This is a genomic window from Lysinibacillus sp. KCTC 33748, assembly GCF_002237755.1.
In the GTDB taxonomy this organism is placed as follows: domain Bacteria; phylum Bacillota; class Bacilli; order Bacillales_A; family Planococcaceae; genus Lysinibacillus.
Map to the genome: position 1 here is coordinate 288,357 of NZ_MWSJ01000002.1, position 115,343 is coordinate 403,699.

The window sequence follows — 115,343 nt, forward strand, 5'->3', positions numbered from 1 at the left end:
TTTGGATCATACTCTGGATCTAACGCTATTTTTAAGTCTGCAAAAGTCATGTTCTCGATGCCGTTCGCTTGTTGAATAAGCTTTGCGTAACGGCGCATATGAGGCGCAAGCTCTTTTGTAATAAGATCTATTTGACGGTTATAAAGTGAGCGATCAACATCCTGATCAAACAATAAATAATCAATGATAGAATCAAAGCCTCGTAATTCCGCCATTGTTTTTTCCTGTTGAATATGTGTGTTATAAATTTTTGCAGTTGTGTGCTGATAATCTCGTAACTTACCAGAAAATGCTTCAAATGCAGCACGACGTACGTTTGTAGCAGCCTCAAACTCCCAGTTGTTTTCGTATAATACAAAACTTAATGGATGCTTTTCACCATTTGCCTCAAACTGTCCAAAATGCATATCAACAAGCTTTGTCGTATTATATGTTTCATAAGGTGTCTTAAAAGTTGAACTAAATGCAGCTAATGCTTTTTCCACTTCAGGGTGCAGCTGATAAGGCTTTTGCTTTAACAATTCCTCTAAGTAAACTTTGTAAATAGGACTCAACTCAGTGGCCTCTTGTAAAATCGCTTCGTCCAGTGCTAGTAATTCACTGCGTACGAAAGAAAATGCACTACTTATTTTACCCACCGCAGTACTGTATTTGGCAGAACGTATTTGCGCTACATTATCTGTAAGATCTGTTTGACTATTTAAATTTGCATATGTGCCAATAGGGACAATGCTTTTTTGTAATTCTTCAAAAGCTGTTAAAACTTCAATTACTTTTTGCGCATCCGTAATTGTACCTTGATACTTGCGTTCAAAGCTTAGTGCATCCTCTACAAGCTGAGCTAAAATAGGCTCAAAATCCGCATCATTTTCAAATAAGTCTTTTAAATTCCACGTTTCTTCTACGGGTACATCTTTTCGTAATACTTCCATCAATTAACACCCCTTATGTGTAAGTGTCTCCATTATAACGAAACTATTTCGGAAAGTGAAATAATTATAGAGAATAGTTTAAATATTTTTAAAAATAGAATAATAGCGCGGAAACTTATGTTCGTGTTTAGTATAATGGATGTAAAGAAAGGAGGAGGAATGAAGTTATAATGCAGTTAGTTTGGGAAAAACCAGACGTATATAAACTTAGCCAAGTGAATCAAGATAATTTATGGAAGAAGTTAATTGCGGATTTGTTTGAAGATTTTTTGTTGTTCTTTTTGCCAGAGTTACATGCAGAAGTGAATTTTTCAAAGCAAGTGGAGTTTTTACAACAGGAGCTTTTCAAAGAAATTATTGAGCATCGTCAAGGGCGCAAAATAGCTGATCAAATTGCGAAGGTTCATTAAAAAAATGGGAAAGAACAATGGATTCTTGTCCATACGGAAATACAAGCTGGAGATGAAGTGCATTTTGCGAAGCGCATGTCTGAGTATTTCTATCGTATTAGGAATCGATATGGTAAGAAGATTGTGGCTATTGCTATTTTTACGGATAAGAGTACTAATAGCACGAACTGGTACCATGAAAAGTATTATGGTACAGAATTAATGTACACTTTTAATAAATTTGTTGTATCTGATTTTGATGAAGAAGAATTGAAAAAGTCAACGAAGCTACTTAGTAAAGTATTACTAGCATCTCTTTATTTGAAACGTACAAAAAGTGAATTGAATCTTCGTAGTGCGTACAAAAGAACTTTACTAAGAGAAGTATGGTCATTAAAAAATGTTGAACGAGCAGAAGTAAATGCGTTGCTTTATTTTATTGATTATTTATTGAAACTACCAAGAGCTATGTCTGAGCAACTTGTAAGAGATGTAAAAGAGGAAATTAGAGGGGAGGAAGAAATGTTGCATCAATATAAAGAAGATTTACCACCGACACTTGCTGGAGTATTGGAATTAGAAAGGCAGGAGGGCATTGAGCTGGGAATTGAACGTGGCATGAAACAAATAATTTTTGGTTTATTTGAAAAGGGTGCTGAAGACGAATGGATTGCAGAGGTTTCGAAGCTTCCAGTGACAAAAATTAAGGAAATTCGTAAGGAACTTAAATAGTCTAATTCTGTAGTGAGACAAATTGCCAATCAAATGACCTTTAAAAATTGTTTGTGTTAATGGAAAAAAATGTGTGTATAGCAAATACACTTTGCTACGCATACTATTTCTAGAACAACTGGCACATTGGAGGAGAAACAATGACACAAAACTTAAACAAACAATTAAATAAACTTGTCGCTACATGGTCTGTACTTTATACGAAATTGCACAATTATCATTGGTATGTTAAAGGAAATGCCTTCTTTACACTACATGCAAAATTTGAAGAATTATATAATGAAACAACATTAAATCTAGATGAAATTGCAGAGCGCATTCTTTCGAAGGATGGACAACCAGTCGCTACGTTAAAAGAACATCTTGAACTGTCCTTTATCGAGGAAGCGACTGGGAATGAGACGACGGAGGAAATGGTGGTTACAACCATTGCAGATTTCCAAAAAATTATGAAATCTTTACATTCAACAATGGGACTTGCAGGAGAAGAAGGGGACGATCGAACAGAGGATTTACTGAATGCTATGTACCAGTCCCTTGAAAAGCATACATGGATGTTAAAGGCCTTCCTTGGGCACTAAAACCACAAATAAATGATAGGCAATGGAAACTCGTTCATGCATTTCCATTGTCTGTTTTTTTGTTGTTTCAAAAGATAGACATATTTCACAAAGAAATAACATATATTACAGTTCGGAAAAGAATGGGCAAAATATGTTTGTTTTTGAATAGGAAGGGTAGATAGTTAGTTAGTAAGCCATACAAGTTAGGAGGAATTGAACATGATAAATGAACAAAGCCCACAAATTGAAGTGGCCCATACAAGGGAAGAAATGCTTCATATTTTAGAAAGTATGCGATTAGAAGCATATCAAATAGAGGACATTCATGTTATTGCAAAGGATCCAAGCCAATTTGAGGATGTAGAATGGGGTATTAATGTTAAAACCCATGAGGCAGGGAATTGGGTAGATCAATTTAAGTCTTGGTTTACCGGTGAATCGGCCGTGACGGAAGGATTAAAGCGTTTTGATCTTACAGAGGGACAAACCGCTTACTATTCTCATCTCGTAGAACAAGGTGTCATCGTAGTATTTGCTGAGCCTACAATTGAACCTATGACGACATAGTGAAAGGTGATTGAAAGTCATCTTCATTCACATAATAGGGAATATTTCCTTAGTACAATACGATAAACAGAGTGATTGCACATGCATCACTCTGTTTATTTGTGTAGAAAGGTTTCAAAATTGATTTAATGAATCGCTTTTTCGTGGTCGTGTTTTTTTATAAAGCGTAACACATGAAGCTGCTCTAATTGAGCAACAAGGTTACCAATTAGAATAAAGCTACCACCTATTAATACTTTTATCGTTAATCCTTCTCCTAAAAACATCATGGCAAACATCGCTGCAAAGGTTGGTTCTAAGGAAAATATTAGTCCTGTATGTGTAGCAGAAGTAAACTGTTGTGCAACAGTTTGACCTACGAAACAAAATGCACTACAAATGACACCGAGTCCAATAATAGCAATCCAAGAAGACGTTGTATTTGGAAGTGTAGGCGTTTCAAAAATGAATGTTAAAACGAGTGCATAAAATCCAGCAAAACCGAGCTGGTAAATGCCATATGAAATGGATTCAACGTTACGCGTAAATGTACTGTTTAACAGTAAATAAATCGAATAGCCGAGTGCAGCCATGGCTATTAAAATATCCCCTTTTTGAAAGGCAAATGAACCGTGGGCAGTTAAAACTGTAATCCCAATCATAGTACAAACAATCGCAAAACTAACTGCTCTTGAAGGTAATTTCTTTTCAATAAAACTGCTGATAATAGGTACTAAGACAACTGTTAGACTTAAAATAAAGCCAGCATTTGATACCGAAGTTGTTTCAAGTCCAAATAAACTTAGAGCGAACACAATGAATAATATAAAGCCTTGAATAGCCGCATATTTTAAAGTTTTAGCATCGGCCTTAATCATGCGTTTATAAAAGATGATTCCTGCTGCAAAAAATGCAATGATACAACGCAATGCCACCACATTATAAACAGCCAATGTTTCAAGCCCCATTACCATAAAGGTATAAGATAATCCCCAAAACATTGTCACTATAACCATTAATAAATTTGCTTTTCCTTGGATACTCATTATGCTCACCTACATTCTGTGTACTAAAACAGTTTTTAACCTAAAATTTACTATATCTCTTGTATTGTGATTAGTAAAACGAATGTTTATAATAATCAGTATTAAAAAAATTCATGTATGTAGAGGACAAGACAATGAGCTTAGTCAAATATGAGATTTTGAATAAAGTGGCTGAGGTAGCTAGCTTTACAAAAGCTGCAGAGGCATTAGGATTAACTCAATCAGCTGTAAGTCATGCTGTATCAAGTTTAGAAAAGGATTTCGGCTTTGCACTCATTCACCGAAGTCGAACGGGTGTCTCGTTAACAAGTGAAGGAGATGCAATGTTAAGGTCAATGAGGCATGTCCTCGATGCAGAGGAACTGTTACAGCAAGAAGCAGCACATATACTCGGTGTTACTCGAGGGAAAGTGCGAATTGGTGTAATATCAAGTATTTCGTCAAACTGGATGCCGGAAATTGTTCGAATTATGGACAATCAATTTCCTGGTATACAAGTTGAATTACGTGAGGGAGATTATTATGAAATCGAACAATGGCTATTGAGTGGAGAGGTGGATGCAGGATTTTTAAATGGTCAAAAGTCGAAGCAATTTCAGTTTATAGAACTACAGCAAGATCCGTTGCTATGTATCGTTTCTGATAAAAGTCCGCTTTATAATAAAGCAGAAATTGATATTGTGGAACTAGAAGACATGCCATTTATCATGACTTCACATAAAGGAACAAATGATGTAAAAGTACTGTTAGAGCAATATCACGTGAAGCCAAATATTCGTTTTGAACTATCAGAAGAGGTAGGAATCACGTCGATGATTTCTCACCAACTTGGAATTAGTATTTTACCGAAATTAGTGACGAATAATTTGCCGCCTTCGATAAAAGCTATACCGTTAAAACAAGGTGGCTATCGGACAATTGGAATTGCAATGAAACACCATGCATCACCAGTGACCAAAAAATTTGCGGAAATCTTAAGTTCCTGGTTAAAAGAGCAAAATAGGAATTGATTTGTATGTAAGTCATAAAGGATAGTAACTTTCTCTATAAAAACATCATTGAAGCAAAACGTAGCATTACGTTAAAATAGTATTTGTATATTTAACTTCATTCAGCAGATCTTTTTTGTACCAAATGCGTAGCGACAGGTACAGAAGATTCCCACCTCTAAAGGTGGTGAGATGGATGCAATTTTGATTACTTATTCAGTTGGTGTCCAAGCACCTACTGATATAGAGGAACTCAGTCTAAGGACGCCACGTCCTGTGGCGACGATCGAGTGACCAACATATGTTAGCACTGCGCTTTCGCACAGAAAACATATGTTGGACCAAAGCCTCCGGCGGATGTCACGGATTGTTTATCTGTAGCGAAAGCAAAGCGACATCCACAATATCGCCAAGGTGAAATTGATTAGAAAAAAGGTGAGTGTATGGGGACATTACAAGGGAAGACCGTACTCATTACAAGTGGGGGAACACTTGAAAAATGGGATCGTGTGCGTGGGCATACGAATTTATCGAAAGGATCGATGGGCTGTTATTTAGCGGAAGCGGCACTAGCGGCTGGGGCAAACGTATTGTATATGCATGGTTATTTCGCACAGCTTCCAGCGAATAAAGATAAAATGCGTACCATTCGATTTGAAGGTATTGAAGATTTAGGCGAGAAAGTTCGACATGCTGTTCAAGAAGAGCATGTGGATATCGTCATTATGGCGGCTGCCGGTTCTGATTGGCTAATTGACAAAGTGTATGACCAGTCTGGGAATCTAATGGAGGAGGCAGGCAAAATGCCATCTGACGAGCCACCTATCATCCACTTTAAAAAGGCACCTAAAGTATTAGGTCAAATAAAAGGATGGAATCCGGAAGTTATATTAGTGGGCTTTAAACTTGAGGCAACAGATGATGAGGAATTTTTAATGTCCCGTGCACGTCTACGAATGGAATCAGCCAACGCTCAGTTTATGGTAGCTAACAGCTCACAATCTTTATATGGTGGCGATGAGCCTCACTGGATTGTACCGGCTAACGACCAGCCGATAAAGGTTATGGGCAAGCAAAAGACAGCAGAAGCATTAATAGATCTTTTATAAATGAATAAAGCTGTGTAGAGGAAAAATAGACTCTACACAGTTTTTATTTTTGTTTTTTTGTACTATGAAGAATGAGTTGATACTAACTGGCATAACTAATAGATAAACCTCATTTTTCTTAATTTCTTAGTAAACAACTAAGTTTTCTAATGTTTATATTGACAATAGGTTTTCTGAATTATAGAATTATTTCCAAGAAACGTAATTCTTTTATCGGGAGCGGTAGAGACTTGGCACAAAATGAGGCTTCTACGATAACAAATGGTATAGGTCAAACCTAGGAGAGCTCCTAAGGGATAAGGGGCTATGATTGACGCGTTTGCTCTTTTGTACAAAAAATAAAAGAAGAGGTGTATCGGATGACTCAACAGGCAAAAGTAGATGACAAAAAGCTAGAGGCAATTGCAAAGGCAATTCAAAATTTGGAGTTTGGAGAAGTAAACATTACGATTCAAGATGGTGTCATTGTGCAAATTAACAGATTAGAAAAGCAGAGATTTCCACAGAAAAAGTAAAAGGTGTGATGATAGGTGAACAGATGTTTCTAAGTCACGGGGAATATTTCCTTAACATATATAGCCGGCATTTTTTAGGGTATACGGAGCCGACTATTTTTTTACTTAATCTGAAGGGGCTTATCATTTAAATTGTATTAAAAACCACATAATAAAAAAGTTCAACTTCAAAAACCAGGATGATCACGGCGAATCATCCTGGTTTTGCGTATATTCTTATAGCCTACTCATAAAAACTTTTTGGGATTTCACCAATATGTCTGCGATGATACAGTAAAGGCTCCTTCTGTGCATTGTCAATTTCTAGGACTTGCCCGATAAATATTGTATGATCTCCAGCATCGATTTGCTGAAATGTTTTACATTGTAAAATGGCTGCAGTATCATGCAAAACTGGAACACCTAATACAGAAGTTGACCAGTTAGCCTGAGCGAAGCGATCTGGAATTTTGCTTGAAAATAGTGTACATAGATGCTCTTGATTATACGCTAAAACATTAACAGCAAACTTTTGAGCTACTGTAAAATATGGATGTAGCTGTGATTTTTTATCGAGCGACCACAAAATAAGGAGTGGATCTATAGAAACGGATGCAAAGGAATTGACAGTTAAGCCAAAAGGTTCATTTGCGTCATTACAAGCAGTGACTACCGTTACGCCTGTTGGATAATTACCTAATGCTTGTTTAAAAGCAGCAACTTTGTCTGTCATTCTAATCACCTCTTCATTGATTTTTGGAAATGAAAAATCTTTTCTGATGACCCATCAGAGTGATAATCATCTTGGTGCTGAGTATTTAAAATAATTGCAACATTCCTAATTTTATTTTAAACCAACAAAACTAACTGGTAAAGTATATAATAGAGAAAAAAGGAGGGGGAGTCATGTCTTTATATTTTGACCATTTAGTTCATCAAGTTCAATCACCAGAGAATACAAAGATTTTCTTAAATAAACGTAATATCCATACAGTTAACGGTGGTCAACATACAATGTGGGGGACATTCAATACGTTAAGCTACTTTGGATTAAACTATATTGAGCAAATAGCCATCTATGATCGTCAATTATTTGAAAATGCAGTGAAATTACCTTATTCACTACATTATACGTTTAAACATACAAACGAGCGCTATGGTTTTTCAAGAATTGCGTTGCGTACAAAAAATATTAAGGAAGAGGGACAACGATTACGTGCACTTGGCTTCGAAGTATATGGACCTGATGATTGTAGTCGTACAAGACCAGACGGCTCCGTAGTTGAATGGAAGCTCTTGCATTTTGGGAAACCGGGGCTGGAAATTGATTTCCCTTTTTTGATTGAGTGGGCTGATACAGACGAGGAACGTGTTGCGCAATTAAAAGCAAATGGAGCCATTAAGAGCGATCAACCCATATCGATGGAGTCTGTACAATTTTATGTAAAAGATGTGCAAGCTACAGTGAAACTATGGGGGGAAGTATTACAATTACCAGAGCCTGAACAACAAGAAAAGTTTATTTCCCTACACTTGCCAAATATTCGCCTAGATTTTTATGACGAAGTTACTGCGGCTACTATGGCGCTAGGTCAATTAAATGAAGGGCCGTTTGGGGTTACACTTAAAGATACTGATAGAACGAAGGAAACGCTAGTTTTTCCAGGAGCTTTTTATTGGATCAATAGCTGAGGTTAAAGAGTTTAAAAGATCTATGAAGAGCATTTGAAAAAAGGAGCCGTTCATCAAATGAACAGCTCCTTTGTACTTAAAATTTTACAACATTTGACGCCTGTGGACCTCGATTGCCTTCCACCACATCAAATGATACCTTTTGACCTTCTTCAAGTGTACGGAAGCCTTCCTCTTGGATTCCCGTAAAATGTACAAATACATCTTCTCCATCATCACATTCAATAAAGCCATAACCTTTTTCATTATTGAACCACTTTACGATTCCCTGTTGCATAAGCATTCGCCTCCCATGCGCTTGAAAGTAGAATAAAATCAACTAAGTCGTGAAATAATTGAGAAAATGTGAAAAAATGCATTTTCATTAAGAACATACATGAATTGAGCAAAGTTGTCAATTGTTTGTCGAAATGCTTGTATAACTTCCTATGATTTTTTTCACAATAAAGTCTATAATGGAAATTAACAACATAGAAAGTAGGATGCCAAATGACAACGACTAATCAACCTTTATCAGATTTAGAAATCGCTAATCAAGCGGTGATGAAGCCTATTACAGAAATCGCGAAAGATGCAGGTATTCCAGAGGATGCACTTGAGCAGTATGGTCGCTATAAAGCAAAAATTGACCCACTAAAAATAACAGCACATGGCGAGGACGCAAAGGTAGTATTAGTTACTGCCATTAGTCCAACTCCAGCAGGTGAAGGGAAGTCAACTGTAACGGTTGGACTTGCTGATGCACTTCATCAATTGAATAAAAACGTTGTTGTTGCTTTACGTGAGCCATCACTTGGCCCAGTAATGGGCGTGAAAGGTGGTGCAACAGGTGGTGGATACGCACAGGTTGTACCGATGGAGGATATAAACTTGCATTTCACTGGCGACCTCCACGCTATTACGACGGCGAATAACGCATTATCAGCCTTTATTGATAATCATATCCACCAAGGAAATGCTTTAAACATTGACCCTCGCCGTATTATTTGGAAGCGTGTAATGGATTTAAATGATCGCACTCTTCGTAAAGTTGTTGTGGGTCTTGGTGGTCCTGTACAAGGGATGCCACGAGAGGACGGCTTTGATATTACTGTTGCATCAGAAATTATGGCAGTCTTTTGTTTAGCTACAAGCATTGAAGATTTACGTGAACGATTAGCAAGTATCGTAATCGGTTATACTTTTGAGCGTGAACCAGTATTCGTGCGAGATCTACAAGTGGAAGGGGCTTTAACATTATTATTAAAAGATGCCTTTAAACCAAACTTAGTGCAAACGCTTGAAGGAACACCTGCCATTATCCACGGTGGGCCATTTGCCAATATTGCACATGGCTGTAACTCAATTATGGCGACACAAACGGCTCGTAAGCTAGCTGATATCGTTGTGACAGAGGCTGGCTTCGGTTCAGATTTAGGTGCTGAAAAATTCATGAACATTAAAGCACGTAAAGCAGGCTTTAAACCAAGTGCCGTTGTCATTGTGGCTACTATTCGTGCCTTAAAAATGCATGGCGGTGTACCAAAAACAGCGCTAGTTGGCGAAAATGTTGAAGCGCTTTTACAAGGAATCGAGAATTTAGCTAAACATGTCGACACGGTTCGTACATTCGGCGTTGAACCGATTATCGCCTTAAATCGTTTTATTACGGACACAGAAGCTGAGTTAGAAGCAGTCCTGAACTGGTGTCAAGAAAATCATGTTCGTATAGCTCGTACAAATGTTTGGGAAGAAGGCGGTAAAGGTGGATTAGCCTTAGCTGAGCAAGTAGTAGCCGTATTAGAAGAAGAAAATAACTTCTCTCCTTTATACGATGTAACAGAGTCCGTTGAAGAAAAAGTTCGTACGATTGTTCAAAAAGTGTATGGCGGGAAAGATGTACAATTTACTGAACAAGCGAAAAAACAAATTGCTCAAATCGAAAAATTCGGCTGGGATTCTCTACCGATTTGTATGGCGAAAACACAGTATTCTTTATCTGACCAACCAAGTCTTTTAGGACGTCCAGAAGGCTTTACTATCACAATCCGTGAAGTGATTCCAAAACTGGGTGCAGGATTCTTAGTTTGTCTTACAGGAGATATTATGACAATGCCAGGTTTACCAAAAGCACCAGCTGCCTTACGCATGGATGTAGATAACGAAGGACATGCAGTAGGGTTGTTCTAAGAAAAAATGCAAGATTTCGTAAAAAAATAAATACAACATACAAAGCTGCTCCTATAAGTTATACAGGGCAGCTTTTTTTATTTAAAATATCCTCCATATGCAATAAGAAAAACTGGATAACCATGAAAAAATTGAAATTCGAATTATAATATACATTGTATATTCAAAAGAAGAAGGCGTTCTTTCACGTTTAATTTTTAAAAAAAATCTAAAAGAAAAAACGAACATAAGAGTAGGGCTGCTATTGAAATTTGATACATGTTCTCTAATAGACTATTCAACATAATCACCCTCTCAACCAAGAATATATGAGCTGTCCTGTTTTAGTAAGCTGATCCCCTTGAATAGTCGGTTAAAAATATGAAAGAGGCTATGTAGTTCTTTGTGGTATAAAGGATTCGGGTTATAGTTAGAATTCTTTTTCATGGGACAATGGATTTTAACATGGAATGCCATTGTCAGATTATTATTTATTGATAATTCGTTCCTATCCCTCTTTTTACATATACTTCCACAAAAGGATTGCCTAAAAGGGTTCATCTTCTTTCTTAACTTCTTGAAGTTGGTCCTATAATTCAGGATCAGAAAATGATTGTAAAATCACAGGCTTATCTGTTTATCTGTAGAGCGTATTGAAGAAATCAAGGAAAGGCTAATCCAAACTAATGAAGATCAACAACGATAAGGTCAACAAGGTTCTTAATATCCTTAGAATCTCCTGTGTTCAGAAAAAATTATTCCTTTGAACATATCTTAGAAGGAAGATAGGATAATGTCTTTTAAATGGAAATCGAAGAAACAATAAAAGCTGCCATCATCTACAATAGTAAGATGGGCAGCTTTTACTTTTTCTTCAGCGGGTTGGTAATACGTAACATAACTATCGTTCCTACTTCCTTCATAACTTATTACTTCATTTACGGCTTAAATGAAATTCGGAAAAATGGTTGCCTAAAAAAGATTTCTCTATTTTTGTTAGCACGACTCTGATAATTTGACTTTTCGTAAAATGTTGGCAAGAATTCGTTATGTTATTTGTTATTAATGGGAGGAGTTACGTTCACACATACTCAAGGGTATGATTACAGAAGGTAACGTCAATTAATGATACAAATATCACACGCTTGCGACATATGGTCAAAGCCTTCTAGGTCGTGACAACAAGCTAACTTTTTGTTCACTTATCTCGTCATGTACATTCGCTATGCGGGTTGAAACAAAGAATTTCTAAGGGAAAAATGTTCACTTTTATTTGTTTTCTTAGATGATTGATATTTTCACTATACGCACGTCATCATCAACACAGTATTCAACAGTATTCAATTGCAAGCCCGCTGAAGTTTTTAAATCTGTCAAAACATAGTTGCTGTACACCACTGAAATAGTGAGCTACAGAACAAAGTTAAATGTTCTGTACATTCACCTTACAATATTCTGAAAAATTTGTCAATTGAAATAACCTTGCGATACTGTTTTTTTAAAGCCTCGAGGTTACTTAATAATTGCCAACTATTCGAAGCAATACAGTATAATAATGTACGAAGGGACTGAACTAAGATTATGAACAATTTAATGGACAAAGTACGGGGAATTTACGAACAATTTGATGCTAGTCATGATTTTCAACATATTGAACGGGTTTATCAAAATGCGTTAGCGATTTTAGAAACAGAGTCAGAAGCGGATGCAGAAGTTGTGAAAATCGCTGTGCTCTTACATGATGTAAGTGATAAAAAGTATACCGATAGCAAAGAGCAAGAAAATAAGCTAATTGCCGAGCTGTCTTTTAGCGAGGAGAAAAAGCAACATATTCGGGATTGCATCGCTCAAGTATCGTTTAATGGTGGTAATGAGTTAGAAGCAACTTCTATCGAAGCAAAAATAGTACGAGATGCAGATCGCTTAGATGCGATTGGAGCAATCGGTATTGCACGTACGTTTGCTTTTGGTGGAGCTAAAGGTCGAAAGCTTTACGATAAGGAAGAGAATGCGCGTATGGATATGACAGAGGACGAGTATCGTAGTAAAAATACATCCTCAGTTACCCATTTTTATGAGAAGCTCTTATTGCTGAAGGATTTAATGATTACAGAGAAGGGCAAACAAATGGCTGAAGAACGCCATCAATTTATGGTGCAGTTTTTAGAGCAATTACAAAATGAGATGGGTGAGTAATTATTCACGCTTCAAAAAAAATATGGGCTAATAATTAAATAGATGTCTCATGAAAAATCCGTTGTCTACTCCAATAGACAACGGATTTTTATTGGTTTTGTCCATCAATTTATAGCAGAAGGTGAAATGAAGGCACGACAAGCGTGCGTTTTATACTTAGAGTGATTTACTCCACTTCTTTTTTATTATTTTTAAAGCATGTGTGAGGAAATGTAGGAATATTTTTTGGATGGTAGTAATTTGATATAAGACTTGCTAAATTAAATGTTTTTTGACCAACTGCAACGTAATTTTTTACTTTTTCTGGAAGGTAGTAATTTATGAATCACTTAAAAAAGATAAGTTTAATTTTTCGATAAGGCAATAAGGCAAATAGATATATTGGAATTGTAATTAATGCAATTGGTATGTCACTTGAAAAACAAAGTGTCAATTCGTTTCGCTCTATGCTATTTTACTTGCTAACGCAATCTATTATGCTTCTTCTCAAAGTTAGGCTTCGCCGCAGTATAAGATAATGCTATTTTTTTGTCTAAATTAGAAGGAAATCATTTCCTTTTTGTAGAATGTTGAGTATAGATGGATGGCGGGTTAGTTTGTCTCTGTTTGAAAATACATCTTTGAAGACAGATTTATTATCATTAACGTCTGTTAATCAACACCTGTTTTTCTTGACTTTACACAAGTTATGTTTTGCAAAGGAAACCGTTACGATGATGTAGTAATCGAGAGTTTTTTTGGAATTATGGAATCTAAATTGCTTTTCTACAGATTTACGAACTTAATCAATAATAATGGTTAGGAGGAAAATAATTTGAAAAAAATGGTTTCGTTATTAGTGATGGTCACAATTATTCTTTTTTCTACTCCAGATGTATTTGCCTCAAACCCGATTGAACCTTATGGATTGAAGCCACCAGGTGAAAGCTTTATACCTGGAGAGTGGTTTCTAGGAGATACTCCACCTAATGTTGATCCGAATAAACCACCTATTGTTTTCGTTCAAGGGAAAAACGGTAACTCTACAAGTTGGTATGGTAATACAGAGTATCACGGTCTTAATGATATGTATACAAAAGCTTATGAAGCAGGGTATCAAACTGTATTTGTTCAATTATACGATGCGGCAGGTAAAGGCTCTTACAGTCAATATGATAATGGAAAATTATTAGCCTCTATGTTAAAAGAAATCAGTCAACATTTTCACGGGAAAAAATTAAATATAATTGCCCATAGCAAGGGTGGGCCCGATACCCAAGCAGCATTAGTTCTTAATAATGCTCATCCGTACGTTGGTAGGGTGTTTACTTTAGGTTCACCTCACTATGGATCAGAGTTAGCTGATCTTGCTTATAGCTGGTGGGCAGGTTGGCTAGCTACATTACTCGGTGAAAATGATGATGGAACATATTCACTTCAAGTTGGGGAAATGGAACACTTTCGCTCACTAATAGATAATCACCCCAACGTAAGTAGGAACAACTATTATACAATTGCTGGTACTAATACAGGACCATTTTTATCTGCACTCTGGATGGGTGGTCTATATCTTTCCGATCCAAATGATGGATTAGTCAAAGAGGCAAGCACTAAATTATCTTACGGAACACATTTATTTACCGATACCGCTCTTGACCATGACAGTATTCGAATGGGATCTGCGGTATTTTCTAGATTGGAACAGTATCTACAGTCTGCTTCTACTGATCGTATCATTGCAAACAAAGAATACTTTTCTCAATCTGATATGTTTCAAGAGTTGGATGTTTCTCGTTATATTTATGGAGGAAAGTTACAATCGTCATATGATGTGACACATTCCTTTTATGTGGATACTGCACTCGATAATGTTAAATTGTGGACAGGGTTAACTAGTGATGAGATAGAGTTGGTCTCTCCTTCAGGAATAAAATATACCAATCAGACAATCAACTCATTGGATGAAGACTCCCTCTTAAATGGCGTAGCACCTCATACATTTACTGGCGTTATTTCTGAGACTGGGGAATGGAAGGTAAATCTAAGCACGCAGGCAGAGAATAATGCGTATTTATTGGCAGTTCAACACGGGGGTCCCTCTTTGATAAAGGTGAGTATTCCTACAGTATCATTAGAAACGAATAATATTATCACGATGCAAGCTAATCAACAATTACAAAAACTTACTTTCGATGTACGAGTACTAGATCCAACAGGTAAAGACATTGCTTCTTCTCTACAATTGCAAAAGGTTGATCAACAAAACTTTATGGTGAATTTCCCAGAGAGTAAAAAATCTGGTGTATATAATATAACTTTAAATATTTCCGGTGAAACGTTACAAGGCAATCCATATAATAGAACCATTGTTCGTTCTAAGTATATAAAATAGACATAAGCAATAATTAGCAAAAGACCTTGGAAACATATCTTTAGCAACGGTTGGATTTCGAATTGATAATCATACAATTAAATAAGATATCAAAGAGTAATGAGTCACTATTTATATAAAAGATTTGAAAATACCATGTTGGCAATCAGCATGGTATTTTTACTGTTAGTAACAAAACTTTTATAAAATGAACTAGAATACAAAAGGATTTATTATACCAATCAAATATATCACTACCTAAGTATATCCATCTCATTCAACACGCGCTCACCATCTCTTAGTATACAGGGAAGTCGTCTTTATATTCGAATGTCTAAGTTTAGTGGACTTTTACTACTTTTAAAGAAAGCAAAAGTATATTTATTAATGCTGTTTTGAATGGGTCTTGCTACTCCACCATAAATACTTACAAAAAGGAAGTGAATTGTTTGATTAAAAATCATGTTAAGTTTTTTTTACTACAATTTTTTTCTGCCGCTCGAACGGGATACGAGTCTGCAATCAATTCCTTGCCGATTCATTATAAGAGGGAGAATTGAGTTTTGTATGATTATTACATTGTATTTGCAAGACAGAACGTGAGATGATTTAACTCTTTACTGTATGAAATGTAAGAGGATTGATTCTCGACATTAGCTAATTTAAACACTATTCGTATCTTTTCAGTGGAATTGCACATGCTAACTTCAATGAATATGAGGTTGTTAAAAATTTTGAAAACAAAAAAATATCATAAAAGATAGATATTTATAATCACGTGTTATTTTTTCTTGAAAAATGAGCCAAAACTCTTTTCATCCAATGCATAAAGCATATATAATTACTTATGCTTTTTCGACAATGGGGATTTTGATTTTGTCTATATTTTATTCGGGTATTAGATCGTGGGAGAAATCGCCTGTTAAAAAACATTGGGGTAACCGTTAAAGGAGCATCAACATCATGAAAGAAGCAAAAAGCGCAGTCAAATGGATTCCTTTCTTCATTTCCCTTGCTGTTGGCGTAGCAATCTGGTTTTGTCCAGTACCTTCAGGAGTAGATGAAAAAGCATGGCATCTATTTGCTATTTTTGTTGCGACAATTATAGGATTTATAACGAAACCCTTGCCAATGGGAGCGATATCCTTTATTGCTATGGCTATGATTGCCATAACAAATACATTAACTATTGAAGAGACTTTAAGCGGTTTTGGCAATTCAACGATTTGGCTTATTGTTATTGCCTTCTTTATTTCTCGTGGATTTATTAAAACGGGACTAGGTGAACGAATTGCCTATGTATTTGTTCGTCTTTTTGGGAAAAAAACCTTGAGTCTGTCTTATTCTTTATTAGCAAGTGACCTAATATTAGCACCTGCTATTCCTAGTAACACAGCTCGTGCTGGTGGTGTTATATTTCCAATCATCCAGTCTTTATCTCATACTTTCGGATCTAAACCGGAAGACGGTACAGAGCGTAAGATGGGGGCATTTTTATTAAAGGTAGGCTTTCAAGGGAATTTAATAACGTCTGCTATGTTTATGACAGCCATGGCAGCGAACCCTTTAATTGTAAAGCTAGCAAGTGATTCAGCTGGGGTAACGATTACTTGGTTTGGTTGGGCATTGGCCATGATTGTCCCTGGGTTAACAGCTTTAATCGTTGTTCCTTATGTTATTTATAAAATTTATCCGCCTGAAATCAAGGAAACACCAGAGGCAGCAGCTATTGCTAAAAAGAAGCTGGATGAATTTGGTCCACTGAAAAGTTCTGAAAAACGAATGATCGTAGTATTTGTTGCTGTGTTGTCGTTATGGATTGGTGGAGACTACTTAGGCATTAGTGCTACTACAGCAGCTCTTATTGGTCTTTCATTGCTTTTATTGTTAGATGTATTAACATGGGCAGATATTAAGAAGGAAGAAGGCGCATGGGATACACTAATTTGGTTTGCAACGCTATTTATGATGGCATCTTTTATGAACAAACTAGGGTTGATTCCGTGGTTTAGTAATGAAGTGGGTGGACTTGTTTCCGGGTATAGTTGGATATGGGCTGTAGTTATATTAGCATTAGTCTATTTCTATTCTCATTATTTCTTTGCGAGTTCCACTGCTCATATTAGTGCGATGTATGCAGCGTTTTTATCTGTTATGCTGCAAGCGGGTGCACCAGCAATGTTGGCGGCTATATTATTAGCGGCATTTAGTAATTTATTTGGCGCCACTACTCATTATGGTTCTGGTCCAGCACCGGTCTTCTTTGGTGCAGGCTATATTGATCAAAAAAAATGGTGGACAGTTGGTTTTGTAGTTTCCGTTGTAACAATCCTGATTTTTGTTGTAGTAGGGGGATTATGGTGGAAGGCTCTTGGTTATTGGTAAAATAATTAGCTTCTGTATCCGGATAGAAATATTTCTATCCGGATATTTTTTTGAGATTTTTAACCCTTCTTCATTTTGCTTGTAATGGAGGAGGTTTTTTTAGTTGGGTAAGAAGAGTTTGTTGTCCTTTGTTTACCTGTCATTTGGTGTTATGATAAAAATGGATATCAATAATAAACTACATATTAAAAAGTAGTATGGACATTAAACAACACCTAAATGAAAGAGATGGACAAGTGTAATGAGTCATTTAATTGTACAAAATTTAACGAAAACAGTGGGCGATAAAACGCTCTTTCAAAATATTGAATTTACCATTTATGAGGGAGAGCGAGCTGGGCTAATTGGTATTAATGGTACTGGTAAATCCACATTGCTTTCTATTTTAGCAAATGAAATCGAAGCGGATTCTATGGAAGTTGACCGCCCAAATAAATATCGTGTTGCTTATTTACCACAGGAGCCTACTTTTAATAGTGGCGAAACAGTGTTACAGGCAGTGTTTGCAGGGGATTCACCTATTTTAAAACTGAATCGTGAATATGAAGAAACGGTTGCTGCACTTGCCTTAAATCCGACTTCAGAAAGTTTACAAAAAACGTTATTTAGCTTGCAACATCGTATGGATGAAGAGCAGGCATGGGATGTCAATGCTCTTGCTAAGACAGCACTTACGAGGCTTGGGATAGAAATGTTTGATAAAGAAGTATTAACACTGTCAGGCGGTCAGCAAAAGCGCGTTGCTTTAGCTAAAGTTTTAATCGAGCCAGCAGATCTTTATTTATTAGACGAGCCTACCAACCATTTAGATGTGCAGTCAACAGAGTGGCTACAGGAAATGGTGTTACGATTAAAGGGAGCAGTTATATTTATTACCCATGATCGTTATTTCTTAGATGAGCTGTCTACGCATATTTACGAGCTGGCTGATCAAACATTATACCGCCATACGGGGAATTATGGGGATTATTTAGAAGCTCGTGCTATTCGTGAGGAAATGAATGCAGCCTCTGCACAAAAGGATCGCAACCGCTATCGCTCAGAATTAAAATGGATTCGTCGTGGTGCGAAAGCACGTTCTACGAAGCAAAAGGCACGTATCCAGCGCTTCGAGCAGTTAGAGGATAACTTGGAGCGTAAATCTGAGGATGTCTCTCTTGAACTTGGTCTTGCAACAACACGACTCGGTCGGAAAGTTTTAGAGGCTGAAAATATTTCAAAGGCATTTGGCCAACAAAAAATCCTTGATAACTTTTCATTTTTACTACAGCAGGGCGATCGTATTGGTATTATCGGAGCGAATGGTGTAGGAAAATCAACATTATTGAACATGCTAGCAGGAGAGCTAACACCTGATGTTGGTGAAATTCTTGTTGGTTCGACAGTGAAGTTAGCACATTTCAAACAAACACTGCCAAAGATGAATGAAAATGAGCGCATGATTGAATATATCCGTGAAGCATCAAATGATATTACAGATGCAGAAGGTGTACGCTATTCCGCTGCTCAAATGCTGGAGCGTTTCTTATTCCCACTTCATGCACACGGTACACCTATCGGTAAATTATCAGGTGGAGAACGTAAACGACTGCATTTATTACGATTATTAATGGAGCAACCGAACGTATTGCTACTAGATGAGCCTACAAATGATTTAGATATTGAAACATTAGGTGTGCTAGAGGACTTCATTGAGCATTTCCCTGGAGTCGTTATAACGATATCCCACGATCGCTTTTTCTTAGATCGAATTGCGAAAAAGCTGTGGATTTTAGATGGTCTGGGGCATGTTAATGAGACGCTTGATATTTATAGTGAATATTTACAAAAGCGTGAACAGGAAGCTGCTGTAAAGGTAGAGGCGCCAAAAGTTGAAAAACCTAAGACCGAAAAAACTAAATCAGATAAGAAAAAATTATCTTTTAAAGAGCAAAAAGAATGGGAAACTATTGCTGATGAAATAGAAAAGACAGAGACAGCAATTATGGAGACAGAAGAAGGTATTGCTAATGCTGGAGCTGATTTTACAAAGCTACAGGAATTAACGGCGAAGCTAGATGAGCTGAATGCACAATATGAACATCTGATTGAAAGATGGTCGTATTTAGATGAAATCGTAAACGGATAAGGAGCGATAGACATGAAGATTATTACAATTGAACCGACACCAAGCCCTAATTCTATGAAGATTGTCGTTGATACAGAGTTACCTTTTGGCAAAAGCTATAATTTTACAAAGGATAATAAAGATGAAGCAACGGGTGAAGCGGCAGCGATTCTAGCAATTGAAGGTGTTAAAGGTGTTTATCATGTAGCAGATTTCTTCGCTGTTGAGCGTAACGCAAAGTATGCATGGGAAGGTATTTTAGCAAGCATCCGTCAAGTGCTAGGTGAAGATGTACAGGAAGTAAACAAAGAACAAGTTGCCAATGAATTTTATGGTGAAGTGTACGTCCATGTGCAGTTTTATAAACAAGTACCGCTTCAAGTAAAAGTGTTTGATAATCAACGTGAGCACCGTGTAAGCTGTGGTGACCGCTTTGTGGAAGCTTTCAATAAAATTATTGAGACAGCAGTTGATGAAAATTATATTTTCCAACGTAAGTGGATTGACTATGGTGTACGTTATGGAGAGCTAGAGGAAGTTGCGGAAGCTGTAAAACAAGAAATCGATGTAACGTATTCAGAGGAACGTTTAGCGGAGATTATTGCAACGATTAATGATTCTGAGAAAACTATTGAGAAGCCAGCTAAGCTAAAAATTTCTGTTGAACAGTTTAAACAACCAGAATGGGAAAAACGTTTCCAACTGCTTGACCAAATGGCAGATCCAGAGCTAGATGATTTACCACTTTTAGATTTAGCATTACAAGATGAGCAAATGTCTATCCGTCGACTTGCAACCGTTTATTTAGGAATGATTGAAGATGTAGCGGTTGTACCTTTTTTGGAAAAGGCATTACAGGATAAAAGCGCAGCGGTACGTCGAACTGCAGGAGATTGTATGAGTGACCTCGGCTTAGTGGAATTTGAAGACGCGATGCAGCAAGCATTACAAGATAAAAATAAACTAGTTCGTTGGCGTGCAGCTATGTACTTATATGAAGTCGGTACGGAAAAATCGTTAACGGCATTAAAAGCTGCTGAAGAGGATAAAGAGTTTGAAGTGAAGCTACAAGTAAAAATGGCGATTGCCCGCATCGAACAAGGTGAGGAAGCAAAAGGTTCTGTTTGGAAGCAAATGACAGAATCTCGCCAGCAATAAAACGAAATAACCAGCATCTATTTGAGCAATTCAAAATAGACGCTGGTTTTTTATATTTCAATTCCATTTTTTTACTAGGCTGTTTTCTTAGATTGTTGCTTCCTAGAAATGTATGAAGCAGTCGGAGAATTAGGAAAAGCAAATCAACTAGCCTTATTGAAGGCAATGAAACAGGACCTATATCCAAAAGAAGAAAATAAAATGGAAAAATTACTTTCTAAGATCAAGGGGTTTCGCTTTGATTTTCTTTCAGTCATGTTTTTTTCATAAGTTTCATACATTGAAATCTCACAAGTTATTTTATAGTGGAACAGTAGAACAGGAACATAGGAGAGCAGGGGCATATTCTATATCGGTACCCTTGAAGTTTAAGCTATAAGAGCACATTGCATAATAAATAATAACGAATGACAAATAAAAAAAGATTATAGTTTTTAAGGAGGGAAGATAAGTGCAGTTGAAATACGATTTCGTAGACTTGCCTTTAAATGAAATTAGAGTAGGCGCTTCAGGAAGAACACTATTCGATTATTGTCTTAATCGTAGCCATATATTTGCCTTAGCAATGAATGAAGTATTTGGATATGACATCATTGCAATTTGGAGCCCAATAATACAACACAACAGAGTTTTGCAGATGAAACTATTAAAGGTATATTTAGAAACATCTTATTTAGGCAAACCATACTTGTTCGATCCATCAGGTAATACCCAAACATCTGAAGTAATTAAATATGAAGGGGCCATTACAGAGCTTATCACCCCCGAACAGTTTAGAAGTCAAATGAAAGATTTGACTAAAACGTATTCTGAGGGAGATTTCGATGAAACTAATTTCGACAACTCATTCGCTCAAGAACTTGAAGAAATAAAACAATTCATATTAGAAAACTCGAGTCGATACGTCCCTATCTTTAGTTATATTGAGAATGCCCTTACAGAAAGTGGTTGGGAGCAAGTAGAGAGAAGCTTATATCATCCGGATAAAGAAGAACCATTCCACCGAGCAGTTACCGGGTGTAGATTTTCTGCTACTCGTTCAGTTGGTCAATTCCAACATACAATCGTAATCGATGTATTAAAAGACGGCGGAGTTATTTACCACATTGAAACCGATGATAATCACCGTATCTTCCAGACGGGTGTTTGCTCTATGGAACAATTCATCCTTGTTCTAAAGGAATGCGTCGATATTAAATATCCTATCAGATCACAAGTGATGATAGCTGCCTTAAAGATAACGGGCGAAGTAATCTATACTACTATTAATAACAACTACAAACCGCTTTATTTAGTTGATTTTCTCGGCGGTAAACACTGGCTAGAAAATGATGATTTAATGGCTATATCCATTAACTAATCTCTAGTAGGTTAGAGTAACTTCACTACACTGACACTATAACGTTTGACATAAAGTATATTAATAAGGCGCATCCTGTTCATAACAGGATACGCCTGTTAAAGCATGATTTTTCGCATATTCCTGTTATTCGTAAGAAATAGTGGAAAGGGAGGGGGATACTATAGTTGGTAAGTCTTGTGGTAATGATTCGCTTGCCCAAGGTGAACTAGGCGGATCTTATGCAAATGTAAAACCAATTAGGCTCGTTAAGCTAAATTTTTCGGGTTCACCAATGATTTTATCTATTTGTAAGAAATTTGGAGAAGTAGCTTCAATGAAAGATAAGAAATTAGATAAGTTCAAATAGTATCTTATAGTTATATTTTGGGTCACTTCCATCAGAGTGACCCTTTATTAATTTTTCACATCAAAATTCCCCCGCCTTACTGAACATTTTCTTTCAAACGCGATATAAGAAATACGCTTCTCTTATTGAACTAACTTGCAGCCTTAGTTGAATAGCAACAATCTTCTCGAAAACAGCCTAAATCCTCTAATGTTCCCCTTAAATCTTCAAATGTCGTAGCTATTACATTTTGTGCCCAGTCATACGTTTTCTTGTATCCACCTGTGGCTAAGTAACCTTTAACAAGTTTACTTTATCAATGCTTTTAAAACTTGAAGCTATATAAAATTTCTCCATCATTATTTCTTTAATTCGTTCCTTTTTAACTATTTATTTTTTTATCACTGGCATTTTGATAAAACCTATATCATGCGATTGTTGATTTCCGTTCTGGCTGGACAAAGCGCCTAGCTGGAACGGAAATCAACCTCACGTTAGGGTAATGATCCCTTAAGTCTCTTTTTATCGAAAAATAACATAATATATATTATTTTTGTGTTTTCTAGCTTTTCACTACTAAACATAAAGTTAATAGCATTCTATATATTATTAACAAATTGTCTAATACTTATTTAATAGGACAATGATAGAATTATTTAACTTCTTTTAGCAGGCGTCAAAACGCCTACTAAAATAGAAGAACTCAGTCTAAGAACACCACGTCCTTTGGCAATTTATCTGTACGACAGGCAACAGCAACAGCAACACGGTTTTAACTGTGCGAAAGCGGAGCGACAACAACAACAGCAACACACGACTGAGTGACCAACATCATGTTGTTGATGACGCTACGTTAGCACTGCGCTTTCGCAGAAAACGGTTGGTTTGTTGGTCTAAGCCTCCGGCGGATGTCACGGAATCGGAAAGGAGTTCTTTGTGCTTGCACAAAGCCGATTCTGGACGCAATTATGCCGAGGCATAATTGATCTCTAGAATTTTCTATAAAAGGAGGGCTTATGAATGACAGTAACTAGTTTAAAGACAACGGAATCTTATATACGTGACCGCGGAGCAGTTATTGAGCTTACACAAAAGCTAGTACGTATAGAAAGTGTTTACCGGGAAGATGACCCAAATGGCAATGAACAAGAGGTCGCAAATTATGTCGCTCAATATTTACGTGATATAGGGATTGAAACACATGTTGAGGAGGTTGTGCCAGGTCGACCGAATGTCATTGGTATTATTGATTCGGGTAAGCCAGGAAAAACACTCCTCTTTGAAGGACACACAGATGTCGTGACGGAAGGGAATCGTAAAGCGTGGACGTACGACCCGTTCGGCGCAGAAATTATTGATGGCCGAATGTATGGCCGAGGCACAAATGATACAAAAGGAAATCTTGCGTGTATGATTACAGCTTGTCAGTCGTTGTTACTGGATCAGGAGGAATTTACAGGCAAGATTATTTTATGTATTCCATGTGATGAAGAAGGGCTAATGCTTGGTATTAAACATTTTATAAAAAATGGCTGGGCAGATGATGTAGATGGAGCAATTATATGTGAGCCAGAGGAAAACAACGTTTGTATCGCACAGCGTGGGGCAATACGCTTGAAAGTGGATGTTTTCGGTAAAATGGCGCACGGTGCGATTTCTTGGAGTGGCATTAATCCGAACTGGCGCATGGCACGTTTTATCGTAGAGCTTGAAAAATTGGAAAAAGAAGAGCAGGCACGTTTAGGACGTGATCCGATGCTTAATTGGCCATCTATTACACCAACGATTTTACGCGCGCCTGTAATAGGAGATGCGCAAATTAATGTCATTCCTGATCATTGTATGACGACACTTGATATCCGTACAGTTCCTGCACAGGATCACGATGAGCTTCTCGGTAAAATTGAGGCGATTATTAAACGCCTGCAAGCAGATGATCCGGATTTTAAAGTTGAGTTAACAGTGCTTGATAATCGCCCTGCAACAGCAACAGCGAAGGAGGAGCCTGTTGTACAAGCCATTTATGAGGCAGTCGCTGAGGTAACGGAAAAAGAGCCGAAATATAACGGTGTCCCAGGGGCTACAGATGGAACATTCCTACATGTGCATGGGGTACCGATCGTTACCGTTGGAGCGGGTGATCGTGATATGCCCCACCAAATTGACGAATATGTCGATATCGAAGAATTAGCAGAAACTACAGCCATTTACCGTTTAGCAGCATTAAAGTTTTTAGTAGGTGATGCACATTGACTCACACAAAAATTGCAGTTATTCCAGGGGATGGTATTGGGAAGGAAGTTATGGAGGAAGCATTAAAGGTACTAAATACTCTTCAGGAACATGATTCTACTTTACAAATAGACACAACTATTTTTCCTTGGAGCTCAGATTATTATCTCAAGCACGGTCGAATGATGCCAAGTAACGCATTAGACAAATTAAAAGAATTTGATGCGATATTATTCGGGGCTATTGGAGATGCTCGTGTTCCTGATGACGTGACAGTATGGGAATTAATTATGCCGATACGAAAAAGCTTTCAGCAATATGTTAATTTTCGTCCGATCAAATCACTACCTGGCATAGCCTCACCACTTGCTAATGGAAGGGATATTGATTTTGTAATCTTCCGTGAAAATGCAGAGGGGGAATATTCCGATAGTGGTGGGCGAATTTATCATCGTCAGCCACAGGAAATGACGATTCAAAATACGATTATGACACGTATCGGGATTGAAAAAATTGTCCAAGCCGCGTGTGATTATGCCTATAAAAATGGCAAAACAAAAATTACGAGCGCGACAAAATCGAATGCTATTATTCATTCAATGAAGTTTTGGGATGAGCATGCTAGAAGAATTGTTGCACAAAGCTCACCAGCACTAGAGTTAGAATCTATCTATATCGACGCTTTAGTAGCTTATTTCGTGGAACGACCGCAAGATTTTCAGGTAGTTGTGGCCTCCAATTTATTCGGAGACATTTTATCAGATTTAGGATCAGCCATCGTTGGTGGTCTTGGGCTGTCACCGTCAGCTAATTTAAATCCAGAAAAGGAATTCCCCTCTATGTTTGAGCCTGTGCATGGGTCAGCACCAAATATTGCAGGAAAGGGCATAGCAAACCCAATTGCACAAATTTGGTCACTTGCTTTGTTACTTGGACATATCGGGAGATCCGATTTAGAAATGCTAATTGTAAGTGCGATTGAGACGGTACTTCGAGAAGGGGCTGTAAAAACCGCAGATATTGGTGGACAGGCGACAACCGCACAAATGGGTGATGCGATTTGTCAGAAGATTATCAAAATGAATTTAGCAGCAAGGGGTGTATAGCATGACAGTAGAGCAAAAGGTCATCATCGTTACAGGTGCTGGTGGTGGTATGGGAAAAGCCATTATTCAAGAACAGCTTGCAAAGGGCAATATTGCTGTAGGGCTTGATTTATCAGTAGCTTCTCTAAGCGATTTAGCGCACGATACCTTGCGATGCTTTGAGGTCAATGTCTTGCAAGAGGAGCGTGTGAACGAAGTATTCAAACAAATTTTTGACGAGTATGGACGGATTGATGGACTTGTCAATGCACTTGGTATAGCGCAGGCAGCAAAACCGATTGAGCAAGTAACGATGGCCGAGTGGAACCGCTTAATGGATGTCAATGTTAAAAGCTTATTTATTACAACAAAGGCAGTCGTTCCTTATATGAAGGAGCGGCTAAAGGGCTCAATTGTCACAATCGCTTCCATTTCTGCAGTACGACCACGCCCAGGTTTACAATCTTATATTGCATCTAAAGGGGCGGCGGAGAGTTTTACACGTGGTTTGGCTATTGAGCTAGCTCCGTTCCAAATACGTGTGAATACGATTCACCCAGGGCCAGCCGATACGCAGATGCTTTCTCAATTTACGGCACAAGGAGCGGACGTCGAGCAAACTAAGCAGAGTGTCTTTGTTCAATCGGTCCCACTTGGACGATTAGTGAATCCATCAGACATTGCTGGAGCAGTAAGTTATTTACTTTCTGATGCAGCAAGCATGGTTACAGGAACGACATTACATGTAGACGGTGGTCGTGGATTATAGGAGGGATACGCGTGAAGAGAATTCCAATGTTGATAAATGGTGAGTGGATACATGGTGATATAGAAGCATTATTGGATGTCATGAACCCTTCTACTGGTGAAGTCATTGCCCAAATTACGAATGCGAATAAAATCCATGTTGACGAGGCTGTACGCGCTGCGCGTGTAGCATTTGAAAGGGAAGAGTGGTGGCAAATAAAGGCTTATGAACGTGGGCAGCTACTTATTGAACTTGCCCGCTATATACGTCTGCATGCAGAGGAATGGAGTTTGTTAGAATGTCGTGATGTTGGAAAGCCGTTAACTCAAGCAAGGGCCGATATTGAAGCGGCAGCCCGCTATTTTGAGTTTTATGGTGGAGCTGCTGATAAAGTAATGGGGGATACGATTCCCATTGAAGACGGCATTTTAAATGCGGTAGTGTTAGAGCCTGTAGGTATTACCGTACATATCGTGCCGTGGAATTATCCTATTCAAATTACGGCAAGAAGTGTAGCAGCAGCAATTGCTACTGGCAATGCTGTAATTGTTAAAAGTGCGGAGGATACGCCATTAACTACACACGCTATAACGGAATGGTTTGCGGATAAAGTGCCAAAAGGTATCTTTCAGCATATTACAGGTTTAGGTCGTGATGTTGGACCGTATTTAACTTCCCATCCTGATATCAATCATATTACGTTTACAGGCTCTGTTCCAACAGGCATTGAGGTGATGAAGTCAGCGGCTGAGAATGTTGTCCCTGTAACATTAGAGCTTGGTGGAAAGTCTCCAAATATTGTTTTTTCAGATGCCAACATGGAGCAAGCGCTTGAAGGAGTTGTACGTGCCATTATTCAGAATGCCGGACAAACATGCTCGGCAGGAGCCAGACTCCTAATTGAAGAGCGTGCCAAAGAAAAATTCATGGCACAATTAGTACAAAAATTTCAGGCATTAAAAGTTGGTCCTGGTGAAGCAGACGCTGATATGGGCCCACTTCTAAATGAACGACAATATATGAAGATTTCAACACTACTGCAAAAGGCGAAAGAGGATGGCTACGTAGTTACTGGTGGTGAAACTCTGACGATTAAAGGCTATGAACAGGGCTATTATATTGAGCCAACAATACTAGCTGGAGTAGAAGCTAACGATCCACTCGCGCAGGAGGAAATTTTCGGACCGGTGTTAACAGTCTTTACGTTTACGACGGTTGATGAAGCAATTACCTTGGCGAATAGTACAGATTACGGATTAGTTGCAGGCGTTTGGTCGAAGGATTTGGATACTGCACATTATGTTGCAAGTCGTGTAAAAGCTGGACAAGTGTTTGTTAATAACTATGGAGCAGCAGGCGGAATTCAAATGCCGTTTGGTGGCTATAAAAAGAGTGGCATTGGACGAGAAAAAGGTTTTGTCGCGTTGAGAAATTATACGCAAATGAAAAATATTGCAATACGCTATGCACCACCTAATCAAATGTAATGAAATGTGAGATGGAGGGATGCATATGGATCAGCCAAAAGAAAATCAGGTGCTCTTAGAGGTAAAACATTTAAAAATAAAATTCCATTTAAAAAATGGTAAGCAGGCAAAAGTGGTCGATGATGTGAGCTTTACGATTCGTAAGGGAGAAACGGTTGCGCTTGTAGGTGAGTCTGGAAGCGGTAAAAGTATTACATCGTTATCAATTATGCGATTACTGCCTATTCCACCAGGAGAAATTACAGCTGGTACCATTAAACTTAATGGTAAAAATCTCTTAGACTTTAAAAATAAAGAGATGAGCAATATAAGAGGCAATGAAGTTAGTATGATTTTTCAAGAGCCGATGACATCATTAGATCCTGTCTTTACAATCGGTAATCAAATGATAGAAGGCATTCGTAGACATCAAAGGATATCAAAAAAGGAAGCGCGGGACAAATCTCTGCAGCTTTTAAAAGAAGTGGGTATTGCTAATGCAGAGAAGGTGATTGCCGAATATCCACACCAATTATCAGGTGGTATGCGCCAACGTGTCATGATTGCGATTGCAATGTCCAATAATCCTCAACTGTTAATTGCTGATGAGCCAACAACGGCACTTGATGTAACAGTACAGGCTCAAATTTTAAAGCTTATGATGAAGATGAAGGAAGAACATCAATCGGCTATATTATTTATTACACATGATATGAGCGTTGTAGCAGAAACGGCAGATCGCGTTCTAGTTATGTATGCCGGACAGATTGTAGAAGAAGCGCCAGTGCGAGAGCTTTTTATGAATCCAAAGCATCCATATACAACGGCTCTTTTGAAAACAATGCCTAATCTAGAGACAGATGTTAAACGATTGCCGTCAATTCCAGGAACTGTTCCACCAGCTTATGCGTTACCAGAAGGCTGCCGTTTTGCATCACGCTGTCCATTTGTGATGGCACAATGCCGTGACGTGCAACCTGAGGCAATCCATATTCAAGACGAGCATAAAGTACGCTGTCATTTATTTTCAGAGAAAGGGGCGCATGATCATGACGAAGAAAGAAGCCTTGCTTGAAATAAAACATTTAAAAGCGTACTTTACTGTAAAACGTAAGTCGATGAAGGAAGAGAAAAAGGTCATTAAAGCAGTCGATGACATTTCTCTAGAAATTTTCCGAGGTGAGACGCTTGGGATCGTAGGAGAATCCGGCTCCGGAAAATCGACGTTTGGACGAACTATTTTAAAACTCGTTGAACCGACGGACGGAGAAATTATATATAAAGGACAGCCTATTCAGCAGTTAAAGGGAAGTAAACTACAAACTTATCGAAATCAAATGCAAATGATTTTTCAGGATCCGTTTGCATCACTAAATCCTCGTATGCGAATAGGTGCCATTATCGAAGAGCCGATGAAGCTGCAATTTACATTAACGAAAGAGCAGCGCAAAGAACGTGTAAAGGAGCTTTTACACAAGGTAGGTTTACCAGAGGATGCTATGCAAAAGTTCCCGCATGAATTTTCCGGGGGCCAAAGACAACGAATCGGTATTGCGCGGGCTCTTGCTATTCATCCAGAGTTCATTATTGCAGACGAACCTGTATCTGCATTAGATGTTTCGGTGCAGTCACAGGTATTGAATTTAATGATGGATTTACAGGATGAATTTCATTTGACCTATTTATTTATTTCCCATGATTTAAGTGTTGTAAAACATATTAGCGATCGAGTAGCTGTGTTGTATTTGGGGAGGGTAGTGGAAATTGGCGCGAAGAAAGAATTATATGCAAATCCTCTGCACCCATATACGCAGGCGTTGCTATCCGCCATTCCAGTGATCAATTTTGATGAGCCGAAACAAGAAATACCGTTACAGGGTGAATTGCCAAGCCCGATGAACCCTCCTGTAGGCTGTGTGTTTCATACACGTTGTCCCTATGTGATGGACAGATGTCATCAGGAACGGCCAGAGCTTCAGGAAGAAAATAACCATCAACGGGTAGCTTGCTTTTTATATGATAAATAGACTGAAAAATCAGTCTTTGCGAAGTGAGGTGTGTATGATGTTTGGAAATATTACAGATGTGCCTGGAGTTAAAGTAGGGCATGCAGAAAATAGTGAAGGAATTACAGGCTGTACAGCGATTTTAGTGGAAAGTGGTGCGGTGTGCGGTGTCGATGTAAGAGGCTCAGCGCCGGGCACTCGAGAAACTGATGCACTTGATCCTATTAACGAAATTGAGCATGTGCATGGGATTTGCCTATCTGGAGGAAGCGCATATGGATTGGATGCTGCGACAGGAGTCATGCAATTTCTAGAGGAGCGGGGTGTTGGCGTACAGGCAGGTGTTGCTACAATTCCAATTGTTCCTAGTGCGGTGCTGTTCGATTTATTTATCGGTGATCCAAAGACAAGACCTACTGCTCCAATGGGCTATGAAGCCGCTAAAAGTGCGGTTGTTGGTCCATTTGCAAATGGGAATACAGGGGTTGGTTATGGTGCGACTGTAGGAAAATTGGCGGGTCCTCAATATTGTATGAAAGGGGGACTAGGCAGCGCCTCTATAGCTGGCAAAGAGGATGTTGTAGTGGGTGCCATTGTTGCTGTCAATGCTGTTGGAGATGTGAAAGATCCTACTACAAGAGAAACGCTAGCAGGAGCAAGGGATCCGAAAACAGGGGAATGGATGGATTGCTGTACGTATTTAGAGGAGCATGTGCAATCGGAAGCATTGTCTGGTACGAATACGACAATCGGTGTCGTTGCAGTGAATGCCAAGCTGACAAAAGCAGAGGCGAAAAAAATAGCCCAGCTTACACAAAATGCTCTTGCACGGACAATTTATCCAGTACACACAATGCTGGATGGAGATACAATTTTCGTGCTTGGTACAGGGGATAAAAGATTTCCGGTGGATTATTTGGGCCATATGGCTACAAGAGTCATGGAAGAAGCGATCATTACTGGCATTAAAGCTGCTGATAAATTAGTTGAAGTAGAAAGCTATAAAAGCATTCAAATAATGAGCACATAGAGAATAGGGGGAAATGACATGAGACTAAAGAACAATTGGTCGTTGCTGTTATTGACAATGATAGTCGTTTTACTAATGAGTGCCTGTTCAAGTGATGATAAAAAGGATGCAAGTACTAGTGGAAAGACAGTAGCGGATTTACCACAAGAAATCGTAGTACGTATAAATGACGACCCAGATTTTTTAGATCCACATAAAGCAACAGCGTCTATATCGTACCAAATGATTCTTAATATTTTTGAAGGACTGATGGCACCAGAAACAGATGGTACTTTAAAAGAAGGTCTAGCCGAGAGCTATCAAGTATCTGAGGATGGTTTAACTTATACATTTAAAATTCGTCCGAGTGTGAAATTCCATAATGGTGGGGATTTAACTGTTGAGGATATTCAGTATTCATTTGATCGTTTAATGGGGAAAAACGGCGGCGAAAAGATGTCAAATAGCTTTGATAATGTTGCGTCAACGGAAGCACCAGATGCCAATACATTTGTGATTAAGCTAAAGGAGCCAAACTCCAACTTCTTATATTCATTAACAGCACGTCAATCAGCTATCTTACCAAAAAGCAATGATGGAAAGCATAATGAAAACCCAATAGGTACTGGACCATTTGCATATGTAAAATACTCACCGGGTACAAATTTAGAACTGAAGAAAAATGAAAACTACTGGAAGGAAGGGTTACCATACTTGAATAAAGTGACGTTTACCTTCCAATCGGATGATCAAGCAGCGATTATGAGTTTAATGGCCAATGAAGTCGATTTAACGAGTGTTCCGTGGCAACGTGTAAGTGAAGTAGAAGGTAATTATAACTTATCTCATCAAAATAATAACTCATCATTAATCGTTACATTTAATGAAACGAAAGCACCTTTTGATAATGTAAAGGTCCGTCAGGCAATTAACTACGCGATTAGTAAGTCCGATATTATTGACTCAGTGTTTGCAGGTTATGCTGTACCACTTGGTTCAAACATGAGTCCAGCGATGGGGGACTATCAGAAGAAAGGCTTAGAAGATATGTATAAGCGTGATGTGGAAAAAGCTAAAGCATTATTAACAGAAGCGGGCTATCCTAAAGGCTTTAAAACGAAAATTACAGTATCTTCGCATAATGATATTTATTCAAATATCGCGCAAATCGTTGCGGATAATTTAAAGGAAATTGGCATTGATATAGAAATTGAGGTTGTAGAATGGGGAATTTGGCTAGACCGAGTTTACTTTGGTCGCGACTATCAAATGACAACAATCGATTTAACGGGTCGTGCTTCTGCTTATGAAATTATAAATGATTACATTTCAACTAATGATAGTGAAAACTTCTTCAAATTTAAAAATGATGAATACGATAAAATTATGGTAGACGTTTTAAAGGAAAGAGATCAGGCGAAGCAAATTGACTATTATCATCGTGCACAGGAAATTTTAGCTGAGCAGGCAGCAGCGGTATATATCGCAGATTATCAAATTGTTTGGGGCTCTAAGAAGCAAGTTACTGGATTAAAGAACTACCCATTCTGGTTCCACGATATGTCTGAGGTGAAAATTTCTAACTAGAAAGGGATGAGTGCTTGTTGATGTATATAATACGTCGGTTCATCCTGTTAATAACTACTATCCTTCTAGTGTCGATAATTACATTTGGTGTTTTTCAAATTTTACCTGGTGATCCGGTTCAGACGATGTTAGGTACTGAAGCGGATCCCACACAAATTGAAAATTTGCGATCAGAGCTTGGCTTGAATCGCCCCCTTTATGAGCAATATACAGATTGGGTGAAGGGATTATTAACAGGAGAATTAGGAAATTCTATTCGTTTTTCAATGCCCGTAAAAGACTTACTGTTTGATAGACTACCTGTAACGATGTCATTAGCTGGGCTCACCCTCGTAATTGTGTTACTCATTTCCTTACCGTTGGGGATGTTTGCGGCGAGAAGACAAAATAAGTTTAGTGATATGTCGTTGTCTACAGTGACGCAAGTTGGAATGGCCATTCCTTCTTTCTGGCTAGGAATGATTCTCATTTTATATGTTGGACTGCAGTTTAGCTTCTTTAAAATAAGTGGCTATATTCCGTGGACGCAAAGTGTAGCAGGAGCGTTAAGTACACTCGTTCTCCCGGCGTTAACAATTGCTATTCCACAAATTGCGGTCAATTTCCGCTATGTTCGTACGTCAATTTTAGAGCAAGTTCAGCTCGATTATGTGCGTACGATTCGTAGTAAAGGGATGTCTGAGCAAAATGTTATGTATAAGCATGTCTTAAAAAATTCGATGATTCCAATATTAACGGTATTTGGATTGATTATGGCTGAAGTTGTTGCTGGAACGATTATTGTGGAGCAAGTATTTTCACTGCCCGGCGTTGGTCAACTTCTCATTACAGCTATTAGTAATCGTGATTTTCCATTAGTACAGGGAATCGTTATGTATATTACTGTTGCGGTGGTCATGATTAATTTTATGGTCGATATTTTATATTCAGTGTTAGATCCTAGAATCCGATTACGATGAGCGAGGTGGATACGATGAAACATATACAAAGATACATGAAAAATATTAATTTAATCATTGGTCTACTAGTCATTGTCGGTTTTCTAATCATCATGATAATCAGCTTTTTTTATACACCTCATGATGTGAACTCGATGAATATACCCCAAAAATTACGTAGCCCAAGTAGTGATTATCTATTTGGAACGGATGAATTTGGTCGTGATATTTTTAGCCGTATTATGAAAGGAACACAAACGGCATTTGCAGTCGGTTTACTGACGGTATTTATCGGAACAATTTTTGGTATTTTAATTGGTGGTATAGCGGGGTATGTAGGTGGCTGGATCGATGAAATTTTTATGCGCATGATGGATGCATTAATGGCCTTTCCGGGAATTATACTAGCTTTAATGCTCGTAGCGGTATTTGGGCCGGGAATTGTTAATACGGCTATTGCATTAGGCATTATTGCCATACCGGCCATTGCTAGAATTACACGTGGTGGTTTCGTCCAACATCGTGACACTGAATATGTTTTAGCAGCAAAGTTAATTGGTGTAAAACCTTATAGCATTATGTTTCGTCATATATTACCTAATATTTCATCGCAAATTATCGTCGCTGCCACTGTGACCTTTGCGACTGCGATGCTTGCGGAGGCGGCACTTAGTTATTTAGGGCTTGGTGTGCAGCCACCAAACCCTAGTTGGGGACGAATGTTAAAAGATTCACAAGCCTATTTAGTGGGAGCCCCATGGTACACTTATGCGCCAGGCGGAGCTATTACAGTACTTGTATTAGGTTTGTATATGCTTAGCAATGCGTTGCGCGATTTTATGGATCCGCGTTCAAAAGCGTAAAATATCCGGGGCTGTTTTTTTCAATAAATCATAGGCCTTCACCGCTATTTCTATATTGAGACGATGAGGGGCTTGTAAAAAGTCAGCACCAAAAATATTTTCTAGTCGTTCAATGCGTTTATAGAGTGTTTGGCGGACAATAAATAATTGTTCAGCTGTATCATTTTTGGCACCATTGCATGCTAAATATACACAGAGCGTTTGATAAAGATCATTACCGTTTTTTTGATCAATTAACAGTATTTCTTGTAAATAATCTTTAACATATTGCAAAAGTGCGACATGATCCTGATGTAATAACAATCTGTATACACCTAAATCCTTGAAGTAAATAGAAGAAGCAAGTTCATTATGTTGCATTTGAATAGTTGTTTTTGCTTCCTTATAGCCTTGATGTACACTATTAATGGATTGATAAACATTACTAATGCCAAAGGTAAGGGTTATTTGCTCGAAAAGGTGTGGCGTTTTTCGGGCAATAATCTGCTTTATAGCTTGATTAAATGGGTCACGATTTTTTTCCATATCATCTGCTGCAATATAAAACGCAAGGATAATTATTTCATGCTGTCGAACCGAAACGGTAGGGAAGAAGCCAAGTTTTTTTAGGATGGAACGAACAAACATGACATTTTGCAGCTGGATTTCTTGCCAGTCTTCCTCTGTAAAAGTATCGGCATAATCAAGAATAGTAAATACGATGACACGATAAAATAAGTTGCGACTTTCCATTGGCAAAAAGCTTTGATAATATTGAAAATCAATAGGCTGACCTTGTATTAAGGAGAGGATAAATTCATCCTCTCGGCTTTGCTTGCGTTCCTGTAGCATTCGATTGCGCATTAAGATTTGAGCAATAGACATCGTTGCACGTTCAAGGTTTAACAATGTATAGTCGCTTGGCTTCGGCAGTACAGAATGCATACATAAATAACCCCATACTTGTCCAAGTCCATTGACCGGAATGATGACGAAATGATCGTTGTCAATGGATAGAAGTTGAAGGGGTTCTTGTAATTCTAATTGCTGACAGTGGTCCTCCAAAAGTTGTAAATACTTTTTGGCTTCTATTGGATAATAAAAGCTTTTTGTATCTTCGGAGACAAATAAAAATAATGCATCTGTATCTTGATAAAGCACCTGTAAAATTTTAAAAATTCCATTGGGCATTAACGACAATTCCATAAAAGTCTTTGAAATCGCATCAAGCTGTGTTAATGCTTGCTGATGCTGATTAATAATGTAAGTATGTAGATCCTGTGTAATATCGATAAATCTTACAACCTCTTCAAAAATGATGATAGGAAAATCATGAGCATTAGCCATAGCAACCAGTTCTACAGGAACATAATCAAAATAATCACCAATCTCAATACAAAGAGCTGCAGCACCGTTGCGAATAAGATTTTGCAAATAAGCGATTTGTGTTTCACGCTCTAACTGTAAACCTACCCCAGTTGTTAAAATGAGCTCTCCGCCATTTATTAAAGTATCAAAATTTTTAATTTCTAATATATGTGTCCATAGTACTTGTCGATTTAGTCCTTGTTGTCCAGCGATTAACTTGGCAGATTCAAAATGCTTTCGCTTTAATACATCACGTACAAGTAGAGGATGTTTCGACATAAATAAGCACCTACCCTTCGATGTACAATAATTATGTTAGATTAATCAGAAAATTTCAACATTAACTAGAATAAAAGTTAGAGGGTTACCGGACTGAGAGAAGGAAAAGACCATAAAAAGGTTTGCAATTTTGATATGGTCAACTGTATTGAAATAGGTATTCTTCCCGAAGAAAGGCGATTCCAAATGCTCGAAAAGCACAAGGAGTCGCCTTTAATAATTTCGTTTATGTCCTTTTTTTACGTATTCCCAATCGGTTTCAATGTTTTGACGAATACGAACTAAAAAGTCTTGAACACTGTCCATTTCTTCAGGAGAAAAACCATCTAATGCTCTAGCATTCGAATAGTCTCCTTCTCGCTTTAAAAATGGATAAATCTTTATACTTTTTTCTGTTGGGAAAAGTTGCTTGTTTTTCTTGTTACCTACTTCACTACGCTTTTCTACAAAACCTTTAGTCTCCAACTTTTGAATCGCTCGGGAGGCCGTTGTGCGATCTACCTTCAATAGTTCAGCAACCTTTTCTTGAATAATACCAGGGTTTTCACAGATGCGAGTGACATACAAATACTGTCCCTTTGTTAGATCGAGTTCTTTAAACTCAATATTACTAATGGAATCAAGTGCCCGTGCAATCGCACCAATATCTCGTAAAATTTCCTTCATTGATTGCCTCCGAAATATATTGTATTTGCAATAAAAAATACTCTATACTATATATTATCATCCATGAAGGGAAATTTCACTTCATATCTACAGGTGGTTCTCTTTTCCAAACTTACAGTCTGAAGCGTAGTGGTGTATAACGGCGCAGTTGACAATTCTACCAGTGGTCACCAAATTCAAGTAATAATCAGGAGGAATAAAAATGAACACAAAAAAAATTACAGATGAAAAAGATTTACAAACAGCGTTTGCGATTCGTCAAAAAGTTTTTATTGAGGAGCAAAAGGTGCCAGAGGAAGAAGAATTTGATGAGTTCGACACGCTAGATGCAGCATGTGATCATATTCTTGTGTACTATAACGATCAACCTGTTGGTACTGGCAGACTACGAGTTGTTGATGGCTATGGCAAACTAGAGCGTATATGTATATTAATAGAATTCCGCAAATTTGGTTTAGGTAAAGTAATTATCCAACGTTTAGAGGAAATAGCACTTGAAAAAGGTTTAGCAAAATCAAAATTAAACGCGCAATCTTATGCAGAAGGCTTTTATGAAAAATTAGGCTATAAACGTGAAGGTGAAGAATTTATGGATTGTGGCATCCCGCATATTTTAATGAAAAAACAATTTCATAAGGCGTAGAGTATTCATTATTTATTATAAAATAGCAAACTAGGTTTTATTAGTTTGCTATTTTGTTTTAACTTCTTTCAGCGGGTTTCCAAACACCCGCTGAAATAGAGGAACTCAGTCTGAGAACGCCACGTTAGCACTGCGCTTTCGCACAAAAAACATCGCAGGCCTAAGCATAACACAGATTCCGGACGCAATTATGTCGAGGCATAATTGATTACAATAGCTCTCTTATTTTTTCCCATAATGGCTTAATTTTTTCTTTATTCGGCGCATTTGCAAATATCCAATCTGATTCATTATTAAAGGCGTTCACTAATTTCTTAACGGCGACCTCATGTGTCTCAAGGCTCATACAATTCATGATATGGACTATCTCATTTAATGGGTCAGTGGGTAAAGATTTATCTAGCGCTTTAAGTCCAAGTACAGCTCGTTCAGGGCAATATTTATGCAGGAGTACTTTAGCGAAATGTTCTAAACTATTCCGCAGTAAATGAACGCACCAAATCTCATTTTCACGTTTAGCACTCCAATAATATTGATACAAATACCAAACAGTATCATCTATTGCATCTTGAAATTCAAGAGGCGTTAATGACAAAGTTGTTTTTTTCTGTTTAGCTGTAAGGATTCTATTCGGATCAAATAATATTTTAACTGCTTTCAGCAAAAGTCTCCTACTTCTATAGGTTGTAAGAAGAATGCGGCGTTAAGTTACTTTCAGCGAGTGTCCAAACATTTACTGAAAGAAGTTAAAGCCTCCGGCGGATATCACAGAATCGGTAAGGAGTTCTTTGTGCAAGCACAAATCCGATTCCGGACGCAATTATGCCGAGTCATAATTGATGGGCATCTTTATCACTTATTTCAGAGGGTGATAAGGTAAATAAATCGATATGAATCATATCTTCATATACGGCTAGTAGCTGGGGGGCAAAAATGTAAATGTCATCAACGAATAATGTTTTCATATAAGTTTCAATATGCTTCTTGCGATTGGATAAAAATGCTTCAATATTTTCTTCCTTCACAACGCAATACATATCGATATCTGAAAATTCATCATGCTCCTCATAGATCCTCTTAAAAATACAGCTTCAATATATTGATCATCTTTTAGACTTTCAAGTAAAATCTTCACAACATAATCCAAATTCAAATATATCCGCTCCTTATATTAAAACAAGCTGCCCAAAGTATATTTCGAGCAGCCTTATTTTGCTAGATTTCTTTTACAACAGTACCTGAGAAGCTATCGTGAGGACGAAGTTGTCCGTTTTGTTGTTCGAACGATTCTGGATTTTTCAAGTAATCGAATGAGCTAATTGAGTCACGATATACCATCCGTTTCAAAACTTCAGCTGTGAAATTACCAAATCAATTAGAAATGCTTTTGTTCGTTTTTTTTGTAATAGATTTCATCGGAGTTCCTCTTCATAAGTTTCGAAATTTTCAAAGGAACTGATTGTCTTTAAATAGCAATTCTTGTTTAGTAAGGTAAGATGCAATGGCCCCATATTTTTCTGTCGAAGCGCCTGCATAGCTATTCGCGAATGTAAGGAGGGAGGTAGTATGCTGCTGACAATAATCGATTAGATTGTTTGCTGTAATCTGCTTGCTAAGGAGAATGGCTAACAATGCACCGATGAAGGCATCACCCGCTCCAGTTGTATCAATCGCATGAACCTTGTCAGCGGGTACTTTAATATGAAGATTTTTCGTATTAAGACTTGCACCTTCTGCTCCACGAGTAATGATAAGTACTTTTACTTTCCCTTGAAATAATGAATGGACGGCTGTTTCTTCATCCTCAATCTCTGTTAAAAATAAAAGCTCCTCCTCGGACAATTTAACGATATGGGCCTTTGGTAAAAACTCTAAAATCGTTTGACGACATGCCTTCACATCATTCCAAAGTGGCAAGCGAACATTTGGATCAAAAGAAACAAGACTCCCTGCCTGATGAGCCTGTTCTATCAGGGCCACATGTGCATGTTTCATTGGGCTTTCCACTAAATTTACTGAACAAAAATGAAGAATATCTTTATCTGTTAAAAGATTAGGTGGCAGTTGCTCTTTGTTGTATTGTAAATCTGCTGCGTGGCGGCGATAAAATAAGAAATCTCGGGCTCCATCACTTGTCAGTGAAACAAAGGCTAGACTTGTTTCACCCTCAATAGTTTGAACAATATAGTTCGTATCGACATCGGCATTTTTTAATGTTTCTACTAGAAAATCTCCAAAAGCATCCTGACCTACTTGTGTAATGAGGGCTGCTTGTTGCTCAAGCTTTGCACAAACAGCTGCAACATTGGCAGGGGCTCCACCAGCATTTTTAGTAAATTGCTCAACTGCAGCAAGGGAGGCATTTTGTTCAGTAGGTGTAAAATCAATTAATAATTCACCAATTGCATAAAGTTTACTCATGGAAAAACCTCCTTTATATCAATTTCGCCTGGTAATTGGTGCTGTCGCACAGAAAAAATTGCCATAAGGCGTGACTTTCCGTCGTTTTGCCTTTTCTATCTGTCCCTCAGCTGGCCCCTTCCGTCGCTATGCGCATTGTATCCGTCGTTAAGCCAGTCGTTTCTGTCTGTTGTATTTGAATCCGTCGCTCAGCACGATCGTTCCGTCATCTTGCCCTCACATACTTAGACTGAATTCCTTATTTCAGCAGTTGTTTAGATATCCGAACCACACCACATTCACCTTTAAAGGTAGGGGGGTTCCGTAGCTGACGCTTCGCTTTCGCTACGAGGCATTCGCTTTTTCTTTGGTACGTAAATAGTGTAGAAAATACCGCCAAAAATTAATACAATACCAGCTGTTTGCATAAAGCTCGGCATAAAATCAAGTAACAGCATATCAAGCAATATTGCCACAACAGGGTCAACAAATACTAATACTGAAACTAGTATGGTAGAGAGGCTACGAATACTATCAAAAAATAAATAGTAAACAAATCCTGTATGAATAAAACCTGTTCCTAAAATATATAGCCAGTTTGTAGTCGTTAAGCTTTCAAATAATGAAAAATTAACAAATGGCAATAGTATGATAATTCCGACCGTTGTTTGGATATATGTTAATGCGTAGGAGCTAAGCTTTGTGATCGTTTTACTTGTTAACATCGTAAATGCGTAAAACAATGCAGACAGTAATGCCCATATAAAGCCTGATTTCATAAATTCAGAGAGGGACATAAAATTATTTAAACCAATAATAAACATACTGCCGATAAAACAAGTTAGTGTTGCTAGTAAAGCTTGAATAGTCATTTTTTCTTTTAAAAACAATGCGCCAAAAATTAATACGAATATTGGTGCTAAATTATAAATAGAAATCGCAATGGAAATCGACATCTCTTCAAAGGCTTTAAATAAAAATACCCAGTTTAAGACAATAAAGACACCGCATAGAAGTGTACGTAATATTTCTTTTTTATCCCATTTTTCCTTCTTATGCCCACCAGTGATAAGCCACATACCGCCAAGGAAGAGGGTGGCGCAAATACATCTAATAAATACTAGCTCGATTGCAGGTACGCCCGTATGAACGGTGAAAAATCCAATAGAGCCAAAAAGGGCCATTGAAACAGTTAGTTTGATAATCGCTGAAATGTTCATATAAAACCTTCTTTCTATTAAAATTTTTGACGCTTGAGAAAGTAGGGGAGACTTAACGTTTATTTCGCCCCGCCCCTTCTACAAATCTTTCAATCTTAAAGCTTCATAAAATAAGCGAAGAAAGCCGACAGTGTACGTACGTCAACTGTCGGCTTCATTGTTCTACAATTATTCTCGGATTTGGCCGTTACCGTGAATGAAATACTTTGTAGATGTTAACGCAGGTAACCCCATTGGCCCTCGAGCATGTAATTTTTGCGTACTAATGCCGATTTCTGCACCGTAGCCAAATTCAAAGCCGTCTGTGAAGCGAGTGGAGGCATTGTGATAAACAGCGGCAGCATCTACGCTATGTAAGAAAGTATCTGCTGATAACTGATCCTCTGTCATGATGGCTTCAGAGTGGTTAGTGCCGTATTTATTAATGTGCTCAATTGCTTCATAAACGTTTTCCACAATTTTAACACTAATTTTTAAATCTAAATATTCAGTTGCATAGTCTTCTACAGTTGCTAGTTGCGCGAAATCAAGAGCTTGACAGACAGTATCATCGCCGATAATTGTCACACCAGCTTGATGTATAGCACTTAGTAGCTGTTTGCCGTGCTCATGAAACCATTCAGGATGAATAAGTAAGCTTTCTGCGGCATTACAAACAGAAGGGCGCTGAGTTTTTGCATTGATGCAAATCTTTTCTGTTTTTAAGTAATCGGCCGTTTGGTCTACATAAATATGACAGTTGCCAGCACCTGTTTCTAGTACTGGTACAGTGGCTTCATTTACTACTAAATCAATAAGTGCCTTTCCGCCACGAGGAATTAAAACATCTAAGTATTCTTTTAAATGGAATAATTCTTTGACAGTTTCGCGATTTGTATCCTCGATTAATTGCACAGTGTCCGCAGGGATAGACGTTTTGCTAAGTGCACGATGAATACTTGCCACTAGCGCTACATTCGAAAATTTAGCAGAAGAGCTACCGCGTAAAATGACTGCATTGCCTGTTTTTAATGATAATGTTGCAGCATCTACTGTTACATTAGGGCGTGCTTCGTAAATCATCCCGATAACGCCAATTGGTACTAGGCGCTTTTCAATTAGTAATCCATTATCTTTTTCTATTCGCTCTAAGAGACTACCTACTGGATCATTTAATTCAACTAGTAAGTGGATAGCACTTGACATTGCCTCTACTCGTTCTTTGTTTAGCATGATGCGATCGAGGGTAGAAGCGGGCATTCCTTGTGTCTCGCCATTTGCTAAATCCTTTGCATTTTCAGCAATGATCATATCTTGGTCGATTAGTAATTGCTCAGCAATTTTTGTGAGAGCCTCATTTTTCTCGCAAGTTGTTTTAATATTTAAAATATAGCTTGCAGCCTTAGCCAGCTTTCCTTTTTGTTGAACTTCACTTGTCATGTGAATTCCTCCTTAATTTGTTTGAATTTTTAGCCATTTATCTCGGTGAATGACCTCAATGGGATAGTTCGCTAACTCGTCTGTACGTTTTCCCATCGCATGGGCTAACTCTAGGGAAGAATATAAGACCTCACCACGGCCAAGCAGTCCCTTGTCACTATAGACTTCGACAACGTCGCCATTTGCGAAGTCGCCTTCGACACGATATACACCAGCAGGCAACAAGCTTTTACCATTTGCCAATAATGCATGTTCTGCACCGCTATCTATAAAGATTTTACCAGATACTTCCGTTAGTGCAATCCACTGTTTATTATTCGTTAAAACAGCAAGCGCGTCATGCTCAACATACGTACCATCACCACGTCCTTCTACTATATCGACAAGTTTATTAGCACCGTGACCAGTTCCGATAAACACCTTGACACCTGCATTTAAAGCTGCTCGAGCTGCTAGTAATTTGGATTCCATACCACCTGTACCGACCTTAGACCCTGAACCATCTGCAAAGCCAAGCATCTCATCAGATACCTCTGTTAAACGATCAATACGTTGTGCATCAGGATTTTTAGATGGATTGGCATTATACAGGCCATTGATATCTGTTAAGATAATGAGCTGATCGGCATGTATAAGACCACTTACAAGTGCTGATAACATGTCGTTATCTCCAAAGGTTAATTCGCTGACAGATACCGAATCGTTTTCGTTAATGATAGGTAAAATGGAGCGTTCTAATAATTCCTCAAATGTGGCACAGGCATTTTTATAACGCTCTTTTTTTGAAAAATCAGTGCGTGTAAGTAAAATTTGAGCAGGCACAATATCATAAATGCTAAATAAAGCATTGTAGGTTTGAATCAGTAAACTTTGCCCAACTGCCGCGGCAGCCTGCTTACCTTTTAATGTGACGGGACGAGAAGGGTAGCCTAGCTGTTTAAAGCCCGCTGCTACTGCACCTGATGAAACAAGCAATACTTCATGACCGTATTTTTTTAATTCAGCGATCGCTTGGACATGGTCCATTAAACGTATTTTATCAATTTCACCTTTTGCATTTGTTAAGGAGCTACTCCCAATTTTGACGACAATTCTTTTTCTTTCCATAGCAATACCTCCAATTCGCCATTACACTTGTACTATGATTTAAACTTTAGCAGCTACTAAGATTTCGCTAAATTTAAAAATAAAAAAACCTTTTCATCCTAAAAAATTAGGACGAAAAGGTTTACTTTCCGTGGTACCACCTAGATTGAACATCATTGACATTCCACTTTGCTCATAACGCTTGAGACTGCGCCTAGTTAGCTAGGACGATTTACGAAGTAGGTTCTTTAGTCTTTCTTGTACAATGCCTTACAGCCGATGGGCATCGCTCTCTGATCAAGCAGTTTCTAGGTACTAATCTTCGCTCGCTTATATTGTATAATTCAATATCTTTGTTGAATGGACCTTCATCAATTATTTTGGTTGGTGTCCGATTTCTATACAGAATGCACTACTTTAGCATGTCTGTCAAGCTGATTAGGAATGTTAATAGAAAGTTTTGAATAAAAAAGTAGGTATTACTGAACAATCGAGAGTACCGTGTAGGAGCAACATAACCTTGTTTATTTGAACCACCAGATTGCGATTAATAGTGGGAGCATCGCTAAAACAATCACGAAAGAACTCCATACTATTTGTTTTCCTGAAGACATATTTTTCGGTTTAATACTCATTTGTTCATATAGTTCGTTGATGGAACGTTGCTCTTTTGCATAAAGCATAGTTTGAAATTCATCGTAATCTTGAATATAACTTGAGGGAGGGCGAGGGCTAAAGCGTAAACTTCGAATATCGTCTGTAATCTCTTTTTCACCCATCCAATAAGTAATAACTGGCGCTAACCCTGAAGTTTGCGTAGCCTGTACCCTGATGTCATGTGTTTTCATTTTATAATAGACATTTCCTTGCTCGTCTTCATATTGCTTTACAATATCGCTTACTGCCATCAACAAACACCTCTTTCTCCCAAATAATCCGACTTTTAAGTTATGATAATATTTATTATAATGGATTAAGGTAGAAAAGTATTGCTGAAACGAGCAGAATTGGTTAGGGGATTTTTTGTAAAAATTCAGAAAAAGTATATTGGTATATAGTATAATGTTAAGAAATACATTTTATGGTTATTATTTTTTGGAAAGTAATTTTTCTACTAAAAGTAGAGTTAGTCGGAATAAAAATTAATCTCGCTTATGATGAATATTTTTGTGAAAAGTAATAGAAAGAAGGGATAGTTTTGGCATTTTCAACCTTAATGGCGTTTTTAGGGGCGGCAATTATTTTAACTATAATGCCAGGTCCAGATAATTTATTTGTTCTTGCACAAAGCATTGCACAGGATAAAAAGGCTGGTATAGCAACATCACTTGGCTTATGTACAGGTTTGCTCGTTCATATAGGAGCGGCGGTTCTCGGTATCTCGGCTATTATTTATCAATCAACAGTTATTTTTTCTATTGTTAAGTTTGCAGGAGCGGCGTATTTATTGTATTTAGCATGGCAGTCGTTTCGTGCGAAAGGTGATCCGTTCACAATGGAACAGCAAAATGTACAAGCCTATGTGACTTTATATCGGAAAGGTATTTTAATGAATATTTTAAATCCAAAAGTTTCTTTATTTTTCTTAGCACTATTGCCACAGTTTGTAAATCCTTCTAATGGCCATGTAGGTTTACAGATGCTAGTTTTGGGTATTGTATTTTTAGTACAAGCGCTTATTCTGTTTTCATTATTTAGTATTTTTGCCGGTAAAGTAAGAAAAGTAATTATTGGGAAGCCTGCAATTGCTAAACGATTAAATATGATTCAAGGTGTACTTTTCACTTTTATTGGAATACAAATAGCGCTAAGTAAACAGTAAAATGGGGGATTTTTATGGCAATTTTACATATAACGTTTAGCTTATCTACGCAAGGCTCAATTAAACATGCAATACGACAACATCATTTACAAAGAGAGGAGTCAGTGCTTAGTGTCAATGAGATTTTCTCGATTGGTCCGCTAAGCAGCTCAGAAGAACGAAAAAGCTGGTTAAGAGCCAATATCTTTAGGGACAGTGAAGAACGTGAATTGAACGAGGATCTTTATAAAGAATGGAAGAAAAAAATTGCAGGTTTACCGTGCGATGTTGATGTCTGGGTATGGTACAGCCAAAGTACTCATGAAGAGATTGGGTTACGTTATGTCATGAGCAAGTTGATCAATAAATGTAGTATGGTATATGGGATTGATGCCACAGATGGCCTGAAACGTGTACAACCAAATATGATGATTCGTCAAACAGGTGAGATCTCACCAGACTTGCTTATGAAACTACGTTCGGAGGCAAAGCGTTTTTCTATTGATGAGTGTCAACAATTTGCTAATGAATGGGAGGCGCTAAAACAAAACCCTAGTACATTGCGAGTTTGGCAAGATGGAATTGTCCATGTAGCGGAAGATGCATTGGATCCTATTATTATAGAATGTGCAGAAAGAGCTCATGCAGAACTAAATGAGGAATGGCTTAAACCGATGCGTATCATCGGTGAAGCAATTGGTTCAATTGATGAGTATTTAGGTGAAGAGTTTGTGGAAAAACGACTAATGACACTTGCAAAGCAGGGACTTTTTGAGGTTGATGGAGATACAACAGATATGTATTCGTATCAAGTAAAATATGTAGGGGAAAAATAATAAAACTGCTTCCAGTAACCACCTTTCATTTAAAGAAGGTGGTTTTTTGTAGTTCAAGAAACTTGGAAATTCATCTAAAGGACTAACTTTTCCACAATTGAATATAAAGAAAAGCGAGTAACAATTGTTATATAAGGATATAGGAGTAGAGGATAATTAGTCTATTATAGAGGCTGGTTATCCTCTTTACTAGCGTCTTTAATAAGCTTTGTTGCTTTTCTTGCATCTGTTACCCCTACTTGTATGTCTTTGTGAATGTCTTTGTATTTATCAGGAACTTTTATATACTCCATATTGTCTAAAATCTTATCCATCTTGTTTGCTGTTTTTAAAATATCTTTTTCTTTTTCTTTGTCTTCCATAGCTTTCATCGAGTTTACTATGAATAAATCCTTCATGTATTGAAACTCTACTAATTGTTCACAAATATAATAGGGATACTGTTTCTCTGATATTACTGTTTTCATTGTTGATTTGCTTAACTGCTCAGTCTTAGGAGTAGACTCTTTATTTTCTACCGCACAACCTACTAATAATAGAATAGGTATTGCTAATGATACGAGTTTCGTTGCTTTCATTATATATCCTCATTTTGGAAATTATTGTAATTAATTAACATATTGTACCACAACGTAAATTATAAATAATAGATATATAAAATTCCTATCATTTGAAAGAAGTGATTTGTCATAAATATTGGATGTATATTCCATACATGTCAGGTTTACATAACGCATCATTATCGGTAGCAAGAAAAAATTCTTTAATGAATGGAAAGTTCCTTCTTCAACTAAACTGCCTCGTTATCTCAACAAGAAAAAAGATGCTGCCGCAGCAACACCTTGTCTAACTCTTGCACCCCGTTACATTCGTGGCTTTTTGTTGTATTTCCAAACTTTCATTTGGGAACGTTATTTGTATATTGAATTAATAATATCGTACATTTTTTACATACATAATTACTAGGTTTAGCTATTTAACATATTGAATATACCCTAGCATATCAGCAACAATGAAAGTAGCTATTATGCCCAATAATAGACTTAAAAGTAATCTAAACTTTTGCCATGTAAAATAAGGTGTATCAATATCGCTATGGTTATCATTCGTCCGTTCTAACAAATACCACATAGAAGGTAGAATGATGAAGGATACGATTAGTTGTTTCCATATGGGTAAATGTAATTGTAAATCTGGTCCTTCTTCTATAAAAAGAAGAATTGTAGCAATAATCATACCCATAGCATACTTTTCAAGATATTTCTTCATGTAATACCACATTTCATTTAAAAGTCATTTAGATATTATAACAAAAAACAAGCGGACTAATTATAAACATTTTAGCCTTCTGATTCCCTCAAACCTTCAGAAAATTACCAAAGCGTCGTTTGGTAATCTTTCGTAAAAAGTTGTTATTCAACAATCTGGCCCGATTGTTGAACAATAAGTTAAACAACACTCTTCAACTAAACTGCCCTATTAGTTGAGTAAGACAAGACAAAACAACAATCGTTACGAACAGAATCATAAAAATAGACCAAACATATTTTATATATAAAATATGTTTGGTCTATTTATTTACATACGTTTGAAGGTTGTCACCCTAAGATAATGGTCGTTACTCACTTTAATGCTTTACCCATTCTATATGAATGAAAGATTACTTCTCATCGTAAAAATCGAATACAAATTGCTGAAATTGTCGTGCTGATGGTGGAAGGTATCGATTTTCAATCCAAGCCATACCTATGGTCCGTTCACAAACCATATCCTCAACACGAATTTTCGCCAATTTATTTGGATTCAAGTCTTCATCAACAGGTAGCAACGACACGCCAAGCCCAGCACTTACAAAACCAGCAACTGTAGATACTTCATCACCTTCAAACGTAATTTTCGGCTTGATACCTGCAGCATTTAATAATTTATCAGCTGTGCGACGTAATGCGTAACCCTTTTTCAACAGAACAAAATTTTCATGTTCAAGTTCCTTCATTTTGATGCTTTTACGGTTCGCGAGGGGATGGTCAATCGGCACCATAATAAAAAGCTCGTCTCGCCATAGCTCTTTCCAACAAACAGGTGGCTCTGTGTCAATCGCTGCGAGTAAGCAAAGATCTAACTCTCCCGCAAGTAATTGCTTCAACTGGGAGTGTGAGTAATTTTGTGTAAAGTGAAAGCGAATATGCGGATGGTTCTGACGGAAGGAACGGATCAAGTCGGGTACAATGCTAGTCCCTAGAGTATGTAAAAATCCGAGTGATACATCTCCTAGCTCTGGGTTATTCAGCTCCTGTAATTCAATAACTGCTTTTTCGTACTCCTTACGCATGCGTTGGACACGATACAAAAAAAGCTCGCCATATCGGTTGAGCATAATCGAGCGTCCTTGACGGTCGAACAAGGGTACTCCTAATTCCTCTTCAAGCTTTGAAATAGAGCGACTTAATGCTGGCTGAGAAATCGCTAATGCTTCAGCTGCACGAGTCATATGCTCAAGTTTAGCTACCGTTACGAAATACTCCAATTGCTGCCACTCCATTTTTTCACCTCTATTCTCGTTATTTTTGAGTTAACTGCATTATAACGGTAAAAGAGTAGGAAGTATAGGCGCCAAAAAAATTTAAAAAAGATGGAGTACTTAAAAAGAGAAATGAGAAATGAAAGTAGCTGAAAGTGTGATAGAACAGCCGTTAACCTCACATCATTAATGCATGAAACACATTAATATGATAAAAACTATAAATTGTACATTATGAATAAAGGGTGTTAAGATAGACACATAAATTACACAATTACAAATTTCCGTGAAGGGGATATTATAAAATGAATTTTTCTAAGCCACAACCTCTAACAATTGAGGGAGGCAAAAAAGCCGTACTATTACTGCATGGATTCACAGGTAGCACAAAAGATGTGAAAAAGCTAGGAGAATTTTTATCAAAACGTGGTTATACGGTTCATGCACCGATTTATAGTGGGCATGGTGTAGAACCAGAAGCATTACTTGAAACAAAACCAGAAGACTGGTGGAATGATGTTGTGGAAGGTTATAACTTCCTAAAAAGTAAAGGCTATGAAGAAATCGCGGTAGTAGGAATTTCGCTTGGCGGCGTATTTTCGTTAAAAGTAGCAGAAACATTTCCTGTGAAAGCATGTGTTGCCATGTGTGCACCAATCACACGCGATAACTCAAAAGGCTTATTTACACGTTTATATCATTACGCTCGTTTATATAAACATTTTGAAAATAAATCAAAAGATCAAATTATTTCAGAATTACATGAATTACGTATTACACCTAAGGATTCATTAGATGGTGTGACACGTTTAACGACCGAAACACGTGATGATTTATCTACAATCAAAGCACCTACATTAGTATTACAAGGTTCATTAGATGATGAACTTTATCAAGAAAGTGCACCATTCATTTTAAATACCGTGGAAACTGACGATAAAGAGATTATTTGGTATGAAAATTCTGGTCATATTATTACTTTAGATAAAGAGCGCGAAAAAGTGTATGAGGACGTATATAAGTTTTTAGATCATATAGAGTGGTCAGTAGCAAACTAAGGGCTGTCAGCAGACAGCTCTTTTAGTTTTGTCTATTTACAGCTAGGAACTGTACAATTTATTTTTTAAAAAGAAAAAACAACTATTGTTTTACAAATAAATGCTATGTTAATATAGTGGAATTATAGTGATAAATCTCTTCATTTAAATTGTTCGCAATAGTTAAATACATCTAAGGAGTTCATCAAAATGCAACAGAAAATACCTTTTTCAACATATGCAGTCATCGGTACGATGCTTTTCGGACTGTATTTTGGAGCGGGGAATCTTATTTTTCCAATTCAGCTTGGACAATTAGCGGGGACCAATTTTTGGTTTGGCCTAATTGGATTTTTAGTAACAGCTATCGGTTTACCGTTTCTAGGTATTTTAGCTATTGGTTTATCAGGTAGTAACGGTTTACGTGACTTAGCGAGCCGTGTTCACCCATTATTCGGTGTCATCTTTTCATTAGCACTCTATTTAACGATCGGTCCTTTCTTTGCGATTCCTCGTACAGCGACAGTTCCTTTTGTAGTTGGCTTTGAACCATATATACAAGCTGAACATACAACACTTTTACTCGCTTTATTTAGCTTTGTATTTTTTGCCATCGTTTATTATTTCTCATTGAATCCAGCGAAAATTATGGATTATATCGGAAAATATTTAACACCAGCATTTCTAATTGTGTTATTTATTTTAATTATTATTAGTATTGTAAAACCGATGGGGCATTTCCAACCGCCAATGGGAGATTATATTGATTCAGCATTTATGACAGGCTTTAAAGAAGGCTATAACACAATGGATGCATTAGCTTCATTAGCCTTTGGTATTGTTGTCATTAATGCAATTAAAAGCGCAGGAATAACAGACAGAAAAGAAATTGCTAAAGCAACGTGGAAATCCGGTATTTTTGCCATGGCATTAATGATGTTAATATACGGTTTAATTACGTATATGGGGGCATCAAGTATTGGAGCTGTTGGTACATTTGACAACGGTGGTTTAATATTTGCCGCAGTGGCAGATCATTATTTCGGATCATTCGGGGCTATTTTATTAGCAGTGATTATTGTCCTTGCTTGTTTAAAGACAAGTATTGGTTTAATCACATCTTGTAGTGAGTTTTTCCATGAGGTATTTCCGAAAATTAGCTACAAATGGTTTGTATTCATCTTGTGCGTTATGTCATTTACAATTGCCAACTTCGGATTAACGAATATTATTAAGTTTGCCATTCCAGTGTTGATGTTCCTATATCCGATAGCAATTGTCTTAATTGTACTCGCATTATGCTCATCACTATTTAAAAATAAGCAACCGGTATATGCGGTTACTATGATTTTCACAATTTTTATTAGTGTCATGGATGGCTATAAAGCATTAGTAGTTAGCATTCCGTCAGCGAAGCTAAGTATTTTTGATGCAATTGAGAAAGCTTATTCGAACCTTTTACCATTTTACGACATAGGATTAGGCTGGATATTACCAGCGTTAATTGGGGCATTTATTGGATGCTTATTCCCAACAAGAAAGCAAAAAAATGAATTTTAAATGATAGAAAGCACGCACAATGAATTTTACATGTGCGTGCTTTCTCTTATGTTGAATCTTAGTAAGCTGTCCAGCCACCATCAACAGCGATTATTTGTCCGTTGACAAAGCTTGATTCATCTGAGCCTAGGAAAATAGCAAGCTGAGCGATTTCCTCAGGTTGTCCAGCTCGTGGGTTAATGGCCATACCTAGTGATTGGCGTGCTGCACCTGTTTGGCTCACGTTTGTCATGGAAGAAGCAATGTTTGTAATAACTGCACCTGGAGCGATACCATTGCAGCGAATATTTTTATCTGCATACATAAATGCTGTGTTTTTTGTAAGCCCAACAACGGCATGCTTAGAAGCAGTGTAAGCAGCTCCAGCACGAGCACCATAGAGACCGCCAGCCGAAATATTATTGACAAATACACCATGTCCTTGAGCAAGGAAAATCTCTGTCGCCATACGCATTGAACGCATAACAGCAGTTGTATTTACTGCGAATACTTTATCCCAACGTTCATCAGAAACTTCACCAATTGGCTCCATTCCATCCATAATACCAGCATTATTCACTAAAATATCTAATGTGCCAAAAGCATTTTTTGTTTCATCAAATAAGCGTTGTAAATCTTCTGTTGATGCAACATTTGTTTGAATGGCGAATGCAGAGCCACCTGCTGCTTTGATACCTTCAACAACAGCTTGTGCACCTTCTATATTTAAATCAGAAACTAGGACTTTTGCTCCCTCTTTTGCATAACCTTCTGCAATTGCTTTACCCATACCTGACGCGGCACCTGTTACGATTGCTACTTTACCTTCTAATCTCATCACAAAAACCTCCTATAATGTATGTTCTTTCACCAGAGTTTGTTCAGGTGATTTCTTGGATATATAATGTTAGATATTGAACATGTGTTCATTAAAATAATATAATAGTTTTGTAAGCGATTTCAATATGCAAAAAGCTCAGAACTGTTCAGTAATCAACACATATAAAAAAATCTGTTCAATAAGGAGAAAAAATTTGAGTGCTAACGATTTAAGAGTTATCAAAACGAAGCAAGCATTACACAATGCTTTACTAACGTTATTAAGTGAGAAGCCTTTAGAAAATATAACAATCGCAGAAATTTGTCGGGTGGCAAAGGTGAATAGAGGTACCTTTTATTTGCACTATGAGCAAAAGGAAGGGCTATTTGAGGAATACTTTCAGGAAATTATGGAGGATTTGAATAATTCATATGAGGAACCGTACCGCGCAGTAACAACAATGGATAAAAACCAAATAGATCCAAATACTATTCGTATTTTTCATCATATTGAGCGCTTTAAAATGTTCTATCGCATTGTTTTTTCTAAAAATGTGCCTTTGACCTACTATTACATGTTATTTGATGGAATTTTCTCTCTGCTAAAAAGGGATATCACAATCCATAAAGAAATACATGATGAGATATCCATTGAATATTATAGTGCGTATCAAGCAAATGCAATCATAGGCCTAATCATTCAATGGTATCGCCAAGATTTTGAGGACAGTGTAAGTACCTTAAATAAACAACTTGCTGCTATTTTGCGGATTGGTGAAAAGTGATGAATTAAGAGTCGGTTAGAAGCGTGGAACAAAGTAGGCGTTTCCCTCGTTCTGCCGAAAAGCACACTATAATTTAATAGGACACTAAATGATTAACATATTGTAGTTCAACAATATCAGCGATGTACTAACTCAAAATTAGTACATCGCTTTTTTAACAATATTATTGAACAGTAGCGGGGGAAAATTGCTCACTTTTGCTTTTTACTTTTGATCTTTTTAAAGCTATGACGATAGTAGAAATGGCCAATGTTACAGCAATCAATAACTGCTTAGATATTCGGGTATCCAGGAAAATCACTCGAAGTGAATCAAAACAACCTAATAGTACTACACTAAATTTGTTAATAACTTTTTATGGAAAAAATAGCATTGACAACTATATCGTCAGCTGATATATTCTAAATGTATCGGCTGACGATATATTGTTAGGCGATATAAAAGGGGGGGTCGTATGACGCAAGAGCATCCGCCTTTAACAGAGGGCGTTTATTATATTTTATTAGCGTTATTTGATGCCAGGCATGGTTACGGCATCATGCAACTGGTAGAGGAAATGAGTAATGGTCGGGTTCGACTTGGAGCGGGTACGATTTATGGAGCAATCAAAACATTACTCGAACGAGGATGGATTGAAGCGCTAGGTGGTGACGGGCGAAAAAAGGAATACATCATTACTGATAGTGGAAAAAAAGTAATTGAATACGAAATTTTGAGATTAAGGGAACTTTTTGACAATGGCATCCGTATAACAAAGGATGATGGAACAAATGGATAATATCGATTGGTCGTCAACCCTTATCAAATTGAAATATGGGTTAACAATATGGTAAGCAAAAGATGGATATTCAAAATTATTTTCTGGGAAATTGGAAAAATATGATAATTAAAAAGAAGAATGCATTTAAAGTTACATATTTAACCAGGAGTTCACATCGATTTTATAAGATTTAGATGGGAGGTGGAATTTTATGAAAAAAAGAGTGTATCGTTTTTTTCTTGATTATGAACAAGAGGAAGCATGGGTTAATAATATGGCGGAACAAGGTTGGCATCTAAAGCGTACAATGTTGGGTTACTTTATTTTTGAAAAAGGAGAACCTGGACAATATATTTATCGCAATGAACTAGTCAAAAATAAAAATCAAGATTACTTTGAATTTTTAGAGACGATGGATATTGAGTTTATTTCAAAGTTTGGAGGATGGGCTTATTACCGCAAACAGAAATCAAAAGGTCCATTTGAATTATTTTCAGATAGTTCTTCGAAAATACAGTATTTAAAATCAATAAGCCGTCTTTTTATATCAATTACATTTCTTAATCTATTATTTGGATTTATCAATCTTAATATTGGACTTGGTGAATCAACAGAAAGTTTTTTAAACACGGGAATTTCGTTGTTAAATTTTGTAGTCGTAATGATCATGTGTATACAGATTTATAAAGTTGAGAGACGTAAAATAGGACTACAACGCGAATTACATATATTTGAAGGGTAAGGAGGAAAAAAGATGACATTACAATTAGAGCGTGTCACAAAGAAATACAAAGATTTCACAGCAGTCGATAATCTAAACTTTAAAATTGAAAAAGGGGAGATTTTTGGGCTGATTGGACAAAACGGAGCTGGTAAAACAACGACGTTCCGAATGATTTTAGATTTACAGGAGACAACGGCTGGTACGATTACATGGGATGGCAAACCCGTTAATGCCATTAACCGTGATGTACTTGGCTATTTACCGGAGGAACGAGGCATTTTTCCGACGATGAAGGTGGAAGATCAACTTTACTTTTTTGGCGAGCTACGTGGCATGAAGAAGTCGGAGTTAAAGAAGGAGATTGACTATTGGATTAGCCGATTTGAGCTCGAAGATAGACGGAAAGATAAGGCTGAAACTTTATCAAAAGGGAATCAACAAAAAGTACAACTGATTGCTAGTTTTATTCATAAACCACAGTTCTTAATACTAGACGAACCATTCAGTGGACTGGATCCTGTGAATAAAGATTTACTGAAAGATGCAATATTACATTTAAAAGAACAGGGCACAACGATTTTGTTCTCTAGTCACCAGATGGATAATGTAGAGGAGCTATGCGATCATCTTTGTCTATTAAAACGTGGAGTCTCTCTATTTTCAGGTAGTTTACTAGATTTAAAGAAACAGTACGGAAAAACTAGATTAGCAGTACGTACAGAGTGGTCGACAACTCAATTGTTGGCACTTGAAGGAGTCAAAGATGTTCGAGTGGAGAAAGAGCAAACTGTGCTCACTCTGGAGGATGAGAGCTATGCACAAAGTATTTTCGAGAAGCTTTCCAATGGTAAATATATAGAAAAATTCAGCTTAGATTATTTATCGTTAGATGAGATCTTTAAAGATAAGGTAGGTGGCAACGTTGTCGAAGTTTAATTTGTTAATGAAACAGCTTTACACATCAAAAATAAAATCAAAATCCTTTGTTGTAATGACAGTCATTTATATACTTGGGATGTCCGTTGCAGTTTTCTGGTCAGATATTAAAGAGCTTTTTACAGGTGATGATCAAGCGCAACAAATTGCAATCGTCAATGAAACAACAGCTGATTTAAGTGGTCTCTTTGTATCGAATAGCGATATGGAGTTTATACAAAATAAATCGAATATATCGGAGCTAGAGAAAAAGGTCAAAGACGAAAAGCTAGATGCAATCGTTAAAATAACAGATCAAAATGGACAGCTACATGCTGAAATTGCCACTTTCACTCCGTTGAAATTAAATGATCAAGGTGCGATAAATTCGATATTGCAACTTGCTGGCCAAAATTATGCTGTACAACAGTTATCATTAACACCAGACCAAGCAGCTCTAATTATGGATGCCAAAACGATTATTACTGATAAAAATTTAAATACAGAGTCTGCAGGTGGTAAAAGCGAAGAAGAAAAGCAATCAGGACAATTTGTATCTTATGCAGTAGGTATTTTAATTTATTTCTTTATTTCTACATTCCTATCTATGATTACAACGGAAATTGCTACTGAAAAAGGTTCACGTGCAATGGAAATGCTACTAGTAAGCGTTAAACCAGCTACTCATTTTAAAGCAAAAATTGCTGGTGTATTATTACTTGCATTAACACAGATGGGTATTATTATAGTTGTCTTCCTAATCTATGCGAAATTTGCGAAGAACGGTGTTATTTGGGATATGGCAGCTAGTATCGTTAGTGAATTATCGATTGGTTATGTCATATATGCTGTGCTATTCTTACTATTAACAATTATTCTTTATTTAATTGTTGGGGCATTATTCGGTTCTTTAGTGTCTAAAGTTGAAGAAGCAGGTCAAGTATTAATGCCAGCCATGATGATTACATTAATTGGTTTCTATGTCATGTTATCGGGAATGGGGAATCCGGATACTCTTATCATCAAGGTATTCTCTTATATTCCATTTACGTCTGGAATGATCATGCCGATGCGTATCGGGGCTACTGATATAGGCGTTACGGTACCACTTTTATCGTTAGGTATTTTAATCGCAACAATTATTGTGGCTTACTTATTCAGCATATCATTCTATAAACGCAGTGTGCTAACTTATAGTACAGGTGGCGTTATTCAAAAAATTAAGACCGTACTAAAAGTGACAACATGATGGTGAAAGCAGCTACATTAAAAGTAGCTGCTTTTTTAGTGCGAATATGTAAATACTAGAAAACAATGTAAAGTATTTCGTAGATTCAGTCGAATTCCCGAATGAAACAAGCTATAATTTACAGTAGAGAGCGAAGTTTTATTTTCTCAAGCAAGGATTGAAACTTTATTAAAAAAATCACCTATTTAAAGCCTTGCCACATAAGAATGTCAACTAGAGTATCTCGAGGGTTACCTACATTTAGTGACTCTTATTTTGCAGATGCTTGACTAAAATGAAACTTTTTCAGCTTGGAATCGTATGTAAGTAAAAGAGATAAATCGCAGGGGGTAAAACTTTATGTCTGAATTTGACAACGACCTAATGAAATCAAAGGATCCATTCGCATCAGAAAATCCATTATTACAACCTAATCCATTATTACAGGCGGAGCCAGCACAAAAACCAGTGCTTGTTTCCGAGCAAGAGCTATCACAAATTGCTCAAAATCAACTTGCGCTCAAGCAAGATCCTGAGGTTCATGCATTAGCACAAAAAATTGATGTGAAAGATCAAATTGCTATGCTAGAACTTGGAAAAGAAACAGCGAATGGTATTTCTACCTTTTCAGATAAAATGCTAGCAACGATGAAAACAAGTAAACTTGAGGAATCAAGTGTATTATTAAATAATTTAAATAGAATTATGGATAAATTTGATCCTCAAGATTTTGCGGAAGAACAAAAAGGTGGCTTCCTTACGAAACTGTTCAGTAAAGGTAAGGAACAATTAGAAAAGTTTCTATCCAAATATGACAGCATGAATAAAGAAGTTGACGTTATTTTCCGTGAGGTTCAAAAATACGAAGGTGAAATGAAGCGAAATACTATCGATCTTGAGAACTTATATGATCAAAACTTAAACTATTTCCAAACGCTTAGTAAATTTATAGCAGCAATTGAAGTGAAAACGGATGAAGTGCGTTCATCATTACCAGCACTTGAACAAAAAGCACAAACTGGCGATCAATTAGCAGCAATGGAATATGAAACGATGGTACGTGCCGTTGATTTACTAGAACAACGTCGTTATGATTTAGAAATGGCACAACAAGTATCATTCCAGTCTGCTCCACAAATTCGATTAATGCAGCAAGGTAATAACCATTTAATTGCTAAAATTAACTCTGCATTTGTGACGACAATTCCAATATTCAAGCAAGGGCTTATTCATGCGGTAACGTTAAAGCGCCAAAAACTAATTTCTGATTCAATGAGTGAATTAGACCGTCGTACTAATGAAATGCTTGTCAAAAATGCAGAAAATATTAGTAAAAATAGCGTTAATATCGCACGTGCGGCTGGTAGCCCGAGCATTAAAATCGAAACAATTGAAACAACATGGCAAACAATTATGTCTGGTATTCAAGAAACGAAGCAAATTCAAGCAGAAACAGCAAGAAATCGTGAGGAAGGCCGTAAACGTATTGAACGTTTACAACTAGAATATGAAAAACTGAAAAAAATGTAAATGTGAAGCTTCTTGCAATCTTATTTTGCAAGAAGTTTTTTTATTTTTTGACAAAATTGGAATTCCTCATTATGATAAGGTAAATGAGAATGATTATCAGAGAGAAGGAAGCGGAAAGATGCTACACACTGAAATTCGATTATATAAAACAATCAATCATGGAGAAAAAGATGATGAGCAAAATGAATCCAATTTTATTATCCTGTGAGTCTTTAAATGATGGAGCACTTGCGATTAATACGACAGAAAAACTAATGCTCGTATTAAAAAGTCGCTACCATGAATTAACCCATATAGAAGAACTGTTCAATGCCTTGCATAAAGATTTAGATGAAAAGCACAAAATCCTAGAGCAAGAGAGGAAAATTTTAAAGAAACAAAACTTAGAGCTTGTGGAAGACATGCAAAAAATAAAGAAGCAAAACGCCGTCTTACAAAGAAAGTTAACAGAATATAATTGCGTCGTAGAAGAGCTCAAGGAGATTCGCCGACAAAATACAGAGCTACTAATTGAATTAAGTAAATATACTGCTCTGTCAAAGGAATCCTTGTCAGGTCCTTTAAAATGTATGATTCGCGATATGCGAGAGCAAGGTGTCGGTATTAAAGAGATTCATATTCGCATTAAACGTCAAATTAACCCTGATATTAGTTATAGTACGGTGCGCAAATATATTTCTGAGCTTGAATCTGAAATGAAAAAGTAACAATATTCATGACAATTTATTAAAATATGGGCATTTACAGTTTCCACTCAAAGTCCTATAATAAATCTATTCTTTAAATGGTAATATTACGCAAAGTCTTATAGATTCATATGGAGTAGGAGAGTTAGAGGCAATGTCAAATGAGAAAAAAGGGGTTATGGCGGCATTTTTAGCTTATGCTCTTTGGGGTGCATTTCCGCTTTATTGGAAATTACTTGAGCATGTGCAGAGTATGGAAATTTTATTATCGCGCGTCATTTGGTCCTTTGTCTTTACAGTACTAGCAGTAATAGTATTAGGAATGCGCAAGGAACTTCTCGCAGACTTAAAATATTTGTGGTCACATCAAAAGCATTTTTGGCAGCTTGTTGGGGCTTCATTAGTTATCTCGATGAACTGGTTTTTATATATATGGGCAGTTACGCATAATCACTTAATTGAAACGAGCTTAGGCTATTATATTAACCCATTACTATCAGTGATTTTTGGGGTTGTATTCTTTAAAGAAGCACTTACTCGTGCGCAATGGGCGGCTACAGGAATTGCTTTTATTGCTGTCATTATTTTAACGATTAATTATGGATCAATTCCATGGGTAGCACTTCTTATTGCTTTATCCTTCGCTATTTACGGTGTTCTGAAAAAGAAAATTAAGCTTGACGCGACAAGAGGTCTAGCCATTGAAACGTTATTTATTTTGCCGTTTGCATTAGGGTACTATATTTACCTTTTTACAACGAATCAAGCCTCATTTTTACATGTAGATGTGAAGACAGACACGCTCATGATTTTAAGTGGTATCGTGACAGCAATACCGTTAATTTTATTTGCGAAAGGTGCACAAAATATTCCACTCTATTTATTAGGCTTTATTCAATACGTATCGCCAACAATAGTGTTAGTGTTAGGGATTGTGCTTTATAAGGAGCCATTTAGTCAAATTGAGCTATTAGCATTTAGCATTATTTGGGCAGCGTTACTACTGTTTTCAGGATCGAAAATTATTGAAACGAGAAGGGCTCATCATAAATCTGCAAAAATAAATACATGAATGTAAGTAGTACAAACCATGTCTTTGGTTTGTACTACTTTTTTGTGTTTTTAGAAAAGTCCCTGCAATGTGAGGGGGAGGCAAAGAGCTTTTTGCCTTTTCAATGTTTCTTTAGAAATGGGCTAGTATCCTAGCATTTCACACGTATAGAAACTATTAATTGAGGTTACTAACAATGAAGAAAGGTCGAACAGACCCTGATGAATGGCTTTTTTCACCACTATAACAATCAATTTTAAAAAGTAATGATTATGATTATTGGCAAACTAAACACGTTAAGAAATGGCAAAAGTACCTTGCCTATCGCTTAAATTTAGTGAAATGAGATAATAACAGGAAAACGGTCCTAAAGGAGCTTCCTTCTTGGGACTGTTTTTCTTTTTGAAATTGCTGTTTTGTTGCTATTAAACATTAACGGGGCAGAAGAGTTTAATAAGGAATGCTATAATAGTTAATTTCAAGACGATTTTAAGGAGTTAAAGTTTTATGATTATAAAAATTGATTTTGGTGACGATTTTATTCAATACATTTCTTGTTCAACAAAAGTAGGTAGGAAGATGAACAATATTCAGGAGGACTTTCTAAATTGGGTTTTTGACGAAGAAAAGAATACAAAATATTGGGCTTTAGAAAATGGGGAAAGAATTCACCCTAATTATGATGCAAATGCACTTGTTGAATGGTTAAACAATGTAAGATTTAAGCAAGGAATAGCGAAAGCTAAATTAATCACGAATCCTCCATTATGTGTTAAAAAGAAATTATATTTTTAGAGTGTTTCTTTAATGTTCAAATCATTAAAATAACAGGTCTTTACTTCAATATGGTCCCTATTTTTCACCAATCCCTAAATCTTTTATAGAAACGAAGCAAAATGAAAAAGCAAAAAACTGCATCCATTTGGATGCAGTCTTATTTTTTTCTTAACAGTGTATCCCCAAGAGGGATTCCAATCACAACAACCAAAACCGTTAGAATTAGCAGGGCTTGAAAAATAAAATACGCAACTTGATCGAACATCGTATCTCTCCTTCTTTTTTTTAATTCCTACCTTGTCCTGTAATTATCCAACTCCATTTGAAGAGTCAAATAAAACTTAATAAAGCACAAAATCATCTGTGTTTTTATAATATAGTTTACTTCAGTCTAACGTATGTATGCGTCTTTCTTTTTATATTTTGTGATCTGCAACAATGGAACGATTTCAAGATGTTGGTACGTATTATTTGGATAGTTACCTACTATTGGTATCGTTGGCTTGAGTTACATAAGAACTTAGCATTTGAAAATCGTAGAGCAAATCCTTATTTAGCTTGTATAAAAAATCTAACTATTTCACAGTTGAAGCATTAAGAAAAGATAAAAAAGCATCATTAAAGATGCTTTTTAGTTGGATACAGTGGTTTATTTTTATTTAAATGATGGAACAATTTAGTTGAATAAGAATAAAGATTAATGCGTATTTGACTTAAAATGCGAAACAAAAATGAACCGTACAAGGATGACAATTCATTTAATAGGTGGTATTATTTCACATTTTTCAGAGGGGAAATTACATTGTTATAAAAAAATCTTTCCCATTTAGCTAACAAACCGTTCCCATTTTCACCACGTTGAATTTCAATTTCATGGTTTTTATGAAATTCTGCTATTCGTTTATTATGTTCTGTGTGCAATTGATGGAGAGCTACTTGTTTCATTATTATCCCTCCTTTCGATGAACCATAATTATATATCTTGGGTTGATTATAGCAAAGTATTCTACACGTATTGTAAATTAACTCGGTTTTTTAGTTTTTCTCAAGTTTAAAATCGTGTCAAACATAAGTACCTTTACTTTTTTACCAGCATATAGTAAGATGATGACAAATTAGATAACAATGATAATTAATGAGAGGTGCTTTTGATGAGTGCGGTAGGTTCTAAATAGGAACAACTTAAAGAAATAAATTTAATGACACCAGGGGATTTATGTCAGTATATCACCCTTTATTTAGTCGTGGATTTATTTCGATATCTATGAAGATACCTACAATACTTTATAAAGCGTGTAATGGTCTGAATGTGCTTCACTTTGATGAGGTCTTTTCATGATGCTTTTTACACATGCCTTGTAATGGTAAAGCTGTGGGTTCTCCCGCAGCTTTTTTTGTCTTTTTTAACTTCTTTCAGTGGGTGTCCAAACACCCGCTGAAAGAAGTTGAAGCCTCCGGGGGATGTCACAGAATCGATGAGGAGTTCAGTTAGGATGTTAGCCTAAAATCATCGCATCCATGCGATAACGGCTAACTGACCTGCATCGGTAAAAACGCCACGTCCTGTGGCATTACCGAAATGACCGACATCGTGTCGGCCCTCGTCAGGCCTAAGCACAAAGCCGATTCCGGACGCAATTATGCCGAGGCAAATTGATAAACATCATTGCTATCTAATGAGTAGGTGTCTTCATGAATGATTCTAGAAAATCATAGTGAGGAGACAGTAACAATGAATCATACTACTTTTGAGAAGTTACAATACAATGAATTGAAGGATATCGTTAAATCATACTGTGTCAGTGGATTAGGTAAACAGTTATTAGATAAATTAACGCCAAGCCCAAATTTGACAGTTGTTAAAAATCGTTTGAATGAAACGACTGAGGCACGAGCAATTTTAGATGCGGAAGGTCATGTCCCATTTTTAGGGGTATCCAATATTGACAATACCATTCAAAAACTTGAAAAGGGGATCATTCTAGACCCAAGTGAATTAGTTAGCATCTCAGACTTTTTAAGAGGCTGTAGAAAAATTAAAAAATTTATGCTGGAAAAGGAGTTTTTTGCACCCGTACTTGCATCCTATGCTAATTCGATGTCTGAATTTAAAAGTGTGGAAGAGGAAATTAATTTTGCGATTAAAGCAAATCGTGTTGATTCAGCTGCTAGCAGAGAATTGAAGCGTATCCGAAATCATATCGAAACAACAGAGGAAAAAATTAAAGACCGTTTAACAAAATTTTTGAATAGTAGTGCAAATAAAACATATATCCAGGAATTTTTTATAAGTAAGAAGGATGATCGATACACGATTCCTATTAAGGCTTCTTACAAAAATCATGTGCAAGGGACGGTAGTAGAGATTTCATCAAAAGGTGCTACGGTCTTTATGGAGCCAAGTGCTGTCGCTAAATTAAATGTGGAATTGGCCACTTTGAAGGCAGAGGAAGCGGTGGAGGAATATCAGATTTTGGCGACATTATCGGGGCTCCTGATGGAAAATATCCGTGAAATCAACATTAACATGGAGTTAATTAGCCAATATGATATGGTGTTTGCTAAAGCCAAGTTTAGCAAGCATATTGGAGGCGTAGAGCCAAGCTTAAACGATGTTGGCTATATAAAGCTCATCAATTGTAAGCATCCACTGTTAACAGGTGAGGCGGTGCCACTTCATTTCGAAATTGGTAAAGACTATCGTAGCCTAATCATTACAGGGCCGAATGCTGGCGGAAAAACAGTTGTCCTAAAAACCATTGGCTTGTTAACATTGGCTACAATGTCAGGCTTCCATATTGTTGCGGATAAAGGAACTGAAATAGCTATATTCGATCATGTTTTTGTAGACATTGGTGATAATCAAAGTATTGAAAATGCACTTAGTACGTTTTCATCCCATATGAAAAACCTTTCGGATATTATGAGGGCATCCAATAATAATACTCTTTTGCTGTTTGATGAAATAGGGAGCGGTACGGAACCAAATGAAGGAGCAGCGCTGGCCATTTCCATCTTGGAGGAGTTCTATCATATGGGCTGTATTACAGTGGCGACAACGCATTATGGAGAAATTAAGCGTTTCTCTGAAATGCATAGTGATTTTATGAATGCGGCTATGCGTTTTAATAGTGAAACATTAGAACCATTATACAAATTAATGATCGGAACATCTGGAGAGAGTAATGCTCTATGGATTTCAAAGAAAATGAATATACGTGAAACAGTATTACAAAGGGCTAAAGGCTATATTGACAGTAAGGATTATCATTTAAAACGAGTAAGTGATAGTAAAATACGGAAGCCGAAAATTGAAAATGTGAGAACAACAGTAAAGTATGAATTTGAAAAAGGAGATCGAGTAAAGCTGTTAGATCATGATGACGTTGGAATCGTTTATGAAGAAATGGATAATTTCTTTAATGTTGTCGTGTTCTATGGGGGAGAATTCATAAAGGTAAATGTTAAACGCTTGGCATTAGAGCTACCAGCAACAGAATTATACCCAGAAGGATATGATTTAGAGACATTGTTTGTGGACTATAAAGATCGAAAGCTTCAGCATGATATAGAACGCGGTTCGAAAAAAGCCCTTCGCAAGATACAGAAGGAAATTAGAAATAATAAATTGAGCTAAAAAATAGGGATTGCACATATGTCAAAGTGCAATCCCTAAATATTTATTGAACCGAATTTATTTGTGCTTTAATTGAAAAATAAGTTTCTTCAATTTTTTGTTTATAAGGTAGGTCGATTAAATCTTGAGAATCCGTATAGGCCATTTTGGCGATTTCGTAGGCAGTTGTTAATTCACCGAAATGTGCATAGCAAAGCGCCTTATAGGAAAAACACTCATTTAAGCCTAATATGTCAAATGGATGTAAGATGAATGGGGGAACGTTTGTGAAATGTTCAAATGCTTCCTTAGCTTCTTCATATTGACCTAGCAAATACAAGGATTTACCTTTTTCTGAATAGTATAAGTTTTTGTCGAAAATAACCGAGCTATCATTCAAAAGTGTACCAAAACGCTCTATTTCCTCTAGTGCTTGCTGATAATCGTGCTTGTAATTGTTACAATAATGCGCTCTTAATACGAAAATCAAAGCATCCACACTCACTTGTTCGGCAAAAATCCGATACTGCTCAAGCTTCTTCAACATATGCTCTACTTGCTCGAAATCATGGTCAATCATGGCACAAAACGCCCCAATACGATACATATCATCTATATAAGAGTAAAATTGATTTTTATGTGCATCGGTAATGGTCTTATAAATGAGCAGTTTACCTTCCTCATATTCACCAATTGCTAACTGAAAAACGCTAATATAATAAGCCATTTTCACAGTATCTCGCGAATCTAATTGGTAATTTTCCTGTTCAGCCTCTTCTTTCGCCTGCAAAATACAAGAATAAGCCATTTTGTAGTTTCTTTCTTCCGATAATATGCCCAACTCTAATATATAAGTTTCAAACCAATGGCTTAGTAAATTAATTTCTTTAAACATCATGCGTGCCTGTTGAAGCGGTGATACCCATGTCGTTAATCTCGTATGATGTTGTGCTGCTGCATATATATACAGTAAACGCCCAGCCTCATAACTAAGCGAAAGATCTTCTATATAAGGCTTAATCATTTCTACGATTTGCTTCGCATTATCTGTATTATCAAGTTTTAATTCAGCAAATAAAATTTCTACCTGCTCTAAAAGATGACGTATGGAAGAGGGGTTTACTTGTTCAAGCAATTCACTTGCTTTGACGCCTAAACGTTCCGCTATATAATCAAGACTTTCCATCGAAGGCTTGGCCTTATCATTTTCAATTTGGCTTAACATGCCCTTTGTTAGACGATCACCGGCAAGTGCCTCTAATGTTAATTTTTGTTCTTTCCTTAATTTGCGAATTCGTGTGCCTAAAGAGTTCACTGCCTTGCCTCCTTTTTCATTAAAAGTGAGTAATATCATTTTGTTTAATTATATTAAACTTTTACTTGCTTGAAAAGGGGGAGGTGTGTTATATTTTGTTTAATCAAATTAAACTTTTTAACATAATTAAAAATATGGAGGGATTTTAGATGAATGAAGCGCAAAAGTATAAAAAGGCGACGTATCATTTATGGACATTTACAGCTAGCAAAATGATCTCGCAGTTAGGGTCTCATGTTTTATCATTTGGGATAGGTTTATATATTTTGGCACTGACAGGGTCAGCGATGAGTTTTGCGACAACGATGATCTGTTCCATTTTACCTCGTGCATTGGTCGCGCCTTTGGCTGGTTATGTAGCTGATAATTATTCAAAGAAACGCACAATTTTAGTAGCGCAAGCAGGTACAATTTTGACCGTTGTTGGGTTACTACTTTATACAGAAATGGTCGGTTTGTCGGTGTATGCTATTTATATTGCAACAGTTTTTAATACAATATGCTCTGCCTTTTCGGGTGTAACATTTTCTTCCTCAATCGCAACACTAGTAGATCCAGAACGCCTACAAAAAGCAATGTCATTTAATCAAATGTCAGTGTCCATCGCAGCAATTGGAGGACCAGTAATCGGTGGAGTGATGTATGGATTTTTCTCCATGGAAGCATTTTTACTTGTACATATGGTGGCCTATGTGATTACGTTTTGCTTAGAAGCCACAATGAATTTTACTCTGTATAGTACAAGGGGAAAAACGGAAGAGAAGGAAAAGTTGTGGGCTGGGCTTTCTAGTGGTTTTCATTATATAAAGCAACAAAGAGTTGTTAAAACCATTATGTGGGTTTCGTTATGGATTAATTTATTTTTCTCAGCCATCGTTGTAGGGGGGACTTACATTATTATTGAATTATTAAAAGTAAAAGCAAATCATTTTGGTTTTATACAAGCTTCAGGCGCAGTTGGTATGCTTATTGCTTCCGTCTATTTCGCAACACGTGCAGAGGTAAAGGCCCCACTACGTTTTTCTAAATTCAGCTTAATACTGTTGGCTAGCAGTTTAGGGTTGGCGGTTGTCCCATTAATAACGAATTTATCGTATTTAACGATGGTTATCTTTTATATTGTAATTTACTTTATTTTCGCTATTTTTGAGATGGGGATTAACATGCCGATTATGGTTTATATGCAAAAGCTAATTTCAGAGGAATACCGCGGACGTGTATTGGGTTTGATGGAAACAATGGCAATGTCAATGATGCCGATCGGTATGGTTGTTTACGGTATCTTGTATGATACATTCCCGGCAACGGTTATTTTACTTGTCACAAGTGCTATTATCGTTATGATAGCACTAGTTATGCTACGAGCATCTGTCTTAAAAGAAGCACATCCAGAGTTTTATGAACAAAAAGGAGTAACTGAGAGTGTAACAAATTAATGTATCGCTTTGCATATAGCATTAGAATAAAACCAGGCATCTCTTCACAATGTGAAGTATGCCTGGTTTAGTTTCATTCAACAAGATTTACTGATCCTCAATCACAATATAAGTAGCTTTCATGGGTCCATGTACACCAACAATAAGAATCATTTCGATATCTGCCGAATTACTTGGTCCTGTTATAAAGTTGATACAGGAGGCAATTTGCTCGCCAGTTCTGACTTTTTCGCTAATTAGGCGGGCTGCTTGGGTCATCCGTGGAACGATGGTACTTTTCGGAATTAAAATAATAGAGTTCTCGGGTAAAAAACTGACGGATCTTCCTTTATCCTTACTACTAAAAAGTACAGCAGTCCCTGATTCTGCTAATGTTATTTCACTAATCGTAATGCCAATATTAGCTTTTTCAGCCTGTCGAATATTTTCCTCTGGCTGCTTCGAATCCCATTCGTACAGCTGAATATTTGCTTGAGGCCATTGCTCGGTCATTAGTGATGATAGGCCAAAGCGCTTAAAACGTTTGTCTTTCCATGTTATTACAGATTGACCTCCATAATTTTCAATTACTTTTTGTAAGTCTGCAGGAAGATTAGCTGTATTTGTAAGGACAATATCCGTATGAATATTTTTGCATTGTTCAACTAAAACCTCTACTAACTCATCTTTTGTCGCTTCTTTTAGGACACGATCTTGAGGTTGATATTGCCATGTCGGTCGCTCCATTTCTGTTTTTGGCACACGCCCAAGCTGTTTTGCAATTTTAGATAAAAATACATCTCTATTTTCAATAGTACCTGCCATCATTCATCGCCTCCTTTTTGGCGGTGTTTAAACCAGTCACGGAAATTATCTTTATTTGGTGCTGGAAAATCTCTTGCTTCCGTCCATGCTTTCAGTGGGCCTGGACCATTTGAGATTTTTTGATCTTTAGTAAAAGGAGCCATTGCTGGTGAAGCCATTTTTGTCGCCATTTTATATAAGGTAGGGGAAGAAGCACCTAAACCAAAGGCCTTCATTAATAGCTTTTCTGATACAGGAGCTTTACCCTCGTTTTCAACAATTACTTGACGATGTCTATGAATAAGCTGATGTAACGGTATTTTAACAGGACAAGCATCCGTGCAGGCGCCACATAATGTAGATGCATATGGTAACTCTTTAAAATCTTCATAGCCACCTAATAATGGCGAAAGAACGACACCTACTGGCCCAGAGTAGATAGAACCATAAGAATGCCCACCAACATGACGATAAACAGGACAAGCATTCACACAGGCTGCACAACGAATACATTGTAAAATAGGCTGGAACTCACTGCCTAAAATATTAGAACGCCCATTATCGACGATGACTAAATGGAATTCCTCTGGTCCATCTGTATCACCCTCGTCTTTGATCCCTGTTAATGTTGTAATATAGCTTGTTAACTTTTGCCCAACTGCACTTCTTGTTAATAAGCTTACTAGCACTTCCATCTCTTCAAATGTAGGAACAATTCTCTCCATCCCCATTACTGTAATTTGCGTTTTGGGCAAGGCTGTCACTAAATCTGCATTCCCTTCATTCGTCACGAGTGTAATCGATCCGCTCTCTGCAATAGCAAAGTTACAGCCTGTAATGCCTATATCTGCTGTTAAATATTCATTCCTTAATTTTTCACGTACATATAAAGCTATTTCCTCAGGCTTTTCACTTTTCGCATAGCCTTGTTTTTCTTTGAAAATATCACGAATCTGTTCCTTATTTTTATGCAAAGCTGGGGCAACGATGTGAGAGGGTGGCTCGTGATCATCTACTTGCAAAATGTATTCTCCAAGATCTGTTTCAATGACTTCACACCCGAGCTCTTCTAAAGCTGCATTTAAATCAATTTCCTCCGTCACCATAGATTTTGATTTCACAATCTTAGCAGCCTTGTTCTTTTTAGCAATACTTTGAATATAGTCCGTCGCTTCTTTTGCTGTTTGCGCAAAGTAAACATGTCCACCTCTTTTTGAGACATTTTCACTTAGCTGATACAAGTAGTAATCTAAATTCGCAAGTACATGCTTACGAATTTCTTCTCCGTGAGAACGCCATTCCTCCCAATGTCCGAGCTCATCAGCTTGTTTTAGCCGACGTGTTTGAAAGCGTTCCTGTGCACTTGACACTGCTCCGCGCATAAAAGTATTTTCTAATTCTTTCGATACTCGATGATTAAAGCGGTCATCACTTGTTTTCATGGACATTTCTTTTACCCCCTCTTAGCGGCAATTTAATACTTCCGCAATATGCATAACTTTAATAGGCTTACCTTGTCGATTAATTCGGCCACCAATATTGATTAAACAGCCAGCATCAGCTCCGATTAAAATGTCTGCCTCTGTTTCTTCAACATTCCGTACTTTCTCATTGACCATTGCTCCCGAAATATTGCCCATTTTTACTGAAAATGTACCGCCAAATCCACAGCATCGATCTTTACCTGGGAGTTCGACATACCGTAAACCTTTGACTTGATTTAATAATTTAAACGGTGCTTCTGTAACACCCAGTAGACGTGTCATATGACAGGAAGTATGATAAGTAGCCTTGCCCTCTAAATGTGCGCCTACATCCTCGACCTTTAATACATCTACTATAAACTCTGTAAATTCATATGTTTTATTTGCCAATGCTTGCGCTTTAGGCTCCCAAACAGGATCTCCCTTAAACACTTCTGGATATTCCTTAAACATATAAGCACAAGAACCAGAAGGGGAGACGACGTATTCGGCATGTTCAAATGCTGTGATCATTTTTCTCATGGCATTTTTAGATTCTTTTACATAGCCACTATTATAGGCTGGCTGTCCACAGCAAATTTGATTTTCAGGGAAGTCTAGATCACAGCCAAGCCTTTCAAGAACTTCGACAACAGCTTTTCCTACATCACCTTGAAACATATCAACTAAACAAGTTGCAAAAAGTGTAACTTTCATATTAATCGCTCCTTTATGTCTCTCTTACCCCTCGACTACTAATCAACAGGTCATCTGATGACTTAACGAGTAAATGTGTTGTGTTTATAATACTACAACTTTTCAGATGAATGAAAGGTGTTTAATTTAAATTTTCTAAAAAATAAAGAACTGCCTATTATAAAAACTAGGCAGCTTCGGTTATTTTTTAGTTTCTGTTGTTTCGAAATATTGCAATAAGACTTCTTCCACATTACTTAAATGTGAAGCCATAGCATGTTTTGCAAGTTCTTCATTTTGCTGTTTTATTGCGAGGAAAATTTGCATATGTTCATCATATAACTTTTCACTTGTTATTTTTTTTGAATACAACCAAATTCGTCGTGTCTCTTTCATCGTTTCAATCATTAAACCTGAAACTTGGTCTAATAAAGTTGCAAGTAGGGGATTTTGGGATGCTGCAGAAATGGCCGCGTGAAATTGAAAATCTGCTTTTTCACCTAGCTCCCCATTACCTTGTGCATGTTTCATTTCATCTAAAATTTGCATCATTGACTGTAGGTCTTCGTCTGTTCGATGAATGGCTGCGCTAGCCGCTGTGCCCACTTCAATAATTTTGCGTACTTCTAACAAATGTGAGATATCTTGCTTATTTGTTAAAATGGCAGTTGATAAGGGGAAATCGAGCTGATTGGATTGATTACTTTTAACAAAAGTACCTGAGCCTTGTTTAATTTCAATAAGCCCCATTGCTTTTAAAGCGGAAAGAGCTTCTCGGATGGCAGATCTACTTACTTGTAATTGTTCTGCGAGTTGTTCTACTGAATCAAGTCGGTCACCAGGCTTTAGTTCGCCACCTCTAATTTTTTCATAGAGGATTTCGGATACTTCCTCATATATTTTTTTCGGTTTAATTTTTCTTAATTCCAAGGACTACACCTCATTTATCTCTATCAATGGTTCTATTGTTTATTATACATGAAGAAAAGAAATTTTCTCACTATTTAACAGTATAGACTTTGTACAGTCTACAATAAAGCTGTGCACCTGCATGAAAGCATTGTACTAGTGCCTTTTGAATAGGCGTAGAATGTTATAACTTGGAATGCGGAAAAATGATAAATTTTGTTGACAGATAATATAAGGGGAGCGCATAATGCAAAAGTATATGAACTACATCACGTTGATGTAATAAGTTTGAATAATAAATTTATATACTAGTATAATAGAACTTCATAGAACTTCATTTTTTCAACACCTTTTTGCCATGAAACGTTCACAAACAGGAAGGGCGCAATTTACAGTTTTTTTTGGTACGATGGAGGCAGTAACTGTAAGGAGCGAGTGAGAAAATATGGAAACTGATATTAACTTATTTTTAGCTTTAGGTGCAGGTTTTTTAAGCTTTATTTCACCATGTACTCTACCGTTATATCCCGCATTTTTATCATACATAACGGGGATGACATTAGATGAGCTAAAAGCTGAACGAGGTATGATGCAAAAACGTGCTATTTTGCACACCCTCTTCTTTTTACTAGGATTTTCAATTATCTTTATTATGATTGGACTAGGGGCATCGTTAGCGGCAGAGTTCTTCCTTAATTATCAAACATTATTACGTCAGGTTGGTGCCATCTTAATCGTAGTATTTGGTTTAATGATTGTGGGATTACTACAAATTGACTTTTTAATGAAGGATCGAAAATTCCAATTTAAAAACCGCCCATCAGGTTATTTGGGATCAGTATTTATCGGAATAGCCTTTGCGGCTGGTTGGACGCCGTGTACTGGCCCAATTTTAGCATCGATTATTGCATTAGCTAGTGCAAATCCAAGTTCAGGTTTTAGCTATATGTTAGCTTATTTCTTAGGCTTTGCGATTCCGTTCTTCTTGTTATCTTTCTTTATAGCACGTATGACTTGGATTCGTACACACAGCCAAAAAATTGTGAAAATCGGTGGCTATATTATGATTGCCGTTGGTATCGTGTTATTCTTTGATGGATTAACGTATATAACACGCATTTTAGAGCCTATTTTCGGTGGATTTACAGGCTTCTAATCTGCTAAACTAAAGTGGCATACCATACCTTAACGTGGAGGGAGATGAACATGTGCCTACAGTTTTAGTAGTGGATGATACGCTCTTTATGCGTGTTGCAATAAGTAATATGTTTACTGAATGGGGTTATGAGGTAGTCGGTAAGGCAGCAAATGGTAAGGAAGCTGTGGCTATGTATCGTGAGTTACAACCAGATCTTGTAACGATGGATGTAACAATGCCCGTTATGACAGGTATTGCAGCGGTAAAAGAAATCATCCCTGAATTTCCAGATGCAAAAATAATTATGATTACAGCTTTAGGGCAACAAAAGTTAATTGTGGAAGCAATTGAAAGTGGAGCAAAGGATTTTATGACAAAGCCTTTCGAGCCAGAAAGATTAAAAGCTGTAGTTGATCAATTACTTGGACAAAATTGTTAATGACATTAGAGGAGGATTTTTTATGTTTAGCAATATCCCTTCTCACTATTATGTAATAGGTTCGACCATAATGGCCATTTTTATGGGTACCTTTGTCATGGTTATACGTATGCGGGCGTCTAAGAAACCGACAAATGAGAAGAAAATTATCATTCCACCTATAGCGATGTCTACAGGTGCGTTAATGTTTTTATTCGAACAATTTCGAGTGCCACCCATGCAAATTCTTGAAGCGGCAGCAGTCGGCATGGTATTCTCGACAATCTTAATTGCTACTTCTAAATTTGAAGTAAAAGGCCAAGATATTTATTTAAAACGTTCAAAAGCATTCGTTTTTATACTGATAGGACTGTTAGTGTTCCGGGTAGTTGCAAAAGTAATATTAAGTAACTCCATTGACATTGGTGAATTAGCAGGAATGTTTTGGATTCTAGCGTTCGCGATGTTACTTCCTTGGCGAATCGCAATGCTTATTCAGTTTATAAAAATCAAAAAAACAATTCCGCTGAAGAATTATTAATGGAAGAACTACACTAGAGATTTTATCTAGTGTAGTTTTTTTATGCATTTTTGCTGATGGATAGAGTAGATCTAGCGACGGACAGAATCGTCAAAGATATGGATAGAAAGGTGAAAGCTGTGGATAGAATCATCAAAGTGATGGATAGAAAACAGAACGACGGAAAGAAATGCCGAAGTGACGGAAGAAGTCATCCAAGCGATGGAATGAAAGGCGAAAGCGACAGAAAGAAGAGCCAAGGCAACGGATAGACTCCAAGAAAAACTTATAAAAAAGAATATATGGTAATTCTTATCTAAGGGCAGAAAAACGCTGCACAACGTTTCTGTGCAGCGTACCTTCATTCAAATAGATGTTCATATGGAGAAATGTCAATCTGCATTTCATCTAATTTCTTACGTAAAAATTTATGGTCGCGCTTAGGCGTTGCTTGAATATAGCCACGTATAATTAAATCATGGTTAATAGCGGATGCCTTTTCTTCTATTGCAAGTTCTCCAATTTTTCCTGCAATTTTTTCCTTTGCTACTTGTCTAAATAGCTCAGGTACAGGGCTTACAAGTTCATATAGAAGATCTTTCTCAGGTTGTCCCCATAAATGAATCGTTTTATCTAAATAATACTCTTGCCAATCTAAATCAGATTTACCGTCCTGCTTCGGTAATGCCTTTAAAAATTTGCGGAACATGAAAAATCCGCCAATCGCCATAAGGGAAATAAGTACAACTACCCAAAATAAGATAAACCATAAAAACCAACCACTTAACAAATCGTTCACCTCTTTGCCTTCTCTCACTCTATTATAAAAGCTTACATAAAAAAATTCATCCTAAATGTCCCTTTTTTAGCAATAAGTCTGTATATATTGTGTAAGAAAGGGGGTGACCTCCATGGCAAATGTCAATTTCGTAGGTGCTACACTGCGTTTAAAGTATGTCGCTGGACACGATGTCCAAAACGAGCCTATGTTCACAACAAAAACGTACCGCAATTTGAACAGCACGCATATGGCAGACGATTTAGTAGCTGTCGCAAAGGCCATTGCAAGTCTATCTTCACACGCACTAGACAGCATTGTAAAACAAGAAACAACAGAATTATCCTAAGGAGGGAACGCTATGACACAAGTTTTAGAGCTGCAATTTGAAACAGCAGCAGGGAAAACGGCAACATTTGCGATTGATGCACCGAAGCCAAAGGTAACAGCGGAAGAAATTCAAAAGGTCATGCAAACGATCATCGCTAAAGATGTTTTTGAAGGACAAGCTGGCGCTCTAGTTACAATGACTGGGGCTCGTATCGTTGATCGTCAAGTAACAGAATTTGATTTAGAAATCGAATAACCAAGAAATGGTCTTTGCAGCATGTACTGCAAGGACCATTTTCAGCAATAGTAGTCTTATTCATCTAGCAGCGAAGGAGGGACTAACATGGAACAATGGTTAAACATGATATCGGATATCGGATATCGGTTTTCCTATTTTAGTGTCGTTTTATTTACTGCACCGAGTAGAAGTGAAATTAGATGCCATTCATGATGCACTTGTTTCGTTAAAGTGAAATCGATTTCACAAAGATGTACGAAAGCTGTCACTTGAGTGTCCTTGTCAATAGTTACATCGTACGATAGGATGAGGATAGTGTAAGTGGGGAGCGTGTTAAAGATGAGAAATAAAATAATTGGGCTTGTTTTACTTTTTGCATTAGCAACTGTGCTGAGTGCGTGTGGAAATTCAAAGTTTAAAGCAGATTATAGTTTGGAATTACCAGATTTTGAACATGTCAATCAACGCGGAGAAAAAGTTTCCTTAGAGAGTTTAAAAGGAAAACCGTGGATAGGTATGTATATTTTCACGAATTGTACTTCAATTTGTCCACCAATGTCTTTTAATATGACGCAAGTTCAAGAGAAGCTGAAGAAAAAAGGTGTGGAAGATTATAATATTGTTGCGTTTTCAGTTGATCCTGACGTTGATAAACCAGAAGTATTAGCTGATTATTTGAAAAAATATAATGTTCCAGATCAATCAAAATGGAATCTACTTACTGGTTATTCACAAAAGTATATCGAGCAGTTCGCTGTAAAATCAACAAAAATAATCGTCAGAAATGATCCTAACAGCGATCAAGTCGTCCATGGGAATCAATTTTTCTTAGTTGATAAAGATGGCGTAATCGTAAAAATGTATTCAGGGTTTGCAGAGAATCCAGAGGATGTCCCTATTGACACGATTGTATCAGATATAGAAACATATATTGATGAAAATTTATAAAGGCTCGAAGGAAACCGTCTCAATTAATGAAGAGACGGTTTTTTTGTTTAAATTTAATCTTTTATACTTGTAGCCTCGTTTATAGTGTAGAAGGAGGGAAAGATTTTGTCTGATACAGAATATTTAGAGCAACTAATGGAACTACATACAGAGCATTTATTTCGTATCGCATACTACTATACGAAAGATCTACAAATAGCTGAGGATATTGTTCAAGATGTGTTTATTAAATTTTATCATCATCAAAAGTAGTATGAAGAAAGAGAAGAGATGAGGGCGTACTTAGCACGCATGACCATTAATAAATGTAAGGATTATTTAAAGAGCTGGGCATATCGGAAAATTTCAGTTCAACACAAGCTTTTTTCTAAGCAAAAATCCGTTCTACAAGATACGCTTATTCAACAGGATGAACAAACGATTTTGATGAAGCCATTTTGAAATTACCGTTAAAGCTACGAGAACCCATTGTGTATTTTTATTTAGAGGGTATGACGATAAAAGAAATCGCTAAGCTACTCGAAATCCCTGAAGGTACAGTTAAATCACGTTTGAAAAAAGGGAAGGAATTATTAAAAATTGATCTTCATGATATTGAATGGGAGGTACTTTTCCATGGATAAGCATACAATGCATGTATTGAAGGATGTCTCAGCACATAAAGAAGCAATCATTCAAAAGGTTCAACAACAAATTCAGCAAGAGCCGTATCCATCAAAGCAACTTTGGCCGTATCGTGCATTAGCCGTCATGATGACATGCTCTATCTTACTATTTATTGCATGGCAAGCTTCGAAACCATTTGACCATTTAACGACAGAAATACTTCATGAAGAAGAAAAACAATCATTCACCGATTTATTTCAAATAGAAGTTGAAGGAACAGAGACAACGTTCAGTCAGTATCTTCAAATAGCAGATGAATTACATCACCGCGAAAATATAAAATTTTATGAACCGCTTCAAGGCTTCGAGGCAATGCAAGCAGTAGCGACTACTATGGGGGATGCTGTCCATCTAATAGACCCTAAAAATCTTCCGTTTAAATCAAATATACAGGAGGTCTATGCGGTAACATCAGAGATGCGAGACGGTAGCTTGCAAAAGCTATTTCAATTTACTTATAAAGAAAAGTCTCTTACTGGAGTGGATCGTCAATATATTAATTTTACGGTAACAAATGTGGATCATAATCCTTTAGTAAACTATAAATTTAAGGATAGTCAGGACTTTTCAGGGGAAATCAAGAATGTAGGTTTGAGTTTCATGAATCCTTTATATTTTCGAGCGATGACACCAGATAAAGGTTTCGCGTATTCATACTATTATTATGATGCGGCAGGCAAGCGCATTTATCAAATTAGTACAAGAGCCAATGAGTTTTATACGTATTATAATGGCTATGTATATCAAATAGGTTATCAATTAAATGGTGATCAACAAGAAGCACAAGAAAAAATGGTTGCTATTGCAAGGGAATTTATCCCCCACATAAATTCAGCGAATGCAAAGTAGTTAGGTGGAAGATAAGCTGCCTGTAAAAGCTCGATTGGTGAAGGCTAACAATCAGTGGTGATAAAGAACACCCTGTGAATATAGGTTTATTTTTGACAACAATTAGTTACCAAAATAGCACATCGTATTCTGTTTATATTAAAATAGTGGAAAAGGGACGGGGGGTTCAACAATGACGGTAGCGCAAACGTATATAAATGTTGTTCAAAAAAGATTTAGAAGTGTCAAGGAGCTAGGCGATAAAACACTCGACCAACTAGAAGATGCCCAATTGCACTGGGCGTATAATGAAGATTCAAACAGTATTGCAGTGATTGTAAAACATATTAGTGGAAATATGATATCGAGATGGACGGACTTTTTAACGACAGATGGTGAGAAAGCAACGAGAAATCGAGATGATGAGTTTACGGATAGCCTTCAGACAAAAGAAGAGGTTATGAACGTATGGGAAAAGGGCTGGCAAGTATTTTTAGATGCGTTACAAGGTTTAACGGAAGCTGATTTACAAGGATTTGTAACGATAAGGGGAGAACGGCATTCTGTGATAGATGCGATCGAAAGACAAATGTCTCATTACTCTCAACATGTCGGTCAAATCGTTTACATCGCTAAGCAAATAAAGGGTTCTGAGTGGCAAACAATAAGTATTCCAAAGGGACAATCTCAGGCTTTTACAGAATCAATGTTAAAAAAACATCAACGATAGAAGTGTAGCCATCTCACTAGTGTGTGATGGCTTTTTTTGTGGAATAAATATTTATAACTATGTTTAAAAATCTCAAAACTTTATTATATTCAGAAAATAAAATTGACGTGTGTCTTTGCAGCGTGTTATGTTTAATACTAAATTTAATATGGTTCATTACAAGTTTGAGTGAAAAAAACTTTTTCACTTAATTTAAAGGAAAATGGGTGTAAATCCCATGCTGTCCCGCAGCTGTAAATGAGGAGTTTTGCTTCAAATACCACTGAGTAAGTACTTGGGAAGGTGAAGTGAAATGAAGATTCATAAGCCAGAATGCCTGCTTGTAGTAAGATTCATTGTAGATCTACGAAAGATAGGGAGATGGATGGAAGGCTTTTAATAATGAGTTTTTCTATCCTTATTCACGTGGAATAAGGATTTTTTTATGCATTTTTCTAATCATAGTCATGACGATTACTTTGAGTTTCAAGTTAGTAGTATGGTGGACAAACATACAGATATCAATTTTCTAACACCTAAGAAAAGACAGGAGCAATCATAATGATATTTTTTAAAAAATTATTACCTTTCATTCTAATACTGATGTTAACCATTTTAGCAGGCTGTTCAAGCTCGAGTGAAGGTAATGGAAGTAAAACTTCTAACGAAGAAAAAATGATAACAGTTGGCTGGCCGCTAGATATAGGGCCTTTAAATCCGCATACCTATTTACCAAACCAAATGACTGCACAAGCAATGGTGTATGAATCATTGGTAGAGTATAACGATGACGGAACAATATCGCCAAAATTAGCGGAGAGCTGGGAAATTTCTGACGATAAAACAGCGTACATATTTCATCTTAGACAAGATGTAAAATACTCAGATGGGACAGCCTTTAATGCTGATAATGTTATTCGAAATTTTAAAGCAGTTTTAGCAGATCGTGATACACACTCCTGGATGGGGATGGTGAATCATATTGTAGATGTTGTGAAAGAAGATGACTATACAATTCGTCTACAATTAGATGCGCCCTATTACCCTGTATTAAATGAACTGGCTTTTGTGCGACCATTCCGCTTCTTAGGGGATAACGGATTCCCTGAAGGAGATACAACTAATAAAGGTATTAATGCTCCGGTTGGAACAGGTCCATGGGTATTAACCGAATATAAAAAAGATCAATATGCACTCTTTAGCCGCAACGAACATTATTGGGGTGAAAAGCCACTAGTAGACAAAGTAAAAGTGAAAATTATACCTGATTCAGAATCTATTTCACTAGCATTTGAAAACGAAGAATTAGACTTAATTTATGGTCGAGGCATTATTAGCTTAGATAACTACACTTTCTTAAAAGATAGCGATCAATACAAAACGGCAGTATCTGAACCTTTATCTACACGTGCATTACTTTTTAATACTCAATCTGGTCCTTTAGCAGAATTAAAAGTACGTCAGGCTATTCAACACGCTGTTAATAAAGAACAAATGGTTGAAAGTATTACTCATGGAACAGAAAAAGTTGCCAATACACTGTTTTGGGACGCTATTCCATATGCCAATATTGATTTAAAACCAATACTATTTAATCCAGAAAAAGCCGAGCAGTTATTAGATGAAGCAGGTTGGACATTAAAAAGTGGTGATAAAATCCGTTCCAAAAATGGGCAACCTCTTCAATTAGATTTAATCTATATTGCAACAGATGCTATCCAAAAACCAATGGCAGAGTTAATGCAAGGGGAATTAGCAAAAATAGGCGTCCAATTAAACCTTGAAGGTGCTGATGTAATGGTAGGGCTCCAAAAATTAATGGATAATCAAGTAGATATTAATTTCTGGCGCACAAATGGTCCACCAACAGACCCACACAGCTTCGCAAATGAATCAGCAACACCGAATGCAAATGGCGTTTATGAAGCGAAATTAGGCCTAGATAACGCAGCACAAATTGATGGCAAAATACATCAACTATTAATTGGTACAAATGAAGCGGAACGTGTGCAATTGTATAAAGATATTTTAACAATGTTCCATGACCAAGCATTATTTTATCCAATTTCATATGAAACGAATAACGTTATTTACCATAAACATATGAAAGATTTTAATCCTAGTGCATCTGAATACGATATTCCTTATGCTCAAATGGATTTAAAGTAAGAGAATGAGAAGAGAGTGGGTCTACTATGGCTCCTCTCTTTTTGCACTATGAAGACTTGGGAAGTGATGAAAGAAATGTACGAATCAACTTGGCTTTTTTGTCTAAAACGAGTGATTACATTACCATTTGTTTTGCTAGGGGTTTCGATAATGACCTTTTTATTTATTCGTTTTGTTCCAGTAGATCCAGCGGAGGTCATACTTAGACTGTCAGGAGTCGCCCCGACAGCAGAAGCAATACAGGCGCTACGATCGGAATTAGGCACTGATCAACCTTTGTCTATTCAATATTTTATATGGCTAAAAGGTGTGTTGTACTTCGATTTTGGTACATCATTTGTGAGTAAATTACCCGTTGCTCAAGAAATATTAGAGAAACTACCGGCAACTTTTGAATTAGCCCTAGCTGCATTTGTATGTATTATTTGCTTTAGTATTCCTCTAGGTATTATAAGTGCTCTTTATAAAAATTCCGTATTTGATAAGATAGTTGGCTTATTATCTATTATCAGTGTATCCATCCCAACTTTTTGGTTAGGCTTTTTTCTTTTATACTTATTCAGTTTGAAGCTAGGCATTTTCCCGACAAATGGTAAAGGGACTATTTTACATATGATTTTACCAGCCGTGGCTTTGGCATTACCAACTACTGGATTGTTTGTTCAAGCAATTCGTACAAGTGTCATAGAAGAATTACAAAAATATTATGTTCAGTATGCATATTTAAGAGGTTTAAAAAAAACTGTTATTCTCAGTCGACATGTCTTCAAAAATGCAGCTATACCGTTGACGACGATGCTTGGCATGACACTTGGAAATTTATTAGGCGGGGCAGTTATTGTAGAGCAAGTATTTAGCTGGCCAGGGTTAGGTCGCTACTTAATAGAATCAATTATTAATAGGGATTATCCTGTTGTGCAATGTTATGTTCTAATAATTGCTATCATCTATGTTTTTGCTAATTTATGTACTGATATATTGCATCGAGTTCTTGACCCTCGGCTAAATGGAGAGGGGGGGAGAGTAGAGTGATTATATTACACAAAAATTTAAATGGTAAACAACTGACTAGTATAACACTTCTCACATTTATTGGGATATTGGGGCTTTTTGCGCCGTTTATCATGCCGCATGATCCTTTTTTGGTAGACGTCTCTAAAAAGTTTTTAGAACCATCATGGGCATATCCTCTCGGCACAGATCATTTAGGGCGATGTATACTTTCACGTATACTGTTAGGCATTCGCTATTCTTTGGGATCAGCTTTATTTATTCAATTAGTAGCAACCTTTTTCGCTATTTGGATAGGGGCAATAGTGGCTTTTAAAAGGGGGATAATTGATTTTTTATTTATTCGAATCTGTGATATTTTATTAGCTTTCCCTACGCTTGTTCTTGCTTTTGGACTTATAGGTATTTTGGGTCCAAGCTTAAGAAATCTATTATTGGCACTTATTTTTACTCAAACTATTTATTATTCAAGAATTTTAAGAGGCTTATTTATAAGCGTTCACGCAAAAGAATTTATAAAAGCTGCTAAAATTAGTGGAACCTCAGGAGTTAAGCTAATCCAACGCCATTTCGTGCCAAATATTATGGCACCGATGCTGACTATTATTTCTTTAGATTTAGGAAAAGTCATTCTAGAAATTGCTGGCTTCTCATTTATTGGATTAGGTGTTCAAGCTCCTACTCCTGAGTGGGGAATGATGATAAGTGAAGGTAAACAGTATATTCGACAACATCCTGAACTTATGCTTTATCCAGGTGTAGCAATAATCATTGTAGTTCTATTATTTAACCTCATATCTCGTCATAACAAGCAAGTTAATCATTGAAAGGAATAGTTATGGAAAGAAAAATCTTATTACAAGTCAAAGATTTAAATGTACAAATAGGAGAACAGGAAATCCTATCTTCTATTAATTTAACTGCAAATAAAGGACGCATATTAGGTATTATCGGTGAAAGTGGTAGTGGTAAGTCGATGTTATGTCAAGCAATTATGCAATCTATTCCAGCTGAAGCAAAATCGACGGGTCAAATTTTATATCAAGATATTGATTTAACATCTGTAACAAAAGAAAGATTGCGAGATTACCGAGGAAGGCACATGTCGATGATTACACAAAATCCTTTGGCAGCTTTTGATAGTATTCAAACAATAGAAATGCATTTTAGGGAAACATTAAAAGCACATTACGTCTTACATAAAAAAGAAATAAGACAGATAGCTATTTCCTCTATGAATAAAGTAAATTTACCTAATCCGGAAAAACTTTTGCAATATTATCCTTTCCAATTAAGTGGAGGGATGTTACAACGTGTAATGATTGCTCTTTCGTTTGCGATGCAACCTAAATTATATATAGCCGATGAGCCTACAACAGCTCTTGATACAGTCAATCAAAAGAAAATATTATCATTGTTCAATCAAATTCGAAATGACACCGATGCAGCGATTATTATCGTCACACATGATCTTGGTGTTATTGCTGAACTTGCTGATGAAGTTGCTGTTATGTATAAGGGAGAACTTATCGAGCAGGCGAATGTCTTTGATTTTTTTGACGCGCCACAGCATTGGTATACAAAGAAACTTTTACAATCGAGAATCGATTTTTAGAGGAGGTAGTAAATGGCTCTATTAGAGGTGATGAATGTAGAGAAGTACTATCATCAGAGACAGTCATTTATACAAAAAAACCTAGAAATACCTGTATTACAACAAGTCACATTTTCACTTCAGGAAGGCGAATGCTTAGGAGTAGTCGGCCAAAGTGGCTCAGGAAAAAGTACTTTAGCTCGGATCATTTTGGGCATAGAGAATCCAACGAGTGGGATTGTACGATTTAATAATGTGAATCTATATCAAGCTAGCTCTAAAGAAAAGAAGGGGATTCGAAGAGATTTACAAGCTGTTTTTCAAAATAGCTTTAACTCCTTTAATCCAAAGCAAACTATTGCAGAGATAATAGAAGAACCACTTCTTAATTTCGAGAATTTTTCCAAAAGCGAAAGGCAACGTAAGGTCGAGGAGCTACTGAACTGTGTCGAGTTAGAAAGCAATATGGCAAATAAATATCCTTCACAGCTTAGTGGAGGTCAACAGCAACGCGTAAATATTGCGAGAGCAATTGCTATAAACCCAAAATTAATTGTGTTAGATGAGGCTATCAGTAGCCTTGATATGATATTGCAGAAAAATATATTGCAACTACTTCAATCACTACAAAAGCAACTGAAGTTATCTTATATTTTTATTTCTCATGATTTAAATGTAACACGCTTTATATCAGATAGAATACTAGTGATGCATAAAGGCCGACTTGTTGAGGAAATACACAAGGGCGATCCATTTAAACACCCCGCTTCACTCGAACTATTCAACGCTATTCTGCCTTTGCATCCCCGGGACAGACAAAAAACTTGTTAGCCTAAGGGATGATTTAAATAAATAAAAAATCGTAGCCAATTTTATAGCTACGATTTTTTGCTGTTAACTATGCAAAATAAAGCTGATACATCGAAGTCTCATCGTCAATAGATTTTGCGATTTCAAAGGCTTCTTGCTGTGTGCGCTCATTAGCAATGATTTCATACATAAATCTTATGAGAAACATTAAATTGTACTACCATCTATGTAATCATCCGGGGCCAAATAGGATTGACAACCGCTTTTTAAGAATGCAGTAGCTAGCTGCTTTTCATCTAAAGTACAGCCAGAGGCAATAACTTTCACATCTTTTAATGTACAGTAATTTAAGATCTCTTGTGGACCGAAATATTCACCTCTCGGTTCATTTAACTCATAAAAATCCTCACCTAGCTCTGTCATGCAAAAACGTCCTTCATCCCCATGGAAATTTAACATTAAATAATCTATTCGATCGTCTAAATCTTCCCCTGACAAAACATCAATTAAATCATTGAGTCTTCCAATTAAATGAAGAGTCACTCGTGCACCAAATGACTCAAGTAACAGAGCGTATTGCAAGCGATTCGATATCAGTTTCAGAGCCTACTACTAAACTAACGAATAAATTTGGTTTACTCATTTTCTACTATTCTCCTTTATTTTGGTTGCTGGTAGTTTACCTTAATTTTAGAAATTATTCCAACCAACGACGTGAACCCACAATGTGAAAGCTAGTTCGTAACCAACATCGTGTAATTGCTACCGCCATGTTTGCACTACGCCTTTTAATAGCCATAATAAATTTACAGAAGTCAATACCTTTGGAGATGTGTTTAAATTTTGTAAAAAATTAGTGTTGATTTATGATAAAAGACGCACTTCTTATGGGCTGAAAGATATGATTAGGCTATACTCAAGAGGATTAATGTTACTAGTAGAATAGAGGGAGTCGTATGAAATCAACGGTAGAACGAAAACTGCAATTTGCTTTTGGTATAGTTTTAGTATTTCTATTACTAATTACTAGTATTGCCATATACTTTTTAAATGATAATAAACATACACTTGCGGAAATCGAAAAAAATACGGAACTAATGAATTTGTATAATGATATTTCCTTTCAAACAGTTCGTGCAAATGCTGCCATTCGAGGGTATATGTTATATGGTAAAGAAGATATGCTCAACAATCATCAGGAAATACGAGAAACATTACATAAATCTATTCAGCGTATTGAAGAACTCGAACATAAAAATAAGGACTTTGAACAGTTTTTAAAGCAATTAGAAGCATGGGAAAAGCCTATAGATGAACAAATTGTACCGCTTTTTCAAAGTGGTGAAAAACAGCAAGCCCAGCAGTTGGCATTACCGGTTTTAGGGAAAGGCTCTCTAAAGCTTGTTGAGTTTGGGAAAACGATGGCAACTGCTCAGCAGGACGAAATGCAAGCGCGTATAGAGGCTACTAAGCAAAAAGGCGACAGAAGTGGCAAAGAGATTGCTGTACTAGCAATAGTATCCTTACTTATAAGCATTATTATTGCGACAGTTTTTGGGCGAAGAGTAGCAAAAAATATTCAGCAAACAGTAGTAGAAATGGACAAATTCTCAACTGGCAATCTACAAACGCACCTGCAATTTAAAACAAAAGATGAGTTTGCCCAACTGGCAGCTTCATTTAATTCGATGTCAGAAAAGCTTCAACATACGATGAAGCAAGTTGGTAATTCGGCTGAACAGGTAGCAGCAACATCCGAGCAGCTCACAGCGAGTAGTATGGAAGTAACACAGGCAACAGAAGTTGTCTCAGAATCGATTCAAGATATTGCACATGGTATTGAAGAACAGGATACATTAACAGGTGATGTACGAAACTTATCCTCGCACATTTTGAAAAAGATGGATGATATATCAACGAATATTGATCATGTTAACAATGCAACTGTAGAAACTAAAAATATGGCTAGCATAGGGCGTTCCTCAGTTCGTAATGTCATTGAACAGATGAATGACATTACGAATAATACAGAAGAGCTAAGTACACGTGTTAAAGACTTAGATGAAAATACAGAAGCGATTGTCTCAGCAGTCAATGTTATTAAAAATATTGCTACCCAAACAAATCTATTGGCGATTAACGCCTCTATAGAAGCGGCGCGCAGTGGTGAGCATGGTAAGGGCTTTGCTGTAGTGGCAGAAGAGGTACGGAAGCTAGCAGATGAATCGAATCTAGCAGCGGTAGATATTGAAAAGGTTGTTTTGCAAATTACTGAAGATACAAGAATTATCGAGGAAGATATGATCAGTAGTAATGATTCAGTATTGGTTGGTCGTGAGAAAGTAAATGTGGCAAGAGATAATTTCATTCAAATTGACGATGCCATTAATGATGTGCAAGCTCAAACCGAATCAGTTACAGCGGCTATTCGAATAATCCATCAAGATATTGAAAAACTTGTAAAAGAAATTGACTACATTAGTGAAGTATCCATGAAATCGAGTAGCAATGTTCAAAGTGTTGCAGCATCCTCTGAGGAACAAAATGCGGCGATGGAAGAAGTAGCGGCTGCCTCTACACATTTGGCAAAAATGGCGATTGACTTGCAAGAATCCATTCAGACATTTAAGTACTAACACAAGAACCCCTATGAATCTCATAAAGGTTGATTCTTAGGGGTTCTATGTTTAGTGGATAGTGGCGGGGAGAGCTCGAATTATGTCGAGAAAATCAAAAAAATGAAATAAGGTCTTTGAAATTAAGTATTTCGTCCGATAAAAATAAAAGAAGGAAATTTATTCGATATGAGAAGGGGAGGTTGTGTGCTGGGGAATTCTTTGAATCTAAAAAGAAACCACGAAATGAGACAAAATACATTTTAAGAACTAGGAAAGACAAAAGGAGAGCTGTTGCATGAAACGATTATTTGGAAGCTTTAAAGGTAAGCTCTACACATTATTTGCTCTTATCTTACTAATACCAGTTATTTCTGTAGGTAGCTTATCGTATCTTTCAGCAAAAAATTCGATAAAAAAAGAAATACTTGTTAGTACGGATGAAAGTGTAGAAATTTTAAATACGTTAATTGATAAAACCATTAGTGAAAAAACAAATGACATCAATGTGTTTAGCGAAATAGATTCTTCTAAGTATGAACAGCAGGGGGCAGCGGTACAAACAAAATTTCAACAATACATAAAGCTACATCCGGATGTTCTGAGCATTTATCTTGGAACAAATGAGGGCGCATTATTTGTAGAACCAAAATCGAATAGCGCTGATTACAATCCTTTAGAAAGAGATTGGTATAAAGAAGCTACAGCTTTGAAGGGAGAAGTTTTAATTACGAATCCTTATAAAGATGTAGCTACTGGAGATATGGTCGTAACAGTTGCTCGTCAGGTACAAGATCAATCTGGGGTAGTGGCAATTGATATAAAATTGACAAACCTTCAAAAAATTTCGGACTCTATTAATATTGGAAAAAATGGATATTCTTCTATTTTTGATGAAAACAAGAGTGTCATTTCACACCCAACTATAGAACCCGGTAGCGAATTAAACGAAAGCTTCCTCGACAAAATGTATGACAGTAAATCTGGCACGTATGATTATGTCTTTGACGGTGATGACCGTATTATGTTCTTTACAACGAATGAACTGACAAACTGGAAAATTACAGGAACAATTTTTGCAAAGGAAATTGACGAATCAGCATCACCCATTTTGGAAAAAACGTTTCTTGTACTAATTGCTGCGATTGTAATCAGTTCGATTGTATTCTTTTTTGTTATGAAGGCAATTATCAAACCGATTAGATTACTAAAGGATAGTGCAGTAACCATTAGTAAAGGTGATTTAACAGAGAAAGTGATAATCACTTCTCATGACGAGATTGGACAGCTAGGACAAGCCTTTAACGATATGCAAGACAGTTTAAGAACTCTTATTCAAAAAATCGAACAAAATGCTGAAGAGGTAGCTTCGTCGGCAGAAGAGCTAACTGCCAATGCCACTCAAACGAGCATAGCGACAGAAAAGGTGGCCATTTCAATTCAAGATGTTGCGTCGAGCGCAGACACGCAAACGAAGAGTGCCAATAAAAATGCAGAATCGTTACAGGAACTTTCTAAGGCCATTCTTCATATCGCGGAAATCTCTTCTACTGTGACGGATCTTTCACAGCATGCAACGCTACAGGCAGACGAAGGTGGACAGGCAGTCCGAAATACAAAAGATCAAATGCAATCTATTCATGTATCGGTGACCGATTCCAACACGAAAATTCAATCGTTACATGAACGCTCTCAGCAAATTACGTCCATATTAGATGTAATTACAAGCATTGCAGACCAAACGAACTTACTTGCTCTCAATGCTGCGATTGAGGCAGCAAGAGCAGGGGAGCACGGAAAAGGCTTTGCAGTTGTTGCTGATGAAGTAAGAAAGCTGGCGGAGCAATCACAGAAATCTGCACAACAAATTTTCGAGTTAATCCATGGTATCCAGTTAGAAACAGAACAATCCGTAAACATCATGGCAAAAGTAACTGAGGATGTACAAAATGGGTTACATGTATCAGATGAAGCCATCACGAAGTTCCAAGTGATTATGTCAAGTATGGATGCGATTACTCCTAAAATGGAAGAGGTATCTTCTGCCTCAGAACAAATGTCAGCAAGTGTACAAGAGGTGACTGCTGTAACAGAAGATTTGGCATTCTCAGCAAAAGGAAATGCAGCTGCCTCAGAGGATGTTGCAGCGTCTACAGAGGAACAATTAGCTTCGATGGAAGAAATAAATGCTTCTGCACAAGCGCTTGCTCATATGGCAGACGAGTTAAAACAGCTCATTAGCCAATTTAAATATTAATAGACATACGAAAAAATGCCATTTCTCTTTTGAGGGATGGCATTTTTAAAAAAATATTGTGTCAATGAGTTTAAGGTTTCATTTTAAATAAAGTATGGCTCTTCGGCAAAATGAATGGGCGCTTTCTTGAGTCCTTAGTTAATAGTAAGAGGTTGTTTTTCCGATAAAACAGGATTTTGTTTCGATAAATCTTTAAAGTATTCATATAAAAACGAACTAAAGCGGCTTTCGCGATATTGTCTTGTAGCTATAGAAAATATTCGCAAAGATTCCCTTAAGTATTTTGTTTTTCAACACTAATAACCGAGAATGGGACTTAACTAATTGATAGAGAAGAAAAAGAGAAATCGAATAACATCGATTTCTCTTTTTTATTGATGGACCAAGTCATTCTATAATCTTTACCTTATATAATAATGGAAGTGTATTTCCGGAAATTTAATGGCATCAATACAAAGCCTAATTCGTTTTCAACCTTTTATTAACCACGGACAGAAACACGGACAGAAAATCGAATGAAACGAAAATTAGTCTTTAAGAATCCAAAAACAGGTTCTACATTGATTTTTCGTTGTCGATAGATGGCACCTGTTTTTTCTTCTGAAAGCTTATATTCTTTTTGTTCTTCCCGCTTTTATGTTTTGTGCGACAGCAACACAGTTTTATCTGTGCGAAAGCGAAGCGACAGTAAAAATTATGCCAAGGCTAAATCAAAAAAATGAAAAAAGGGGTTTGAAATTAAGTATTTCGTCCGATAAAAACATTGGGTGATATTTCATCGTTAAAAGAAGGGAAGCGGCATTCTTTCCGAGCCTAAACCATCGAGTAGTAAAAGAAACACAAAAATACATAGCTCAAGAATTTTGAAGACTAAAGGAGAACTGTTGCATGAAAAAATTATTTAGAAGCTTTAAGGGTAAGCTCTACACATTATTTGCTCTTATCTTACTAATACCAGTTATTTCTGTAGGAAGCTTATCGTATCTTTCAGCAAAAAATTCGATAAAAGAAGAAATACTTTTTAGTGCGGATGAAAGTGTTAAAATTTTGAATACGTTAATTGATAGTGCTATTAGCACAAAAATAAATGAAGTCGCTACCTTTAGCGAGGAAATAAATTCTTCTAAGTACGAACAGAAGGAAACTAAAATACTACCAAATTTTCAAGAATATATGAAGCTAAGTCCAGATGTTTTAAGCATTTATGTTGGAACAAATGACGGAGAAGTATTTGTAGAACCAAAATCGAATAGCGCTGATTATAATCCTTTGGAAAGGGATTGGTATAAAGAGGCTACGGCATTAAAAGGCGAAACTTTAATTACGAATCCTTACATAGATGCAGGGACTGGAGAAATGGTCGTAACAGTTGCTCAACAGCTAAAAGATCAATCTGGGGTAGTGGCAATTGATTTAAAATTGACAGACATTCAAAAACTTGCGAACTCTATAAAAATAGGGAAAAAGGGATATCCCTCTATTTTTGGTGAAAATAACTTGGTCATTTCACATCCTACATTAGAAGCAGGTAAGGAATTAAATGAGAGCTTCCTTAATCAAATGTATGACAGTAAATCTGGCACGTATGATTATGTCTTTGACGGTGATGACCGTATTATGTTCTTTACAACGAATGAACTGACAGATTGGAAAATCACAGGGACAATTTTTGCAAAGGAAATTGATGAATCAGCATCACCCATTTTGGAAAAAACGTTTCTTGTACTAATTGCTGCGATTGTAATCAGTTCGATTGTATTCTTTTTTGTTATGAAGGCAATTATAAAACCAATTGGATTACTAAAGGATAGTGCAGTAACTATTAGTAAAGGTGATTTAACAGAGAAAGTGACAATCACTTCTCATGACGAGATTGGACAGCTAGGACAAGCCTTTAACGATATGCAAGACAGTTTAAGAACTCTTATCCAAAAAATTGAACAAAATGCTGAAGAGGTAGCTTCGTCGGCAGAAGAGCTAACAGCCAATGCCACTCAAACAAGCACTGCGACTGAAAAGGTGGCCATTTCGATTCAAGATGTTGCGTCGAGCGCAGACACGCAAACGACGAGTGCCAATAAGAATGCAGAATCGTTACAGGAACTTTCTAAGGCCATTCTTCATATCGCGGAAATCTCTTCTACTGTGACGGATCTTTCACAGCATGCAACGCTACAGGCAGACGAAGGTGGACAGGCAGTCCGAAATACAAAAGATCAAATGCAATCTATTCATGTATCGGTGACCGATTCCAACACGAAAATTCAATCGTTACATGAACGCTCTCAGCAAATTACGTCCATTTTAGATGTGATTACAAGCATTGCTGATCAAACGAACTTACTTGCTCTCAATGCAGCTATTGAGGCAGCAAGAGCAGGAGAGCACGGAAAAGGCTTTGCAGTTGTTGCTGATGAAGTTAGAAAGCTGGCGGAGCAATCGCAGGAATCTGCAAAGCAAATTTTCGGCCTAATCAATGGTATTCAATTAGAAACAGAACAATCCGTAAACATCATGGCAAAGGTTACGGAGGATGTTCAAAATGGACTACAAGTATCGGATGAAGCCATCACTAAATTCCAAATGATTAAAACGAGCATGGATAAAATTACTCCTAAAATGGAAGAGGTATCTTCTGCCTCTGAACAAATGTCAGCAGGTGTACAAGAAGTGACTGCTGTAACGGAAGATTTGGCATTCTCAGCAAAAGGAAATGCAGCTGCCTCAGAGGATGTTGCAGCGTCTACAGAGGAACAATTAGCTTCGATGGAAGAAATTAATGCTTCTGCACAAGCGCTTGCTCATATGGCAGACGAGCTAAAGCAGCTAATTAGTCAATTTAAATATTAATTTAAACATAACAAAAAACGCCATTCCGTTTGAGGAATGGCGTTTTTGTATAGATTATCGATCTTCTTCCCAGCAATCAGTATTTTTCAATGTTGGGATTGATTTTGCATAAAATACAGGATTTTTGCCTGCATTGCGTTGCATTGTAAAGTCGTCTAACACTTGGAAGGCAATTTTACCAAGTAACAAGATGATCGTAATATTGATGATAGCCATTAGTCCCATGAATAGGTCTGCTAAGTTCCAAACAAGCTCTACTTGCGCAAGAGAACCAAACATCACCATAGCAAGAACTAAAATACGGTAGACAAACATCCAACTTTTATGAGCATTCATAAACTCAATATTAGATTCACCGTAATAGTAATTTCCAACGATCGAACTAAAGGCAAAGAAAATAATAGAAATTGCAATAAAGTAAGGAGCCCATCCACCTACATGTACAGCTAAGGAATTTTGTGTAAGAATAATTCCATTACTTTCACCAGTATTATATAGACCCGCTAAAATAATGATAAATGCTGTTGCAGAACAAATCATAATTGTATCAAAAAATACACCTAAACTTTGCACTAACCCTTGCTTCGCAGGATGTGAGGTATTAGCTGTAGCTGCGGCATTAGGGACACTACCCATACCGGCTTCATTAGAAAATAAGCCACGGCGTACACCTTGCATAATAGCAGCACCAATCGCACCACCAGCAGCTTCCTGAAGACCAAACGCTTCTGTGAAAATCAGTTTGAAAACGGCAGGTATTTCAGTCAGATTCGTTACAATAACAAATAGAGCTACAGCTAAATAGAAAACTGCCATCACGGGTACAAGTACTTGCGTAACTTTTACGATTCTATGTACGCCACCAAAAATAATCATGGCCGTTAACACAACTAGAATAATACCAATGATAGTAGGATTAATATTAAATGCCTCACCTACAGAAGTTGCAATCGTATTCGATTGTACCGCATTAAATATAAAGCCAAAGCTTAACGTTAAAAGAATACCAAAAATAACCCCTAATTTACGTTGGCCTAACGCTTTTTCCATATAATAGGCTGGTCCACCACGGAACGTATCGCCATCCTTTACTTTGTACACCTGTGCAAGCGTACTTTCAATAAAGGCAGTCGCCATTCCTAAGATGGCAATAATCCACATCCAAAATACTGCTCCAGGTCCACCTACACCGATGGCTAATGCAACACCTGTAATATTCCCAGTACCTACACGTGAGGCTGCGCTAATCGTAAAGGCTTGGAACGGAGAAACACCTGAATCTCCCTCTCTTTTCTCCACTATTAAACGAAACATTTCAGGGAAAAGTCGAATTTGGACAAATTTTGTGCCAAATGAAAAATACAATCCAGCAGCTATTAACAATGTGATAATGCAATATGTCCATAAAATATTATTAGTATCACCTACAATATTCGATAACCATTCCATTTGCTTTCCTCCAATCTCAATACGCTTTAGTCTACACTGTTTTTTTGCAATATATCCACTTTTTGAAAATACAGAATTGTATTAATTTTTTTGTGCGACGCAATATTTTTACAATATTTGATATATATATCCCTAGATGTTGATTAGTATTACTTTTTTGTTTTCTGGGTTTCCATTTATTGTGTTATTGATTTTGAATGGTTTAATTGGCTTTTCATATTCTCTATTAACTTCTTTCAGTAGAGATCTCTACCTCTATAGGTGGTGAGAAGAATACGGATTTAATCTACTTTTCAATAGGTGTACAACATACGCTGAAATAGAGGAACTCAGTCTAAGAACGCCACGTCCTGTGGAAAGGCATAATTGATTTGAGTATAAAGATGCTAGTTACTTTTTTATTAGTATTAATATTGTTGTTACCTCTATCCCCATCCTATTAATTAGATAGTTACGCTCTTAAAAAGAAAAGCGGTAGAAATGGAGGAAGGAGAATACAAACAGCAAAATTTTTGAAAATTCCCTTATTTATTGTGGCTTTTTAGTATAATAATAAAATCATAGCCTTATTAACAAAAGTAGGGTATAGCATTTGTTGAAACCGAGTCGATTAGAGTGAAGACTGAGGCCGCAAAAAAGGCGCTAGTCGAGCGGAAATCAACATGATGTTTCGGGTAATCAGTCAAATTAAAGGGGGAATTTGTATGAAAACTATTGGCATGATTGGTGGTATGAGCTGGGAGTCTTCTGCGGAGTATTACCGTCTTATAAATCAAGAGGTAAAGACACAATTAGGAGGCTTACATTCAGCCAAATGTATTTTGTATAGTGTAGATTTTCAAGAAATTGAGCATTACCAAGCTAAGGGAGATTGGGAGAAGGCTGGGCAAGTGTTGGGAGAAGCAGCTCAATCTCTAGAGAGTGCAGGGGCAGATTTTATTATCATTTGTACAAATACAATGCACAAAGTTATAGATATCGTTGCCGCAAAAATCCAAATACCGATTTTACATATAGCGGATGCGACAGCAAATCAAATAGAAAAAGCTAGTTTACAGAAAGTTGCCCTTCTTGGGACAAAGTACACGATGGAACAAGATTTCTATAAAGCTAGAGTAGAGGGATTTGGTATTGAAGTGATTGTTCCACTTGCTGACGAGCGTACTGAGGTCAATCGTATCATCTATGAGGAATTATGTTTGGGCCAAATTGAACAAACATCGAAGGAATATTATTTACATGTAATTGAAAACCTTGTGCAGTCGGGAGCACAAGGAATTATATTAGGCTGTACAGAGATTGGATTACTTATTAAACAGGAAGATCTAGAAGTACCAGTTTTTGATACAGCAATTCTTCATGCAATGGCTGCTGTAAATATGGCGATTCATAAGGGGGAGTAAAATGAAAGTACGAGATAGGGGAATCGTTATTGGAACAATACCCACTGGTGAGAAAAATTGTATTACCGATGTAGCTGGCGTGCATGTAGGTCATGTAACGCTCGATGAGAAGTTGAATCAAGACGGCGCTTATGCCTGTACAGGAGTAACAGCGATTTTACCGCATAATGGCAATTTATTTCAGCAAAAGGTTACTGCTGCAAGCTATGTGATAAATGGTTTTGGGAAAACGACAGGGCTCGTTCAAGTGAATGAACTAGGGGTTATTGAATCACCAATTATGCTAACGAATACATTTGGCGTTCCAGCTGTAACACAAGGAACGTTACAATTTATGCTAGATTCGAATAGTGAAATAGGTCATTCAACAGGAACAATTAATATCGTAGTCGGGGAATGTAACGATAGCTATTTAAACTCTATCCGAGAATGTCCTATCACACCGGAGCATGCTGTGGAAGCAATCCGCAACGCATCAAATGAAACAGCAAAGGAAGGGGCAGTTGGTGCAGGAAAAGGAATGATGTGCTTTGGCTATAAAGGTGGGATTGGCTCATCTTCCCGAACTGTGACGCATGAGTCAACGAACTATACGGTAGGATGTATGGTCCTTAGTAATTTCGGGCAAAGCTCAGAGTTTCAAGCACATCGATATATTGCTTCGAACGGTCAAAGTGAATCGACATTATCTCCGACAGATGGTTCCATTATCATCGTACTTGCCACGGATGCGCCGCTTAGTAGTCGTCAACTGACACGTTTCATTAAACGCTGTAGTATCGGATTAGGGCGTACAGGCAGTCATTTTTCACATGGTAGCGGAGATATAGTTATTGGCTTTACAACAGCCCATCATATCGCTCATCTATCCGATCAGCTCGTCGAAACACGTACACAACTACGTGAGGATCATCCTATTATGAATCAATTATTTGCAGCTGCTACAGAAGCAACAGAGGAAGCCATTTTAAATTCACTATCACAGGCACAGACTACAATTGGTCGACATGGACATAAAGTTGAAGCTTATCAATTCTAGCTTTATGAATGATGGAATGCCGTTAGATGAACAAGTGGAACATATTAATTTCAGCCCTTTGCTACCAAATGAGAAACAACTGCAAAAAATCTATAATTTTTCATTGCGTCCGGAAACAAAAGACAATCGCAGTTCTATTTACTTCTACGCAAAACTTCAAAATGGACTTATTCGAGTAAAACAATTTTTTTATGATTGGGCTTTCCCTTTTATTTATGCTGATACAAATTTGGTAAAACAGGGTAATCCTTTTATCATTAATAATAGAGTAGGCTTTATTGGAATTGATTATAAAAATAACAAGGCTTTAAGCTATTCTGTAGGATTTACAACGATAGAGATATCCGTTTTTGAAGGTGATGCCACTGACGAAGAGTTACTAGAATTTCTTGCGAATTTAATGGAAATAAACCGTGATTTATCAAAAAAATTTTTTGCTACTGTAAGTTATACAGCTAGATATGATCGAGGGAAATGGGGGGAAGATGAAGTAACGAGAGTAGAATGGTTTACTTCAGAAAGAATGAATTCTTTCTCCGAGACATTATTAGATTATAAGTTAGATTCGATTGGAATTGGTAAAGAAATAAATGAAGTCCAATTACTTTATCGACAGAAGGAAAATCTTACAGATGGATGTTGGATTTCAATAGCGCCGCAATCTCTTGAACAAGACTTACCAAAAACTGTAGGGAGAAATATCGGAATTCGTCAAAAATGGAGATTTAGATTATTGAAGATATCATATGAAAATAGAAAAATTGAAGTATATTACGGAGTTCAAGAAACTAAATATCCAGCAAGATGGTTCTGGTTTAACTTTGATAATAAAACTATTCAATGTCATATTCGTTCTTCTGTATATGAAACTTCATCTTTAGTGCGCGAAATATTAATAAAAATACTATTTACTTGGCCATTAGACCGTTTAGTAATTTCGAAATAATTAGAAGAGTTTACCTCCGTTTTGATTAATATCAAAATGGAGGTTTTTTTATAACTAATTACTAAGGCTCATCACAACAGGTGGATGTCATTTCATAAAACGTATGCCATTTATATAAGCTAATTTCCGTTCCATTGCATGCCCCCAGGAAAGCGCCCAGTTAGAACGGAAATCAACCTCACGTTATGGTTGAGAAATCCTTGAAGAGGCTTAAATTGGTCATTTTTTATTATATTTCGGTAATCTTCTACCCTATCCACGAATAAAATTCCTAAAAAGGTGATAAAACATCACCTTTCGACTGCTCGCATCAATGATTTGGCGCATCTTGTTAAAAAAGCAGAGAATAGCTATAACTCTGTAAGATTTCTTTTTTTATCTAGTCAATAAATTTAAGGTGTGATACATTCGATAAAACTGAATTATCTAAAAATTTTATCGAAACCTGAAATTGGAGGTGTGAACTATACATGACCCCATCCTTCAACCCATTGAGGTAAATAAAACTTCAATGAGGGAATCAACACCAGCAATTTGTGAAAATGGCGAGCCAATCATTCGAATTGGAGAAGAACATTCAAGAATTTTTATTGAGCCAATGTACTATCATCAAAAAATACCAAATAGTTTACAAGCTTTTTATTTACGTCAAGGTGTATATGACCGATTAATAGAAGCGTTATTATTATTACCTGAAAATTTTAGTCTGATCTTATATGATGGCTATCGTCCATTCCAAGTGCAGCAATTTTTGTTTGCGAATTTTTCAAAGCAAATAGCCCAGCTTTTTCCCCATTTTTCTGAGCAAGAGGTTGTAAAAGAAACGCGTAAGTATGTTGCGTTTCCAAGCATTGATCAAGCTCATCTTGTTCCGCATTTAACAGGTGGAGCGATTGATCTAACACTAGGAGATTTAGAGGGGAATGCGTTAAATTTAGGTTCAGCATTTGATGAAATCAGTGAAAAGTCTGCAACACGCTATTTTGAACAACATCCAAAGGAAGATTGGGAAGCATGTGTTCATCGACGTCTTCTGTATAACTGTATGACCATGGTTGGGTTTACGAATTATTCAGAGGAATGGTGGCATTACGATCTTAACAATGTTTCATGGGCAAGACGTGTTGGTGCAAAAGAAGCTAGCTATGGAGCTGTGGAAGCAATGATCCAAGACAATAAAGTAAAGGAGTTTCGATTTCTATGAAGGTCTATATTAGTGCAGATATTGAAGGGATTACTGGTACAACAGCTTGGAGTGAGACGGAGCTAAACGCGCCAGATTATCAGTTTTTCCAAAAGCAAATGACAAGGGAAGTGGAAGCCGCTATAGAGGGGGCTATTCGTGGTGGAGCAACTGAAATATTACTAAAGGATGCCCATGATTCGGCACGTAATCTTGATATTTCTAATTTACCAGTAAATTGCAAGATTATACGAGGTTGGACGTATGACCCGATGTGTATGGTTGCAGGACTTGAAAAGAGCTTTGATCGCGCGATTTTTATTGGGTACCACAGTAAAGGGGGAAGTGCGCGTAATCCTTTGGCACATACGCTTTGTGTTTTTGCGGATGTAAAAATTAATGGGGAGTATGCGAGTGAATTTTTAATTAATACGTACGCGGCTGCTTTACATGGTGTTCCTGTTTCATTTGTTAGTGGAGATGTGGGGTTAACAGAGGAAATTCAATCAATCAATAATCATATCCTCACATTTGCTACAAAAGAAGGGATCGGAAATGCGACTATTAGTGTCAGCCCGCAGCTGACGATTAAAGAAACGAAACGACTTGTTGAGGACTCAATGAAAGTTCCTCGGGAAGATTTGAAAGTACCATTACCGGAGCGCTTTGTAGTGGAAATCATTTATCGTGATCATACGCGTGCATATCGAAACTCGTTCTATCCGAATGCTACGTTTAAACCACATAATACAGTGGAATTCGTAACGGATAATTTTTATGAGGTGCTTCGAATATTACAATTCTTAACATAAGCAACGTAAAGGTAGGTGAATGGATGAAAATAAAAAATATTATCGTAGGGAAAGTTAAAGCACCGCTTATAACACCGTTTAAAACAGCTTTAAGAACAGTGCACAGCATTCACAATATTGCCGTCTATGTTCACACTGATGATGGGCAAATAGGCATCGGTGAAGCTGCACCAACTGCAGCCATTACTGGTGAAACACTAGGGTCCATTTCGCACGCTATAGAGGAGTATATCAAGCCAGCCATTATCGGGATGGATATTGAAGAATTGACAGCAATTATGGAGCGAATAGACAGCAGTATTTATCAAAACACCAGTGCGAAAGCTGCCGTAGATATGGCGATTTATGATTTATTGGCGAAACACTATCATACACCGCTGTATAAATTACTAGGGGGCTACCGGAAAGAATTAATTACAGATATTACGATAAGTGTAAATGATTCTGAAGAAATGGTGAAGGACAGTATAGCTGCTGTTCAGCGAGGTTTTCAAATTTTAAAAATCAAGGTGGGGAAAGATCCAGAAGGTGATGTAAAGCGGGTTATTGCTATTCGTGATGCAGTTGGACACGCCATAACATTACGAGTGGACGCGAATCAGGGCTGGACACCGAAGCAGGCTGTACAAATTATTGGCGCACTTGAAGATGCAGGGACGAATGTTGAATTGGTTGAGCAGCCTGTTTATTGCCACGATCTAGTAGGAATGCAATTCGTGACGGCTAATACATTGACGAACATTTTGGCTGATGAAAGTGTTTTTTCTGCAAAAGATGCCTATACAATTATTGAAAAGCGAGCTGCCGATTTGATTAATATTAAGCTCATGAAAACGGGAGGCATATATCAAGCACAGAAAATTTGCCACATTGCGGAGGCAAACGACATACCATGCATGATTGGCTGTATGCTAGAGACAAAAATTAGCGTAAGTGCTGCTGCACATTTTGCCGCATCACAGAAAAATATCACGATGATAGATTTAGATGGACCTAGTTTATGTGTGAAAGATCCTATTGCCGGGGGTCCAATATTTGAAAATGATCGAATTAGGATGACGGATGCGGTTGGGGTAGGATTTTCAATGTAGCTTCATCAGTGGAAGTGTTTCACCCTCCACTGATGAACAAAACGGGCTTTTACGGGTAGTTAACCTCCCCACTTATATATCTTGAAGTGGGAGTCTTGTACTTGACGATTTCGCTTACGGTACATATAAATCGCTACCCGTTTATGCGAGATAAAAAGATTGCTAGGGGGATGCTTATGATGAAAAGGTATTGGTTGCTTTTCGCGTGTCTAGTTGTAATGCTTTGTGCAGCCTGTAGTGACGATTCTTCAAGTGAAAAAAAATCAGAGTATCGGGTTGTTTATTCTGGGGAAATAAAGACGCTAAATTACTTAAAGACCTCTGAAACGAATGAGTTTGCTGTAGCAGCGAACTTAGTGGATGGATTAATTGAGTATGATAAGTATGGTGTTGTGCAACCGGGCTTAGCGAAAGAATGGTCATCAAATGACGATGCTACTGTTTGGACGTTTAAGCTTCGTGACGATGCAAAATGGGTTACACATGACGGTAAAGAGTATGCGGATGTTGTTGCTCAAGATTTCGTAGATGGCTTGCATTATGTACTTGATGCAAAAAATGAATCATCGACAGCTTGGATTGCAACGGTCGTGAAAAATGGGGAGGCCTTCTATAACGGGGATATGACTGACTTTACGAAGGTAGGCATTAAGGCGATAGATAAGCAAACAGTGGAATATACTTTAGAAACGCCTACACCTTATTTCCTGTCTATGTTGAACTATGTCTGCTTCTTCCCAGTTAACGGTAAGTTTATAGAAGAAAAAGGTGATAGTTTTGGTACAACTCGTGAAAATTCCCTTTATAACGGATCGTTTATTTTAGATAAATTTGAACCGCAAAATGAGCGAGTACTTGTGAAAAATGATAAGTATTGGGATAAAGACAATGTACTGATTGATCGTATTCGCTATAAATACAATAAAGAAGCGGCTACAGTAGCACCAGAATTATTTTTACGAGGAGAAATCGATTCAGCGAGTATTCCAACTTCTATTATTGATGAGTGGTTTAAAGACGAAAAGAAAAAAACACAAATCCGTCAAACACAGAATAACTTCTATACGTACTTCTTTGCATTAAATTTTAATCCGCAGTTTGATGCAGAATACGAGCCTGAAAATTGGAAGAAAGCGGTCAATAATAAAGATTTCCGAAAATCATTGTTCCATGCGCTTGACCGCGAATCTGCGATGCTAACGTTAGAACCTTATAATCCAAAAGATTTACTGAGCAACACAATTACGCCTAAAAACTTTGTCAACGTAGAGGGAGTTGACTATACACAATTAGAACCATTAGCTAATCTAGCAAACGATGACTCCTTTAATAAAGAAAAGGCATTGGAATATAAAGAAAAAGCGAAAAAAGCGCTAGAAGGGAACGTAACTTTCCCAGTAAAAGTGTTAATGCCTTATAACTCTGGTAGTCCAGATTGGGCAAATCGTTCACAAGTCGTTGAACAGCAGATTGAAAAATTATTAGGTACTGATTATGTAGACGTTATTGTAGAGGCCGGACCATCAACAGGCTTTTTAGCAGAGGTTCGTAAACCTGGTAAATTTGCATTCCTTGAAGCTAACTGGGGTCCAGACTATGCTGATCCATCAACGTATACGGATCCATTCACTGCAGACGGTACTTATAATAAACCGGAGCTAGCTGAAGGTTATACAGAAGCAAACGGAAAAACAAAATATCAAAACTTAGTAGACGAAGCAAAAGCGACGATCGATACAGCAAAACGTTACGAGCTGTTTGCGAAAGCGGAAGCGTTCTTAATTGATGAGGCATTTGTCATTCCTTATTCAGTAGGAGGAAGTGGCTATGTTGCTTCTAAATTAAATCCATTCGAGGCTCAATACTCCCCATTTGGTGTGACTGCCGAGAAATTTAAAGGTCAGCGAGTTTTAGAAAAACCAATGAGTAACGAGGAGTTTAAAGAAGCTTTAGCGAAATGGGAGCAAGAAAGAGCGGATGCGTTAGCTAATGTGCCGAAATGATTGAAAATTCAATTATTTAAAAATTTATCCCGATAATTGTAAGTTGAATCAATCGATCATTAGGGTAGTTCATATTGGAAAAACATGATGGCTCTATTCAAGATAAATATTCAAAAGTAGTGAGTATTGATGAAGGAGATACCGAAATAGAAAAGTCGGGATCTCCTTTAGTCTTTCTGAAAAAGGAGGATGAAGTGATGCTGGGGTATATAGGTAAACGTTTATTACAATCAGTTTTAACACTGTTTATTATTATTACGATTGTTTTTTCATTACTTCGTTTAATGCCTGAAGAAGGTTATTTAGGCGCAGCAGCGGATAAAATGTCACCTGCTCAACAAGAGATCTATTTAACGAATTTAGGTTTACGGGACCCATTACTTGTACAATTGGGGAATTTTTACACGAATTTGTTTCAAGGTGATTTAGGTAAATCGGTTACATATCGGACAGATGTACCAGTCGTCACGATTATTGCAGATAAGATCATGTATTCCTTGCTATTCGGTTTAGGTGCGGTTGCACTCTCTCTTTTAGTAGGGGTTCCGCTCGGAATATTGATGGCCCAGATGAAGGGACGCTGGCTGGACCGTTTGGGTACTGGCTATATTGTCATTGTTGTTGCAGTGCCAGCCGCCGTTTATTATTTAGTCATTCAAATGTATATTACAGAATTTTTACATTTGCCAATGCTTTTTGATGAGTATCAGCCCATTACTTGGATATTACCTCTTACTTCAATGGCACTAGCGCCGACTGCTTCCTATGCGATGTGGATGCGACGTTATATGGTGGATGAACTAAACAAGGATTATATTAAGCTAGCGAAGGCGAAAGGTGTTAAAGAACGTACATTAATGTTTAAACATGTACTACGAAATGCCTTTATTCCGATGGCACAATATTTACCCGCAACTATTCTTTTTACGATTACAGGCTCTATCTACATTGAATCTTTATATTCCATTCCTGGAATGGGGGGCTTACTCGTAGATGCTATACAGCGACAAGATAATACGGTTGTACAGGGCTTAGTGCTTGTTTTCTCTTCACTTGGCATTATCGGACTCATTTTAGGGGATATCGCTATGGCCCTTGTAGATCCGCGGATTAAATTAGGGAAAGGGGAGAGTGTACGTTAATGGGAATGTATTCAGAAGAAATAAACAATATTTCTAACAAATCACGTGAAACATTGTTCGAGTTTGCGGAAGTAGATGACCGTCAAGCTGAAGAAACAGCCTACTCTAATTACTCTTATTGGCGTTCAACTTGGAAATCCTTTTTGAAAAACCGCACCGCTGTTTTTTTATTAGTTGGCGTGCTTATTATCGTAACCTTTACGATTTTACAGCCGTATTTACCAGCGCAGAAATCACCGACTGAAATATATCTTGATGAGCAAACAGGTCTCCAAGCACGTAATATTGCGCCAGGCACTGAATTTTGGTTTGGAACAAACTCCATTGGCCAGGATTTATGGTCACGTATTTGGGCAGGGACAAGGACCTCGCTATTTATTGGCTGTGTCGTTGCTTTAGTAGAGGCTATCGTAGGTATTACGATTGGTACGCTTTGGGGTTTTTCGCGTAAATTAGAGCTACCTATTACGCAGCTTTACAACGTCGTTGATAATATACCGACGACTATCGTACTTATTTTAATGTCCTATATTTTGCGACCGAGTATTTCAACCATCATCATTGCTATGTGTATTACCGGCTGGGTAGAAATGGCGAGGTTTATACGCAATCAAATTGTTATTTTACGAGATCGTGAATATAACTTAGCGTCAAAATGTTTAGGAACACCTGATTACCGAATTATTGTGAAAAATCTATTACCCTATCTTATTTCTGTCATTATGCTACGAATGAGTTTAGCTATTCCATTTGCAATAGGCTCGGAAGTTTTTTTAACATACATCGGATTAGGGCTACCGATTAGTGAGCCATCTTTAGGAAATTTAATCAATGAAGGCCGAGTGCTCATGATGTCTCCAGAATTAAGATATCAGCTCATTTTCCCAAGTATTGTATTAAGTATCATTACGATTGCATTTTATATTATAGGGGATTCATTTGCAGATGCAGCAGATCCGAAAAATCACGTATAAAGGGGGATGATGGAAGTGACACAAACTAATTCACCTATTTTAACCATTCAAAACCTTGTCATTAAATTTACACTTCGTGGCAGAGTGCTAATGGCTATTCGCAATATTTCCCTTGATTTATACAAAGGTGAAAGCCTTGCAATCGTTGGCGAATCAGGTTCAGGAAAATCCGTTCTCATGAAATCAATTATGGGCTTGCTCGATAAAAATGGCCACATTGATCAGGGGCAGATCCTCTACAATAATCAGGATTTAGCACAGTTTAGAACCGAGCGGGAGTGGCTAAGCATTCGTGGAAAAGAAGTGGCAATGGTGACACAGGATCCAATGACATCATTAAATCCGCTTAAAACGATCGGTAAGCAAATCGAGGAATGCGTTCATCTACATCAAAGCTTAAAGGGGAAAGCCGCATACGAAGAAACCTTAAAATTGTTAAAAGATGTAGGCATATATGATGTGGAAAAGCGCTATAAGCAATATCCTCACGAATTTTCCGGTGGTATGCGTCAACGAATCGTAATAGCGATTGCGCTAGCATGTAAGCCCAAAATATTAATTTGTGATGAACCAACAACTGCATTAGATGTAACAATCCAAGCACAAATTTTACAGCTGCTAAAAAATCTCCAACAAAAATATGGACTAACAACCGTTTATATAACCCATGATTTAGGCGTTGTCGCGAAAGTTGCCGACCGAATTGCAGTGATGTACGCAGGTGATATCGTTGAGGTGGGCAAGACGCATGAAATTTTCTTTAACGGCAAGCATCCTTATACTTGGGCGCTTATTTCTTCATTGCCGCAACTAGGCTCAAAAGGGCAGCAGCTTTATTCCATCAAGGGTACTCCACCGAATCTTTTTCAAGAAATTAAAGGAGATGCCTTTGCGCCTCGCAATCAATATGCGTTAAAGATTGATTTTGTGGAACGTCCTCCATTTTTTCAGGTGAGTGACACACATTATGCACGTACATGGCTATTGGATCCACTTGCTCCGAAAGTAGAGCCACCTGAAGCATTACAAGAATTTTTCGCAGAAGGGAGACGATACGCGCATGAGTCATAAAGACGTGTTAGTTGAGGTGAAAAATTTAAAGGTCGTTTTTGGTAAAGGCAAAAATAAATTTATAGCTATTGATGATGTCAGCTTCGATATTTTCAAAGGTGAAACGTTCGGTTTAGTAGGTGAATCAGGCTCAGGAAAAACAACAATCGGTCGAGCGATTATGCGGATCAATGAAGTCAGAGAAGGACAAATACTGTATCACGGTAAGAAGCTAAATGGCAAAATATCAAAAGAGTGGGATCGAGAAATTACACAGAAAATCCAAATGATTTTTCAAGATCCTATGGCATCGCTAAATGAACGAGCAAAGGTAGACTATATTATTTCCGAGGGACTTATTAATACAAAAAACATCAAAAATGAAGCCGATCGTCAACAGAAGGTACGCAATGCATTATTAAATGTTGGATTATTACCGGAGTTTTCTAGTCGTTTCCCACATGAATTTTCAGGAGGGCAGCGTCAGCGTATCGGAATTGCACGTGCACTAGTAATGGAGCCAGAGTTTATTATTGCAGACGAACCAATTTCAGCTTTAGATGTATCCATTCGTGCACAAGTATTAAATTTACTAGCAAACTTACAGCAGCAAAATGATTTAACCTATTTATTCATTGCGCATGATTTATCGGTAGTCCGATTTATTACAGACCGAACTGCAGTAATTTATAAAGGTAAAATTGTTGAGCTAGCAGAGACAGAAAAGCTGTTTACTAATCCAATTCATCCATATACAAGGGCATTATTATCGGCAGTACCTGAACCAAATCCTTATAAGGAGCGTGATAAAGTCGTAGAAATCTATGATCCGTCACAGCACCGCTATGACATTCAGCCACCGTCATTTTTCGAAATAGAGGAAGGTCATTTTGTATTGGCCAATGAAGAGGAATTGGAAAGATACCGTACTTCACTAAAGATGGAGGTAAGCAAATGATTCGTCCAAAGGCATTGAAAAAAGGTGACACTATTGGTTTGATAAGTGCTTCAGGTGCAACCCCACCAGAAAAATTTCTCCCCGCAGTTAAAAGTATTGAAAAACTAGGTTTTAAGGTAGTTGCTGGGGAAACGTGTCGGGCTAGGCATGGCTACTTAGCAGGCTCTGATGAGCTAAGAGCCTCTGAAGTTAATCAAATGTTTAGAGATCCAAATATTGATGGCATCTTCTGCATACGTGGAGGTTACGGAGCGACGAAAATTTTACCGTTTTTAGATTTCGATATGATCAAGGCAAACCCAAAAGTATTTGCTGGCTATAGCGATGTGACAGCATTACATATCGCTTTTAACCAAACATGTGGCTTTGTCACGTATCATACACCAATGCCATCTACAGAATTTATTCGGCTAGAGATGGATCCATATACATGGAATTCCTTTATCCAAAGTGTGACAGCAACAGAACGGACGGACTACTGCCTTGAAAATCCACCTGGACGTACAATGACAACGATTGTAGCTGGAAAAGCAACAGGACAGCTTATTGGTGGGAACTTAACATTAGTTACCGCATCTCTTGGAACTCCTTATGAAATTGATACAAAGGGCAAAATATTATTTTTAGAGGATGTAGACGAGAGTCAGCAACGTGTTGATCGGATGCTTACGCAGCTAAAATTAGCAGGCAAACTAGATGAGGTGGCAGGTATTTTACTAGGAGCTTGGACAAATTGTGGTCCTGAAAATCCAAAACATCCAGAGCATAGCCTATCCCTACAAACAATTTTCCAAGAAATTTTAGGTCCATTCCATAAACCCATCATTAAGGACATTACTTGTGGCCACATCTTACCAACGATGTCACTGCCACTAGGTCGTACGATCACAATGGATACGGAGAATCAGATGATAAAAGTGATAGAGTAGGTGAAATATGAAGCAAACGATAACAGAGATTCTTCAAAATGCTCCCTATAATGTGCATATGTTTGTGAAAGATTGTAAGACTGAGCAATTTTTCATTAGTGAAAAGCTAGAAGACACGTTTTCAAGTGCTAGCTTAATAAAGGTGCCTATACTGCTTGCTGTTCTGAACTATTTAGAAAGTAACAACCATTCTTTAGAGCAAGAGATTGAGATAGCGCCAGAAGAGTGGGTTGATTTTAGTGTTATTAGTGAGCAGCGTCTAGAGCAAAGTACCATCTATGAGCTTTTAGTATGGATGATTATTACGAGTGATAATACAGCAACAAATGTATTAATCGATTTTCTAGGGATGGATGCACTCAATCATTATTTTCGTCAAATAGGGCTTAAGCAGACAATCATTCAACGGAAGATGATGGATTTTGAAAAGCTTGCAAAAGGCTTTGATAATACAACGTCGGCAAGTGATATGGCACTACTATTTTCACGAATTTATCGTAAGGACTTGTTATCATCAGCATTTAATGAGCTAACAATCGATATTTTAAGTCGCCAACGAATACACGAATCATTAAGTCGTTATTTAGTAGATGATGTGAAACTTGCTCATAAAACAGGTGGTCTTGAAACGGTAGATCATGATGCAGGGATTGTGTACAGCAGATCGGGGGATTATCTCATAGGTGTTTTCGTAACAGAGGTTACGAATAATGATTATGCGAGGCAGCTAATCGGTCGTATTTTCAAAGTTGTTTACGAATACTTGGTGAAGCGGAAGGAGCGGATAGAATGAATGCCATTGTGACGTCCATGATCGCAAATTTACACGCAAAGCCAGATGAATCCTCAGAATTAGTGGATGAGGTACTATATGGGATGTCGGTAAAAATTATAGAAGACATAGATGAGAACTGGGCACGCATACAAACCGCTTGTCGCTATGAAGGCTATTGCCAAAAAGCTAACTTAATAGTTGATAAAACAAAAACAGATACTTGGCGACAAGAAGCAAACCATTTTATTAACCAAAGCTTCGCCGATGTTTTGCAGCAGCCTCGAATTCAAAGTGCGAAAATGATAACGCTCGTTAAAGGTTCAATCATCTGTTCGATTACTATTGACGGGTTAGATCCTGAATGGGCAGTAGTGCAATTAGTGTCGGGGGAGACTGGTTATGTACGTAGGCAATGGTTACAAGAAAAAATTCCAGAAAACAGCTTATCTGAGCAACAAATACGAGAAAATGTGGTCCAAACAGCGCTTAGCTATTTAACAGCACCCTATCGCTGGGGAGGGAAATCACCACTTGGTATTGATTGCTCAGGTTTATGTTCAATGGCGTATATGCTAAATGGTGTATATATATATCGCGATGCCAAAATTGTTGAAGGTTTTCCTATCAAGGAAATATCTTTAGGGAACATACAAAAGGGAGACTTAATATACTTCCCAGGTCATATGGCTTTATATATAGGGGAGCTTCTTTATGTACATTCCTCGCTAGGCGGGAATGAGGTTAATATTAATAGTCTTGACGAGCAGCATCAGCACTATCGGAGTGATTTGGCAAATTCTATTACTGCTATTGGGAGCTTATTTAAATAAAAGATTTAGAGAAGCTTGATTTGGCTTCTCTTTTTCAATTTTTGATAAGAATCGGGAAATTATTGATAGAGATAACCTATTTGCATTATGCTATAATGAATCAAAATTTGAATGATCGGAGGTTATGAATTGAATCTAGAGTTAAAAGAGGTACTACGTTCCGTTTTAAAAGAAGAATTGACGCCGGTTCATAAACGACTAGACAGAATTGACTATCGGTTAGACGGAATGGATCAACGATTAGACGGAATTGACCAACAACTAGATGTAATGAACAAACGTATTGACGACATTGAACAACGCTTAGATAAAATTGAAAATGATGTGCGTGAACTAAAGAGTGATGTGCATGAACTTAAAATTGGACAAGCAGAGCTTCAGAAAAATATTGTCGAACATTTAGGTGAGTTTACTGAAAAAATTGCTCAGCAAGTAGAAGATAGAACTTACGCTTTAAACAAGCGTGTTTTTGACATAGAAACTGTGATTTACAGATTAATAAGTTAATAATAATAGACTTTAAAAGAAAGAAAAAATCTCCATGACAAAAAAATTACATGGAGATTTATTATTAATATTTATAAATATTTAATTGCTGACCAGCCTCAAGTGTATCAGATCGAAGCTGATTCCATTGTTTGATGGACGTAACTTTAACATTATGAGCTTCTGCAATATGCATAAGCGAGTCACCATCAGCTACGGTAATTGTCTTTTTATCTTTGACAGGGCTGTCATACTGTTGTAAATCATACTTTGCTATTAGTGCATTCAGTTTTTCATTGTATCGTGAATCTGTTGCGTAGGAGCCTGTTAAAAACTTCGTAGCATCTGTGTAGGACTTCGCATTGCTTTTAAAAATGCCTGCATAGAAATTTTTGTCCCAAGAAACCCCATTACGCATTAATTTTACATAATCTTGTAAAGATGCCTCATAGGAAGGATATTTGCGGAATTGAGCCATCACCGTAGTCATATTACCTTTCCCGTCATCCTCAGATGTTTCAAATGTCACGGAGTTATTTTGATAACTACCTTTCATACCAAATAAATTATTATTTGGAGCAGATCCAAGACCACTTTGTCCATGCTCACTTTCTAAAACGGCTTGCGCAATGATAATCGATGCATACAAGTCATTTTCGGCACCGAGTTTCCGTGCAATTTCAGCAATTGAACCAATAAACTCTTCTACACTAGGACGATTATCTACAACTACAGGCTCTTCAGTTTCATGCGTATTGAAAAGTTGCGTCACCATAAAAAACGAAATACAAATAACAATAATAGTAATCATAAGTCCTTTGAAAAAATTAATTACGTATTTCATTGTTCATTGATGTTGATAGATTACAACATCTCCCTTCCTCCTTTCTTTTCAATAACGAGGTTCATATATTTCTAATTATTCCAGAGTCATTAATAGAAATAAAGTCATGTTTTGTTTTATAGAGTATATCATTCATAGAACGATAAAACCCTTCATTTAGTTCCTTAATTTCCAGCACTTTTTAGAAATGAAAGGAGATTGAATAGTAGTTATACGTACTCAAAAACAGTATACGATTTTCTATGAAAATTATGAGACAAATAGAGTAAAGCGTCAAGATGACTAACGTTTTGATATAAAACAAAAAATTAAGTTTGAAATGACTTTAGATAGTGAAATATATATAGGAACACGTTGTATCTTAAAAAAGTGTTAGTTCTAGACCTACTATGCTTAACGTATATGAAATGAAGAAGACTATAATAGTAGTTTATTTCTATATTAAAACATTAAGTAAATAGACAATGTGTGTTCTCAAAAAAATCAAGGAATTCTTGCAAAGTGGATTAGCTGATTGGAGTGAAGCTGGGCCCTAGGAAAGCGCCTAGTCGGAACGGAAATCAACTCCATCGTTGTAACAAGTGGGTCTACGTAGCAAATTTTTAATGGAGATTAAAATTGATGTAACAACTGAGGGTATTCGTTTAACAGGTAGTGACGCTGAAAAGGAGCTTATACAATGATAGCATTTGAAAATGTTACAAAAAAATATGCAAATGACCAAGTCGCAGTGAAAGCTATTCATTTAGAGATCAAAAAGGGAGGATTTTTTGTTCTTATTGGACCTAGTGGCTGTGGAAAAACAACATTATTAAAAATGATTAATCGTTTAATTCATTTAACAGAAGGAACTATTCGAATTAATGGTAAAAGAATAAGTGATTACAACATTCATGAATTACGATGGAATATCGGCTATGTCCTTCAACAAATTGCGCTTTTTCCTCATATGACGATTGAAGAAAATATAGCTGTTGTGCCTGAATTGAAAAAATGGAGTAAACCGCAAATCCAGCAACGAGTTCATGAGTTATTAGATATGGTTGGACTTGAACCAGATAAATATAGTCAGCGCAAACCAACAGAGCTTTCTGGTGGTGAGCAGCAAAGGGTCGGTGTTGTTCGTGCATTAGCAGCGGATCCCGAAATCATTTTAATGGATGAGCCTTTTAGTGCTTTAGATCCGATTAGCCGCACAAAATTACAGGATGATCTTCTTGAGCTTCAGCAAACAATACAAAAAACGATCGTCTTTGTTTCGCATGATATGCAAGAAGCCTTAAAACTAGGTGATCGAATATGCGTAATGAAGGATGGGGAGATTGTGCAGATTGGTACTCCACAAGAAATCATACAAAATCCTGTTAATGATTTTGTTCGAGAATTTATTGGGGTAGAAGAGTATGGGGAGAATACTTTCAATATCCAAAATGTAATTGAACCTATTGCAGTTGAGAATATTCAAAGAAATCAAGAGAACACCATTTCCTTCAATGATTCTTTACAGACCATTCTTCAGAAATTAGCTCATTATGAATGTTTGGGTGTAGAAGAAAAAGGGGAAATGATAGGTGTTGTCACAAGAGCATCCATGCTTCAATATTTAGCACAGGATTCCTTAGAAAGAGGTACTTTAAATGGCTAATTTTTTTGAGGTGTTGAGCGAACGAAAAGGCCAGCTATTGGCATCTTTATTAGAGCATATTCAAATTTCCTTCATTGCGCTATTCTTTGCCGTGTTGATTGCTATTCCTCTAGGGATCTATTTAACGAATAAAAAGAAAATAGCGGAGAGTATTATTGGTATTAGTGCAGTTTTACAAACGATTCCTTCATTAGCGTTATTAGGGTTATTGATTCCGTTGTTTGGCATCGGAAAGGTACCAGCAATTATTGCCTTAGTTGTTTATGCACTTCTTCCGATTTTACGTAATACGTTTACGGGGATTAACGAAGTAGATCCATCTTTAAAAGAGGCAGCGATGGCTATGGGGATGAATACGCGAAAGCGATTAGTGAAAGTAGAGTTGCCTCTTGCTATGCCGGTTATCATGGCAGGGATTAGAACAGCTATGGTATTAATCGTTGGAACAGCAACATTAGCAGCATTAATCGGAGCTGGAGGATTAGGAGATATTATTTTGCTTGGTATTGACAGAAATAATACAGCTCTAATTATTTTAGGGGCTGTTCCTGCCGCGATTTTAGCATTAGTGTTCGACTTCTTACTGAAAAAGCTAGAATCACTGTCGTTTAAAAAAACAATTTCAGCATTGAGTATGATTAGTGTTGTGGCATTAGTAATGATTGTCTTCCCACTACTAAACCTCAAAGAGAAAGAAGAGATTATCATTGCAGGGAAGCTTGGCGCTGAGCCAGAGATTCTAATTAATATGTATAAAATGCTAATCGAACATGAAACAGATTTAAAGGTGCAATTAAAACCTGGGCTTGGTAAGACTTCCTTTGTATTTAATGCTCTTAAATCTGGTAGCATTGATATCTATCCAGAATTTACTGGAACGGCAATTTCAGAGTTTTTAAAAGAGGAAGCTATCAATAATAATCAAGAGGATGTTTATCATCAGGCGCAAGAAGGAATGATGAATAAGTTTGATATGGTGATGCTTAGTCCGATGAAATATAACAATACGTATGCATTGGCAGTATCAAAGCAAATGGCTGAAACCTATCATTTGCAAACAATTTCTGACATTAAACCTATTCAAGAAAAGATAAAAGCCGGTTTCACATTGGAATTTAATGATCGAGAAGATGGTTATTTGGGCATTCAAAAAAATTATGGTATTTCACTTTCAAACATAACGACTATGGAGCCAAAGCTTAGATATCAGGCAATCGAATCAGGTAATATAGACTTATTAGATGCTTATTCAACGGATAGTGAAATACGTCAATATCATCTGAAAGTTTTGGAAGACGATCAGCAACTATTTCCACCTTATCAAGGAGCTCCATTACTAAGGAACGAAACGCTAGAGAAGTATCCTGAAATTGAAGCAGCTTTAAATAAGCTGGCAAATCAAATAACAGATGATGAGATGCGCGAAATGAATTATCGAGTAAATGTAGATGGCCAAAACATAGAAGACGTGGCACGTGAATATTTAATAAAAGCAGGACTGTTGTAAGACGAAATCACAAGTAGCTAGAAAAGAGATATACTTATCTTTTTTTTAGCTACTTTTTATTAGTTTTAGGCTGTTTTTGTAAAGATAGTGGCCAACCAAAATTATTGTCATAAGATTATGGAATATTTTGGATTATTAGAAAGGTCGAATGAAATAGTATAATTAAGCGTAATGTTACTAGTTTTGTAATAGGTGCCAAGTTTGATTAAAAAATTATGCTTGGACATTTAGAAGATACTGTCCGAGTAATGATCGAATACATAGAGAAAAGAGAATTGAAAGAATGCGTATGATTTTTTGGACTATTGTAACAAGCGGGCTAACTTTGGCAATGGTCGGGTATATGATCCATTTATTGAAAACAAGAAAAGAAAATTTAGATTTTCCTAATCACATTTTTGTAGTGAGTTCAGTATTAGTTATTAGTTTAAGTTTAACGATTGTTCAATTATATGATTGGACATTTAAATGGTCCGGCAATGCACCAATGATAGAGGGACCGTGTACGGTTAAACATGGCGGAGGAAGAACTCCGCAAACAGAGATCGTTTTTGAAGAAAAGACACTTTCAGCAAGTTTGTGGAATCGAGATGCAACTGTTGGAGAATATGCACATTGCATAGCAACATATATGCCGCTCACTGAGGAATTAATTGAAATCCACCTTGATACTAAAGAAAAAACTGAGGCTGTTTCTATAAGATTGTTGCTATTCAACTAGTTGAAGAAGTGATTATAAACTTTATTGGTCTGAGTTTAAGTTAAAAAACTTTAAAGCAAAAAAAGGTGGTTTAATGATGGGTGTATTATCCTTAATTACAGGGGTTGTTTGTATAGTTATTACGTTTCGTATTTACATACCGGAGATAATGAAAGCCGATTCTGTAAAGGAAAAGTGGATGGAGTTTTTTGATTTTGTTACAGATCCTTTCACAGGATCAAGTTTGTTTTATTTAGGTCTGCTACTAATGCTATATGGTTTAATAAGTATATAAAATTCAATTTGAATATTTTTTAACAGAGTTAATTCTTTATATTTTGTCGATTAATTCTGTTTTTTTATGTTTTAATAACAATAATCTATACGTTAGAAGCCTAGTTTTATCAGGAATTTCGAAAAGGGAAATGAGACTATATTCTTGGGTATATTATACTTATTTTCTAATAACTTTGAGTGATACAGCCTTTTTAGTACATTGATAATTATTATTCAAAGAAAATAACTTGAAAAAGTTCAAATTATGAAAATAATGGTAATTGAAAAATAAGATTGAATTATTCAATAAACAATATTTGGATGTTCGTTGCTTCGATAGTATAATTTCTTCCAGTGCAAGTTGTTTTGGAGCTAAATATGGATTAAAATGGGTATCGGCTCAAAAAAATAGCTTTTATTATTCGTTTTTACTGTTGAGCCAAAAAATCAATAAAGAAACAACTTGGAGGAAGAAATGAAAAAAAGTTTATTTTTAATGTCTTCGCTAATTTTATCGACTTCAATTATTCTTAGTGGCTGTGGGAAAGAAGGGGACGAAACAAAGAAAGACGATGAACCAAAGAAAGTACAGGAGGAAAAAGGACAAGAAAAAGATAAAGTCCAAAAGGAAGAACCTAAAAAAGATCAAGAATCAACAAAAGGTTCAGTTGACTTCGCTTCCTTAATTTCTTATATGGAGAAGGAAACACAAGGGAAAACTAAAGTTCTTTTTGAAAATAATGAATCACAAGTACATAAAATGGAGAATGTTTCAATTTCACTTGATGCATATTCAGTAGTAGAGTTAAAGGATTTCCACACAGACTTTAATATTCCATTTAACGAAGAAAATAACGGTGGTGTCATTTTAGCTAAATATACATTGAAGAATGATATGGATAAAGATGTTTATTACATGCCTAGTTTAGACGTTACATTTACGGGTGCTAGTAAGTATTATACGAATGATAAGTATTTGATTCCGGAAGAAGATCAATTACCGAGAAAACTAAGCTTCGAAACGGATTATTTGATAAAAGCGGGTGAGGCGGTAACTGGGTATATCGCTTATCCATTCGGTGAAACAGATTTAGCAAAAATCTATGAATTGGGTACAGTATCAGTAATGATTCCAGTACCGCTTGCCGAAAAAGAAAAATATGATACTACTATTGGTACTGAAGGAAGATTTAATCTTGCTTTAAATACAGATGGCACGAAAAAAGTATCAAGTAATTCAACATTTTATCAAGATAAAGTAACAATGGACAATATGGGTGAAAAGAAGATTCTAAAGGAAAAAAGCGACATCAATGAAAGTAAAAAAATAGGTGATGTAAATGCTACTTTAGAAGGGTATCAGTTTACAAAATTTACACCTAATGAGGTGGAAGCTCCTCGTTTCTCGAATTTCACAAACGGTGTCACTTTATTAACAGTTAAATTTAAACTTGAAAATAAAGCTACTAGTGAAATTGGCTTATCTTCTATGTCTTCAAAATTAACAGTTAATGGTGGCATGCAATATTTATTAAGCGAAGGTATGCTATTAAACTATAAGCCTAATGACATTATTAAAGCTGGTGAAAATGGCGAGCTTTTACAAGTATTCGTATTAGATCAAGAGCAGTATGAAAAAATTTGGAAAGATAAAGCCTTTGACATTGAGTTGGGTCCGATCCGAAATAAAGGAGCAGAGGATACTTCTAAAGGTAAAAAAGAAACATTTACATTACCAAAATAAATGGCTGGAGCCCTCTCGTAAATTGAGAGGGCTTATTTTACCATCCGCTTAGACCTAATCCTTTGCGATGGGACGATTCAAGCATCACTAGTTTTTTCTCCCATTCATCACATTTCTTTTCCCAATAATGAGAAGGAAGTATAGACGGATCAATCTTCCGTAATGTAGTCCTTAATTGATGAGGGATAGCTAGTATTTCATCACTAAACTTTATTTCGTCTTTATCTCGAAAATTATTATAGTATTTCACAATTTTATTGACGCATCGTTTATATGCCGCTAAAGAATGACAAAAAGCCTCTATTGATGAATTTACATAAATGCGTTCTATGTTTTCAAAATTGCTGTAGTCAATTAAGAGAATTTCATCACTAACTTTACTGAGTACAAAATATTCATGATTGGCATGCTTTTTAATCAGATAGAAATCCTCAAACATTAAATACATCGGTAGTTTATTGATAATATCTGCATAGTACCAATCACCTTCAAGTTTCTTTAAAGGTTCCTCCTCACCAGATTGTTCTAATTTTGATGCTTCCGCTTTTAATTCCGCCTCTTTAAGGGAGGTATAGCTTCTCAAAAATCCTTTCGCAATCGATAAAAATTTATATTTTCTGCGGAACTTTTCAAAGTCGTCTTCAATATTCTCAACTAGAAAGTTAATTGTAGTTTGAGAGATTCCTATTTGATCCATTTGTAAGATCATTCTGTATGTAGGTAAAGATTCCAATTCTATTTCATCCCTTTCAAGTTGTAACTATTGCCTTTTGTCATAGTATACCTAATTCAGTATGCGTGATGGTATTAAAATTAAACAATAATTTTTTAATGATAAACATTAATTAATTATTGAAAAGGGTATAGTGAGATGTATAATTAACAATAAGAGAGGGGATGCTTGGAATGGAACAAATAATCCAAAGTAAAGAA

107 protein-coding genes, 4 pseudogenes and 1 riboswitch (2 of these 112 cut by a window edge) are annotated in these 115,343 nt (G+C 36.9%); of the genes and pseudogenes, 80 read left to right on the plus strand and 31 right to left on the minus strand.

The window, feature by feature from the left end:
• A protein-coding gene (gene pepF / locus B1B04_RS04180) for an oligoendopeptidase F (RefSeq protein ID WP_079560070.1) crosses the window boundary here: on the minus strand, nucleotides 1-932 show its 5' portion. 877 nt of this gene lie to the left of the window's left edge; only the first 932 of its 1,809 coding nucleotides appear in the window; it begins with the start codon at nucleotides 930-932; its stop codon lies off the left edge, out of view.
• Nucleotides 933-1,102: 170 nt separating this feature from the next.
• Here pepF and B1B04_RS04185 point away from each other — a divergent pair, with 170 nt between their 5' ends.
• The 4 genes from B1B04_RS04185 (at nucleotide 1,103) to B1B04_RS04200 (ending at nucleotide 3,183) form a co-directional block, all read left to right on the plus strand.
• Nucleotides 1,103-1,342: a hypothetical protein gene (locus B1B04_RS04185; protein WP_079560071.1), complete on the plus strand. Its 240-nt coding sequence runs from the start codon at nucleotides 1,103-1,105 to the stop codon at nucleotides 1,340-1,342.
• A 57-nt stretch (nucleotides 1,343-1,399) separates the two neighbouring features.
• Nucleotides 1,400-2,053: an RpnC/YadD family protein gene (locus B1B04_RS04190; protein WP_079560072.1), complete on the plus strand. Its 654-nt coding sequence runs from the start codon at nucleotides 1,400-1,402 to the stop codon at nucleotides 2,051-2,053.
• 140 nt (nucleotides 2,054-2,193) lie between these two features.
• Nucleotides 2,194-2,634 (plus strand): Dps family protein, encoded by a 441-nt coding sequence (locus B1B04_RS04195; protein ID WP_079560073.1) that lies wholly within the window; start codon nucleotides 2,194-2,196, stop codon nucleotides 2,632-2,634.
• 201 nt (nucleotides 2,635-2,835) lie between these two features.
• Complete coding sequence (locus B1B04_RS04200) at nucleotides 2,836-3,183, plus strand: general stress protein (protein ID WP_079560074.1); 348 nt, start codon at nucleotides 2,836-2,838, stop codon at nucleotides 3,181-3,183.
• Between the two features lie 125 nt (nucleotides 3,184-3,308).
• On the opposite strand, the gene B1B04_RS04205 is transcribed toward B1B04_RS04200, so the two are convergent.
• Nucleotides 3,309-4,208, minus strand: coding sequence for a DMT family transporter (locus B1B04_RS04205; RefSeq protein WP_079560075.1), 900 nt, complete (start codon nucleotides 4,206-4,208; stop codon nucleotides 3,309-3,311).
• A gap of 134 nt (nucleotides 4,209-4,342) precedes the next feature.
• Between B1B04_RS04205 and B1B04_RS04210 the strand changes: the two genes are divergently transcribed.
• From B1B04_RS04210 to B1B04_RS04220, 3 genes are all read left to right on the plus strand, one after another.
• Nucleotides 4,343-5,218, plus strand: a complete 876-nt coding sequence (locus B1B04_RS04210) for a LysR family transcriptional regulator (protein ID WP_079560076.1) — start codon at nucleotides 4,343-4,345, stop codon at nucleotides 5,216-5,218.
• A 422-nt stretch (nucleotides 5,219-5,640) separates the two neighbouring features.
• The gene (locus tag B1B04_RS04215; RefSeq protein WP_079560077.1) at nucleotides 5,641-6,306 is read left to right on the plus strand and encodes a phosphopantothenoylcysteine decarboxylase domain-containing protein; all 666 of its coding nucleotides are present in this window, start codon (nucleotides 5,641-5,643) and stop codon (nucleotides 6,304-6,306) included.
• Between the two features lie 359 nt (nucleotides 6,307-6,665).
• A complete protein-coding gene (locus B1B04_RS04220) occupies nucleotides 6,666-6,821 on the plus strand; it encodes a YezD family protein (protein WP_079560078.1) in 156 nt (51 codons plus the stop codon).
• A 223-nt stretch (nucleotides 6,822-7,044) separates the two neighbouring features.
• Here the strand turns inward: B1B04_RS04220 and B1B04_RS04225 are convergent, their stop codons facing one another.
• A complete protein-coding gene (locus tag B1B04_RS04225) occupies nucleotides 7,045-7,533 on the minus strand; it encodes a flavin reductase family protein (RefSeq protein WP_079560079.1) in 489 nt (162 codons plus the stop codon).
• Between the two features lie 173 nt (nucleotides 7,534-7,706).
• On the opposite strand from B1B04_RS04225, the gene B1B04_RS04230 reads away from it, so the two are divergent.
• A complete protein-coding gene (locus B1B04_RS04230; protein WP_079560080.1) occupies nucleotides 7,707-8,492 on the plus strand; it encodes a VOC family protein in 786 nt (261 codons plus the stop codon).
• A 76-nt stretch (nucleotides 8,493-8,568) separates the two neighbouring features.
• Here the strand turns inward: B1B04_RS04230 and B1B04_RS04235 are convergent, their stop codons facing one another.
• Nucleotides 8,569-8,769 (minus strand): cold-shock protein, encoded by a 201-nt coding sequence (locus tag B1B04_RS04235; RefSeq protein ID WP_079560081.1) that lies wholly within the window; start codon nucleotides 8,767-8,769, stop codon nucleotides 8,569-8,571.
• 212 nt (nucleotides 8,770-8,981) lie between these two features.
• Here B1B04_RS04235 and B1B04_RS04240 point away from each other — a divergent pair, with 212 nt between their 5' ends.
• Nucleotides 8,982-10,661 (plus strand): formate--tetrahydrofolate ligase, encoded by a 1,680-nt coding sequence (locus B1B04_RS04240; RefSeq protein WP_079560082.1) that lies wholly within the window; start codon nucleotides 8,982-8,984, stop codon nucleotides 10,659-10,661.
• A gap of 77 nt (nucleotides 10,662-10,738) precedes the next feature.
• On the opposite strand, the pseudogene B1B04_RS26040 reads toward B1B04_RS04240, so the two are convergent.
• Nucleotides 10,739-10,945: pseudogene (locus B1B04_RS26040) on the minus strand (hypothetical protein).
• 1,276 nt (nucleotides 10,946-12,221) lie between these two features.
• On the opposite strand from B1B04_RS26040, the gene B1B04_RS04250 reads away from it, so the two are divergent.
• The 16 genes from B1B04_RS04250 (at nucleotide 12,222) to B1B04_RS04330 (ending at nucleotide 34,458) form a co-directional block, all read left to right on the plus strand.
• Nucleotides 12,222-12,836 (plus strand): HD domain-containing protein, encoded by a 615-nt coding sequence (locus B1B04_RS04250; protein ID WP_079560083.1) that lies wholly within the window; start codon nucleotides 12,222-12,224, stop codon nucleotides 12,834-12,836.
• A gap of 823 nt (nucleotides 12,837-13,659) precedes the next feature.
• Nucleotides 13,660-15,207 (plus strand): esterase/lipase family protein, encoded by a 1,548-nt coding sequence (locus B1B04_RS04255; protein ID WP_079560359.1) that lies wholly within the window; start codon nucleotides 13,660-13,662, stop codon nucleotides 15,205-15,207.
• 942 nt (nucleotides 15,208-16,149) lie between these two features.
• Entirely contained in the window at nucleotides 16,150-17,571 is a 1,422-nt protein-coding gene (locus B1B04_RS04260) for an anion permease (RefSeq protein ID WP_079560084.1), read from the plus strand.
• Nucleotides 17,572-17,812: 241 nt separating this feature from the next.
• Nucleotides 17,813-19,699: an ABC-F family ATP-binding cassette domain-containing protein gene (locus B1B04_RS04265; protein ID WP_079560085.1), complete on the plus strand. Its 1,887-nt coding sequence runs from the start codon at nucleotides 17,813-17,815 to the stop codon at nucleotides 19,697-19,699.
• A gap of 12 nt (nucleotides 19,700-19,711) precedes the next feature.
• Nucleotides 19,712-20,836: a conserved virulence factor C family protein gene (locus tag B1B04_RS04270; RefSeq protein WP_079560086.1), complete on the plus strand. Its 1,125-nt coding sequence runs from the start codon at nucleotides 19,712-19,714 to the stop codon at nucleotides 20,834-20,836.
• Nucleotides 20,837-21,473: 637 nt separating this feature from the next.
• Nucleotides 21,474-22,196: a hypothetical protein gene (locus tag B1B04_RS04275; RefSeq protein WP_139376940.1), complete on the plus strand. Its 723-nt coding sequence runs from the start codon at nucleotides 21,474-21,476 to the stop codon at nucleotides 22,194-22,196.
• 1,348 nt (nucleotides 22,197-23,544) lie between these two features.
• Nucleotides 23,545-24,777 carry a M20 family metallopeptidase gene (locus tag B1B04_RS04285; RefSeq protein ID WP_079560088.1) on the plus strand — a complete coding sequence of 411 codons (1,233 nt, stop codon included), beginning with the start codon at nucleotides 23,545-23,547 and terminating at the stop codon, nucleotides 24,775-24,777.
• A complete protein-coding gene (locus B1B04_RS04290) occupies nucleotides 24,774-25,862 on the plus strand; it encodes a tartrate dehydrogenase (RefSeq protein ID WP_079560089.1) in 1,089 nt (362 codons plus the stop codon). Before B1B04_RS04285 ends, B1B04_RS04290 begins: the two co-directional genes overlap by 4 nt.
• A 1-nt stretch (nucleotide 25,863) precedes the next feature.
• The gene (locus B1B04_RS04295) at nucleotides 25,864-26,610 is read left to right on the plus strand and encodes an SDR family NAD(P)-dependent oxidoreductase (RefSeq protein ID WP_079560090.1); all 747 of its coding nucleotides are present in this window, start codon (nucleotides 25,864-25,866) and stop codon (nucleotides 26,608-26,610) included.
• A gap of 11 nt (nucleotides 26,611-26,621) precedes the next feature.
• A complete protein-coding gene (locus tag B1B04_RS04300) occupies nucleotides 26,622-28,076 on the plus strand; it encodes an aldehyde dehydrogenase family protein (protein ID WP_079560091.1) in 1,455 nt (484 codons plus the stop codon).
• A gap of 25 nt (nucleotides 28,077-28,101) precedes the next feature.
• Nucleotides 28,102-29,130, plus strand: a complete 1,029-nt coding sequence (locus B1B04_RS04305; RefSeq protein ID WP_079560092.1) for an ABC transporter ATP-binding protein — start codon at nucleotides 28,102-28,104, stop codon at nucleotides 29,128-29,130.
• Nucleotides 29,105-30,082, plus strand: a complete 978-nt coding sequence (locus tag B1B04_RS04310) for an ABC transporter ATP-binding protein (protein ID WP_079560093.1) — start codon at nucleotides 29,105-29,107, stop codon at nucleotides 30,080-30,082. The genes B1B04_RS04305 and B1B04_RS04310 overlap by 26 nt, the downstream gene beginning before the upstream one ends.
• Before the next feature lie 37 nt (nucleotides 30,083-30,119).
• Entirely contained in the window at nucleotides 30,120-31,091 is a 972-nt protein-coding gene (locus tag B1B04_RS04315) for a P1 family peptidase (RefSeq protein ID WP_079560094.1), read from the plus strand.
• Nucleotides 31,092-31,109: 18 nt separating this feature from the next.
• The gene (locus B1B04_RS04320; RefSeq protein ID WP_079560095.1) at nucleotides 31,110-32,657 is read left to right on the plus strand and encodes an ABC transporter substrate-binding protein; all 1,548 of its coding nucleotides are present in this window, start codon (nucleotides 31,110-31,112) and stop codon (nucleotides 32,655-32,657) included.
• A gap of 17 nt (nucleotides 32,658-32,674) precedes the next feature.
• A complete protein-coding gene (locus B1B04_RS04325; RefSeq protein ID WP_079560361.1) occupies nucleotides 32,675-33,616 on the plus strand; it encodes an ABC transporter permease in 942 nt (313 codons plus the stop codon).
• Between the two features lie 14 nt (nucleotides 33,617-33,630).
• On the plus strand, nucleotides 33,631-34,458 hold the full coding sequence (locus B1B04_RS04330) for an ABC transporter permease (RefSeq protein WP_079560096.1): 828 nt from the start codon (nucleotides 33,631-33,633) through the stop codon (nucleotides 34,456-34,458).
• Here the strand turns inward: B1B04_RS04330 and B1B04_RS04335 are convergent.
• Nucleotides 34,447-36,084 carry a PucR family transcriptional regulator gene (locus B1B04_RS04335; RefSeq protein WP_079560097.1) on the minus strand — a complete coding sequence of 546 codons (1,638 nt, stop codon included), beginning with the start codon at nucleotides 36,082-36,084 and terminating at the stop codon, nucleotides 34,447-34,449. The two genes, B1B04_RS04330 and B1B04_RS04335, sit on opposite strands and share 12 nt — an antisense overlap.
• A gap of 213 nt (nucleotides 36,085-36,297) precedes the next feature.
• Nucleotides 36,298-36,750 (minus strand): MarR family winged helix-turn-helix transcriptional regulator, encoded by a 453-nt coding sequence (locus tag B1B04_RS04340; RefSeq protein WP_079560098.1) that lies wholly within the window; start codon nucleotides 36,748-36,750, stop codon nucleotides 36,298-36,300.
• Between the two features lie 202 nt (nucleotides 36,751-36,952).
• On the opposite strand from B1B04_RS04340, the gene B1B04_RS04345 reads away from it, so the two are divergent.
• Complete coding sequence (locus B1B04_RS04345; protein ID WP_079560099.1) at nucleotides 36,953-37,393, plus strand: GNAT family N-acetyltransferase; 441 nt, start codon at nucleotides 36,953-36,955, stop codon at nucleotides 37,391-37,393.
• Between the two features lie 208 nt (nucleotides 37,394-37,601).
• Here B1B04_RS04345 and B1B04_RS04350 read toward each other — a convergent pair whose 3' ends face one another.
• From B1B04_RS04350 to B1B04_RS04385, 8 genes are all read right to left on the minus strand, one after another.
• Nucleotides 37,602-38,057, minus strand: a complete 456-nt coding sequence (locus B1B04_RS04350; RefSeq protein ID WP_079560100.1) for a hypothetical protein — start codon at nucleotides 38,055-38,057, stop codon at nucleotides 37,602-37,604.
• A 166-nt stretch (nucleotides 38,058-38,223) separates the two neighbouring features.
• A complete protein-coding gene (locus B1B04_RS25895; RefSeq protein ID WP_079560101.1) occupies nucleotides 38,224-38,430 on the minus strand; it encodes a hypothetical protein in 207 nt (68 codons plus the stop codon).
• A 178-nt stretch (nucleotides 38,431-38,608) separates the two neighbouring features.
• Nucleotides 38,609-38,731 carry a hypothetical protein gene (locus tag B1B04_RS26355; protein ID WP_276207738.1) on the minus strand — a complete coding sequence of 41 codons (123 nt, stop codon included), beginning with the start codon at nucleotides 38,729-38,731 and terminating at the stop codon, nucleotides 38,609-38,611.
• Between the two features lie 108 nt (nucleotides 38,732-38,839).
• On the minus strand, nucleotides 38,840-39,814 hold the full coding sequence (locus tag B1B04_RS04365; RefSeq protein WP_079560102.1) for a carbohydrate kinase family protein: 975 nt from the start codon (nucleotides 39,812-39,814) through the stop codon (nucleotides 38,840-38,842).
• 284 nt (nucleotides 39,815-40,098) lie between these two features.
• Nucleotides 40,099-41,013, minus strand: a complete 915-nt coding sequence (locus B1B04_RS04370; RefSeq protein WP_079560103.1) for a DMT family transporter — start codon at nucleotides 41,011-41,013, stop codon at nucleotides 40,099-40,101.
• A 168-nt stretch (nucleotides 41,014-41,181) separates the two neighbouring features.
• Complete coding sequence (locus tag B1B04_RS04375; protein WP_079560104.1) at nucleotides 41,182-42,432, minus strand: glutamate-5-semialdehyde dehydrogenase; 1,251 nt, start codon at nucleotides 42,430-42,432, stop codon at nucleotides 41,182-41,184.
• Between the two features lie 12 nt (nucleotides 42,433-42,444).
• Complete coding sequence (gene proB / locus B1B04_RS04380; protein ID WP_079560105.1) at nucleotides 42,445-43,539, minus strand: glutamate 5-kinase; 1,095 nt, start codon at nucleotides 43,537-43,539, stop codon at nucleotides 42,445-42,447.
• A gap of 503 nt (nucleotides 43,540-44,042) precedes the next feature.
• Entirely contained in the window at nucleotides 44,043-44,426 is a 384-nt protein-coding gene (locus B1B04_RS04385; RefSeq protein ID WP_079560106.1) for a sodium:proton antiporter, read from the minus strand.
• Nucleotides 44,427-44,716: 290 nt separating this feature from the next.
• Here B1B04_RS04385 and B1B04_RS04390 point away from each other — a divergent pair, with 290 nt between their 5' ends.
• Complete coding sequence (locus tag B1B04_RS04390) at nucleotides 44,717-45,340, plus strand: LysE family translocator (RefSeq protein ID WP_094075065.1); 624 nt, start codon at nucleotides 44,717-44,719, stop codon at nucleotides 45,338-45,340.
• Nucleotides 45,341-45,354: 14 nt separating this feature from the next.
• A complete protein-coding gene (locus B1B04_RS04395) occupies nucleotides 45,355-46,155 on the plus strand; it encodes a DUF1835 domain-containing protein (RefSeq protein ID WP_079560107.1) in 801 nt (266 codons plus the stop codon).
• 167 nt (nucleotides 46,156-46,322) lie between these two features.
• On the opposite strand, the pseudogene B1B04_RS04400 reads toward B1B04_RS04395, so the two are convergent.
• The 3 genes and pseudogenes from B1B04_RS04400 to B1B04_RS04410 form a co-directional block, all read right to left on the minus strand.
• A pseudogene (locus B1B04_RS04400) lies at nucleotides 46,323-46,733 on the minus strand (hypothetical protein); the annotation flags it as partial.
• Nucleotides 46,734-47,127: 394 nt separating this feature from the next.
• Entirely contained in the window at nucleotides 47,128-47,424 is a 297-nt protein-coding gene (locus tag B1B04_RS04405; protein ID WP_079560108.1) for a hypothetical protein, read from the minus strand.
• A 391-nt stretch (nucleotides 47,425-47,815) separates the two neighbouring features.
• Nucleotides 47,816-48,697 (minus strand): LysR family transcriptional regulator, encoded by an 882-nt coding sequence (locus B1B04_RS04410; protein WP_079560109.1) that lies wholly within the window; start codon nucleotides 48,695-48,697, stop codon nucleotides 47,816-47,818.
• A gap of 284 nt (nucleotides 48,698-48,981) precedes the next feature.
• Between B1B04_RS04410 and B1B04_RS04415 the strand changes: the two genes are divergently transcribed.
• Both B1B04_RS04415 and brnQ read left to right on the plus strand, forming a co-directional pair.
• Nucleotides 48,982-49,734 (plus strand): alpha/beta hydrolase, encoded by a 753-nt coding sequence (locus B1B04_RS04415; protein ID WP_079560110.1) that lies wholly within the window; start codon nucleotides 48,982-48,984, stop codon nucleotides 49,732-49,734.
• 189 nt (nucleotides 49,735-49,923) lie between these two features.
• A complete protein-coding gene (gene brnQ / locus B1B04_RS04420; RefSeq protein WP_079560111.1) occupies nucleotides 49,924-51,273 on the plus strand; it encodes a branched-chain amino acid transport system II carrier protein in 1,350 nt (449 codons plus the stop codon).
• A 58-nt stretch (nucleotides 51,274-51,331) separates the two neighbouring features.
• Here brnQ and B1B04_RS04425 read toward each other — a convergent pair whose 3' ends face one another.
• Complete coding sequence (locus B1B04_RS04425; protein ID WP_079560112.1) at nucleotides 51,332-52,090, minus strand: SDR family oxidoreductase; 759 nt, start codon at nucleotides 52,088-52,090, stop codon at nucleotides 51,332-51,334.
• A gap of 196 nt (nucleotides 52,091-52,286) precedes the next feature.
• Between B1B04_RS04425 and B1B04_RS04430 the strand changes: the two genes are divergently transcribed.
• The 9 genes from B1B04_RS04430 to B1B04_RS04470 all read left to right on the plus strand — a co-directional run bounded on the left by B1B04_RS04430 (nucleotide 52,287) and on the right by B1B04_RS04470 (nucleotide 60,545).
• Nucleotides 52,287-52,856: a TetR/AcrR family transcriptional regulator gene (locus B1B04_RS04430; protein ID WP_094075066.1), complete on the plus strand. Its 570-nt coding sequence runs from the start codon at nucleotides 52,287-52,289 to the stop codon at nucleotides 52,854-52,856.
• 454 nt (nucleotides 52,857-53,310) lie between these two features.
• Nucleotides 53,311-53,634: a PadR family transcriptional regulator gene (locus B1B04_RS04435; protein WP_079560114.1), complete on the plus strand. Its 324-nt coding sequence runs from the start codon at nucleotides 53,311-53,313 to the stop codon at nucleotides 53,632-53,634.
• Between the two features lie 193 nt (nucleotides 53,635-53,827).
• Nucleotides 53,828-54,358, plus strand: a complete 531-nt coding sequence (locus B1B04_RS04440) for a DUF2812 domain-containing protein (RefSeq protein ID WP_079560115.1) — start codon at nucleotides 53,828-53,830, stop codon at nucleotides 54,356-54,358.
• Nucleotides 54,359-54,370: 12 nt separating this feature from the next.
• Nucleotides 54,371-55,276 (plus strand): ABC transporter ATP-binding protein, encoded by a 906-nt coding sequence (locus B1B04_RS04445; RefSeq protein WP_079560116.1) that lies wholly within the window; start codon nucleotides 54,371-54,373, stop codon nucleotides 55,274-55,276.
• Nucleotides 55,254-56,504, plus strand: a complete 1,251-nt coding sequence (locus B1B04_RS04450; RefSeq protein ID WP_240518190.1) for an ABC transporter permease — start codon at nucleotides 55,254-55,256, stop codon at nucleotides 56,502-56,504. The genes B1B04_RS04445 and B1B04_RS04450 overlap by 23 nt, the downstream gene beginning before the upstream one ends.
• Nucleotides 56,505-56,843: 339 nt before the next feature.
• The gene (locus B1B04_RS04455; RefSeq protein ID WP_079560117.1) at nucleotides 56,844-58,013 is read left to right on the plus strand and encodes a toxic anion resistance protein; all 1,170 of its coding nucleotides are present in this window, start codon (nucleotides 56,844-56,846) and stop codon (nucleotides 58,011-58,013) included.
• A gap of 173 nt (nucleotides 58,014-58,186) precedes the next feature.
• A complete protein-coding gene (locus B1B04_RS04460) occupies nucleotides 58,187-58,720 on the plus strand; it encodes a hypothetical protein (protein WP_240518191.1) in 534 nt (177 codons plus the stop codon).
• Between the two features lie 133 nt (nucleotides 58,721-58,853).
• Nucleotides 58,854-59,771 carry an EamA family transporter RarD gene (gene rarD, locus B1B04_RS04465; protein WP_079560119.1) on the plus strand — a complete coding sequence of 306 codons (918 nt, stop codon included), beginning with the start codon at nucleotides 58,854-58,856 and terminating at the stop codon, nucleotides 59,769-59,771.
• Nucleotides 59,772-60,257: 486 nt separating this feature from the next.
• Nucleotides 60,258-60,545 (plus strand): hypothetical protein, encoded by a 288-nt coding sequence (locus tag B1B04_RS04470; RefSeq protein ID WP_079560120.1) that lies wholly within the window; start codon nucleotides 60,258-60,260, stop codon nucleotides 60,543-60,545.
• Nucleotides 60,546-61,298: 753 nt separating this feature from the next.
• On the opposite strand, the gene B1B04_RS25530 is transcribed toward B1B04_RS04470, so the two are convergent.
• Nucleotides 61,299-61,472, minus strand: coding sequence for a hypothetical protein (locus tag B1B04_RS25530; protein WP_170938889.1), 174 nt, complete (start codon nucleotides 61,470-61,472; stop codon nucleotides 61,299-61,301).
• Between the two features lie 787 nt (nucleotides 61,473-62,259).
• Between B1B04_RS25530 and B1B04_RS04475 the strand changes: the two genes are divergently transcribed.
• The gene (locus B1B04_RS04475) at nucleotides 62,260-64,164 is read left to right on the plus strand and encodes an endonuclease MutS2 (RefSeq protein ID WP_079560364.1); all 1,905 of its coding nucleotides are present in this window, start codon (nucleotides 62,260-62,262) and stop codon (nucleotides 64,162-64,164) included.
• Between the two features lie 43 nt (nucleotides 64,165-64,207).
• Here the strand turns inward: B1B04_RS04475 and B1B04_RS04480 are convergent, their stop codons facing one another.
• A complete protein-coding gene (locus B1B04_RS04480) occupies nucleotides 64,208-65,458 on the minus strand; it encodes a helix-turn-helix domain-containing protein (protein ID WP_079560121.1) in 1,251 nt (416 codons plus the stop codon).
• 149 nt (nucleotides 65,459-65,607) lie between these two features.
• Between B1B04_RS04480 and B1B04_RS04485 the strand changes: the two genes are divergently transcribed.
• Nucleotides 65,608-66,894: an MFS transporter gene (locus B1B04_RS04485; protein WP_079560122.1), complete on the plus strand. Its 1,287-nt coding sequence runs from the start codon at nucleotides 65,608-65,610 to the stop codon at nucleotides 66,892-66,894.
• Nucleotides 66,895-66,981: 87 nt separating this feature from the next.
• Here B1B04_RS04485 and B1B04_RS04490 read toward each other — a convergent pair whose 3' ends face one another.
• From B1B04_RS04490 to B1B04_RS04505, 4 genes are all read right to left on the minus strand, one after another.
• Nucleotides 66,982-67,698 carry a LutC/YkgG family protein gene (locus B1B04_RS04490; protein WP_079560365.1) on the minus strand — a complete coding sequence of 239 codons (717 nt, stop codon included), beginning with the start codon at nucleotides 67,696-67,698 and terminating at the stop codon, nucleotides 66,982-66,984.
• Nucleotides 67,698-69,125 carry a LutB/LldF family L-lactate oxidation iron-sulfur protein gene (locus B1B04_RS04495; RefSeq protein WP_079560123.1) on the minus strand — a complete coding sequence of 476 codons (1,428 nt, stop codon included), beginning with the start codon at nucleotides 69,123-69,125 and terminating at the stop codon, nucleotides 67,698-67,700. The genes B1B04_RS04490 and B1B04_RS04495 overlap by 1 nt, the downstream gene beginning before the upstream one ends.
• Nucleotides 69,126-69,140: 15 nt before the next feature.
• Entirely contained in the window at nucleotides 69,141-69,857 is a 717-nt protein-coding gene (locus B1B04_RS04500) for a (Fe-S)-binding protein (RefSeq protein WP_079560124.1), read from the minus strand.
• A gap of 180 nt (nucleotides 69,858-70,037) precedes the next feature.
• Nucleotides 70,038-70,766 (minus strand): FadR/GntR family transcriptional regulator, encoded by a 729-nt coding sequence (locus tag B1B04_RS04505; RefSeq protein ID WP_079560125.1) that lies wholly within the window; start codon nucleotides 70,764-70,766, stop codon nucleotides 70,038-70,040.
• 424 nt (nucleotides 70,767-71,190) lie between these two features.
• Here B1B04_RS04505 and B1B04_RS04510 point away from each other — a divergent pair, with 424 nt between their 5' ends.
• The 3 genes from B1B04_RS04510 to B1B04_RS04520 are packed head-to-tail and all read left to right on the plus strand — an operon-like array spanning nucleotide 71,191 to nucleotide 72,842.
• Nucleotides 71,191-71,901 (plus strand): cytochrome c biogenesis CcdA family protein, encoded by a 711-nt coding sequence (locus B1B04_RS04510; protein ID WP_079560126.1) that lies wholly within the window; start codon nucleotides 71,191-71,193, stop codon nucleotides 71,899-71,901.
• Between the two features lie 34 nt (nucleotides 71,902-71,935).
• The gene (locus B1B04_RS04515) at nucleotides 71,936-72,322 is read left to right on the plus strand and encodes a response regulator (protein ID WP_079560127.1); all 387 of its coding nucleotides are present in this window, start codon (nucleotides 71,936-71,938) and stop codon (nucleotides 72,320-72,322) included.
• Nucleotides 72,323-72,344: 22 nt separating this feature from the next.
• The gene (locus B1B04_RS04520) at nucleotides 72,345-72,842 is read left to right on the plus strand and encodes a CcdC family protein (RefSeq protein ID WP_079560128.1); all 498 of its coding nucleotides are present in this window, start codon (nucleotides 72,345-72,347) and stop codon (nucleotides 72,840-72,842) included.
• Nucleotides 72,843-73,182: 340 nt separating this feature from the next.
• Here B1B04_RS04520 and B1B04_RS04530 read toward each other — a convergent pair whose 3' ends face one another.
• Nucleotides 73,183-73,611, minus strand: coding sequence for a DUF2621 domain-containing protein (locus B1B04_RS04530; protein WP_079560130.1), 429 nt, complete (start codon nucleotides 73,609-73,611; stop codon nucleotides 73,183-73,185).
• Nucleotides 73,612-73,732: 121 nt separating this feature from the next.
• On the opposite strand from B1B04_RS04530, the gene B1B04_RS04535 reads away from it, so the two are divergent.
• The 13 genes from B1B04_RS04535 to B1B04_RS04590 all read left to right on the plus strand — a co-directional run bounded on the left by B1B04_RS04535 (nucleotide 73,733) and on the right by B1B04_RS04590 (nucleotide 82,923).
• Nucleotides 73,733-73,948 carry a DUF1659 domain-containing protein gene (locus B1B04_RS04535; RefSeq protein WP_079560131.1) on the plus strand — a complete coding sequence of 72 codons (216 nt, stop codon included), beginning with the start codon at nucleotides 73,733-73,735 and terminating at the stop codon, nucleotides 73,946-73,948.
• 12 nt (nucleotides 73,949-73,960) lie between these two features.
• Nucleotides 73,961-74,185: a DUF2922 domain-containing protein gene (locus B1B04_RS04540; RefSeq protein ID WP_079560132.1), complete on the plus strand. Its 225-nt coding sequence runs from the start codon at nucleotides 73,961-73,963 to the stop codon at nucleotides 74,183-74,185.
• Nucleotides 74,186-74,300: 115 nt separating this feature from the next.
• Nucleotides 74,301-74,402, plus strand: a complete 102-nt coding sequence (locus tag B1B04_RS04545) for a YvrJ family protein (protein WP_079560366.1) — start codon at nucleotides 74,301-74,303, stop codon at nucleotides 74,400-74,402.
• A gap of 104 nt (nucleotides 74,403-74,506) precedes the next feature.
• A complete protein-coding gene (locus tag B1B04_RS04550; RefSeq protein WP_079560133.1) occupies nucleotides 74,507-75,115 on the plus strand; it encodes an SCO family protein in 609 nt (202 codons plus the stop codon).
• 105 nt (nucleotides 75,116-75,220) lie between these two features.
• Nucleotides 75,221-75,367: an RNA polymerase sigma factor gene (locus B1B04_RS26045; protein ID WP_240518192.1), complete on the plus strand. Its 147-nt coding sequence runs from the start codon at nucleotides 75,221-75,223 to the stop codon at nucleotides 75,365-75,367.
• 185 nt (nucleotides 75,368-75,552) lie between these two features.
• A complete protein-coding gene (locus B1B04_RS26050) occupies nucleotides 75,553-75,738 on the plus strand; it encodes an RNA polymerase sigma factor (protein WP_240518193.1) in 186 nt (61 codons plus the stop codon).
• Nucleotides 75,731-76,630: a hypothetical protein gene (locus B1B04_RS04560; RefSeq protein WP_079560134.1), complete on the plus strand. Its 900-nt coding sequence runs from the start codon at nucleotides 75,731-75,733 to the stop codon at nucleotides 76,628-76,630. The genes B1B04_RS26050 and B1B04_RS04560 overlap by 8 nt, the downstream gene beginning before the upstream one ends.
• Nucleotides 76,631-76,802: 172 nt before the next feature.
• Nucleotides 76,803-77,339, plus strand: coding sequence for a DUF1572 family protein (locus B1B04_RS04565; RefSeq protein ID WP_079560135.1), 537 nt, complete (start codon nucleotides 76,803-76,805; stop codon nucleotides 77,337-77,339).
• 143 nt (nucleotides 77,340-77,482) lie between these two features.
• A riboswitch (cobalamin riboswitch) is annotated at nucleotides 77,483-77,677 on the plus strand.
• Between the two features lie 202 nt (nucleotides 77,678-77,879).
• Nucleotides 77,880-79,487 (plus strand): nickel ABC transporter substrate-binding protein, encoded by a 1,608-nt coding sequence (gene nikA / locus B1B04_RS04570; RefSeq protein ID WP_240518194.1) that lies wholly within the window; start codon nucleotides 77,880-77,882, stop codon nucleotides 79,485-79,487.
• A 75-nt stretch (nucleotides 79,488-79,562) separates the two neighbouring features.
• On the plus strand, nucleotides 79,563-80,519 hold the full coding sequence (gene nikB, locus B1B04_RS04575; protein WP_276207741.1) for a nickel ABC transporter permease: 957 nt from the start codon (nucleotides 79,563-79,565) through the stop codon (nucleotides 80,517-80,519).
• A complete protein-coding gene (locus B1B04_RS04580; RefSeq protein WP_240518195.1) occupies nucleotides 80,516-81,325 on the plus strand; it encodes an ABC transporter permease subunit in 810 nt (269 codons plus the stop codon). The genes nikB and B1B04_RS04580 overlap by 4 nt, the downstream gene beginning before the upstream one ends.
• 11 nt (nucleotides 81,326-81,336) lie before the next feature.
• Nucleotides 81,337-82,113 carry an ABC transporter ATP-binding protein gene (locus tag B1B04_RS04585; RefSeq protein WP_079560137.1) on the plus strand — a complete coding sequence of 259 codons (777 nt, stop codon included), beginning with the start codon at nucleotides 81,337-81,339 and terminating at the stop codon, nucleotides 82,111-82,113.
• A gap of 12 nt (nucleotides 82,114-82,125) precedes the next feature.
• Nucleotides 82,126-82,923 (plus strand): ABC transporter ATP-binding protein, encoded by a 798-nt coding sequence (locus tag B1B04_RS04590; protein WP_079560138.1) that lies wholly within the window; start codon nucleotides 82,126-82,128, stop codon nucleotides 82,921-82,923.
• A 67-nt stretch (nucleotides 82,924-82,990) separates the two neighbouring features.
• On the opposite strand, the pseudogene B1B04_RS04595 reads toward B1B04_RS04590, so the two are convergent.
• Nucleotides 82,991-83,545: pseudogene (locus B1B04_RS04595) on the minus strand (delta-aminolevulinic acid dehydratase).
• Nucleotides 83,546-83,858: 313 nt separating this feature from the next.
• Here B1B04_RS04595 and B1B04_RS04600 point away from each other — a divergent pair.
• Nucleotides 83,859-85,538, plus strand: coding sequence for a methyl-accepting chemotaxis protein (locus B1B04_RS04600; RefSeq protein ID WP_079560139.1), 1,680 nt, complete (start codon nucleotides 83,859-83,861; stop codon nucleotides 85,536-85,538).
• Between the two features lie 277 nt (nucleotides 85,539-85,815).
• Nucleotides 85,816-87,774 carry a methyl-accepting chemotaxis protein gene (locus B1B04_RS04605; protein WP_079560140.1) on the plus strand — a complete coding sequence of 653 codons (1,959 nt, stop codon included), beginning with the start codon at nucleotides 85,816-85,818 and terminating at the stop codon, nucleotides 87,772-87,774.
• 418 nt (nucleotides 87,775-88,192) lie between these two features.
• Here the strand turns inward: B1B04_RS04605 and B1B04_RS26055 are convergent.
• A pseudogene (locus tag B1B04_RS26055) lies at nucleotides 88,193-88,396 on the minus strand (transposase); the annotation flags it as partial.
• A gap of 266 nt (nucleotides 88,397-88,662) precedes the next feature.
• Between B1B04_RS26055 and B1B04_RS04610 the strand changes: the two are divergent.
• Nucleotides 88,663-90,624 (plus strand): methyl-accepting chemotaxis protein, encoded by a 1,962-nt coding sequence (locus B1B04_RS04610; protein WP_079560141.1) that lies wholly within the window; start codon nucleotides 88,663-88,665, stop codon nucleotides 90,622-90,624.
• Nucleotides 90,625-90,678: 54 nt separating this feature from the next.
• Here the strand turns inward: B1B04_RS04610 and B1B04_RS04615 are convergent, their stop codons facing one another.
• Entirely contained in the window at nucleotides 90,679-92,073 is a 1,395-nt protein-coding gene (locus B1B04_RS04615) for an alanine/glycine:cation symporter family protein (RefSeq protein ID WP_079560142.1), read from the minus strand.
• A gap of 704 nt (nucleotides 92,074-92,777) precedes the next feature.
• On the opposite strand from B1B04_RS04615, the gene B1B04_RS04620 reads away from it, so the two are divergent.
• The 15 genes from B1B04_RS04620 (at nucleotide 92,778) to B1B04_RS04690 (ending at nucleotide 107,715) form a co-directional block, all read left to right on the plus strand.
• A complete protein-coding gene (locus B1B04_RS04620; RefSeq protein WP_079560143.1) occupies nucleotides 92,778-93,476 on the plus strand; it encodes an aspartate/glutamate racemase family protein in 699 nt (232 codons plus the stop codon).
• A 1-nt stretch (nucleotide 93,477) separates the two neighbouring features.
• Nucleotides 93,478-94,515 carry a DmpA family aminopeptidase gene (locus B1B04_RS04625; protein WP_079560144.1) on the plus strand — a complete coding sequence of 346 codons (1,038 nt, stop codon included), beginning with the start codon at nucleotides 93,478-93,480 and terminating at the stop codon, nucleotides 94,513-94,515.
• Nucleotides 94,496-95,461 carry a hypothetical protein gene (locus tag B1B04_RS04630; RefSeq protein WP_079560145.1) on the plus strand — a complete coding sequence of 322 codons (966 nt, stop codon included), beginning with the start codon at nucleotides 94,496-94,498 and terminating at the stop codon, nucleotides 95,459-95,461. Before B1B04_RS04625 ends, B1B04_RS04630 begins: the two co-directional genes overlap by 20 nt.
• Before the next feature lie 511 nt (nucleotides 95,462-95,972).
• On the plus strand, nucleotides 95,973-96,665 hold the full coding sequence (locus tag B1B04_RS04635) for a M15 family metallopeptidase (RefSeq protein WP_240518196.1): 693 nt from the start codon (nucleotides 95,973-95,975) through the stop codon (nucleotides 96,663-96,665).
• Entirely contained in the window at nucleotides 96,662-97,456 is a 795-nt protein-coding gene (locus B1B04_RS04640) for a M55 family metallopeptidase (RefSeq protein ID WP_079560146.1), read from the plus strand. Before B1B04_RS04635 ends, B1B04_RS04640 begins: the two co-directional genes overlap by 4 nt.
• A gap of 23 nt (nucleotides 97,457-97,479) precedes the next feature.
• Nucleotides 97,480-98,547 carry a dipeptide epimerase gene (locus B1B04_RS04645; RefSeq protein ID WP_079560147.1) on the plus strand — a complete coding sequence of 356 codons (1,068 nt, stop codon included), beginning with the start codon at nucleotides 97,480-97,482 and terminating at the stop codon, nucleotides 98,545-98,547.
• 179 nt (nucleotides 98,548-98,726) lie between these two features.
• A complete protein-coding gene (locus B1B04_RS04650) occupies nucleotides 98,727-100,550 on the plus strand; it encodes a peptide ABC transporter substrate-binding protein (protein WP_079560148.1) in 1,824 nt (607 codons plus the stop codon).
• 74 nt (nucleotides 100,551-100,624) lie between these two features.
• Entirely contained in the window at nucleotides 100,625-101,692 is a 1,068-nt protein-coding gene (locus B1B04_RS04655) for an ABC transporter permease (protein ID WP_303048847.1), read from the plus strand.
• Nucleotides 101,692-102,666, plus strand: coding sequence for an ABC transporter permease (locus B1B04_RS04660; RefSeq protein WP_079560149.1), 975 nt, complete (start codon nucleotides 101,692-101,694; stop codon nucleotides 102,664-102,666). Before B1B04_RS04655 ends, B1B04_RS04660 begins: the two co-directional genes overlap by 1 nt.
• 15 nt (nucleotides 102,667-102,681) lie before the next feature.
• Nucleotides 102,682-103,737, plus strand: a complete 1,056-nt coding sequence (locus tag B1B04_RS04665; protein ID WP_240518198.1) for an ABC transporter ATP-binding protein — start codon at nucleotides 102,682-102,684, stop codon at nucleotides 103,735-103,737.
• Nucleotides 103,727-104,674, plus strand: coding sequence for an ATP-binding cassette domain-containing protein (locus tag B1B04_RS04670; RefSeq protein ID WP_079560151.1), 948 nt, complete (start codon nucleotides 103,727-103,729; stop codon nucleotides 104,672-104,674). The genes B1B04_RS04665 and B1B04_RS04670 overlap by 11 nt, the downstream gene beginning before the upstream one ends.
• Nucleotides 104,671-105,603, plus strand: a complete 933-nt coding sequence (locus B1B04_RS04675) for a S66 peptidase family protein (protein WP_079560152.1) — start codon at nucleotides 104,671-104,673, stop codon at nucleotides 105,601-105,603. Before B1B04_RS04670 ends, B1B04_RS04675 begins: the two co-directional genes overlap by 4 nt.
• Nucleotides 105,604-105,610: 7 nt before the next feature.
• Nucleotides 105,611-106,396 (plus strand): serine hydrolase, encoded by a 786-nt coding sequence (locus B1B04_RS04680; protein WP_079560153.1) that lies wholly within the window; start codon nucleotides 105,611-105,613, stop codon nucleotides 106,394-106,396.
• The gene (locus B1B04_RS04685) at nucleotides 106,393-107,208 is read left to right on the plus strand and encodes an SH3 domain-containing C40 family peptidase (protein ID WP_079560154.1); all 816 of its coding nucleotides are present in this window, start codon (nucleotides 106,393-106,395) and stop codon (nucleotides 107,206-107,208) included. Before B1B04_RS04680 ends, B1B04_RS04685 begins: the two co-directional genes overlap by 4 nt.
• Before the next feature lie 129 nt (nucleotides 107,209-107,337).
• Nucleotides 107,338-107,715, plus strand: coding sequence for a hypothetical protein (locus B1B04_RS04690; protein WP_079560155.1), 378 nt, complete (start codon nucleotides 107,338-107,340; stop codon nucleotides 107,713-107,715).
• A gap of 64 nt (nucleotides 107,716-107,779) precedes the next feature.
• Here the strand turns inward: B1B04_RS04690 and B1B04_RS04695 are convergent, their stop codons facing one another.
• The gene (locus B1B04_RS04695) at nucleotides 107,780-108,505 is read right to left on the minus strand and encodes a glucosaminidase domain-containing protein (protein ID WP_240518199.1); all 726 of its coding nucleotides are present in this window, start codon (nucleotides 108,503-108,505) and stop codon (nucleotides 107,780-107,782) included.
• Between the two features lie 712 nt (nucleotides 108,506-109,217).
• On the opposite strand from B1B04_RS04695, the gene B1B04_RS04700 reads away from it, so the two are divergent.
• The 4 genes from B1B04_RS04700 (at nucleotide 109,218) to B1B04_RS04720 (ending at nucleotide 114,410) form a co-directional block, all read left to right on the plus strand.
• Nucleotides 109,218-110,183, plus strand: a complete 966-nt coding sequence (locus B1B04_RS04700) for an ABC transporter ATP-binding protein (protein ID WP_079560157.1) — start codon at nucleotides 109,218-109,220, stop codon at nucleotides 110,181-110,183.
• A complete protein-coding gene (gene opuFB, locus B1B04_RS04705) occupies nucleotides 110,176-111,690 on the plus strand; it encodes an osmoprotectant update ABC transporter permease/substrate-binding subunit OpuFB (RefSeq protein ID WP_079560158.1) in 1,515 nt (504 codons plus the stop codon). The genes B1B04_RS04700 and opuFB overlap by 8 nt, the downstream gene beginning before the upstream one ends.
• A 283-nt stretch (nucleotides 111,691-111,973) precedes the next feature.
• On the plus strand, nucleotides 111,974-112,411 hold the full coding sequence (locus B1B04_RS04710; RefSeq protein ID WP_079560159.1) for a hypothetical protein: 438 nt from the start codon (nucleotides 111,974-111,976) through the stop codon (nucleotides 112,409-112,411).
• Between the two features lie 730 nt (nucleotides 112,412-113,141).
• Complete coding sequence (locus B1B04_RS04720) at nucleotides 113,142-114,410, plus strand: DUF5068 domain-containing protein (RefSeq protein WP_079560161.1); 1,269 nt, start codon at nucleotides 113,142-113,144, stop codon at nucleotides 114,408-114,410.
• Nucleotides 114,411-114,447: 37 nt separating this feature from the next.
• Here B1B04_RS04720 and B1B04_RS04725 read toward each other — a convergent pair whose 3' ends face one another.
• Nucleotides 114,448-115,143, minus strand: coding sequence for an SUKH-4 family immunity protein (locus B1B04_RS04725; protein ID WP_079560162.1), 696 nt, complete (start codon nucleotides 115,141-115,143; stop codon nucleotides 114,448-114,450).
• Between the two features lie 173 nt (nucleotides 115,144-115,316).
• On the opposite strand from B1B04_RS04725, the gene B1B04_RS04730 reads away from it, so the two are divergent.
• Nucleotides 115,317-115,343 carry the 5' portion of a DUF2975 domain-containing protein gene (locus B1B04_RS04730; protein ID WP_079560163.1) on the plus strand. It continues 612 nt past the right edge of the window, so 27 of the gene's 639 nt are visible here — the first part of the coding sequence; it begins with the start codon at nucleotides 115,317-115,319; its stop codon lies beyond the right edge, outside the window.

What these genes read in the sequence shown, in the direction of transcription:
- B1B04_RS04185 (WP_079560071.1), top strand. Translation starts at nt 1,103, where the DNA reads ATGCAGTTAGTTTGGGAAAAACCAGACGTATATAAACTTAGCCAAGTG.
- B1B04_RS04195 (WP_079560073.1), top strand. Translation starts at nt 2,194, where the DNA reads ATGACACAAAACTTAAACAAACAATTAAATAAACTTGTCGCTACATGG.
- B1B04_RS04200 (WP_079560074.1), top strand. Translation starts at nt 2,836, where the DNA reads ATGATAAATGAACAAAGCCCACAAATTGAAGTGGCCCATACAAGGGAA.
- B1B04_RS04205 (WP_079560075.1), bottom strand. Translation starts at nt 4,208, where the DNA reads ATGAGTATCCAAGGAAAAGCAAATTTATTAATGGTTATAGTGACAATG.
- B1B04_RS04210 (WP_079560076.1), top strand. Translation starts at nt 4,343, where the DNA reads ATGAGCTTAGTCAAATATGAGATTTTGAATAAAGTGGCTGAGGTAGCT.
- B1B04_RS04215 (WP_079560077.1), top strand. Translation starts at nt 5,641, where the DNA reads ATGGGGACATTACAAGGGAAGACCGTACTCATTACAAGTGGGGGAACA.
- B1B04_RS04220 (WP_079560078.1), top strand. Translation starts at nt 6,666, where the DNA reads ATGACTCAACAGGCAAAAGTAGATGACAAAAAGCTAGAGGCAATTGCA.
- B1B04_RS04225 (WP_079560079.1), bottom strand. Translation starts at nt 7,533, where the DNA reads ATGACAGACAAAGTTGCTGCTTTTAAACAAGCATTAGGTAATTATCCA.
- B1B04_RS04230 (WP_079560080.1), top strand. Translation starts at nt 7,707, where the DNA reads ATGTCTTTATATTTTGACCATTTAGTTCATCAAGTTCAATCACCAGAG.
- B1B04_RS04235 (WP_079560081.1), bottom strand. Translation starts at nt 8,769, where the DNA reads ATGCAACAGGGAATCGTAAAGTGGTTCAATAATGAAAAAGGTTATGGC.
- B1B04_RS04240 (WP_079560082.1), top strand. Translation starts at nt 8,982, where the DNA reads ATGACAACGACTAATCAACCTTTATCAGATTTAGAAATCGCTAATCAA.
- B1B04_RS04250 (WP_079560083.1), top strand. Translation starts at nt 12,222, where the DNA reads ATGAACAATTTAATGGACAAAGTACGGGGAATTTACGAACAATTTGAT.
- B1B04_RS04255 (WP_079560359.1), top strand. Translation starts at nt 13,660, where the DNA reads ATGGTTTCGTTATTAGTGATGGTCACAATTATTCTTTTTTCTACTCCA.
- B1B04_RS04260 (WP_079560084.1), top strand. Translation starts at nt 16,150, where the DNA reads ATGAAAGAAGCAAAAAGCGCAGTCAAATGGATTCCTTTCTTCATTTCC.
- B1B04_RS04265 (WP_079560085.1), top strand. Translation starts at nt 17,813, where the DNA reads ATGAGTCATTTAATTGTACAAAATTTAACGAAAACAGTGGGCGATAAA.
- B1B04_RS04270 (WP_079560086.1), top strand. Translation starts at nt 19,712, where the DNA reads ATGAAGATTATTACAATTGAACCGACACCAAGCCCTAATTCTATGAAG.
- B1B04_RS04275 (WP_139376940.1), top strand. Translation starts at nt 21,474, where the DNA reads ATGAAACTATTAAAGGTATATTTAGAAACATCTTATTTAGGCAAACCA.
- B1B04_RS04285 (WP_079560088.1), top strand. Translation starts at nt 23,545, where the DNA reads ATGACAGTAACTAGTTTAAAGACAACGGAATCTTATATACGTGACCGC.
- B1B04_RS04295 (WP_079560090.1), top strand. Translation starts at nt 25,864, where the DNA reads ATGACAGTAGAGCAAAAGGTCATCATCGTTACAGGTGCTGGTGGTGGT.
- B1B04_RS04305 (WP_079560092.1), top strand. Translation starts at nt 28,102, where the DNA reads ATGGATCAGCCAAAAGAAAATCAGGTGCTCTTAGAGGTAAAACATTTA.
- B1B04_RS04310 (WP_079560093.1), top strand. Translation starts at nt 29,105, where the DNA reads ATGACGAAGAAAGAAGCCTTGCTTGAAATAAAACATTTAAAAGCGTAC.
- B1B04_RS04315 (WP_079560094.1), top strand. Translation starts at nt 30,120, where the DNA reads ATGTTTGGAAATATTACAGATGTGCCTGGAGTTAAAGTAGGGCATGCA.
- B1B04_RS04320 (WP_079560095.1), top strand. Translation starts at nt 31,110, where the DNA reads ATGAGACTAAAGAACAATTGGTCGTTGCTGTTATTGACAATGATAGTC.
- B1B04_RS04330 (WP_079560096.1), top strand. Translation starts at nt 33,631, where the DNA reads ATGAAACATATACAAAGATACATGAAAAATATTAATTTAATCATTGGT.
- B1B04_RS04335 (WP_079560097.1), bottom strand. Translation starts at nt 36,084, where the DNA reads ATGTCGAAACATCCTCTACTTGTACGTGATGTATTAAAGCGAAAGCAT.
- B1B04_RS04340 (WP_079560098.1), bottom strand. Translation starts at nt 36,750, where the DNA reads ATGAAGGAAATTTTACGAGATATTGGTGCGATTGCACGGGCACTTGAT.
- B1B04_RS04345 (WP_079560099.1), top strand. Translation starts at nt 36,953, where the DNA reads ATGAACACAAAAAAAATTACAGATGAAAAAGATTTACAAACAGCGTTT.
- B1B04_RS25895 (WP_079560101.1), bottom strand. Translation starts at nt 38,430, where the DNA reads ATGTATTGCGTTGTGAAGGAAGAAAATATTGAAGCATTTTTATCCAAT.
- B1B04_RS26355 (WP_276207738.1), bottom strand. Translation starts at nt 38,731, where the DNA reads ATGGTATATCGTGACTCAATTAGCTCATTCGATTACTTGAAAAATCCA.
- B1B04_RS04365 (WP_079560102.1), bottom strand. Translation starts at nt 39,814, where the DNA reads ATGAGTAAACTTTATGCAATTGGTGAATTATTAATTGATTTTACACCT.
- B1B04_RS04370 (WP_079560103.1), bottom strand. Translation starts at nt 41,013, where the DNA reads ATGAACATTTCAGCGATTATCAAACTAACTGTTTCAATGGCCCTTTTT.
- B1B04_RS04375 (WP_079560104.1), bottom strand. Translation starts at nt 42,432, where the DNA reads ATGACAAGTGAAGTTCAACAAAAAGGAAAGCTGGCTAAGGCTGCAAGC.
- proB (WP_079560105.1), bottom strand. Translation starts at nt 43,539, where the DNA reads ATGGAAAGAAAAAGAATTGTCGTCAAAATTGGGAGTAGCTCCTTAACA.
- B1B04_RS04385 (WP_079560106.1), bottom strand. Translation starts at nt 44,426, where the DNA reads ATGGCAGTAAGCGATATTGTAAAGCAATATGAAGACGAGCAAGGAAAT.
- B1B04_RS04395 (WP_079560107.1), top strand. Translation starts at nt 45,355, where the DNA reads ATGGCAATTTTACATATAACGTTTAGCTTATCTACGCAAGGCTCAATT.
- B1B04_RS04405 (WP_079560108.1), bottom strand. Translation starts at nt 47,424, where the DNA reads ATGAAGAAATATCTTGAAAAGTATGCTATGGGTATGATTATTGCTACA.
- B1B04_RS04410 (WP_079560109.1), bottom strand. Translation starts at nt 48,697, where the DNA reads ATGGAGTGGCAGCAATTGGAGTATTTCGTAACGGTAGCTAAACTTGAG.
- B1B04_RS04415 (WP_079560110.1), top strand. Translation starts at nt 48,982, where the DNA reads ATGAATTTTTCTAAGCCACAACCTCTAACAATTGAGGGAGGCAAAAAA.
- brnQ (WP_079560111.1), top strand. Translation starts at nt 49,924, where the DNA reads ATGCAACAGAAAATACCTTTTTCAACATATGCAGTCATCGGTACGATG.
- B1B04_RS04425 (WP_079560112.1), bottom strand. Translation starts at nt 52,090, where the DNA reads ATGAGATTAGAAGGTAAAGTAGCAATCGTAACAGGTGCCGCGTCAGGT.
- B1B04_RS04435 (WP_079560114.1), top strand. Translation starts at nt 53,311, where the DNA reads ATGACGCAAGAGCATCCGCCTTTAACAGAGGGCGTTTATTATATTTTA.
- B1B04_RS04440 (WP_079560115.1), top strand. Translation starts at nt 53,828, where the DNA reads ATGAAAAAAAGAGTGTATCGTTTTTTTCTTGATTATGAACAAGAGGAA.
- B1B04_RS04445 (WP_079560116.1), top strand. Translation starts at nt 54,371, where the DNA reads ATGACATTACAATTAGAGCGTGTCACAAAGAAATACAAAGATTTCACA.
- B1B04_RS04455 (WP_079560117.1), top strand. Translation starts at nt 56,844, where the DNA reads ATGTCTGAATTTGACAACGACCTAATGAAATCAAAGGATCCATTCGCA.
- B1B04_RS04460 (WP_240518191.1), top strand. Translation starts at nt 58,187, where the DNA reads ATGAGCAAAATGAATCCAATTTTATTATCCTGTGAGTCTTTAAATGAT.
- rarD (WP_079560119.1), top strand. Translation starts at nt 58,854, where the DNA reads ATGTCAAATGAGAAAAAAGGGGTTATGGCGGCATTTTTAGCTTATGCT.
- B1B04_RS04470 (WP_079560120.1), top strand. Translation starts at nt 60,258, where the DNA reads ATGATTATAAAAATTGATTTTGGTGACGATTTTATTCAATACATTTCT.
- B1B04_RS25530 (WP_170938889.1), bottom strand. Translation starts at nt 61,472, where the DNA reads ATGAAACAAGTAGCTCTCCATCAATTGCACACAGAACATAATAAACGA.
- B1B04_RS04475 (WP_079560364.1), top strand. Translation starts at nt 62,260, where the DNA reads ATGAATCATACTACTTTTGAGAAGTTACAATACAATGAATTGAAGGAT.
- B1B04_RS04485 (WP_079560122.1), top strand. Translation starts at nt 65,608, where the DNA reads ATGAATGAAGCGCAAAAGTATAAAAAGGCGACGTATCATTTATGGACA.
- B1B04_RS04490 (WP_079560365.1), bottom strand. Translation starts at nt 67,698, where the DNA reads ATGGCAGGTACTATTGAAAATAGAGATGTATTTTTATCTAAAATTGCA.
- B1B04_RS04495 (WP_079560123.1), bottom strand. Translation starts at nt 69,125, where the DNA reads ATGTCCATGAAAACAAGTGATGACCGCTTTAATCATCGAGTATCGAAA.
- B1B04_RS04500 (WP_079560124.1), bottom strand. Translation starts at nt 69,857, where the DNA reads ATGAAAGTTACACTTTTTGCAACTTGTTTAGTTGATATGTTTCAAGGT.
- B1B04_RS04510 (WP_079560126.1), top strand. Translation starts at nt 71,191, where the DNA reads ATGGAAACTGATATTAACTTATTTTTAGCTTTAGGTGCAGGTTTTTTA.
- B1B04_RS04520 (WP_079560128.1), top strand. Translation starts at nt 72,345, where the DNA reads ATGTTTAGCAATATCCCTTCTCACTATTATGTAATAGGTTCGACCATA.
- B1B04_RS04535 (WP_079560131.1), top strand. Translation starts at nt 73,733, where the DNA reads ATGGCAAATGTCAATTTCGTAGGTGCTACACTGCGTTTAAAGTATGTC.
- B1B04_RS04540 (WP_079560132.1), top strand. Translation starts at nt 73,961, where the DNA reads ATGACACAAGTTTTAGAGCTGCAATTTGAAACAGCAGCAGGGAAAACG.
- B1B04_RS04550 (WP_079560133.1), top strand. Translation starts at nt 74,507, where the DNA reads ATGAGAAATAAAATAATTGGGCTTGTTTTACTTTTTGCATTAGCAACT.
- B1B04_RS04560 (WP_079560134.1), top strand. Translation starts at nt 75,731, where the DNA reads ATGGATAAGCATACAATGCATGTATTGAAGGATGTCTCAGCACATAAA.
- B1B04_RS04565 (WP_079560135.1), top strand. Translation starts at nt 76,803, where the DNA reads ATGACGGTAGCGCAAACGTATATAAATGTTGTTCAAAAAAGATTTAGA.
- nikA (WP_240518194.1), top strand. Translation starts at nt 77,880, where the DNA reads ATGATATTTTTTAAAAAATTATTACCTTTCATTCTAATACTGATGTTA.
- nikB (WP_276207741.1), top strand. Translation starts at nt 79,563, where the DNA reads ATGTACGAATCAACTTGGCTTTTTTGTCTAAAACGAGTGATTACATTA.
- B1B04_RS04585 (WP_079560137.1), top strand. Translation starts at nt 81,337, where the DNA reads ATGGAAAGAAAAATCTTATTACAAGTCAAAGATTTAAATGTACAAATA.
- B1B04_RS04590 (WP_079560138.1), top strand. Translation starts at nt 82,126, where the DNA reads ATGGCTCTATTAGAGGTGATGAATGTAGAGAAGTACTATCATCAGAGA.
- B1B04_RS04600 (WP_079560139.1), top strand. Translation starts at nt 83,859, where the DNA reads ATGAAATCAACGGTAGAACGAAAACTGCAATTTGCTTTTGGTATAGTT.
- B1B04_RS04605 (WP_079560140.1), top strand. Translation starts at nt 85,816, where the DNA reads ATGAAACGATTATTTGGAAGCTTTAAAGGTAAGCTCTACACATTATTT.
- B1B04_RS04610 (WP_079560141.1), top strand. Translation starts at nt 88,663, where the DNA reads ATGAAAAAATTATTTAGAAGCTTTAAGGGTAAGCTCTACACATTATTT.
- B1B04_RS04615 (WP_079560142.1), bottom strand. Translation starts at nt 92,073, where the DNA reads ATGGAATGGTTATCGAATATTGTAGGTGATACTAATAATATTTTATGG.
- B1B04_RS04620 (WP_079560143.1), top strand. Translation starts at nt 92,778, where the DNA reads ATGAAAACTATTGGCATGATTGGTGGTATGAGCTGGGAGTCTTCTGCG.
- B1B04_RS04625 (WP_079560144.1), top strand. Translation starts at nt 93,478, where the DNA reads ATGAAAGTACGAGATAGGGGAATCGTTATTGGAACAATACCCACTGGT.
- B1B04_RS04635 (WP_240518196.1), top strand. Translation starts at nt 95,973, where the DNA reads ATGAGGGAATCAACACCAGCAATTTGTGAAAATGGCGAGCCAATCATT.
- B1B04_RS04640 (WP_079560146.1), top strand. Translation starts at nt 96,662, where the DNA reads ATGAAGGTCTATATTAGTGCAGATATTGAAGGGATTACTGGTACAACA.
- B1B04_RS04645 (WP_079560147.1), top strand. Translation starts at nt 97,480, where the DNA reads ATGAAAATAAAAAATATTATCGTAGGGAAAGTTAAAGCACCGCTTATA.
- B1B04_RS04650 (WP_079560148.1), top strand. Translation starts at nt 98,727, where the DNA reads ATGAAAAGGTATTGGTTGCTTTTCGCGTGTCTAGTTGTAATGCTTTGT.
- B1B04_RS04660 (WP_079560149.1), top strand. Translation starts at nt 101,692, where the DNA reads ATGGGAATGTATTCAGAAGAAATAAACAATATTTCTAACAAATCACGT.
- B1B04_RS04670 (WP_079560151.1), top strand. Translation starts at nt 103,727, where the DNA reads ATGAGTCATAAAGACGTGTTAGTTGAGGTGAAAAATTTAAAGGTCGTT.
- B1B04_RS04675 (WP_079560152.1), top strand. Translation starts at nt 104,671, where the DNA reads ATGATTCGTCCAAAGGCATTGAAAAAAGGTGACACTATTGGTTTGATA.
- B1B04_RS04680 (WP_079560153.1), top strand. Translation starts at nt 105,611, where the DNA reads ATGAAGCAAACGATAACAGAGATTCTTCAAAATGCTCCCTATAATGTG.
- B1B04_RS04685 (WP_079560154.1), top strand. Translation starts at nt 106,393, where the DNA reads ATGAATGCCATTGTGACGTCCATGATCGCAAATTTACACGCAAAGCCA.
- B1B04_RS04695 (WP_240518199.1), bottom strand. Translation starts at nt 108,505, where the DNA reads ATGATTACTATTATTGTTATTTGTATTTCGTTTTTTATGGTGACGCAA.
- B1B04_RS04700 (WP_079560157.1), top strand. Translation starts at nt 109,218, where the DNA reads ATGATAGCATTTGAAAATGTTACAAAAAAATATGCAAATGACCAAGTC.
- opuFB (WP_079560158.1), top strand. Translation starts at nt 110,176, where the DNA reads ATGGCTAATTTTTTTGAGGTGTTGAGCGAACGAAAAGGCCAGCTATTG.
- B1B04_RS04710 (WP_079560159.1), top strand. Translation starts at nt 111,974, where the DNA reads ATGCGTATGATTTTTTGGACTATTGTAACAAGCGGGCTAACTTTGGCA.
- B1B04_RS04720 (WP_079560161.1), top strand. Translation starts at nt 113,142, where the DNA reads ATGAAAAAAAGTTTATTTTTAATGTCTTCGCTAATTTTATCGACTTCA.